Below are 115,343 nucleotides of genomic sequence, written 5' to 3' on the forward strand. Positions count from 1 at the left end.
CAGTTCAATAGGAAAAATGAACCCGGTAGAATTTGAAAATAAAAAGAGATGTTTAAGGAAAAAAGAATCAATAAATGTATATTAACATTCAACTAAAAGCGGTCAATGCTATATAGGCATGGACACTTTTTTAACCTTGAACTTTGAACCTTAACCCACTGTTTACTAATCAAGAAATCTTCCCCCTCTGGCGCGAGCGTCACGTTCTTGCCCAATTAACTTGGTGCAGAAAGCACCTAGGCTTGGGCTTTCAATCCCTTCCGTCTTCTCCCACTATCGTCGGAGAATCCACCTTCCCTTAGCCAAGGGAAGGAGCTTTTACTTAAGTTATAATAAATAAACTGATCGTCATTGTGAATGAAGCTTGACAATCCGTTTTTTGAACCTTAAACATTGAACTTTAAACTCTTCGCCTACTGTTCACTTTTTACCGTTCATCGTCTACTTCTCGATACAATTTTATTTCGTTTCACTTCATAAAATCACTCGAAGTGACGGACTTTTGACTTTAGACCTTCGACATCAACCCACTGTTCACTTTTTACTGACCACTGCAAACTGTTTACGAGATCTTATCCATTTTCTTTCTGATTTCTGCCAGGCAAAGATTGCCAAAACTACCTTCGTGAGTGTGTTTAATATCTCTTTTGGGCGTAAAGGTGCCTTCGTTGATTTCCTTGCCCATTTTTTTATAGGCATCACGGAAAGGCGTGCCGGTCAATACCAATTCGTTCAGGGTGTCCACACTAAACAGATAGTCGTATTTGGGGTCGTCCAAAATATTTTCATTTACCCGTATCTCTTTTAAACTAAATGTCAAGATTTCCAAACAAGCCTTTAGGTCCTGTATGGCAGGTACGATCACCTCTTTCACCAATTGCAGGTCTCTGTGGTAGCCACTGGGCAGGTTGTTGGTAATCAAGATCAATTGGTTGGGTACGGTTTGAAGTCGGTTACACTTACCGCGTACCAACTCAAAAACATCCGGATTTTTCTTATGGGGCATAATGCTGGACCCTGTGGTAAGCTCATCCGGAAAGGAGATAAAATTAAAATTCTGGCTCATATACAGACAGATGTCCATCGCCATTTTAGACAGGGTGGCGGCAATGCTGCTCATACCAAAGGCTGCTGCCTTTTCTACCTTGCCACGCCCCATTTGTGCGGCTACCACATTGTATTTCATAGTTTCAAATCCCATTTCTTCGGTAGTAAAACTACGGTCTATAGGAAAAGAACTGCCATAACCCGCAGCACTTCCCAAGGGATTTTGATCGGCTACCTTATAGGCGGCATCCACAAAATAAAGATCGTCTACCAAACTTTCGGCATAGGCGGAAAACCACAGTCCAAAGGAGGAAGGCATGGCTATCTGCAAGTGGGTATAGCCCGGCAACATCACTTTTTTATGCTTATCGGCCAAATTTAATAAGAGGTGGAACAAATCCTTGGTCTGATCCTTGATCTCTGTTAATTCGTTCTTTAGGTACAAATGCATGGCCACCAAAACTTGATCGTTCCTAGAGCGTGCAGTGTGAATCTTTTTACCGGCATCACCCAACCTTAGGGTGAGCAAGAATTCAATTTTAGAATGCATGTCCTCAAAACTGTCCTCTATGGTAAACGTGCCATTTTCTATGGTCTTGGCAATATTGTCCAGCTCATTTACTAGGGATTCGGTTTCCTTAGAGGTCAATAAACCAATTTTGCCCAACATTTTGGCATGTGCCTTGGAGGCAATTACGTCGTATTTTGCCAAAAGCAAATCCAGTTCCCTATCATTGCCCACCGTGAAATGGTCTATTTTTTTGTCGGTGCTAAATCCTTTGTCCCAAAGTTTCATTTGATATTTTTTATTGTTTTTTTTATAGGTCAAATGTAATTCGCCATTAAAACTCTCTAGTAAATTAGTAAGTCCGTTTTGGCTCGGTTCATTTGTTATTTTTTATTGTTTTTTAATGGTCAATTACAATGAACAAACGTACATTGTTAATTACTTATTGATTATTGTTTATTGTTTCAGGAATCCTTGTAAAATTTGAATATACAAATCTATTCCCTCTTCAATTTCTGCTACATAAATAAATTCGTCCGCAGAGTGACTACGAGTGCTATCGCCGGGTCCTAATTTGAGGGACTGACAGCTCAAGGCCGCCTGATCTGATAAGGTGGGCGAGCCGTAGCTACTTCTGCCCAATGCCAAGCCGGATTGCACCAAGGCGTGATCTTTATTGATCGATGAGGAATTTAAGCGTAACGAACGGGGCTTTACCTCGCAAGGCGCTTCAGCAATGAGCATGTCCGCAATTTCCTTGTTGGAGTAGCTGTCGTTTACACGCACGTCTATCACCAGATCCACATGGGCGGGTACTACATTGTGTTGACTTCCGCCACTTATTTGGGTTACCGTAAGTTTTACTTCCCCCAGCACTTCCGATACCTTGGGAAACTTATAATCCTTAAACCACTGCAGTACCTCTATGGTATTGTAAATGGCATTATTATCGTTCGGGTGGGCGGCATGCGAAGGTGTCCCGCTAACCTTACCTTCAAAAACCACCAAGCCTTTTTCGGCAATGGCCAAATTCATCAAGGTGGGTTCCCCTACTATAGCCACATCTATTTTTGGAAGGATCAGCAACATACTGTTCAATCCATTGGGGCCTGAACTTTCCTCTTCTGCAGAGGCCACGATCACCATATTATGGCTCAGGTTTTCCTGGGCGTAAAAATGGGTAAAGGTAGCTATCAAAGATACTAGGCATCCGCCGGCATCGTTACTCCCCAAACCAAATAATTTCCCATCCTCAATATGCGGATGAAAAGGATCTTTGGTATAGGCCGAATTAGGTTTTACCGTATCGTGGTGCGAATTGAGCAGCAATAACGGCTTGCTCTGATCATAGTATTTGTTAAAAGCATATACGTTGTTCTTCTCCCGTTTAAAAGGGATATCGAAGTGTTTAAACCATGCTTCAATTGCATCTGCCGTCTTATCTTCTTCGGAGGAAAACGACTGAATTGAAATCAATTCCTGTAACAGTTCAATTGCCTTTTCCGTAAGTTTTTGTTGATCCATGTTTATAAGGTAATCGTGGTAAATAAGGTAGCATTAGGGTTTAACATATCCAAATCCCCAATACAGACCTTGCCCACATTTTTATGAAGCGCATGAAAGCAATTCTCCAATTTTGGAAGCATGCCATCCGCTATAATTTTCTTTTCCAATAATTCCTGGTAGTTCTTAGGCTCAAGGTTTTTTACAACCGAGGTCTCGTCAGAAATATCCAACAACACCCCTTTCTTTTCAAAGCAGTAGTAGAGGGTGGTGTCATAGTTTCCGCTCATCCCAATGGCCACTTCCGAGGCTATGGTATCTGCATTGGTATTCAACAATTGCCCTTCTTTGTTATGGGTGATGGCACAAAACACCGGAACAAATTCGGCCTGCAACAATTTGTCTATGGCCGCTGCATTTACTTCCTCCACATCTCCCGCAAATCCGTAGTCTATTTCCCGGACCGGTCTTTTCACTGCACGAATGGTATTGCCATCGGCACCACTAAGGCCAATGGCATTAGTGCCCCTGGCCTGTAATTGGGCTACTATATTTTTATTGGCCAAGCCACCGTAGACCATGGTGATCACTTTTAGTCCCTCTTCATCGGTAATACGTCTTCCTCCTACCAATTTGGATTCGATTCCTAATTTTTCAGCAATTTGGGTCGCCAGTTTGCCACCGCCATGCACCAAAATTTTAGGGCCTTCCATGGCGGAAAAGGAATCCAGGAATTTGTTGAGCTCCCCTTCATTCTCAATTACGTTTCCACCAATTTTTATTATAGATAGTTTTTGTTTCATGTTTTTTTTTACTTCACGCATGGGGTGTATTTGATCCTTTTGCTCAAATTAACCAGCCTACGAATTCAATCCCTTCCGTCTTCTCCTCCTATGGTCGGAGAATCCACCTTCCCTTAACCAAGGGAAGGAGCCACCTATTTTCGTCATTGCGAGCGTAGCGTGGCAATCTGTTTACTCGCTTAAGAGATTGCTTCGTCTCTATCGTTCCTCGCAATGACGCCTTTATTTAGGCTAATGACTTTTAACCTTGCCGTGCAAAATCTACTGACTTTACGCTCCATAAAACCATTCAAGCAAAAAAACTAACCTTTGGTTTCTATCCCTTCCGTCTTTTCCTCCTATGGTCGGAGAATCCACCTTGTCCTCCCGCGGAAAACGCGGGACAGGCTTAACCAAGTGAAGGAGCCCCTTATTTTCGTCATTGCGAGCGTAGCGTGGCAATCTGCTTACTCGCTTAAGAGATTGCTTCGTCTCTATCGTTCCTCGCAATGACGGACATTTGGAATTCACTGTTCACTGATTACTGTTCACTTCCAACTGCCCACTGCCAACTGTTCACTGATCACTGCCAATTGCAAACTTACAAAAGCCTACCCCTACAAGCTCTCCAACAACTTCTTCAAGACGATCTGTGCAGAATAAGTCCTGTTATTGGCCTGTTGTATGGTCAAGGAATTATTGCCATCCAAAACCTCATCGGCTACCACCACATTTCGTCTTACGGGCAAACAGTGCATAAATTTGGCATTGCCCAATTTTTTATTGGTCATGGTCCAATTCTTGTCCTGACTCACCACCTTACCATAATCCTGGTAGCTGCTCCAGTTTTTTACATATACAAAATCGGCCTCTTCCAAAGCCTTGTCCTGATCGTATTCTATTTTGGCGCCCTTGGTTACCTCCGGATTTAAATCGTATCCTTTAGGGTGGGTAATTACAAAATCGGCCTCCTGCAAATGCATCATTTCCACAAAGGAATTGGCCACTGCATGCGGCAATGCCTTTGGATGTGGTGCCCAGGACAAGACCACTTTGGGTCTTTTCTTGGTGTTGTTTTCCGCCAGCGTAATGGCATCTGCCAAAGCCTGTAAAGGATGGCCCACAGAGCTTTCCATATTCACCACCGGAATACCGGCGTATTTTTTAAAACCGTTCATGACCACCTCAGCCTCGTCCTGTTCCTTATCGGTCAAAGAGGCAAAGGCCCTAATGGCTACTATATCACAATACTGGGCTACTACCTGCGCGGCTTCCTTGATGTGTTCGGAAGTACCTTGGTCCATGATGGTACCGTCGCCATATTCCAGCGCCCATCCTTCGCTTCCAAAGTTCATCACAATAACTTCCATTCCTAAGTTAATGGCCGCTTTTTGTGTACTTAAACGGGTTCTAAGGCTGTTGTTGAAGAATAATAAACATATGGTCTTGGTCTGTCCCAAGGCTTTGAATTGAAGCGGATTCGCCTTTAATGATCTAGCTTCTTCTACCCATTGCGGTAGGGAATCGATATCTTTTAAGGATAAGTAATGTTGCATTTCTTTATTTTATAGTTGTAAAAGCGGTTTTGTTTTCTAGGGCATCAATGATAAAATTGTCCTTTAGGCCATTTACGATCCAGGTTTCTATATTTGCTTTTCTGGCGATGTTGGCGGCCTCGATTTTGGATTCCATTCCACCTGTGCCATGGGAAGATTTTGAGCTACTTACCTCATTTTGCAAATCGGCCAGATCGCTGGCCAAACGAATGGTTTTTGGATCCTTGTTGGCAAATGATTCTTTGGTGTAAATGCCATCGGTATTTGTCGCTATGATCAACAGATCAACCTTCATTAAGGCGGCCGTTAATGCCGCTAATTTATCGTTGTCCCCAAACTGGATCTCATCGGTGGCTACGGTATCGTTCTCGTTGATGATCGGGATAAAGTTATTGGCCACCAGGACATTGATGGTATTGCAGATATTTTCCTTGGAAACTTCCCTTTCAAAATCGGAATAGGATAGCAGACATTGGGAGGTAAACAATCCCAATTCCCTAAAATTCTCTTGGAAAATACGCATTAAATGAGGTTGACCTATAGAGGCCAAGGCCTGCTTAACGGTAATCTCCTGTCCGTTGTGTTCTAATTTTACGAACTGTTTGGCGGCGGCAATGGCTCCGGAACTTACGATTATAAATTCGTATTCACCCTTGAGTTTAGCTATTTGCCTACCAATATCCTCAATTTTCCCCCTAGAAATATGGTCTGTTTCCTTGGTGAGGGTGTTGGATCCTATTTTTAATAATATTCTTTTCTTCTGCATGTGCTTTTTTTTAGACCTATTGTTAGGTCCGGCTACTACCTTATTTGACCATCACCCTTTACATACCATTTGTTGGTCACCAAATGTTGTAGCCCTATAGGGCCCCTTTGGTGTAATTTATCAGTACTAATCGCCAATTCCCCGCCCAGGCCAAATTGTCCCCCATCCGTAAAACGGGTGGATACGTTATGGTACACTGCCGCTGAATCAACGGAATTCATAAAAAGGTCGGCTCCTAGTTCTTCTTCGGTTACAATTACCGCGGAATGACCACCACCATAGGTGTTGATCTTTTCAACCGCTTCCTCGGTGCTTCCCACTTCCCCAATAAGAATCTTATAATCCAAGAATTCTTCATACCAGGTGCTATCCTCCGTAATCACTGAGGTATCTGCTGTGCCCAAGAGACTATTATCTACCAAAATCTCGACTTTTTTCGCTTTTAATTCGAAAATCAAGTCTTTTATAAAAGCTTCTTTGTTAGGCAATTCCCTATCTATCAACACCTTATCTAAGGCATTACAGGCCGAAATCTTTGTGGTCTTACCATTCAGAATAATAGACATTGCCTTTTTAAGGTCGGCCTTAGGGTGTACATATAGGAAGTTATTTCCCCTTCCACTGACAATCACCGGACAGGTGGCGTGCTTTTTGGTAAAAGCGATCAACTTTTCCCCTCCCCTAGGTACAATAAGATCTAGTTTTTGGGTAGGCTTTTCCAAAAAGGCCTGGGTCTGCTCCCTATTGAATTCCAAATAAGTGACCCACTCTTTGGAAATACCGTGTTGCTCTAGGGATTTATGCCAAAAATTCACCAGGACCAAATTGCTTTGGAGTGATTCCTTTCCGCCCTTCAACAAAATTTTATTACCGGACTTAAAGGCTATGGCTGCGGCTTCTATGGTAACATCGGGTCTGGATTCATAAATGATCAGGACCGTGCCAAAAGGAGCCGTTTTATTACTGACGTGCATCCCATTTTCATGGGTAAAATTAAAGCGCTCCAAGCCCAATGGGTCTTCCTGCCCTGCCAATTGTTGTAAGGATAAGATCATGCCTTCAATCTTGGCATCGTCTACCTTGAGTCGGTCGTACATGGCCAAATCATCGCCATTATAAGCCTCCAAGTCTTTTTTATTGACCTTAAGGATGGTATTTCGTTCCCCATCGATCAGCTGTGCCATGGTATTGAGCACCGCATTTCTTTGGGATATGTCTAAATATAAACTCATGCCAATTCCTTTATTAGGGCATCAAAAAATTGATCCAAATTTTCTTTGGTAATATTCAATGCCGGTAATACCCTCAAAACGTGTTTGTCGCTGGCGCCACCGGTGAACATATATTGGTTGTGGATGAGCTTTTTTCTAAGCTCCGCCACTTCAAAATCAAATTCCAATCCTAGCATAAGCCCCATTCCCTTTACTCTCTTTACCTGTGGGACGGCAGCTGCTTTTTCCTTGAAATATTCAAAAAGCTCGGCGGCATTTTCAATTAAATTTTCCTTTTCGATCACTTCCAATACCGCCAATCCTGCGGCACAGGCCAAATGATTTCCTCCAAAAGTGGTTCCCAGCATTCCGTAAGAAGCTTTAATGCTCTCGTGGATCAGCACCCCCCCAATAGGAAATCCGTTGCCCATCCCCTTGGCTACGGTAATAATGTCCGGTTTGATGCCGTAATGTTGAAAGGCAAAGAACTTACCACTTCTACCGTAACCACATTGCACCTCATCTGCAATAAGCAAAGCACCATTTTCCTTACAAAGGGCAGCTATACTTTGATAAAATTCTTGCGAAGGCTGATCTAGACCGCCAACCCCTTGAATGGTTTCTATGATTACACTACAAACATCTCCTTTGGAGATTTCGCTTTTAAAAGCTGCCAAATCCTCGAAAGGAAGTATGGTTACCTTTTGTTGCTTGTTTATAGGCGCATTAATCTTTTCATTGTCGGTTGCGGCCACAGCGGCAGAAGTCCTCCCATGGAAGCCGTGTTTAAAAGCAATTACACGTGATTTTCCTGTTTGGAACGATGCCAATTTCAAAGCATTTTCATTGGCCTCTGCCCCTGAATTGCATAGGAACAGATTGTAATCTTCACATCCCGAAAGTGCTCCCAATTTATGCGCCAAGGCTTCTTGAATTGGGTTCTGTACGGCATTGCTATAAAAACCGATCTTGTCCAACTGGTCTTTTAATCTTTGCACATAATGTGGATGGGAATGCCCTATTGAAATTACGGCATGTCCGCCATAGAAATCCATATAATCCTGGCCTTTTTCATCGGTGACCACAATTCCTTTTGCCAAAACGGGAGTCACGTCGTATAATGGGTATACATCAAATAATTCCATCTTCTATCTTATATTTTGTACCTCTTTTGCACTAAAACCATGTAGGTTTATTGGCGAGGTTATCCTTTTTTAATCTCGTTTATTTTATCGAATGAGGCCACTATACCTCTGATCAAGGAGGAACTTAGCCCTTGATGTTCCATTTCGTTCAATCCTGAAATGGTACATCCCCTAGGGGTAGTTACCTTATCTATTTCATTTTCTGGGTGACTGTCAGAATCTATTAGTAGACTGGCAGCCCCATGGCAGGTATACATGGCCAATTCCTGTGCATCCTTGGCATCGAACCCCAATTGAATGGCGCCTTGTGTGGTGGCACGTATCAATCGCATCCAAAACGCAATTCCACTGGCACAAATAACGGTAGCGGCCTGCATCTGGTCTTCCGGAATTTGCATGGAATGCCCCATACGGTTAAAAATGGCCTTGGCCAAGTCTACCCTTTTGGCTCCCTTCTCATTGCTACAGATACAAGTCATGGATTTCCCGACAGAAATAGCGGTATTGGGCATGGCACGAATAATAAAGTGATCAGGACCTATAACCTCTTCCATTTTAGCAATACTAAACCCAGTAATGGTAGAAATAATAACGTGCTTATCTGTAAGTATGTCTTTCACCTCCCCCAATATTTTTACAAATTGGCCGGGCTGAACGGCAAATATTAGAATGTCCGATTTGGCCACCGCTTCCCTATTATCAGTAGTAGTGGTCACAATTCCATATTTTTCAATTTCCTTAAGCCCACTAAGATTTCTCTTGGTAAGGACCATGGAGGTGGCCCCGTTGGTGCTCAAAATGCCTTTTGCTATGGACAACCCTAAATTACCTGTTCCAATAATGGCTATTTTCATTCCTTAATTATTATTAGTTTCCATCCCAAAACCATGGGAATAGGTTGATTGGTTCATTTATTTTCTGGTCGTATTTCCTAGTATTATTGACCCTCAAGGCCCAACAATGCTAAAATACCCCCGCCTTTAGTTGCAGCGCTTCCGTTTCCTTAAAACCGAATGCCAAGTTCATATTTTGTACTGCCTGCCCTGAAGCCCCTTTCAACAAATTATCTATGGCCGTGGTAATCAGTAAGGTGTTATTGTGCTTGTGCAAATGAATATGACATTGGTTGGTATTCACTACCTGCTTTAGGTTAATGTCCTCTTCCGTCACTTGGGTAAAGGCCGCATCCTTGTAAAAATCGTTGTACAGTTCATAGGCCTCTTCCAAACTCCCATCAAAATCGGTATAGGCCGTGGCCAATATCCCTCGGGTGAAATTCCCCCTATTGGGAAGGAAAAAAAGATCTCCTGTATTTTCTTGAAGACTGTGCAAACTTTCATTTATCTCCCCAAGGTGCTGGTGCGTAAAAGGCTTATACCAGGATACGTTATTGTTCCTCCAACTAAAATGCGAGGTCGACGAAAGGCTTACTCCAGCTCCGGTACTACCTGTGACTGCATTGATATGTACCGGTTTATCCAATTTATGGGCCTTTGCCAATGGCAATAATCCCAACTGAATAGCGGTGGCAAAACAACCAGGATTGGCAATATATTTCGCCTTTTTTATTTCTTCCTTTTTCAGTTCGGGCAAGCCATAGACAAAAGCTTTTCCGTCCAGAACTGCATCGGCCTCTAACCTAAAATCATTACTTAAATCTATGATCTTAGTGTTTTTGGCGAACTCATTTTCCTTCAAAAAACTGGTAGAGTTTCCGTGTCCAAGACAAAGAAATACTACATCCACATCCTTATTTACTTCGCCTGTAAAAGCTAGATCGGTAACACCCAATAGATCCGGATGGGCTGTGGTAATCTTTTTACCCGCCCTAGTGGTACTAAAAACAAAATCTATAGTTGCATGGGGGTGGTTTAGGAGAATTCTGATGAGTTCCCCACCAGTGTACCCCGAACCACCCACGATTCCTACCTTAATCATTCTTCTGATTTACGTGGTTATATATTTTTCCTGAATTGGAAAGTATCTTAATAAATCCTTTGGCGTCATCTGCAGTCCATCCTTTGTTCATCTCGCCATAGCTGCCAAAAGAGGCGTTCATTAAATCGTGAGAAGAGGATATCCCGTCCAATTCAAAACGATAAGGGTGAAGGCTTACAAAGACATCGCCACTTACATTCTTTTGGGTATCTGTTAAAAAGGCCTCGATGTTACGCATTACCTCATCCAAATAATTTCCTTCGTGCAACAACATGCCATAGAAATTACCTTGTTGCTCCTTCTGGTACTGTTGCCATTTGGTAAGGGTGTGTTTTTCTAATAAATGATGGGCCTTGATAATGATCAAGGAAGCAGGAGCTTCAAATCCTACCCTCCCTTTTATCCCAATAATGGTATCTCCAACGTGGATATCCCTACCAATGGCGTATTTGGAAGCAATGGCCTCCAACTTTACGATATTGTTCACTGGTGTATCATTGTCACCGTCCAATCCAATTAATTCACCCTTGTGAAAAGTAAGTTTCAACTGTGTAGGTTCTGTTTCTTGAAGTTGGCTTGGATAAGCAGAATCTGGCAAAGATTTGTGCGAAGTAAGTGTTTCCTCTCCTCCAACCGAGGTACCCCATAGCCCTCTGTTAATGGAATATTTTGCCTTCTCCCAAGGATAATCTACCCCATTCTGCTTTAAATATTCAATTTCTGCTTCCCTGGCCAATTTGTTATCCCGTATTGGCGTAATGATTTCAATCTCTGGAGCGATGATCTGAAAGATCATATCAAACCTAACCTGATCGTTCCCTGCTCCGGTACTGCCATGGGCAATATATTTTGCGCCTACCCTTTTAGCGTAGTTTACAATTTCAATAGCCTGAACAATTCGTTCTGCACTTACCGATAAAGGATAGGTATTGTTCTTTAAAACATTCCCGAAAATTAAATACTTTACTACCTTTTCATAAAATGTTTGTACGGCATCTAAGGAAGTGTAGGAGGTAGCCCCAAGCTCTAAGGCCTTTTTATGAATGCTATCTATTTCTTCCTTTGAAAACCCACCGGTGTTTACACTTACGGCATGTACTTCAAAACCTTGGTCTTTTGATAAATACTTGGCACAATAGGACGTGTCCAATCCACCACTATATGCTAAAACTAATTTCTTCATGCTAAACTTATCTTATTATTATTTTCACAGTAGTATTGAACCACTACTTCGTTTTCTTGTTTAGGAATAAACTTTCCTTTATACTTTTTAATCTCTGAAACGCCTTGGAATTCAATTTTTCCTTTGGCTCTATTTTAATTTCCTTTGTTTTGGTTTCCGCGTCGTACAACATCCCGGTACAAAGACACATTTTTTGTTCTGTCCTGGTAAGGATATCGAAATTTTTACACGTCTGACAGCCTTTCCAAAATTCCGGGTCTGTAGTCAGCTCCGAAAATGTAACCGGTTTATAGCCCAGTTCATAGTTCATTTTCATTACTGCCAATCCTGTGGTAATCCCAAATATTTTGGCATTGGGAAACTTACTTCTGGAAAGATCAAAAATTTCCTTTTTTATTTGCTTGGCCAAGCCCTGATTTCTGTAATCAGGATGTACGATAAGGCCTGAGTTGGCTACAAATTTTTCATGCCCCCACACCTCAATATAACAGAAACCTGCAAATTTATCTCCATCCAAGGCGATAATGGCATTGCCATTATGCAGTCTCTTCTGAATGTATTCAGGGGTACGCTTGGCAATCCCAGTGCCGCGTACTTTGGCCGACTCCGCAATAGTGTCACAGATGATCTCGGCATATTTAAAATGGGAATCATTAGCAATTACAATCTTCATTGAATGTTGCTTTTAGAATTAAAATTATGATTTGTTTTTTTTGAGAGGGAAATGGACTCACCTATTTCCATAAAAGAAGTGCACCCTTACGGGCGACGACGTGTAGGCGTAAATGAATAAGCAAGGCTAGATGCCTTGTTAAAATCAAATATGTACGCTGTGTTACTCATTATACTATCAAAAGTACAAATAAAAATGAATTGGCGTAATTAATACATTAATTTTTATGAAATAGTAGTTTTTTGTTATATAATCTCAATATTTCATAGATCATAAAACCATACACTGCAATATATTCAATGGACAACAACCAATAATTCTCTTTAAACCCTGGAATGGAATAAGCCCAGTAACTCAAAATGATACTAAAGGACCAAACAATGGGAAATCTAAACTCGGTAAAAAGGCTTAACACCAATAGAAAAATAATATACCAGGGGTGTACAGTGGCGGACAAAAAATAATACAGCGTTAATACCCATAGCATGGAGGTCAAGAGGGTTGTTATTTTTTTATTGTCACGTAAAAAGGTGAACAGGCCAACCAAAGCAATGACGATGATGGGCGTAATTTTTCCATAATCCTTAATCAACTCCCAAGGCTTGGCATTAAAATTAACGGCCACTTTCTTTATTACATTATACAAACTGGCATTGAATTCAAAATTAGAGAACCAGAGCCCCACCGTCTGTATATAGTTATCTGTAAATTCCGGGGAATAAAATGGAATTACCAATAGTACCGATGTAATACCAACAACCCCATAAAAGAGAAGACTTTTCTTTATTCCAAAATACTTTAGGAATAAAGGGAGGAATAATATTGGCACCAATTTTATGGAAATCGAAAACGCATATACAACAGCTGCCAACACCCATTTTTTATGGAACAACAAATAAATAGACCATATAAAAAAGAACAACATCACCCCCTCAAAATGCAGGTTCCCTGTTAATTCCAAAATCACCAATGGATTTAGGAAATACCAAAAGATTAGATGGGTAGATTTATTGAGTTTTTGCAACAGCTTACGACCGAAATACAGAATCCCCAGATCGGATAGAATAATAATGGTCCGCATCACCAATACGCTCCCTACAAGACTTTTTCCGGCCAACCACGTGGAAATGGCAAAAATAAACTGGTTCAACGGAGGGTAATTGCTATAATTTGAAGCACTTAGGTTCCCCATTCCGCTCACCAATTCCCCAGCGTTGTACATTAGCTGGCCGCTCTCAATAATTAAATCTTTAGGAAGGTGCAGGTAGGGACTTATGCCATTGTTAATCAATTGACCATCCCATATAAATCTATAAAAATCTTGGGAGAGGTTGGGTTCTGCAAAAAGTAACATCAATCGGAAAAGTGTTCCGGAAATGGCTAGGAACTTTAAATTCCATTTTTCAAATTGAATTAGCTTATAGCATAAAAAAAACAAAGCCGTATAAAGGCTTAACAGTTTTATAAAATCCGTACGATCCAAATTGTACCCAAAGGTGAAATAGAATAGGATACTTAAAAGCACCATCAACATTGGAATTTTGTGAAGTTTCCAATAAGAAATGGTCCTTTGGATTATATTGCGCTGATGGTTTTTGGTCACTTTATGAATTGATCAATCCCCCAAATTTAAATGAAATAATCAAATAACAACACCTCTAATTTTTCATTTTGGCAATTATACTAGTCTTTTTAATGTTTACCAAGTAAGCAGCACCTAACAACCCCCAAAACCGTAAGCGGGGCGCGTTCCACTTCTATTAAACCCCTGGTTTAAGGCAATAAAATTGTTTAATTCCTTTAAAAGCAAAAAGCCCTATTCCAATATTGGAACAGGGCTTTTGAAAACTGTGCTTTAATTATATTTAGGCTCTTGCCATAAGGGATTTAAAGAAGACGTAACCAAATCCCAAAAACAACATAAAGTGAAATGGGAAAAGTCCAAAATCGTTTAAAGGAATCGCACTGTACATTCCAAATAGGAAGTATAGCATTAAGGCCGCTTCCAAGATCATGTTAGGAGATAATTTGGTAGCCAAGTATTTATTTCCTTTCCAGCTGTCCTTTATACTGTTCAAATTAAATTTTGGGGTCCTAACGAACTCACTTCTTTTACCCATATGGCCCTCTAATACAGCAATGGAATTATGCAAAGAAAATCCAAGTGCAACCGAGAAAAAAGTAAAGAATATTTGTATATAGTCCACAAAATTATCAAAGCTACTTCCCTGTATACTCTTGTACGTAAACCAATAGCAAACGAAAAGAATAATGGTACTTAGAATAAAGAATTTAGTAGCTTCAAAAATCCAACCTAAATGGTCAAAGGTGTTTTTTATGTACATCATTGGTATACTCAACAGGGCTACCAAAAACACACATAGGAACATGGAGCTATTTAACAAGTGCATAACGCCGTGAAACTTGGTCTTGAACGAAATGTTCTTGGCGGTAACAACGCTCCAAACTGTTTTTCTAAAGTTTTCGGCCCCACCTTTGTTCCAACGAAACTGTTGTGAACGCGCAGCACTAATTACTACGGGAAGTTCTGCAGGAGTTTCCACATCCTCCAAATACTTAAATTTCCAGTTTTTTAATTGCGCACGGTAACTAAGATCCAAGTCCTCGGTCAAGGTATCGCCTTCCCAGTTTCCTGCATCTAGGATACATTCCTTTCTCCAAATACCAGCGGTACCATTGAAGTTTATAAAATGTCCCTTGGCATTACGTCCTACTTGTTCTAATGTAAAGTGAGCGTCCAAAGCAAAGGCCTGTATACGTGTTAAGGTAGAATATTCTCTATTGATATGTCCCCAACGAGTTTGAACCACACCAATTTCCTCATCCTTAAAGTAGATGACGGTTTTCTTTAACCAATCGGCAGCAGGCAAGAAATCTGCATCAAAAATGGCAATAAATTCTCCCTTGGCCAAAACCAAACCTTCCTTTAAAGCTCCGGCCTTATACCCCTGTCTATTGGTTCTTCTTATATGTTTAATATCAAGACCGGTCTCTTGAAGCGCCTGAATACGCTTAGCAGTATCCAACACCGAATCATCGGTAGAATCATCCAAAACCTGAATTTCCAACTTACTTTTTGGATATTCTATTTTCGAAATATTTTCCAACAAACGTTCCATAACATATTCCTCATTATAAATGGGAAGTTGTATGGTAACAATTGGTATTTCCTTTGGATCTAACAAATTGAATTTTGGGGCCACCTGAATCCTTCTTTTATACCCCAAATAGTTGACCAGTAGATTAAGCTGGGCCAGGCTATAAAAGAATATCAATAATAATGAAATACTGTAAATAGCAATGATAAAGTAAGTAATTGTTAGTCCCATTTTATTTTAAACTGTATTTGAAAATCCAACCTAGGATTTTTACGCCTGCAAATATAGTACCTTTTACAGTACCTGATACTTTTGATATGCCAATTCTTTTTTTATAACGTACTGGTACTTCGGTATATGTAAATCCTTTTTTAAGAACCTTCAACTGCATCTCTACTGTCCAACCGTAGGTCTTATCTTCCATTTCCAAAGCCAAAAGCCTGTCGTACTTTATGGCTCTAAACGGACCCAAATCAGTAAAGGAAGCGCCAAAAAACCATTTCATTAAAGTGGTGGCCAGTGCATTTCCAAAAACCTGTTGTGGTGTCATAGACCCTTCTTCCCTCAACGCCTTTGTTCTGGCTCCAATAACGAAATCTATATTGCTTTCCACTATAGGTTTCACCACTTTGGAAAGTTCTTCGGGATAATCCGAATAGTCTCCGTCCATAAATACGATGATATCGGGTGTTTTGGATTGTTTGGAGATATAATTAATTCCTAATAGACAGGCATAACCATAACCCATTCTATTTTCGGTGAGAACCGTTGCTCCTGCACCCCTGGCATTGAGGGCGGTATCGTCTGTAGAATTGTTATTTACAACAATAATTTCCGAAACTATTTTAGGGATTTCTTTTATTACACTTGCAATGGAATCAGCTTCATTATAGGCAGGGATTATTACTTTTATATCGGTCATTATAGTTTGTGAAGAATAATTCTTATTTGTCCATTGATATTTATTTGGGCTATCACAAATAGGATTAACCCAATTGAAAGGACAAAGATATCAATACTTTTTTCAATTTATAAGCCTCGACTTATTGACAGGGGCAATAACTTTACCCCTAATACAATCTTACTTTTTATTAACCAAGTCCATTAAATCTACATCATTCCCCAAAAGGATTTCTGTAGGGTTTATTCTTCCTTTAAGTGGCCCATTTTCCAATTTCAGGACCCCTCTTGGGCAAACTGCGGAACAAACACCGCAACCTACACAACTAGATCTAATTATATTCTCTCCTTTTTGGGCGTAAGCCCTAACGTCTATCCCCTGTTCACAATAGGTAGAACAATTACCACAGGAAATGCACTGACCTCCATTAGTGGTAATCCTAAAGCGCGACTTAAACCGTTGAACAAAGCCCAAATAGGCGGCTAAGGGACAGCCAAATCTACACCATACCCTATTTCCGAAAATTGGATAAAACCCGGTACCGATTACTCCCGCAAAAAAAGCTCCAATCAAAAGACCATAGGTACTTTGTACACTCTGGGTTTTTAGACCCAATACGGTACTGGATTCCGAGAAAAAACTGTAGAGCGTCATTAAGGTCATTCCCACAGCAAAGACTAATACACCGTGTACCAACCATCTTTCTACTTTCCAAGAAAATAATGATTTACTGGAATGTTGTCTATAGGGGTCACCCAAGGTTTCCGCCAATCCACCGCATCCACAAACCCAGGAACAATACCATCGTTTCCCAAAAAAATAAACCATTACGGGTACGACCACCAAAGTAAGTACAATACCCCAAACCAGAATAAAGAGTCCTATCCCGCCACTATTCAACAAGGTTTTTAGATTCCATTGGAAAAAGAAATCGTAATCCAACGGAAAGGCATTCTTGAAATCGTAATAGGGCATCTGGAGACGCACCATTATTTCCGGAATAAGAAAGGCAAAGACAATTTGAAAAAACAAAACCGAAGTTGTGCGAACCGTTTGGTACATATTATGCCTGTATTTAATATACATACGTACAGCCATAACCGTCATTACTGTACAGTACATAAACCCATATACAAACCAATGTCCGGCTGGATTTCCGCTTAAAAATTCGCTGATCGGGTCTACTAGATACGTCCAATTTACGGCATATTCGGAGCGGAAGTACATCACTAGGTAGAAGGAAACCAGAAAAACAAAGACCATCCAAGCAATCCATCCTTTATTGGTGGCATTTTCATGGTAAATTCCATCATTTTTAATTCCCTTTTGGCCTAATAACACTACGTTAGGAATAATAAAAAGTAAGGCTCCCAATATTCCAAGACCAAAGGTCAAAAACCACATTAGCCCTTTATTATCCACTATAAAACCATTTCCAGAGACCTTGCCAAATGCCCCGGCCATATCGTGCGGACCTGTATAGATGACCTTTTTATACTCCTTATCCTTTCTATGTTGGGTATTGGCCGTTTCAAGAGCATTGGCAATTACTGGATATAAGGAAAGCATGCCGTTAAATTGCTTGCCCACCACATTTTTCTCCATCTCTTGAATGAATATTTCGCTCGAAATACCTTTTTCCTGTAGTACCTTATCTAAGCTAGCGGTGCTTACCTTAAACTCCCCAACTAATGGAAGAACTGTAAATACGGCTAGACCGATTAGAAAAATGAAAAGTCCAATTTTTTTTATTATTTGCATCTTAAAACTTTATACGTTGCTAAAAATTCGTTTCCAACTTTTCTTTTTGGGAGTAATATTCGTGCCAAATTGAGAATTATAATGGGCCACAATGGCTTTCTCATATTGGGCATAAAATTCTGGATCAAAATTGGCATCCTTCAAGTGTTCCATAACGTAGTCCATCGTTCTTTCCTCTGTTAACCATCGGTCCAAAATTTCATGGCGCACCCGAATGCCAAAGGTATTTAGACCCAAGAACTGATTGGTATCCCTATGAAAGGCTATGGTTACACATGTTTTTTCCTTGGAATGCCGCCAATGAAAATGCTGTTCATGTTCCTTTTTGGATTTATCGCTGAATACCCAACCATAGGTTTGGTATTCTATATCTAAAAATTTAGCAGAATTAAACCAGTGTCCCGGGCTATAGGCCCTTTTATTTCCACATATGGTCTGTGCCAATGCTTCGCCCATCATTCTACCCGTATACCAAACAGCCTCTATCGGCCTACGGCTGCCAATGGCCTCATGTTGTTCCGCGCAATCCCCAATGGCATATACATCGGTTATGTTGGTTTCCAGAAAATTATTGACTTTCACCCCTTTGCCCAACTCGATCCCGGAGCCTTCAAGAAAATCGATGTTTGGGGTAACGCCAGCTGTTAGCCCTACCACAGTACATGGAATTGTTTCGCCCTTGTCCGTAATCACGGCCTTTGCCCAACCCTTGTCATCCGATACAATTTCCTTGAGATTGGTCTCCAGTTTTAGGTCGATATGATGTTCTAAAATGTGTTCATTGATCATTTGCGATTCGCCATCAGGCAAGACTCCATCCCAAAAACTCTTTTCACGCACTAAAAAAGTCACTGGGATATCCCGACTTCTCAGCATTTCCGCCAATTCGATACCAATTAGCCCACCGCCAACTATTACCGCTCTTTCACAAGCTTCCTTGTTGGGTGCATTTGCTTCCAACAATTCCAAATCCTGTTTGGAATACAACCCCTGTACCCCTTTTAAATCCTGCCCGGGCCACCCAAATTTATTTGATTTGGAACCAGTGGCAATGATCAGTTTATCGTATCCAATTTCCTCGGAACTTTTTAGCAGCAACTTTTTATTGGCCGTATCCACCTTTGTAACATAACCGTGGACCAAATCCAATCTATTTTTTTTCCAGAACCAATTCTCGTACGGCTGGGTATGCTCAAACTTCATATGCCCCATATAGACATACATTAGGGCTGTTCTGGAGAAAAAATAATTACTCTCTGCGGAAATAATGGTGATTTTTTTGTCGGATAGTTTTCTAATATGGCGGGCTGCCGTAATACCAGAAATTCCATTACCAATAATAACGATGTGTTCCATAGATCTTTGGTTGTTACGTACTATGTCGTACCTAAAGATAATAACTTAATGGTACACATCTAATTTAGATTTATTAAACACAAAGGATAAGTCCTTTAAAGGTTTGGGAAATGCAATCCGAAAATGGTATAATTGAAATTAATTCCAGAAGTAATGGGCAAGGAGAAGCGTTAGCCGTAACCGAACATTGGCATATTTCCGGCCGTTTGATCCAATATTTTTATTCCAATAATGTCAAATGGACCCTATTAGGCATGTGAGTTACAAGGGGCAAAGAGAACTATTTAATGTAAGCCTAAAGCAACTATCTATAAAAAATATTACTTGTTTGCTTTTTCCAGTGTAAAGGAAAATTCCGAACCAATATCTAGAACGCTCTCCACATAAATTTTCTCATTATGGGCCTCTATAATATGTTTTACAATTGCCAATCCCAAGCCAGAACCACCTTCGGCCCTACTCCCACTTTTATCGACCCTGTAAAATCGTTCAAAAATTCGGGCAAGGTTTTGTTTGGAAATTCCCTCACCATTGTCGGTCACCCGGACAATGGCCTTATTTTTTATTAAATTCTCTACACTTACTTCGGTTGTACCGTTCTGCTGCCCGTATTTAATGGAATTAACCAGTAAATTGGTGATTACTTGTTGTATTTTTTCTTTATCCGCCTTTACATAGATTGGGGTTTTGTAATCCATATCAAAAGACAAGGTGATATTCTTTTTAGCCGCCTTCATTTCCAAAAGCTCAAAAACATTTTGGAAAAGTTCCAAAATATCAAAATCTTCTATCTCCAAATTCAGGTCTCCCACCTCCAATTTGGTAATTAGATCTAAGTCCTTAACAATATAAATAAGTCGCTCCACACCCTTACTGGCCCGTTGAAGATACTTTTTTCTTAGACTTTTATCCTCCATGGCACCATCCAACAATGTTAAAACATAGCCTTGGACCGTAAACAGTGGTGTTTTTAATTCATGGGAAACGTTACCCAAAAAATCTTTTCTATATTCTTCACGGATTTTTAAGGTGTCTATTTCGATCTTTTTATCCTTGGCAAACTTTTCTATTTCATCCGTCAAGGTCCGCATATCCGTAGTAATGGTCTTGGAAGCTAATGAGGTAGATTCCAGAAGGGCCACATCATTGTAAATGCGCTCAATTTTACGATAGATAAACTTTTCTACCCTCAATTGGACCACGAGGAAGGATATAATGGCGGAAGTTATTGCAATGACAACCAAGAGCAGCCAATCCATGGTACCACAGTACCACAAAAATATGCCCAAAACCGTAGTTAATAGAAATGAAATTAGAATTGCGGAACGAAGGGCGAACCGATACGACTTTTTTATCCTCGTGGTCATTATAACACAAACTTATACCCGACCCCTTTCACGGTTTTAAAGTTATCGTCCCCAATTTTTTCACGAAGTTTCCTAATATGGACATCTATGGTTCTGCCTCCTACAACGACCTCGTTGCCCCAAACCTTATCCAAGATTACTTCTCTTTTAAAAACTTTATTTGGTTTGGAAGTCAATAGCGCCAATAATTCAAACTCTTTTCTAGGAAGAATAATTTCCTCTCCCCGATTAATAATTTTGTACTCCTCCCTATTTATTACAATTTCACCAACCTGAACGATATCCTCAACATCCTGCTCCTCTTTCTTGAGCCTTCTAAGCAAGGCTTTTACTTTGCTAACCAATACTTTTGGCTTAATAGGCTTTGTTATATAATCATCCGCTCCTGCATCAAATCCTGCCATTTGCGAATAGTCCTCTCCCCTTGCAGTAAGGAAAGTAATTAAAGTGTCTTCCAGACCTTCTGTTCTACGGATAATCCCACAGGCTTCAATACCATCCATTTCGGGCATCATCACATCCAGAATAATCAAGTGTGGCTTTTTCTTTTTTGCCTTGGCAACTCCATCCGCACCATTCTTCGCAGTAAAAACCTCATATCCCTCAGCGGATAAATTGTAAGCTACAATTTCTAGAATATCCGGTTCATCATCAACCAAAAGTATCTTTATATCCTTTTTTTTCATGCCTTAATTTTTATGGTCCTTAAGCGGTCATCTTTAAACAGTGTCTTATTTGGAGTGTTACTATACTTTAAAATAAGCAATTCCAATACAATTTTTGATCAAATACAACATGCAATTTAAACCTTAATATTTATTGGTTTTCCGCGTCAAAAGTAAAGATAATACTATTACACGAAACCTCTTAACACCTATTTAATATAGTAACATTTAGATAACATTAAGCCAACAAACTATTAATCTCAGGGTAACAGGACTTTTACAGTTGGGTAATTAATTTGCCATGTTTAAATAAAACAAGTGAACTCAAAAATGAAACCAAAAAATTCTGTTGAAATGAAAAAACTTTTTTTATCCGCATTGGCCATAGGCGCCCTAGCATTTACATCTTGTAGTAACGATGACGAACCACCAATAGCAGCTATTGTTGCTACCTGTAATGACGGAATTCAAAATCAAGGAGAAACCGAGGTTGATTGTGGAGGACCTAACTGTCAGCCTTGTTCCGTAGCTGTTGTTACCTGTAACGACGGAATTCAAAATGGAGATGAGACAGGAATAGACCTAGGAGGTTCTTGTGCTGAAATCATAACAGTATCTGGGGAAATAAGCGCTAACACTACATGGTCTGCTGACAATATATATGTATTGGCCGGTAAAGTGGTTATTGGTGTTGGAAAAACATTGACCATTGAGCCAGGCACCATTATAAAAGGCAAGCCAGGTTCTGGTTCATTGGCTTCTGCACTAATTGTACAAAGAGGTTCTACCATTATGGCCAACGGCACTGCCGAGAAGCCAATTATATTCACTGCCGAGGCCGATAACATAGGCGTTGGACAATCAGCTGGAACCAATTTAGATCATAATCAGAGAGGACTTTGGGGTGGATTAATAGTTTTGGGAAGGGCTACAGGTTCTTTTAAAGGCGATGTTACCCAAGTGCAGATCGAAGGTATTCCTGCCGATGACATTTTTGGACTTTATGGCCCTGGTGATGCTTTGAACGATGATGACAATTCCGGGGAATTAGAGTTTATCTCCATTCGTCACGGTGGGGCTTTGATCGGTGAAGGAAATGAGATCAACGGACTTACCTTAGGTTCGGTAGGTCGTGGCACCAAGATTGAAAATATTGAAATTGTTGCCAATGTTGATGATGGTATAGAATTTTTTGGTGGCACTGTTAGTCCAAAGAATCTATTGGTATGGGCACAAGGTGATGATGCCTTGGATATTGACCAAGCATACTCTGGCACTATAGACAATGCGGTAGTAATTTCTGGTGAGGCCTCTGACCATGCTTTTGAAATTGATGGTCCAGAAGGTTCTACAGAAGGCTCTTTTACACTTCAAAACGTTACTATTTTCGGAAGCGCAACAGCAACTGATGGTGAATATGCAGATTACAGAAGTAACGCAATGGGGACAACCAAGAACATCTACGCCCTCGGATTCCAAGATGGAAAAGATGTGGAATTGGATGCCAACGATGTAGCCCAAAACTTCTTGGATGGCAAATTAACCTTTGAAGCTTGGCAAGTAGTTGGTTTTAACAACAGTATTTTTTCTGAAAAAGTTAAAAAGGATGATGCTGGAAATGAAGTAGAATCTAAAATAATATTAAGCCCAACATTTACCGAAAGAGCTGCTGATTGGACTACCCAAGTTACCGCTGGTGCTCAGACAGTAGGTGCAGACCTTACCGTATTTTCCTGGACATATGCAAGTGCCAAAGCAGGTTTAGGTTTCTAATAGAAACATTAACACCCCTTTAAAATAATAACCGTGCTCGCCCAAACTCAGTGGCGGGCATTTGGTTTATTACGATTTAATCATTAATTACATATGAAAAACTCACTTAGACTTTCAACTTTCACTTTTTTTATTTTTCAATTCATCTTTTCACAAACTGGCGAATTAACGGGATCATTGATCGATGCCGATTTTCAAGATCCTGTCCCTTTTGCCAACATTCTGGTAAAAGGCACCACTATAGGTACCACCTCCGATTTTGATGGTAATTATAAGCTTAGCCTTGACGAAGGCAGCCACACCCTTTCCTTTTCCTTCCTAGGTTATAAAACCGTGGAAATTACCAATGTTGTCATTAAGGCGAACGAGGTAACCAATGTAAATGTTACCATGGAGACCTTGGCGGAAGGCTTGGACGAAGTAGTGGTTTCCGTAAGTGTAAAGAAAAATACTGAAACCGCTGTTCTGGGTATCCAGAAAAAAGCTGTTAACCTATTGGATGGCCTATCTGCCGAAGCCTTCAAAAAAACGGGCTCCAGTGATGTGGCCAGTGCTATAAAATCTGTACCAGGCGTTTCGGTGCAAGGGGGAAAATATGTTTATGTTAGGGGTCTGGGCGATCGCTATACCAAATCTATTTTAAACGGGGTGGACATACCTGGTCTGGACCCAGATAGAAACACTATACAGTTGGACATTTTTCCTACCAATATTATCGACAATATCCTAGTCCTTAAATCTGCTTCTGCCGATCTGCCTGCAGATTTTACGGGGGGTATCGTGAACATCGTTACCAAGGATTACCCCACTAAAAAAGAACACAGTATTTCTCTTAGTGGTAGTTATAATCCAGATATGCACTTTAATGAAAACTACTTGGATTATAAAGGCAGTTCTACAGATTTCCTAGGGTTTGACAACGGCAACCGAAGCGTTCCCATTAATCGGAATCAGGAAATTCCAAACACCTTTGAATACAATCCATTATTGACAGCGATAACCAAAAAGTTTAATCCGGTGCTATCGGCCATGAAAACCAATAGTGTTATGGACTACAGCTTTGGATTCACCACTGGCAATCAATACAATGTGGGCGAAGGTGAAAACAGATTGGGGTTTTTAGCTTCTGTTTCTTATAAAAACACCACTGCTTTTTACGAAGGGGCAGAGAACAACTTCTTCCGAAGAAATTCGGACACTTCTGTTTTTGAATTGGAAACGGATAGGACCCAAACTGGAGATTTAGGCAGAAATAACGTTTTGGTAAGTGGATTATTGGGGACTTCCTTTAAAACTCAAAAATCCAAATACAAACTAAATATCCTTCATCTTCAGAACGGGGAATCTACGGCAGGTTATTTTAGCCAGACCCTTAACTTTTCCGATTTTGTAAATTTCTCTAAAGACAACTTGGAATACACACAACGCTCCATATCCAATGTATTGTTATCCGGAACACATTCCAGCGAAGATGCGTCATGGACTACGGAATGGGCCCTTTCTCCTACCATGTCCAAAATTCAGGACAAGGACATTAGAACAACTTCCTTTAGGGTAGAGGACGGAGTTTACTCCATTCCACAGAATAACCAGCCAAAAAGGATTTGGAGAGATTTGGAGGAGATCAATGCCGTTGCCAAACTAGATCTTACCAAAAGATATGAATTTTTGGAAAAAGATGCCAAATTAAAATTTGGAGCCTATAGCTCGTACAAGACTAGGGACTTTAGCATTTTAAATTTTGAAATAGAGAACAATGCCCAAACTACAAAGTTCAATGGTGTCGCAGACAACATCCTCTTGGATGAAAACTTGTGGACGGTAAACAACAATTCAGGCTCTTACATTGACCCGGACATTACTATAGCGGAACCCGCCAATACGTTTAAAGCGGTACAACAAAATATTGCAGGCTACGTATCCAATGAATTTAAATTGGGTCAAAAATTGCGTACCATTCTTGGCTTAAGGGTAGAAAAGTTTGAATCCCGATATACTGGAGAAGATAACAAGGATATTAATGATTCACAAAAAGTCATTTATGATAACGAAACCATTATAGATAAGTTCGACCTTTTTCCAACCGCCAATTTAATTTATGAATTAACCGAAGAGGTGAACCTAAGGGGATCATTTTCCAGGACTACGGCAAGGCCTTCTTTTAAAGAAGCTTCCATTGCCAAGATTTTTGACCCCTTATCCAACAATACCTTCATCGGTAATATTAATTTGGACCCCACCTACATTAATAATTTCGATTTTAGGGTGGAATGGTTCGGTGACAGTGCAGAGATGATAGCATTGAGTAGCTTTTATAAAAAGTTTACCGACCCCATAGAACTTACTTACTTTGAGTCCTCCTCGGATAACTTTACCCCTCAAAACCTAGGTGATGCCGATGTGATTGGATTGGAGTTTGAATTAAGGAAGAATTTAGGTTTCATCGCAGAGCCGCTTTCCAATTTTAGCTTTACTGTAAATACCTCGATTATAAAATCGACCCAAATTTATAGCGAAAGTGAGCGCAATCTTAGATTGCTTGGACTTAGGGACGGAGAAACCTTGGGCAAGGACAGAGAGCTACAGGGACAGTCACCTTTCCTTATCAATTCGGGATTAAATTACGAGGGAGTAGAAAACGGCATCCAAATGGGTATGAACTACAATGTGCAGGGTAAAACATTGCAGGTGGTAGGTAACGGTTTTGTACCGGACGTTTACACCATGCCCTTTCACAATTTAAACTTCAACCTCTCCAAAAGTTTTGGCGAAAATCAAAATCAGAGCGTAAGTTTTAAAATAAGCAATCTTTTAGATGATGATGTTGAAAGTGAATATGAATCTTACAAAGCCCAAAATCAAACCTTCTCCAAAAGAAGTCCGGGCAAGTCATTCTCCTTGGGCTATAATTTAAAATTCTAAAAAGCTAATTTCAATTTAAATAAAAAAGTGGCCCAATCCTGTGTTTATCAGCATAGAATTGGGCTTCTTTTTGCATTTCATCGAATATTCCCGTAGAATTTTAAGTTCCGCTAACGTGCTGCGATTAGAATTATTACATTTACGGTATATTATTTGTTGTTATAGTGTCTATGAAGCAACTTTACTTAGTTATAGCCTTACTTTTTATCTCGTTTTCCTATGGACAGGATTCCAAAGGAAATAATGGGAGTGGGGAAATTGCTGGTTTTAAAATATATCCCAATCCGGTTACCAATGGCAGGGTATATATTAGCACTACCTTAAACGCCCCAAAACAAATTCTAATATTTGATATTTTTGGATCTCAAGTTTTGGAAACAACAATTATAGGTTCGGAATTAAATGTCAGTGATTTGGATGCCGGGGTCTATATGTTAAGGGTAAATGAAAAAAACAAAATAGCTACACGCAAGCTAATTGTTAAATAGCACTTCCCAACTTTTTCTACCTTCCCAAGCCTTATAATTATCTCATTTTAAGCATTTAGGAACACAGTATGTAATATAAAATTGGTGTTCACATACAAAAACAGCGTATTTACAACATTTAATATCGCTTCTTTCCCCAATTAGCTACATTTACTTTATTGATCCCAAATCAATAATAACCTATGAAAATATTTTACACCCTACTGTTCATGGTATTTTCTATTGCCGTTTCTGCACAGGAATTTGTTGAAGAACCTGTGGACAGAACTGCCCAGTCCAATACATTTAAATTATATCCCAATCCGGCCTATCAGGAGGTGGTGTATATTACCACCAAACTTAACGGAGTAAAGGATGTAATAATCTATGATGTTTTTGGCACTGTAGTCTTAGAAGACCGTATTACCACAAGTCTTTTAAACATATCCAAATTAGCCCCTGGGGTATATGTTCTTCAAATTATAGAAAACAGGGTCACGATGACCAGGAAGTTGGTGGTAAAATAACCCTTCTAAGCATCTTATTTTATTCTCCGAACACACCTTACACCCAATGCTCGTCTATTTTTCTTCTTAAACGACCAATAATCGGAATACGGATTTAAAGCCTTACTACTATTTCCAAAGAAAAACTTCACCCTATTTCAATTATCAATAAAACCATAAAATAGGTTTTTCACGCTATTGTTATCATTACTTTTGCGGTAGTTAATAAGAATATGCCCGTCGATACCATTTTTAATATTGCTACTAAAGAGGAGTTCAATGCCATGGCTTTGAAAACTTTTGGGATCCAGTATCAAGGAAACATAGTCTATAACGAGTTCTGTAGGCACTTGGGAAAAAATGAATCCAATGTAAGAAGCATTTCGGATATCCCCTTTCTCCCGATAGAATTTTTTAAGTCTAGGAAAGTAATTACAGGCTCCTTTACTCCCCAAATTATATTTACCAGTAGTGGTACTACAGGAAGCGAAGTAAGCCAACATTATGTCCAAAGTACAGAACTATATGAAAATAGCTATCTAACAGCTTTTAAACAATTTTATGGGGATATAGAAGACTACTGTGTACTGGCGTTATTGCCCTCTTATCTTGAACGGGATGGTTCTTCCTTAATTTATATGGCCAATGACCTTATCATTAAAAGCAACCACCCTGATAGTGGGTTTTATTTGGATGATATTGAACGTTTGCAAAAGACGTTATTAAGATTAGATGGTAGTAGCACAAAAATACTACTGTTGGGCGTCTCCTTTGCCTTATTGGATATGGTGGAAGAATACAAATTAAACCTGAAGAATACCGTAATTATGGAAACTGGAGGTATGAAAGGGCGAAAAAAAGAATTGATCCGCGAGGAACTGCATGACTTACTAAAAGCCGGTTTCGGAGTACCAAATATACATTCGGAATACGGGATGACCGAGCTGTTGTCCCAAGCTTACTCCCAGGGCAACGGACGCTTCCTGGCCCCTAATTGGATGAAAGTCTTGACACGTGAAACGGAGGACCCCCTTTCACTTCTGCCAACGGGGAAAACAGGCGGTGTAAATATCATTGACTTGGCCAATATACACTCCTGTTCCTTTATTGCCACCCAAGATTTGGGAAGGGTTCAACCCGACGGTAGCTTTGAAATACTAGGCAGGTTCGACAATTCCGATATAAGAGGCTGTAATCTAATGGTATTATAATACCAGAAATTTAGCGTCCATCAAAAAAGTAGTGACCAAATAAATTAAGATACTTTTCTTTGGTGCTCTTTCTTGCACAAAGGCAGGAATATTCTCTGCTCCACTAGACCCTCTTTTGGCGACCTAATTCACAGTGATGCTTCAACCACTGAATACAGCTAATTTTCAAAAATAACACCTGAAAGAATAAGTCCTGCAAGGATGACCAACAAGACAACGGTAATAATAACGGCCCCTAGTTTCGTCTTTTTATTCTCCTGGAAAATATAATTATCCCTAGGGTCATTTTCATCTTTTAAGATTTTGGTGTTTTCTTCACCTTGTTTACTGGTCATATTCCATATTTTAGTGATATTCTAAAATACACCACCTTAACAAAATCGATTAATGCTATCAACTAAAATCTTAACTCTTTTATGCGGTAATAATAAAAATTGAATTTCTTGAAAAAATTTCAGAAAACGCCCATCATGGAGGCAGCGCTAAAAAGGTATTTTATCTAAACAGATCCTGACGGCAACACTAAAGTTTTAAAACCAGAAACGGAGAGAATGTAATTCAATTTACCTACAACTGTTTAAAAAGCAGATACGACAACTCCTTGGGAAAGAAAAAACCCCGAAGTTTGAATTCGGGGAAATATATAGATTAAAGTGTTTATTGGATCACCAGAACAAAATAATTCTTCTTTCCGCGCTGTAACAAAACATATTTATTGTTGATAAGGTCTTCGGCAGTGATGACGTAATCTTCCTTGACCTTTTCCTTGTTTACGGAAATGGAATTTTGCTTCAATTCGCGCCTAGCTTCTCCATTAGACCCCAAAAAGCCAGTTTTTGCTGCCAAGGCTGCGATCATATCCAAGCCATTTTCAATATCCTCCTTCGACACTTCTGCCTGTGGTACACCTTCAAAAACATCCAAAAATGTTTTTTCATTTAGTTTTTTTAAGTCCTCAGAAGTGGATTTTCCAAAAAGAATATCACTGGCCTTAATAGCATTGTCCAAATCTTCCTGTGAATGCACCATCACCGTAACCTCATCGGCCAAACGCTTTTGTAGAACCCTTAAATGCGGAGCTTCTTGATGCGTTTTTACCAAATTTTCTATTTCCTGCTTTGGTAAAAAAGTAAATATTTTGATATATTTTTCGGCATCCTCATCTGAGGTGTTTAGCCAATACTGATAGAATTTATAAGGCGAAGTCCTTTCCGAATCTAACCAAATGTTGCCCCCTTCGGACTTCCCGAATTTGGTGCCATCCGCCTTTGTAATTAACGGACAGGTAAGGGCAAACCCCTTGCCGCCACCAATTCTTCGAATTAGCTCTGTTCCGGTAGTAATATTCCCCCATTGATCGCTACCTCCCATTTGAAGGGTACAGTTATATTCCCTATAAAGGTGTAAAAAATCATATCCCTGCACCAATTGATAGGTAAATTCCGTAAAAGACATTCCTTCTTTGGCTTCCGCAGATAAACGTTTTTTAACGGAATCCTTGGCCATCATATAATTTACAGTAATGTGCTTTCCAACGTCGCGTATGAATTCCAAAAAGGAAAAATCCTTCATCCAGTCATAATTATTCACCAAGATGGCACTATTGTCATTTCCACTGTTAAAATCCAAAAAACGGGAAAGTTGTGCTTTTATGGCAGCCTGATTATGCGCTAATGTAGCTTCATCCAATAAATTACGCTCTGTAGATTTCCCTGAAGGGTCACCGATCATCCCCGTTGCTCCCCCGATCAAGGCATATGGCTTGTGCCCTGCCAATTGAAAATGGCGAAGCATCATTACCCCTACCAAATGTCCAATATGAAGTGAATCTGCAGTTGGATCAATTCCCACATAGGAAGACTGCATTCCACTTAACAAATGTTCTTCCGTACCGGGCATTGCATCGTGCAACATTCCTCTCCAAGTTAATTCTTCTACAAAGTTTATTGTCATGCCTTAAATATTCTAATTCAATAATAGCTGCAAATATAAAATAAATAGGTTGCTTAAGTCCAACCGAAAATGGAATATATTAGAGTCAATTGAGTAAATTTGCGCCATGATTTTAGTCACAGGCGGTACTGGTTTGGTAGGAGCGCACCTTCTTTTGCACTTATTGCAAACGGATGTCCCGGTCAAAGCCATTCATAGAAAAAATAGTAACCTAAAGGAAGTGGAAGAAGTTTTCGGTTATTATACCGACAAATCCCAAGAACTTTTTCAAAAAATCTCTTGGGTCGAGGCGGACATTAACGACCTCCCTGCCCTTGAAATTGCCTTTGAAAACGTGACCCATGTTTATCATTGTGCTGCCTTAATTTCTTTCGACCCCAATGATTATGAGCAATTGCGTACCGTAAATATTGAGGGCACCAAGAATATTGTAAATCTTTGTATTGCCAATGGTATAAAAAAATTGTGCTACATAAGTACTATCGGTGCTATAGGAAGAACTGTAGACAATAACCAAGAGGCCACGGAGGACACAGATTGGCATACACAACAAAGCAATGTTTACGCCATGACCAAGATGGATGCCGAATTGGAGGTTTGGAGAGGTGCTCAAGAAGGCCTCCCTGTTGTAATTATTAATCCAGGAGTCATTTTAGGCCCTGGTTTTTGGAATACAGGGACCGGAATATTGTTTAAAACGGCATTTAAAGCGCGTAAATACTATCCGCCAGGAGGAACCGGTTTTATTACAGTAAGTGATGTAGTAAATATAATGGTCCAATTAATGGAGTCTCGTATAACCAATGAAAAGTATATCCTTGTGGCCGATCAACTTTCCTATAAAGATATACTGTATAAAATTACTCAGGCCTTTGACAAACCCAGTCCCAGTAGGGAACTAAAATTTTGGGAATTGGAGATCCTTTGGCGATTGGATTGGCTTAGGAATATCTTTTGGAAAAGCGGCAGAAAACTAACCAAAATCTCGGTTTCTTCTTTACAAAAAAATCAAAAGTTTAATAGCGACAAAATTAAAAATCAATTAGGGTATACTTTTGAGGCTTTGGACGGAACCATTGAACTGTCCTGCAAAAAATTTATGGAAGGGAATCCTTAGTCTCTACCGGCTTTTTCTTGAGATTGGGATTTAATTTTTCTTTCGCCTCGATTAAGGAATCCTGTTTCTTCTGCCTTTCTTCTTCAAAAAACTTCTCCTCCTTTTCCAATTTCTCCTTCACTTTAGTATAAATAGACTCGTACACGGTGGGCATAGAAGCATAATAGGTATCACTCCCAATAAATTGAATACTATCGATCCCGTACTTGGTATATATATACCCCATAGGCTCAATATCATATTCGTTTAGAATACTTTCATTAATTATTTTGCCCGCATTTAATAAGGAAATGTCGTATAAAATAGTGACCATTTTATCCTCGGGAATAAGATTCTCAGGTTTATCCACCACCATTTCATTACAGGAGAACAACAAACCTATAAAAATGGGAACGATATATTTTAGCATTGCTATCTATTAAAAGTTAACCTCATAGCCTTTCTCTCTTCTGAAAATTGGCCATTATCATAGGCCAAATGGCCATTTACAAATGTATGGGTTATCTTGGATTTAAATGTATTTCCCTCAAACGGGGACCATCCGCATTTATAAGCGATATTTTCCTTGGTCACCTTCCAGGAATTATCAAGATCCAATACCACTAAATCTGCAAAATAACCTTCCCTGATAAATCCTCGATTTTTTACTTGAAATAATTTTGCCGGATTATGGCACATTTTCTCAACGATCTTCTCTAAGCTTATCTTTCCGGAATGATAGTATTCCAGCATGGCAGGCAATGCATGTTGAACCAAAGGACCTCCTGATGGTGCTGAAGTGTACACGTTATTTTTTTCCTCCAACGTATGGGGTGCATGGTCCGTGGCAACAACATCTATCCGGTCGTCCAGTAATGCTTCCCAAAGCTGACCCCTATCTTCCGCGGTTTTAACGGCCGGATTCCACTTTATCAAAGTTCCTTTAGTGTCGTAATCGGCCTCTGAAAACCAAAGATGATGAATACAGACCTCAGCAGTAATCTTTTTATCCTCTAGGGGAATATCGTTCCTAAAAAGTTCGGTTTCTATTCCTGTAGAAACATGAAAAACATGAAATCTGGCTCCTGTTTTTTTTGCCAAGGCTATGGCCCTTGAAGAAGAAAGATAACAGGCCTCGGCACTTCTTATCAAAGGATGGTATTTAACGGGAATGTCATCGCCAAATTCGGCCTTATATTTGGCGAAATTTGCCTTAATGGTAGCCTCATCCTCACAATGTGCTGAAATTACCATCTCGGTATTCCTAAATATCTTTTCGATCACCTCCTCATTATCTACCAACATATTTCCGGTAGAGGAACCTAAAAAGAGTTTAATTCCGGAACAGGCATTCCTGTCCAATCTTTTTATTTCTTCCAAATTATCATTGGTACCCCCGAATAAAAAGGAATAATTGGCAAAAGCAGTGTTTCTTGCCATCTGAAATTTTGCCTCCAGAGCTTCAATAGTGGTTGTTTGCGGATTGGTATTCGGCTGCTCCATAAAAGAAGTTATTCCGCCTGCGACCGCTGCACGGCTCTCCGTCCCTATAGTACCCTTATGGGTTAGACCTGGCTCCCTAAAATGCACCTGGTCATCTATGGCCCCGGGAATTACGTATTTCCCTTTCACATCTATGACCTTAACGGCAGTTTCCGAAGGAATATTTGCTTCTATTTTAAGAATAATGTCATCTTCCAAGAGTATATCACTGGAAAACACTTTATTGTCATTTACAATTGTAGCGTTTTTTATAAGAATCCTTCCCATTTTAAAATCTATTTTTATGAAATAAACTGCTCACCTTCATCTGAATTACACCAAACACGGCCTCATTTATAATGGAGGCACTCATCTTCGACTTACCCCTTATTCTATCTGTAAAAATAATAGGTACTTCCACAATATTATATTTTTTCAGATGGGCCCTGAACTTCATTTCTATTTGAAATGCATATCCAATGAACTTAATGGAATCCAAATTGATCGTTTCCAAAACCTTTTTCCTATAACAAACAAATCCGGCAGTAGGGTCATGAATTTTCATTCCTGTTATTACTTTTACATAGAACGAAGCCCCATAAGACAGTAGAATCCTATGCAACGGCCAATTTACCACATTAATACCCTTTTTGTATCGAGACCCCACAGCCACATCAGCACCATTAACACAAGCCTGATACAGTTTTATGAGGTCTGAAGGAGCGTGAGAAAAATCGGCGTCCATCTCAAAAATATATTCATATTTTTTGTCGATTGCCCATTTAAAACCATGTATGTAGGCTGTTCCCAACCCAAACTTATCCTGTCTTACTTCTAAAAACAAGCGATCACTATATTCTCCCTGTAAAGTTCGTACTGCATTGGCAGTGCCGTCTGGAGAATTATCATCTACCACTAAAATGTGGAAACCCTGCTCCAAAGCAAAGACGGAATGAATAATGAGCTCAATGTTTTCAATTTCATTGAAGGTAGGAATAATGACTAAGCTATCCGCCATCTAGGTATTGCAATTTTAGCAAAAATAGTATTTTAAAAACTGTAGCGAAATATCATGGCCGTTTTATGATTTTTTTAAAGAATTTAAATTCTTACCAAGATATCATTTAAGCTCGTCCAAGCTTAGTTTTTATCCATTCCTATTTAAATAAATAGGATATCCCCTTATCTGGCTTCTTCTATTTTTTCCAAGGATTTATTCCTAAAAAAGCTTAGGTTTGGGCAAGATTTCCGAATCATCATTAAAAACTATAAAGTAAGGCGTTTAGAGCTGGTAAGTGAAAATGGGTTTTGGTTGACACTAAATGGCAAGGGGAATACCTTATCACAATTTTATACCCAACAACAAAAAACTACCAATACCATGGATAACTGGGGGCCATTCGGAAAATGATTTATATTTAGGTTATCCCAAGAAATAAACAACAGGCTGAACAAATGGAAGCTATATTAAGAGATCAGTACACCGTAGATTGGATAACCATTATCCTATTTTCCAGTATCTTTTTTATGGTACTCGCCAAAACGGGATTTTACGGCCGATTTCTAAATTATATGATTCTGCCGTTCAACAATAAATACATTTTTCTATATCAAAAGAAAGACAGGCTCTTCAATTGGTTCAGTATTTTTTTCAGTATTTTTCAATTACTTAATTTCGCACTTTTCATCTATTTTGTGAATAAAATCTTTTTCCAATTCGAAAAAGAACACCAGTTTGAGGTCTATTTACTTATTTTTACATCCCTATTTGTATTCTTGTCACTTAAAATTCTCTTGCAATTTGGCAACGGCTTTATCTTTAATGCCAACAAGACCATTTCTGAAATCGTTTTTAAAAAACTTTCCTACCTTAACTACAGTGGCATTGTAATGTTATTTGCCAATCTTATATTAAATTATGTTTTACAAGAATCGAAAGCAGTAGTTTTCATAAGTATAGTATTAATATTCCTTATAAACGCAATTGGCTGGATAACAACGTTGAGAAATCATCAAAAATTCATTGCCAGCAATTTTGTATACTTTATTTTGTACCTTTGCGCTCTTGAAATAGCACCAATTATTATAGTTGGAAACTATCTAATAGATCGAAACCTATGAAAATAAAAACTATTTTGGTTTCACAGCCAGAACCTAAGATGGAAAACTCCCCCTATTCCAAATTAATTGATAAGGAGAAAATAAAGGTAGATTTTAGGCCTTTTATCCACGTGGAAGGTGTTGATGCGAAAATGGTCCGACAACAAAAAATTGATCTCAATAATTTTACTGCAATTATTCTAACAAGTAGAAATGCGGTTGATCATTATTTTAGGATTGCGGAAGAAATGAGGTTTAAAGTGCCCGATTCGATGAAATATTTTTGTCAGTCAGAAGCAGTAGCCTACTACCTACAGAAGTACGTTGTATATCGTAAGCGTAAAATTTATGTGGGGAAAATGAATTTTCCGGATTTAAATGCTTTATTCAAAAAATATAAGGACGAAAAATTTCTATTGCCTTCTTCTGATGTTCTTAAACCCATTGTTCCCGAAACACTGGATAGTTTGGGAATAAATTGGACCAGGGGAATATTTTACAAAACGGTAATTAGCGATCTTTCCGATTTAAGGGATGTGTACTATGACGTTTTAGTTTTCTTTAGTCCATCTGGAATAGAATCTCTTTTAAAGAACTTCCCGGATTTTGAACAGAAAGAAACCAGAATAGCGGTTTTTGGGAATTCTACGGTAAAAGCGGCTACGGATGCAGGGCTTAGAATAGACATTCAAGCTCCTACCCCGGAAACACCTTCTATGACCATGGCCCTTCAGAAATATATTACCACGGCAAACAAGAAATAAGCCAAGGCCGTATATAACAATTATAATATAAGTAATAGATTTTTATAAGAAACCCCGAAGCTTAGCTCGGGGTTTTTCTTTTAAAACGCATATCGTTGTGGTCCGCCCCGCCTAATCTCCTCATTGGCATAGGCTTCAAATTTCTTAAAGTTTTCACGGAAGGCATTGGTCAACTTAAATGCGGTCTTATAGTATGCCTCGTCATTGTTCCAAGTTGCTCTAGGACTTAGCACTGTAGTAGGAACACCTGGGCATTCGCGAGGCTGTGCCACTCCAAATACGGAATGGATATGATACTTGTCGTAACTGTACAGTCCCAATTCGCCACTGAGGGCCGCATGGATCATAGCACGTGTATATTTCAATTTCATTCTAGTACCTACCCCATAAGGCCCACCGGTCCAACCTGTATTAACCAACCATACGTTTACCCCTGCATCCAACATTTTTTTACTCAGCATTTCCGCATATTTAGTGGGGTGCAATGGCATAAATGGAGCTCCAAAACAAGCCGAAAAATTTGGAACAGGTTCAACCACGCCTGCCTCTGTACCCGCTACCTTGGCGGTGTACCCCGAAATAAAATGATAGGCAGCCTGACTTGGGGTCAGTTTGGAGATAGGAGGCAATACCCCAAACGCATCGGCTGTTAGAAAGAAAATATTCTTAGGATTACTTCCAATTGAAGGCACCTGAATATTGTCAATATTATATATTGGATAACTTACCCTTGTATTTTGGGTAATGGAGGTATTTTCAAAGTCGACCACCCCATTGCCATTCAAGACCACATTTTCCAAAAGTGCCCCTTTCTTTATGGCCCCGTAAATTTCCGGCTCATTTTCTTCAGATAGATTAATGACCTTGGCATAGCAGCCTCCCTCAAAATTAAATACCGTATTTTCCTTTGTCCAACCATGTTCATCATCGCCAATCAATTTCCTTTTCGGATCCGCAGACAAGGTGGTCTTCCCCGTTCCGGAAAGTCCAAAAAAGATGGCCGTATCCCCATCATCGCCCACATTGGCGGAACAATGCATGGGAAGGCATTTTTTAAATACCGGAAGAATAAAATTAAGTGCAGAAAATATACCCTTTTTAATTTCCCCAGTATATCCGGTACCTCCTATCAAGGCAATTTTTCGGGTGAAATTTAAGATGGCAAAATTATGCTGTCTAGTTCCGTCTACTTCCGCCTTAGCCATAAATCCAGGAGCATTTATCACCGTCCATTCAGCACTAAAACCCACCAATTCCTCCGCTGTAGGCCTCAAAAACATATTATAGGCAAACATATTGGACCATGGATATTCATTAATAACCCTGATGTTCATTTTATATTCGTCGTCGGCACATGCAAAACAATCCCTTACATAAAGCTCTTTTTCATTAAGATATGTTATGACCTTAGTATAAAGAGCATCAAACTTTTCGCTTTCAAAAGGTATATTCACATTCCCCCACCATATTTTATCGGCCGTAATCTCATCCTTTACAATAAACCGATCCATAGGCGATCTGCCAGTAAATTCACCTGTATTTATAGCCAGCGCCCCTGTGGAGGAAGTAACACCCATACCCTTTTCCACAGTAATTTCATGCAGTTTGGAAGGTGATAATTGGTAGTGGATATTTTTTGTTGAAATGCCATACGCCTTTAACGAAATCGATGGCGTTGATGGAGATGATGAATTCATAATAATTGAGTTTTATTAGAAAAATATAAAGGCTCTAAAAGCTTGTTAGTTTTAATTTGATCGATTTTGATTAAGCACCCGAATCCCTAAAAGTATCCAGCCAGCAACCAACAGAAGCCCTCCTATAGGAGTCAATAAAGCTATCTTCTTAAAATCAAAACTGGTCAGTTCATTGGTCGCCAATAGATAAATTGAAAAGGAAAAGCATATAACGCCAGCGGCAATTAAATAATAAACGAGCTTTTTACGCTCTTCTGCCAATAAATTGAAACCGCCCAAAATCATTAAGAACAATGCATGGTACATCTGGTATTTCACTCCAGTTTCAAAAGTCCCGATAGCCTTTACATCCAACATCTTTTCCAGACCGTGTGCCCCGAATGCTCCTAGAAGAACTGCCATAACACCAAAAAATATCCCAGTGCTAAAAATTGTTTTGTTCATAACTTATATGCTCATATTCCTTACAAATATAACAATTTGATACCTTAGTATCCGTTAATTAGAAAAGGAAAAAACCAATGCGGAGAAAAATACTTGTTGTAGGCACAGGAAAATCCACCTCTTATTTATTAGATTATTTATTGCAAAAAGCAGATATAGAAAATCTACATCTTACTATTTGTGATCTAAATCCCGAAGTCCTTCCCAGTAAAATAAGGCTACATAAAGCCTGTACAACTTTAAAATTGGACATTTTTAATGATGTTGGCAGAAGTAAGGCCATCCAAGAATCGGATATAGTGATCTCTATGCTTCCAGCCCGTTTTCACATTAAGTTGGCGAAGGATTGCATCCAATATGGAAAACATTTGGTTACTGCCTCGTATATAAGTGATGAAATAATGGCTTTGGACTTACAGGCTAAAGAAAAAGGCCTTGTATTTATGAACGAAATTGGATTGGATCCTGGCATAGACCATATGAGTGCCATGCAGATAATAGATAAGATTAGGGATCAAGGTGGTAAAATGATTCTGTTCGAATCTTTCACCGGTGGTTTGGTAGCCCCCGAAAGTGACAATAACCTATGGAACTATAAATTTACATGGAACCCTAGAAATGTTGTTGTAGCCGGCCAAGGCGGGGTAGCAAAATTTATACAGGAAGGTACATACAAATACATCCCCTACCATAAGCTTTTTAGAAGAACAGAATTTCTGGATGTTGAAGGGTACGGGAAATTTGAAGTATACGCAAATAGGGATTCCCTAAAATATAGGGAAGTTTACGGACTGCAGAACGTGCTTACCCTATACCGTGGAACTATGCGAAGGGTAGGTTTTTCCAAGGCATGGAATATGTTTGTTCAATTAGGAATGACAGATGATAGTTACACTATAGAGAATTCTGAAGGAATGTCTTACCGCCAGTTCGTAAACCTATTTCTACCTTATTCCCCTACCAATACAGTAGAACTAAAAATGAGGCATTACCTAAAAATCGATCAGGATGATATAATGTGGGAAAAATTAATGGAATTGCACCTGTTTGATTCCACAAGAAGAATTGAATTAAAAAATGCCACCCCTGCCGAAATTTTACAAAGAATCTTGGAGGATAGTTGGACTTTGGCTGAGACGGACAAGGATATGATCGTTATGTATCACAAATTTGGTTACGAACTCAATAGTCATAAAGAACAGATAGATTCCAACATGGTGGTCACTGGGGAAGATAGGACTTACACTGCCATGGCCAAAACAGTTGGTTTACCGGTAGCCATGGCCACCTTGCTCATACTAAACAAAAAAATAACCAACCCTGGGGTACAATTACCCATTAGACGCGAGGTATATGAACCCATTTTAGAGGAACTAAAAGAATACGGGATACACTTTAAAGAATATCACGTACCCTACTTGGGCTACAATCCCGACTCCGTAGCGAGTTAATATTTAAAACCATTTCGGTATCTTTATATTAAATTTGAAACTATAATCATGAAATCCAATAACGAAAACATTAAAATTGACGGAATCGACAAAAAGATCCTAAGATTTTTGATGGACGATGCTAGGAAGCCTGTTCTGGAAATTGCCAGAAAAATTGGGATTTCGGGGGCTGCCATTCATCAGAGACTACGTAAATTGGAAGCTTCTGGTTTAATTGCAGGGTCTAAATTTATTATCAATCCTAAAGTTTTGGGATATACCACTATGGCCTACATAGGTATCTATTTGGATAAGGCCATGAGCAATCCTTTAGCCGTAAAGGAACTTGAAAAAATTCCAGAAGTATTGGAATGCCACTATACTACAGGGAACTGGTCTATTCTAATAAAAGTACTTTGCCGGGATAACGAACATCTTATGCATGTACTTAATAGGGATATACAACAGATAGAAGGTGTTTCCAGAACAGAGACCTTCATTTCCTTGGACCAACAGATAGACCGTCAAATAACAATATAAAAAAAGGACATCTCTCGATGTCCTTTTTAGTTATATACTTTTGGTTTTTAGTCCCTACCTCCGAAGACCTGCATAGCCCAATAGACCAAAGAGGCCAAAGAACCTATTGCAGCTACCAAATACGTTCTGGCAGCCCATTTTAGGGCATCCTCAGAACCCTTGTACTCATCAGGAGTAACTATGTTTTTATTCTTTAACCAAGCCAATGCCCTGTTACTGGCATCGTATTCCACAGGTAATGTGATAAAACTAAACAAGGTAGCAAGTCCCATCATAATTAGACCTGCCACGGCTACCCAATATCCAAGACCAATTCCTGCAGCCGCTCCCAACATTATTCCTCCAAAAACTACCCACATAGACATTCCTGAGGTAACACTTACCACAGGCACCAATTTGGAACGCAAGGTCAACCATTCATAAGCCGTAGCGTGCTGCACGGCATGTCCACATTCGTGGGCCGCAACCGCCGCCGCAGAAGCATTTCTTTGATTATAGACCCCTTCACTTAAATTTACCGTTTTATTTGTCGGATTGTAGTGATCCGTAAGCATCCCAGGTGTAGAAATCACCTTCACATCCCGGATCCCATGATCGGCCAACATTTTTTCTGCAATTTCGGCACCACTCATACCATTGCGCAAATGCACTTTGGAATAGTGCTTAAATTTACTTTTTAGTTTATTGCTTACCAACCAGCTTACCAAAGCTATGGCCCCAAGTAATATATAATACATCATCATAACGATTTCCTTTTAAAATTAATCGAATATACTAAAGTTTCCTTTATCCAATCTGTACTAAATACAGCAAAAAGCCCGCCAAATTATCCAAACCTAAATTTCAGAACATAAAATAATACGAATCTGACAATTTGTCCCAAACTACTTATATTTTAACTTTAGGACGATCATGATGAAAAGTAAAACGGCAGTGAGAAAATTGGCAACTATAATAGGTACACTTTCATGAAAAACTCCATAGACCGTCCATAGCACTACTCCGATAAACATAGCCAAATACATGGTCAGGGAGATATCCTTTGTAGACTTATTTTTCCAAGTCTTATAAACCTGAGGTACAAACGAAGAAGTGGTTATTATGGCAGCAACCATGCCCATGATTTCAACATATTCCATATTCGGTATCCAATTTCATTAATTATTTGTATTCACACTCGTTTAAAAATGCCCTCTCTCATTACCATCTGCCAATAAATTGGTTAACCCACAATATTTACAATTTTTCCAGGAACTATAATTACTTTTTTAGGAGTTCGTCCTTGCAATTGCTCCTTTGTTTTAACATGGGCCATAACGGCAGCTTCAATTTCCTCTTTGGACAGGTCTACCGGCAACTCTATTTTAAAGCGCATCTTTCCGTTGAACGAAATAGGATATTCCTTGCTACTCTCTACCAAATACTTGCCTTCAAATTTGGGGAAAGGAGCAGTAGCTATAGAGGTAGTATATCCTAATTGGGACCACAGCTCTTCTGCAATATGGGGGGCATAGGACGAAACCAATACTACCAAAGGTTCCAATATTTCCCTACTATTACATTTTTGCGCAGCCAATTCATTCACGGCAATCATAAATGTAGATACCGAAGTATTGAAAGAGAAATTCTCTATATCCTCTTCCACTTTCTTAATAGTCTTATGCAGGGTCTTTAAATTATCTGCGGTAGGTGCATTATCTGTAACCAAAAAAGCGCCTTCTACCCCTCCATGGTATAAACGAAACATTTTTTTTAGAAAACTATAAACCCCACTGATTCCGGAGGTATTCCAAGGCTTGGATTGCTCCAAAGGCCCAAGGAACATCTCGTATAAACGCAGGGAATCTGCCCCGTACTCCTCACAGATACTATCCGGACTTACTACATTGTACTTAGATTTAGACATTTTTTCTACCTCGCGACCTACGATGTACTTACCGTCTTCCAAATTAAATTGTGCATCTTCATGCTCAGGTCGCCATTTTTTAAAGGCTTCAATATCCAATTCATCAGAACTATTAACAAGCGAAACATCTGCATGGGTAAAATTTAATGGATATTCAGAAGAGCTAAGTGGAGTAATCAATATTAACTCCCCATCTTTCAATCTTTTTAACAAATCGGATTGAATATCAGATTTAACAATTTTATCAAGTAACCCAGATTTCTTGGCAAGGGTATCGTAATAAAGATCTTTAGAAATAAAGATTACCTTTTTATTGATTAGAATTTCCCCTCCATATTCCTTTTTCTCAATAAGCGAGTAAAACGTATAATATACAAATGCACTGGTCCCCGTAATCATCCCTTGGTTGATCAGTTTTTTGGCAAACTCGGGTTTGGGCACCACACCTTTGTCGAACAAAAACTTTTGCCAGAAACGGGAGTACAGCAAATGTCCAGTGGCATGCTCGCTACCTCCAATATATAAGTCTACATCTTGCCAATAGTCGATCGCCTCTTTTGAGAATATTTCGTCGTCATTTGTCGGATCCATGTAGCGATTAAAGTAGTATGAACTCCCTGCCCATCCAGGCATGGTATTCAGCTCCAAAGGAAATACGGTTTTATGATCTATCAACTCATTACTGACTACGGCCGAATTTTTTACATCCCATGCCCATACCGTGGCATTGCCCAAGGGTGGCTCACCTGTTTCCGTAGGCAGGTATTTCTCCACTTCTGGCAAAACAATGGGCAGATGTTGCTGATCGATCATTTGTGGCATACCATCCACATAATAAACTGGGAACGGTTCTCCCCAATAGCGTTGGCGACTAAAAACGGCATCCCGCAACCTATAATTTATTTTCCCTATCCCTTGACCTAACTTCTCCAGGTCAAAAATGACACGTTTAACGGCCTTTTTATATGGAAGCCCATTTAAAAAATCAGAATTGGAAATTACTGTATTGCCCTTTTCTGAGAAGGCTGCTTCAGAAATATCTACACCCTCAAAAATATTGGGAATAGGAATATCAAAATGTTTTGCAAAGTCATAATCCCGCTGATCACCACAGGGAACAGACATTACCGCCCCGGTGCCATAGCCAGCCAAAACATAATCCCCGATCCAAATAGGTATGGGCTCTTTACTAAAAGGATGTTCTGCATAAGCCCCAGTAAAAGCACCAGAAATAGTCTTCACATCAGCCATACGGTCGCGCTCACTACGTTTGGCCGTAGCCTCTATATAAGACTCAACTTCTGCCTTTTGCTCAGGAGTAGTTATTCTAGCCACCAATTCATGCTCAGGAGCCAAAGTCATAAAACTCACCCCAAAAATCGTATCGGGCCGGGTAGTGAAGACCGATATTTCCATGACTTCCGAATCGACCTCCCCCCTGCCCCCTCCCAAGGAGGGGGTTAGGGGGAGGACCTTAAACGTCACTTCAGCTCCCTCTGACCTTCCGATCCAATTGGTCTGGGAATCCTTTAACGGTTGCGGCCAATCTACCATTGCCAAATCATCCAAAAGACGTTGGGCATATGCGGAAATACGCATACTCCACTGCGTCATTTTTTTACGGACCACGGGATGCCCTCCACGCTCAGAAACTCCGTTGACAATCTCATCGTTTGCCAATACCGTTCCTAGCGCTGGACACCAATTGACTTCTGTTTCCGCCAAATAGGTTAATCTATATTGTAATAAAATCTCTTGCTGTTGTTTTGGCGAAAAAGCTTTCCATTCAATTGATGAGAAATCCACCACTTCTTCATCACAAACCGCATTGACATTTTGGTTACCTTCTTTTTCAAAAATGGCAATTAGACTTGAAATATCTTCAGCCTTGTCAGTCTCCTTATTGTACCAAGAATTAAAGAGTTGGATAAAGACCCATTGGGTCCATTTGTAATATTTGGGATCCGAGGTTCGAACCTCCCTACTCCAATCAAAGGAAAAGCCCATTACATCCAATTGCTTTCTATATCCTTTAATTTCGGTGCCTTCTTTATCTACTCCTCCTTCAATATTAACTTTCGTAGTATCTGCAGGATGCTGCCCTGTCTGAATGGCGTATTGTTCCGCAGGAAGTCCAAAAGAATCGTACCCCATAGGATGCAACACATTAAATCCTTTATGTCTTTTATATCGTGCATAAATATCACTGGCAATATACCCCAACGGATGCCCTACGTGCAAACCAGCACCAGAAGGATAGGGAAACATATCCAATACATAAAACTTTTCCTTTTGGGAATTATTTTCCGCTTTAAAGGTTTGGTTTTCCGCCCAAAATTGTTGCCATTTTTCTTCAATCTTCCTAAAATCGTAAGTCATCCTAATCTCTTGTATTTTAATCCAGTGTACCTACTGCACACCCGTGCATTTATTAATGTAGCGCAAAAATAAGTTTAATCTATGAAAGCGAAAAGATATTATCTATATACCATTTCATAACTTTTTGATTACCTTAAATTAAGGATGAAAGAGGTCACTATTATTTTTTATTCAATTTACTTTCCTATTTTTACATATTGATTTTGTACTATGAGCACATCATTTGAACGTTTTCAAAAAAGAAAACTAATTTCATCTTACTTTTCGGTAGTATTGAGCATTGGACTTGTGCTTTTTCTTTTAGGGATTTTAGGCCTTTTGGTATTGAACACCAAAAAATTGGCCGATCACTTTAAGGAGCAGATAACCATATCCGTTTTTCTAAAAGACAATGCCAAGGAAGTGGAAGTAGACCAATTACAAAAAAGTCTAGCTATGGCCGAATATACCAAAAAGGCCACCTATGTATCCAAAGAACAGGCCGCGGAACAACACAGTCTGGAGATAGGTGAGAATTTTCTGGATTTCTTGGGTTATAACCCCCTTAAAAATTCTATAGACGTACAACTCAAGGCCGATTATGTTTCCACAGAAAAAATCACTGAGATCGCAGAGGAAATTGGCTCCAAAGATTATATTGAGGAAGTAAGCTACGACAAACCCCTAATTACACTTTTAAACGATAATGTAAAGAAACTAAGCTTTTGGATTCTGGTAGCCAGTGGAATATTCACCTTCATAGCAGTACTGTTGATCAATAGCTCTATCCGTCTTTCCATTTACTCCAAACGTTTTATCATTAAGACCATGCAAATGGTAGGGGCTACCAAAACCTTTATCCGGAGGCCATTCATATGGACCAATATAAAGCTAGGTGTTCTAGGAGCTGTCTTGGCCTTAATTGCCTTGGGCTTTGTTATATATTACGTAGACATAAATTTTCCAGAGCTCAATCTTTTTCAAGACCCAACTATTTTAGTATTTCTTTTTGCAAGTGTCTTTGGATTAGGGGTCTTAATTTCTTACATAAGCACTTTTTTTGCAACACAACGTTTCTTAAATCTTAGAACAGACGATTTATATTATTAAATTTGCGGCATGAGTAAAAAACAAACTAATAATCAGCAGCAAAAACCTAGACAGGAATTTATCTTTCAGAAAAAAAATTACCTGTTTATGTTTGTTGGACTGGCCTTAATTACCTTAGGATTTATCCTTATGAGTGGTGGTGGAAGTGACGACCCCAATGTATTTAACCCAGAGATTTATAATTTTAGAAGAATACGCTTGGCCCCTACTTTGGTATTGATAGGACTTGGCATTGAAGTCTACGCCATTTTGTTGAATCCGCATAAGAAAAAATAAATTTGGACATATTAGAGGCTATTATTCTTGCCGTTATTGAAGGTATAACCGAATACTTACCGGTTTCCTCAACAGGGCACATGATTATCGTATCTTCCTTTTTTGGTATTGCTCAGGAAGATTTCACTAAATTATTTACCATCGTCATCCAATTGGGCACCATAATTTCTGTTGTGGTGTTGTATTTCAAACGATTTTTTCAAAGCATTGATTTCTATTTTAAACTTTTGGTCGCTTTTATCCCTGCAGTTGTTTTTGGATTACTGTTAAGTGATTTTATAGACGCCTTATTGGAAAGCCCGCTTGTTGTTGCTTTTTCTTTGGTGATAGGAGGCTTAATCCTACTAAGGGTTGATGAGTTATTCGGAAATTCGGACAACACCGATATTTCATATGGCACCGCATTTAAAATTGGACTTTTCCAATGTTTGGCGATGATTCCAGGAGTATCAAGAAGTGGTGCCAGTATTGTTGGGGGTATGTCCCAAAAGCTATCCAGGACAGCAGCCGCAGAATTTTCCTTTTTCCTTGCTGTGCCTACTATGTTGGGAGCTACGCTGAAGAAAAGTTACGATTATTACGCTGCGGGATTCACACTTACCCAAGATCAAGTAAATCTTTTAATAATTGGCAACGTAGTAGGATTTATAGTAGCACTATTCGCTATAAAAACCTTCATTGGATATTTAAGTAAAAACGGTTTTAAAATATTTGGGTACTATAGGATCGTAGTGGGAATTGCTATCATAGTAATCCATTATTTTATTAGCCCCCTAACCGTAATGTAATGACTAAGGAGGATTTTTTAGAAGGACAGGTTTTACTAATAAACAAACCGTTAGGGTGGACGTCTTTTCAGGCGGTAAATTCCTTGAAATGGAATATTAGGAAGAAATTTGAACTAAAAAAAATCAAGATTGGCCATGCAGGAACCCTGGATCCGTTAGCCACCGGTTTATTGCTTGTTTGCACTGGAAAATTTACCAAAACCATAAACGAACTTCAAGGTCAAGAAAAAGAATATACTGGCACTATTACTTTAGGCGGGACAACCCCGTCCTATGATCTGGAAACGGAGATTAACGAAAACTTTCCAATTGATCATATTTCAAATGAATTGATTCACAGCGCCACTACACAATTTATAGGTGACATTGAACAGGTTCCCCCAGTGTTCTCTGCCTTAAAAAAAGACGGAAAAAGACTTTATGAATACGCCAGAGAGGGCAAAGAGGTAGAGATAAAAAAAAGAGGGGTCTCTATTAAAGAATTTGAAATTACACAGATAGAATTGCCAAAGGTACACTTTAGAGTGGTCTGTAGTAAAGGCACCTATATAAGGTCTTTGGCTTATGATTTTGGAAAAGCACTCCAATCTGGTGCGCATTTATCCTCCTTGAAAAGAACCAAAATAGGTGATTACAACGTAGATAAAGCCATAACCCCCGAGGAATTTGGTAATTTACTGCAAATCGATAGTTAAAAACTACTTCGAAATTTAAGGTGGTAACCTAACCGTTCGTCGATGATTTGAAATATTTTTGATAAAACGTGGTTATATCACTATGAATTTGAGCCGGAAACAACTTTCTTTTTTAATAACTTTTTTTTCCATGGGCTTGGTGGTACTTAGTTTGTACAATATCCACTTGGGTCAAAAAGAAAAAGAGGAGTATGTTATTGAATTAAGTTTGCTGGAAGAGGAAGACCTTGAAGAAATTATAGAGGAAAAAATCAAGGACATGGAGGAGATGGCCAATTCCGAACCCGTTAAAAGTCATATGGCCTATAACGAGGCCAACAAACCCAGTTTTGGCAACCCAGAGCCGCTCAAAACACTAGAGGAAATCATGGAGGAACAGGAACTGTCCTCTGACAGTGATGACCCAACAGACTATCTTAGTTCCGACTCCGAATATGCAACAAGAGTTAAAGAATTGGCTAAGAGAAGACGGGAAAAGCAAGAGCTTTTAGGAGAAAAGGAAGCGAGTAAAGAAGTAATGACCAACAATCTAGCCAAAAGAAGGACCTCTATTTCCTATTCTTTAGTGGACAGAAGGCATACCAGTCTGCCAATTCCCATTTACACTTGTATTGAGGGCGGCAAAGTGGTCATTAATATTAAAGTTGATCCATTTGGAAAGGTCATAGAAGCCGATGTCAACAAAAAGAGCTCTAATACCCTCAATGGCTGTCTGGTAGATAACGCCATTGAATATGCCTTAAAATCTAAATTTAATGCTGGGGAAAGAGAAGAACAAATGGGTACTATCACCTATTTATTCCAAGAAAAACAAAGATAACAGGTCGCTCACCGTATTTTGACCCTTATCCTTGTTATACCAAAGCTGTAAATCTTGTTTAAATTCTGGAGACAATTTTCCATGTTTACTCTTGTAATCCTGAACCATTTTGATTGCTTTGGATGGTCTGGAGCCCCATTCGCCATTAACCTTACCAGTAGCATCATCTATTGAAATCAATTTTGGGATAGCCATGGCGCCATTGGATAAGAACTGCTCCATTAATTCCAGGTTTTCATCACGTAATACCAGTTTTAACGAAATATTGCTATTTAGACTGGCAATCTTATTCATTACAGGTAAGGTTTGAGCGGCATCGCCACACCAACTCTCCGTAAGTACCAACCAAGTAGTCTTTTTATTTATCTTTTGGATTTTCAATTCGGAATTAGCATCGATTTTAAGGGTCTTGTCCAAGCGTTTCATCCGTTGATCGTTTAGGCGCGTATAATTCCCCAGTTCCTCGTTTTGTATGGAACCCGTAGATTTTCCCTCCAAAGCCAACTTGGAAACCATTAGCCTGTAATCCTCATAATCCATAGCCCCAATTAAACCATTTTGGACTATGTCATGTTTAGTTTCCTGTACTGTATGTTCCATAAAATTTCTATAAAATATACCTCAAAGTTAATCCTCCCAGGATTAATTTTGGGTAACAATAGTTACATTGGTAGCATTGCCTCGGCAATACTTACACAACTTTTTAATATCTGGAAGTTTTAGTGGTTCAAGGATCTTTTTTTGATCATTCCGCCTTTAGTATCATTTATACTGTTCATTACAACAAAGGCATTAGGGTCTATCTTTTCTATTTCTGTATTTAGTTTGCTGATTTCCAGTCTAGTAATTACAGCGTAAATAATATCATACTCATTATGTACGCCACTCTTTCCATAACCTCCATGTCCCTTATAAATGGTAAGTCCCCTACCCAACTTTTCCGTGATCATAAGCCTCATCTCCTCACTGCGTGCAGATATAATGGTAACTCCCGTATATTCTTCAATCCCATCAACTACAAAATCCAAGGTCTTTGAAGCCGACAAATAGGTCAACATGGAATATAGTGCCGTTTCCAAGGAAAGAAAATAGGCAGCTGCCAAGAATATTATAACATTGATGACTATAATATTATCGCCAATTTTGGTCCTTAATTTCCTACTCAGATAAATCGCCAAAACCTCAGTACCATCCAACACACCCCCACCCCTAATGGAAAGGCCAATACCGGCACCTAGAAAAAACCCGCCAAAAACTGCAACCAATAGTTTGTCCTCCGTCACTTCTGGGAAGTGTACCGTAGCCAATACAATAGCCAACCCAATAATCGCCAGAGAGGCCTTAATTGCAAATTGTTTGCCTATCACCTTAAAACCAAGATATATAAAGGGAATATTAACAAGAATGATAAGTACATATAAGGGCGTAGATGTGATTTCAGAAATTAAAAGTGAAATTCCCGTTGCCCCTCCGTCAATAAAACTATTGGGCAACAAAAAACTTTCCAAACCAAAAGCAGCAGAAAAAATCCCTGCTATAATAAATAAAGCATCATGAATATCAGCGAAAATTCCAACCCTAAATCTTCTGGATTTTTTCCAATAGGAATACAAGTTGGATTTAAAGTCATGACTCTTTTTCTTTCTTTCCGGCATATATTATTGTTAAGATAGGTTTTATAATTAACTATGACGCATTACCCAAATGCATGTTGTACAACATTTTCAGGTCGTTTTTAAAAAAATGAATTGCGTAGTTCCAAGGATGTGAAATTATAAAATCCATTTATAAAAACGGAAATCTACTCCTTGATTATTATAATTAATTTACAAGCTTTTAATAGTCCCTTAAGGTTATAATGCCAATATACTATCTTTGCTTTACGATTTACATTTAATAATGAAATATCTGTTCCATTTTTTCACAAGCCTCTTTTGCCTTTATGGTCTTTATGGCCAGAGTTCTATAGACAATGCAATAAGAAAGCACAACAATAACACCGTCCCTTATATCCAAGTGGAAGAATTAACACTTAATAACCAGTTCTTACTCCTAGATACTAGGGAAAAGAGAGAATTTGAAGTGAGCCATCTCAAAAATGCAGTATGGATTGGTGACCAGGAATTTGATATGGACATGGTTTCATCTTTAATTCCTGATAGTAATACGCCCATTGTAGTCTATTGTTCCATAGGGGTGCGTTCTGAGGATGTGGGGGAGAAGCTTCTGAATAAGGGCTATACGCAAGTTTTCAATTTATACGGTGGTATTTTCAAATGGAAAAATGAGGGTTATAAAGTATATGATTCCATAGAGAAAGAAACAGATAGAGTGCATACGTTTAACAAGCATTGGGCCAGGATGTTGACCAATGCCACAAAAGTATACGATTCCAAAAAACACAATAACTGAATACAAATATCTCTTTAAGCCAGTTAACTCTCAATGGCTGACGGAAAACGAAATAGTAGATCCACAAATTCTCAATCCCCGACCGACATCAAGTAATGAATACAGACCTACAACGACCATTTAGACCAAGCCCTTTAAATGGGCCATTCATTTCAGAGATACTATGACCCACCCAAAAAATTTACTAATAATCTTTACCCGTAACCCGGAACTAGGTAAATGCAAAACTCGATTGGCAGCAACTGTTGGCGACAAGATTGCCTTGGACATTTATAAATTTTTACTTAATCATACCAAGAGTTTTACGAAGGGATTAAACACTGAAAAATGGGTGTGCTATTCCAATCATATTTCGGAAAATGATATTTGGGATAATTCCATTTACGAAAAAAAAATGCAAGTAGGAAATGAATTAGGGGAGCGTATGGCCAATGCTTTTAAGGCCGGATTTGATGCCAGTTATGAAAAAATTATTATAATTGGAAGTGATATGTACGATTTAACTGAAAACGATTTAAAAGAGGCTTTTAATTCCTTGGACCAACATGACTATATCATTGGGCCTGCCGTTGATGGTGGTTACTATTTGCTAGGAATGAAAGTCTTTAACTCCTCCTTATTTCACAATAAAAATTGGGGTAAGGACACTGTATTGGAGGCTACCCTACAAGATATAAAAAATGAAAATTACGGTTTGCTAACTCCTAAAAATGATATTGACTATTTTGAGGACATTAAGGATATTGAAATTTTTCGCTCTTTTTTAAAAAATTGAAATTATATGACGAGTAAATTACTTAAAGAATCTACTGATTATTTAATAGGAAAAGGCTTTGATGCCCCTGAAATTGGTATCGTACTGGGAACTGGCTTAGGTAAAATGGCGGAGGATATTGAAAATCCTATTGAAGCACATTACAATCACATTCCCTATTTTCCATTGGCCACGGTAGAATTCCATTCGGGCAAATTGATATATGGCACTTTGGAAGGCAAAAAGGTTGTTGTGATGCAGGGCAGGTTCCATTTTTATGAAGGCTACGATCTTTTGGACGTTACCTACCCAATTCGGGTAATGCACATGCTAGGCATTAAAAAACTATTTATATCCAATGCAGCAGGAGCCATAAATCCAGATTATAAGAAAGGTGATATCATGCTTATCGAAGACCACATTAATCTCCAAGGCGGTTCTCCTTTGGCATTTAAAAACGTGAGTGAATTTGGGGAGCGATTTACGGATATGAGCGAACCATATAATATTCCTATGCGGAAAAGTTTGGAGAGAATAGCCGAAAAAGAAAATATAACCCTCCGTAAAGGAGTTTACGCCTCCGTGGTAGGCCCGCAACTGGAAACCAAGGCTGAATACCGAATGTTAAAGATTATTGGAGCCGATGCCGTGGGAATGAGTACCGTCCCAGAAGTAATCGTTGCCAATCACTTGCAATTGCCAATTGTTGCAGTATCTGTTCTAACAGACGAATGCGATCCCGATAATTTAAAGCCGGTCAACATTACCGAAATAATTGAAATAGCCGGGAAAACAGAACCCAAAATGATAAAGCTGTTCAGGGAACTGATTAAGGAAATGTAATTTTCAACTGTGAGTGGTGGGGAATGACGAAAGGAAGATACTAACCTGATAAGAAATTTTAAACATACTATAATGAGCTATTTAGAAGCAACAAATGAATTGTATAAAAATGCAGCATTGACCCCGGACGTTGGATTATGTTGTACCACCAATCCCATTTGGCAATTCCCTGGGTTATCTATTCCAAAAATAATGCAAGAGATGAACTATGGTTGTGGCAGCACAGTATCTGCCCAAGATTTAATTAACGACCCTAAAGTCCTTTATGTGGGTGTTGGGGGCGGCATGGAACTGTTACAATTTTCTTATTTCTCAAGGCAAAAGGGAGGAGTTACCGGTATTGATGTTGTTGATGAGATGTTGGATGCTTCAAGAGAAAACTTTAAAGTAGCGGAACTAGAAAACCCTTGGTTTAAAAAAGAGTTCGTAAACCTTGTAAAAGGAGATGCACTAAGCCTACCCATAGCCGATAACAGTATAGATGTGGCAGCTCAAAATTGCCTTTTCAACATTTTTAAGGTAGAGGACCTAAAAAAAGCGGTTGCCGAAATGTACCGTGTACTAAAACCCCATGGCAGATTGGTTATGAGCGACCCCATCTGCGAACAACCCATGAACGACATCTTGCGTAACGACGACCGACTAAGGGCATTATGCCTAAGTGGAAGTATCCCATTAAAAGATTATGTAAAGGTTTTAGCGGATGCAGGTTTTGGGACCATAGAAATTAGAGCTCGGAAATCGTACCGGGTGCTCTCTCCCAATCACTATCCCACCGATGAATTGATTTTTATAGAATCTATTGAAATTGCGGCCATTAAAGACCCTATGCCACAGGACGGCCCATGCATTTTTACAGGAAAAACAGCCATTTATTACGGTAATGAAGAATATTTTGATGATAAAAATGGACATGTGCTGATGCAAAATCAGCCTTTGGCGGTATGTGACAAAACAGCATCGGCACTTCAAAAAAGCAATGCCGAAATCCATATTAGTGACAGTACTTGGCATTATAATGGTGGAGGTTGCTGTTAATCCTAATTTTCATGTAAGGTTTAAGTGCTACTGTATACTAATCAGAGGTAAATAAAATCCTATGCGACTTAAATTATCATTTGTACTGACCTTGCTTTTGACCATCAGCGCTCATAGTGCTACGCTTACACCATGGCAAAATAAAAATTGTGCGACGGAAATTGAAGTACAACTAGATCATTCAGATTGGGATAAATTACTCAAAAAACATGTAGACAATGATGGAAATGTTGACTACAGAGGCTTTACCAAAGACATCACGGTATTGCGAACTTATTTGGATTATCTATCAAATAACCGCCCTTCCGATGAGGCCCCAAAACCTGAAAAACTTGCATATTACATTAACCTTTATAATGCCGCTACAGTTAAGCTTATTTTGGACAATTTTCCTACTAAAAGTATAAAGGATATTAAGAATCCCTGGGGGAAAAATATTGTAAAAATAGGAAACGAAGATATTTCTTTGGGTGATCTTGAACATAAAATATTACGAAAAATGGATGAACCCCTAATTCATTTTGCCATTAATTGTGCCTCTTATTCCTGTCCCAAATTACTGAACAAAGCATTTAATGCCGTTAATCTCGAAAAACTTCTGGAACAGACGGCCATCGATTTTATCAATGACCCAAAAAGAAATTTACTTACCACGGAAAAAGCTTCCTTGTCCGAAATTTTTAACTGGTACAAAAAAGACTTCACTGAAAAAGGGTCTTTAATAGAGTATATAAATAAATACGCTATAAAAAAACTGACATCAAATACCAAAATAAATTATCTAAACTACAATTGGGCTCTAAATGAAATTGAGTAATTCCGTAGACATAAGTATTATAATACCTGTCCTAAATGAATCTGTACACATAAGCACTTTGTTAGACCATTTGGCAGCGAATAGCAGTACAGGGAATATTAAGGAAATAATTGTTGTTGATGGTGGCAGTACGGACAATACCATTGCCTTGGCCAAGGCAAAAGGGGCAATAGTTACATCTTGCGAAAAAGGACGTGCTAAACAAATGAATACTGGGGCCAAGGCAGCAACTGGAGCCCTACTTTATTTTTTACATGCCGATACATACCCACCCAAGAATTTTGATCTTTTTATCTTAAATGCCTATAAAAACAATATTTCCTCGGGCTGCTTTAGAATGAAGTTCAATACCTCAAAAAAGTTTTTACAATTCTTTGCATGGTTCAGCAGAATTAACCTCAAACTATGCCGGGGAGGTGATCAATCATTATTTATTCTTAAGGATCTATTTCAAAAAACGGGAGGCTTTAACGAGAGTTATATCATATATGAAGACACGGAGTTTATAGGGCGGCTTTACAAAATATCAAATTTTAAAGTATTACCACAACACGTTATTACCTCGGCACGAAAATATGATCAACTTGGTTCTTTAAAACTTCAATACCACTTCGCTATAATTCACTTAAAGAATTTATTGGGTTTTGGCCCTGATCATTTGTATAAATATTACCAGAAAAAAATCGTCCCTTAATCGTCCCCTTATTTCCTCGTTTCATAATCCAGCAATACCCCCTCCGAAATCCACTTGGCAAGAGCTTGCCTATTATCAGGTTCCAAGATGCGCTTTTGGTCCTTTTTGTTTTTTATATTCCCTACTTCAATATAGGCCATTGCCGGCATCGTATTTTTAACTAAATACAACCCACTACGATCTCCGAAAGTCCCCTCATAGTCCCTGTTAGGCTGATATTGTTTGTATTTTTTCAAAAAAGTCTCATGGATGCTTTCCGCCAAACGCTTGCCATTTTTACTATTTTCATGATGGTAAAAAAACACATCAATATTCTGACCCCTACTACGACTATCTACATGGGTAACAATTAACCGTTGATATTTACCTATATTTTCCAAATACAGTTTGTTCACTGCATCAACACGCTGCTTTAATCGTAATAATTGGTTCAAGGGAATTTCGTCATTGGGATAAGCTACCTCATCCCTGTCTATTTCCAGCACCCGCTGATCTCTTATTCCATCATTTAAATCCCTGATAATAATATAGGTTTTGGCCCCATGGGAAATAAGTTCCTTGGCCAAACGTAGCGTAATATCATATGCATACTCGTCTTCAGCAATAATTTTTCCCTCATACTCTTCAACAGCACCGGGATCGGGTCCGCCATGACCAGAGATTAAATAATAAACGTTCCCTTGTAGTTTATTGCTCTTTATCTCCGTTATAGCATAACTTTTTCCAAAAATATCATCGGTCATAATATTGGAAACAACCTTAATTTCGGTAGTTTTTTTCTCAACGGATTCCTCTATGGCAATAGTATCCACAGGAACTATAGGTATAATATATTCCCTTCCCTCATAAAGATGCACACTATCCCTTAAATTATCTTGATTAAGATCAACAAAATGCCCGTAGTGCCTAATTGGATTAATCCCTTGCTTCCTTAATATGGAATAAATACCGTCCCCCTTTTCAGCAATTACGGTTTTAACCGAGGTTTGTGAAAAAACAGGAAACGACAATAAGGTAACTATGCTAAATAATACAAAAGGTTTTATGGTCAACACGATACTAATTTTACACAAATATTATCAAAAATACTGCCCAATTCCAAAAACAATTCCTTTTGATGCGTTTTTTGTGATGCCATGGCCATAATCTATTCGGAAAATGGCGTTAAATACTCGCTTATGAATAAATCTTAAACCAATCCCTGGATAGACCCTAATACTTTCCCTATCCGTAAAATCACTAAAATCACCTCCTGGATTTCGCCATGTACCTGAATCAACAAAAAAATTGCCTTGTAATGCAAACCAATCCCTGTCCATAAAACTATACCTATATTCCGTGTTAAAGACGATTGTACCAGTGCCCCTATCTATTTTATTCCCTACGCCCCGAATGTTGACATTATTGTCAACAGAAAAAGGAGCGAATGGCGTATCAATGTTACTAGCAATACCCAAACGTAAACGATTTGCCCAATTACCACGATATCCAAGCCTTTTATAATAGATAAAGTCATTGAAGCCAATTAAAAATTCTGGCAAATTCTCATCGGGACTCTTAACATATTGAAAATTTAAAACACTGCTAAAGCCTGAACGATAGTGATAATCATATTCTATATTCTCATAAGAGTAGATCAGCTTATATAAATATTTATCCACTTTCAAATCTTGAGGCACATTTGGACTGGTAGCGCCAGTTATATAGTTATAGTCCTCCGTAAACCAATTAATTCCAAAGTCTATCTTATTTTTATTGTTGATATTATACAAACCCAAAACCTCAAAGGCCTTGTTTTTATATTTGTAATCTGCGGTAAGATCGTTAATAAAGACTGGTTCTAGGGTCGCAATATTATTGTAACTCATAGCAAATCCCAAGTTGCCACCGATAATATAAGGTGCCCTAAAGTTTATACCATAAGAATTAAAGATGTCCCTTTGATAAAATCCGCCCAAAATCATGTTCTTGCCTAATAGGTTATACTCCTGCACGCCAATTCTATATGCAAATTCATCGTTGGTGGAAGTATACAGATTAGCAAAAGGGATCAAGGTAAAATGTTCTTCAACCGTATAAACAACCGAATAATGATTTTCCGTATTAGCATCCACTCGAAAAACAGCATTAGCAATAGAAGGCAATTGCTTTAAGCGTTGAACATCTTCTTTCAAGACTAGGGAATCCAATAAATTGCCCGTCCTTACTTTAACAAAGTTTTCTAAAAACGAAATTTTAGTTCTTTTGGCGCCTTCAAAGTTCACCGTAGTCACAGTAGATTGCTGGGTGTATCCAGTTATAAATAAAAAAAACAATAATACCCTTAAACCAATTTTCATTATCAATGTGAAATTATATAGGAGAAGAAATAACGAATATAATCGGATACGACACGGAATAAGTTAAGGTAGTAAGGCCCTGTAATAAAGCCCTAGTATAACTTATAGAAATTTTTTATCACTTCTTGGGCCGGTTTATTTTGCGGGGTAAACCTATTATCGTTTATCCCACCCGCTTTTGCATGATCAATAAACCATTTCCAGACAAACCCACCTGCAAACCACTCTTCTTTCCAAAATTCTTCAAATATAGCTTTAGTAGCATTGGCCTGGGCTTCGAGGTTTACATCATCCTGACTGTGATCCACCAGCCAAGGTTTTTTTGCCGTATAATTATTACTCCTATAACCGTATTCCGTGAAAATAATAGGTTTGTTTTTCGCCAAGGCCAATGACCTTATTTTTTCTTTATGTGGCTGCCATCCCTTTCTTAATTGTTCAACTGTAGGCGTTTTCTCGTCGCTTAAGGGGAAATAAGCGTCTATCCCTATAAAATCTAGATCATCCCAAAATGGTGTTCTTCCATATTCGTCCCAATTGGCCGCATAGGTCAGTTTCCCTTTATAAACACCCTTGATTTTTTTGATCAATTCGGTCCAATACTCCGGTCTGTGATTAACAAATTGCTCAAGCTCAGTTCCAATACAAAAAGCATCAGCCTTGGTTTCTTGTGCCAGCGTGGCATATGCCATAATGAAGTTGTCATAAGAGACCTCCAATGCCTCCCAATTTTCTTCGGAATTCATTGTTAAACTACCTGTAAACTCACCCCTAGAGATCCATATCTGAGGCTTTAACATTACCTTTAAGCCATTCTTATGTAAGATATCTATGTACTGTCTAGCACCGGTTCTTGTTTCCCCGAACCATTGTCTTGAAGTGTTAAAAATAATTTCGGGAGAGTCCTTATCCCTTATAAATCCAAAAGGCATTACCGCTGCACACTTGGCATTGACATTTCTTACCGCATCTACATGTTCCTGGGATACTTTGTCCCTTGAGGCTACGAAACTTACACCATTAAATTTCTCAACTACCTGACCGCTACAACCAAGCTGTAAAAGGAATAAGAAAAGTAAACCTAGGTGTCGCATGCATATAGAATTTGACCCTAAATTAGGCTATTTATTGATCATTTTAAAAAATAGCCCGCAATCCCAAGTTAAATGTTTGTCCCAAACCTGTATTATTTCCTCTAACAAAATTGGTATACAATCCTTCCAGATTTAGCGCATTTGTTAATTGGTATTTTACACCACCACCAAAAGCTGTATAATTTTGGGCAAAATTATTACCCAAATCCAATCTTTGGGAGTGTTGCGCCAATGCTAAAATGGTAAATTTGGAACTTGGAAAATAACTTAAAAATATACCTGGAGACAAGTTTAAGCTATTATTAGCAAAGCTTTCACCCGCTTTTCCGAAACTTAATTCGGAATTAAGTTCTGTAAACAATTGCCATTTCCTATTAGCAAAAGTAAGGTCATAAAAAAATCGATTCTGCCATATATATCCCTTTTGATCTAAAAACACTCCATTTTCAGTCTCATTATCTACTAGTGGAATAAAAAAGGAACTTTGGACAGAAAAGTTACTCAGTGATTCAAAGGGTACAAATTTTACGGATGGAGCTATCGAAGTTATCCCTGACCTTGCAGTAGCGTTTTCACCATCAAACTTAAATACATCCAAGGCATCCCTGTCATTTACGACATTTGATCTTACCTCTACAATGGCGCCGAGATTCCATCTATTGTTATCGCCCAAGCCCGTGTAAATTTCAATGGTAGAAGTGAAAAATGTTTTTCTAGCCTCCTTACTATTTGAAAACGTACTTTTCGTCTCTGTGTAAAGATTATTGAACCATTTTAGATCCCATTGCCCTTTCCCCATTAATTTAGAAGGAGTGTACTGTTGAATATTACTATCCGTATCCTGGTCCAAATCTTGGGATAACCCCATAGTAAAAACAAAAAAAGCCAGTAGTAAGTACCATTTATTTTGAATGTTTTTCTTTCCCATATTATCTTTTGGTTCGTTATTATTAATCTGCAAGCAAATTTTAAAATTTCCTCCTTGAGGTCAATTACCTCAGGACAAGCCCATGAGGCATCGAAAGGAATCTACTTATAATATTTCGACACCCGCATGAACGGAACGGGCGGGCAAGTGTCGGAGCATACAAATCTCACTAAGCGAGTAAAAAATTATCTAAATTTCTATATTAACCCTCTGCCAAATGGTAAATCCAAGTCTGTTAAATTCCAATAATTATTTGACTTTAACTTTAGGCAAAGTACCTAAATTGACTGTTAAAGCCCAAAAATCTATAAAAAGTATCACATACTTATTACAAAATTATGTTTTTTAAGATACTGCTTATCTCGGGCATCCTGTTGTTTGTTCCCCCTCATTTTATAAAATTCCCAAAACCAGTATTAACAATTCGCAATGCTGATCACTCTATATTAGGAACAAACTTAGATTTTATTAGCTTTGCCAATAATTAAATTATAAGCGACCAGTGGGAAGTAAGAATAAACTTAAACGGTTTAAGGAGAATGAAACTTTTAAGAATGTAGTTCAACCAAATAGGGAGGAAATTACTAACGGCACGTTTTCCTTAAAGGGAAAATGGAACGAATTTTTCGGAAATGACAAGCCTTTAGTTTTGGAATTGGGGTGTGGCAAAGGGGAGTATACCATTGGGATGGCCAAACAAGACCAAAATAAAAACTATATAGGAATTGATATAAAGGGAGCCCGGTTTTGGCGTGGCGCAAAAACGGCAATAGAGGAGAATATAAACAACGCCGCCTTCCTGCGCACCCAGATAGAACTCATAGACGAACTTTTTGCTGCCAATGAAGTTTCCGAAATCTGGATTACTTTTCCTGACCCACAAATTAAATATAAACGCACCAAACATAGACTAACCAACGAGGTGTTTTTGGAAAAATACAAATTAATCCTAAAAGAAGATGGGGTGGTTAATCTAAAAACCGATAGTGAATTTATGCACGGGTATACTTTGGGCCTTTTACATGGCAAAGGATTGGAAGTGCTTTATGCCAATCACGATGTTTATAAAAATGAAGGCAGCCCAAAAGAAGTTTTGGACATACAGACTTTCTATGAAAAACAGTATCTTGAAAAAGGAAAACCCATTACTTATATAAAGTTTAGAATAAGGTAAACCATGGAGCACTTACTCATTCTTTTTTTTGCCACTTTTTCAGCTGCCTTCATGGCTACCGTACCACCAGGATTATTGAACATGAATGCCGCAAAAATTAGTGTGGAAAAGGGAAAGACCAATGGTGTTATTTTTAGTCTCGGGGTTTCTACCATGATAATAATCCAGGCTTATATTTCCGTGATGATTTCCAAATTTCTATTCATACATCCGGAGATTATAGACCTTCTTTTAAAAATAGCCCTTATTGTCTTTGGTTTTTTTGCAATTTATTTCTTTGTCAAGGCCAAGAAAAATAAACGGGAAATTCCCAAGATAGTTAAGGTAAGTAAGCGAAATAGCTTCCTTAAAGGGATATTGTTGGCAGCGGTGAATTTACTGACCATTCCTTATTACAGCGGGTTAAATGCAATGTGGAATGCCTCCGGCTGGATAAAATTTCAATTCCGAGATATTGCCACCTTTATACTCGCAGCAGGATGCGGCACTTTTACAGTACTCTACTTATATACTGTCTATTTCACCAAATTGGAAACCAAGAACAATGGATTTTCAAAAAATTCCAATTATATTCTCAGTGCATTAATGATGTTGCTATTGGTGATTACTTTAATTCGAATATTTTACACCTGATGAAACCCGAAAATGAGAACTTCTTTGTAAAAGTATATGAAGTGGCAAGACAAATACCATTTGGGCGGGTAACCTCCTATGGTGCCATTGCCAAATATTTGGGAACCGCAAGGAGTGCCAGAATGGTTGGCTGGGCAATGAACGGTGCACATAAAATGGGGGATATTCCAGCCCACAGAGTGGTAAATAGAAAAGGACTTTTAACTGGAAAACATCATTTTGATGGTACTAACCTAATGCAGCAATTATTGGAAAATGAGGGAATAAAAGTCGTGGAAAATCAAATCGTGGATTTTGAAGCCCACTTTTGGGATCCTTGGCTAGAATTAAGGTAATTAACTTACACATATTTGCCTATAGTTTTGGGATGATCCATACAAATAGAGAATACTTATTAACCTATTTTACTTTTCAATTCCCAGACTTCTTAATCTCGCTCCTAAGCCCTATCTTTGTAATTTAGAATCAGTTTTAATAATGACTGAATAAGAATAGTTTAGGATGAAATTAGACAAGAAAGACATACTGAAAGCACTTGAAAACATCACAGTCCCAGGAGAAGGGCAAAATATGGTGGAAAGTGGTGCTGTAAAAAATATTATGGTTTTTGGCGACGAGGTCATTGTTGATCTTACCATTTCCAACCCAAGTTTACAGGCAAGAAAGAAAACCGAGGTGGAAATTTTAAAAGTTATTCATGCCAAAGTGTATAACAAGGCCAAAATTACGGTTAACGTAAAGGTAAATGCTCCCGCTGCCAAGCCTAAAGCAAATGAGATCAAGGGCAAACCTGTCCCCGGGATCAAAAATATAATTGCAGTGGCTTCTGGAAAAGGAGGAGTTGGAAAATCTACAGTAACAGCCAATTTGGCGGTTACCTTAGCTAAAATGGGATTCAAAGTAGGTCTGTTGGATGCTGATATTTACGGGCCTTCCATGCCTATTATGTTCGATGTAACCCAAGAAAAGCCTCTATCTGTCAAAGTCGAAGGGAAATCAAAAATGAAGCCAGTGGAAAATTATGGCGTCAAGATTTTATCCATAGGCTTTTTCACCCAACCCAATCAGGCTGTAATTTGGAGAGGCCCTATGGCCGCCAAAGCACTTAATCAGATGATATTTGATGCGCATTGGGGAGAATTGGATTTTATGTTATTAGATCTTCCTCCAGGAACCGGGGATATACATTTAAGCATTATGCAATCCTTGCCGATCACAGGAGCGGTAGTTGTAAGTACTCCACAGGAAGTGGCATTGGCAGATGCCCGCAAAGGAGTGGCGATGTTCCAACAAGATTCCATAAACGTACCAGTATTGGGAATAGTAGAAAATATGGCGTATTTTACACCTGAGGAATTGCCAAATAATAAATATTACATTTTTGGGAAAGAAGGTGCCAAACATTTGTCAGAAGATTTGAATGTTCCGTTTTTAGGGGAGATACCTCTGGTACAAAGCATTAGGGAAGCAGGTGATGTAGGAAGACCGGCGGCATTACAAACAGCGACCGCAATAGAAGCGGCTTTTGAGGAAATTACAAAAAATGTAGTTCGGGAAGTGGTGGAAAGAAACACAAGTTTACCTCCAACAGAGGCTATTAAAATAACTACAATGGCGGGTTGTTCGGCTGTTAAAAAGAAGTGATTATGACATCGATTGAACTTAAAGATAACGTTGAAAAGGCTTTGGAGGAAATCCGCCCTTTTTTACAAAGTGATGGGGGGGATATTTCCCTTGTTTCCATAGACAATGACATTTCCGTTAAAGTACGTCTGGAGGGGGCTTGCGTAGGCTGTACTGTAAACCAGATGACCCTTAAGAGTGGCGTTGAAATGACCATAAAAAAATATGCCCCCCAAATACAGGAGGTTATTAATGTAGGCTAAGTACCTGACTTTTATCATAAACAATTTTCAACTCCTTTTTTAGCTTTGTAGCTATTTTAAGTTCATTTTTCCATGATTAAAACAGACATTCTAATAATTGGTGCAGGCCCAACAGGTCTTTTTGCTGTTTTTGAAGCAGGTCTTTTACAACTAAAGTGTCATCTTATAGACGCATTGCCACAAGCAGGAGGGCAGTGTTCCGAAATATATCCCAAAAAACCTATTTACGATATTCCAGGCTTCCCAGAAGTGTTGGCAGGTGATTTGGTAAATAACCTTATGGAACAGATCAAAGCATTCCAACCGGGATTTACTTTGGGCGAACGAGCCAACACGATTGAAAAATTAGATGACGGCACTTTTTTGGTAACCACCAACAAAGGTACCCAGCACAATGCCCCCATTATTGCCATTGCCGGTGGTCTTGGCAGTTTTGAACCCAGGAAACCCTTAATCAATAATCTTAGCGCTTTTGAGGATAAAGGTGTTGCTTATTTTATTAAGGACCCCGAAGTTTATCGCAATAAAAAAGTGCTGATCTCAGGAGGAGGCGATTCTGCCCTGGACTGGAGTATCTTTTTGGCCAATGTGGCTTCTGAGGTAACTTTAGTACACAGAAGAAATGAATTTAGAGGTGCTCTGGATTCAGTAGAAAAAGTACAGGCCCTGAAAAATCTAGGAAAAATAAGCCTTATAACTCCTGCAGAAGTAGTGGAATTAAGGGGTTCTGATAAGCTGGAGGCTGTAGTAATAAATAAATCCGGTGATCAGGACCAAGAAATTATCAAGGAAATAGACGATTTCATCCCATTGTTCGGGCTTTCCCCTAAACTTGGCCCTATTGGAAATTGGGGCCTAGAAATTGAAAAGAACGCCATAAAAGTAAATACTTTCGACTATCAGACCAATATTCCTGGCATTTATGCCATAGGTGATGTAAATACCTATCCTGGCAAATTAAAATTAATTCTTTGTGGTTTTCATGAAGCGACCCTAATGTGCCAAAGCGCGTATCAACGCATTTTCCCAGACAAAAAATATGTGATGAAATATACTACAGTAGGTGGTGTATCCGGTTTTGATGGAAGTAAAAAAGAAGCTCCTAAAGCTGTGGTTAAGTCCATTGATTAAAAAAAACAACTATTTCCTAAAGTAAATCCCTTAAATTTGCTGCCAATTACCAAATAAGAATATTTCTGGCATGAGCGATGTTAAAATAAAGATTAAGGATAGGGATGGGGTTGTACACGAAGTAGATGCACCCACAGATATGAATATGAATCTTATGGAAATAGTTCGTTCCTACGAGCTTGCCCCAGAAGGAACCATTGGAATATGTGGAGGAATGGCCATGTGCGCTTCTTGCCAATGCTATGTAGAGTCCGATCACCAACTACCTGAAATGTCCGATGATGAAGACGCCATGCTTGCCGAGGCATTCAATGTTAAGGATAACAGCCGCTTGGGTTGCCAAATCCATATAACAGAGAATTTGGAAGGCCTGGAAGTTGAGTTGGCGCCGGAGGTTTAATTTTATAATTACTATAGAAACGGCGAATTATAATAAGCCATAGCCCAACTTCTCTATGGTGCATTAACCAACCTAGGCTGAATTAAAGTCTAAATCCAAAAATCCAAGTGAGAATTTCGAAATAATTTGTATCGAAATTAAATCCTCGCCTGATAGGTAAATAGGTTAAAGTAGCGTCCTTCTTTGGCTATAAGTTCATCATGCGTGCCTTTTTCGGCAATACGCCCATTTTCTATTACAAGAATCTGATTGGCTTTTCTAATGGTACTTAATCTGTGGGCGATGACGAACGTAGTTCGTCCTTCGGTTAGGGTAGCCAAACTTTTCTGTATCAAGGCTTCACTTTCGGTATCCAAATTAGAGGTAGCCTCGTCCAAAATTAAAATTTTAGGATTGGCCAAGACCGCCCTAGCTATGGCTATACGTTGCCTTTGTCCACCAGATAGCTTCACTCCCCGCTCCCCGATTAGGGTATCTAGACCTTTTTCAAACCTATCTGTAAATTCATCCACATAAGCTGCCTTAACGGCCATTAGTACCTCTTCCTCTGTGGCATTGGGTCTGGGGAACATTATATTTTCTCTAATAGTACCTTCAAACAAAAATTCGTCCTGTAGCACAACCCCTAAATTACGGCGATAGCTATTGAGATCGACTTTAGATAGATCCTGATCATCCACAGTTATGGTCCCAGAAAGCGGGTTTAGAAACGTTGCCGCCAAACCGGCTATCGTGGATTTCCCTGAACCAGAGCTACCCACAAGGGCAACCACACTGCCCGACTTCACTTCAAAACTTACGTTGTGCAAAACATCCTTATCCTCCTCGTAGGCAAAGGACACATCCTTAAAGGCTATATCCCCCTTTATTTTATCCAGAACAATTGTTCTTTCCTCTTCATTGGCTTCAGGGGTCATATTCATCAATTCCTCCGTCCGATCAAGACCGGCCAGGGCCTCAGTAAGTTGACTACCTATATTACTCATTTGTACAATAGGGGCAATCATAATTGCCAAAACAAAGGTGAAAGACAAAAAATCCCCAATACTCAATCCCTCATACATAATTTTATAACCACCAATCCCCATAATTCCTGTGGTGGCAATACCAATTAAAAAAGTGGCCGAACTGGTCATAAAGGCGGTTGCCGTAAGGCTCTTTTTTACATTTTGAAACAACAGCTCCACCCCGCTCTCAAAAACCTTGGTCTCCTGCTCCTCTGCATTAAAACCCTTGATCACCCTTATGCCACCAAGTGTTTCGGTGAGCCTACCCGTAACCTCAGCATTTATTTTCCCTCGATTTCTAAAAATAGGTCTAATGATCTTGAAGGCCTTTAAGGCTATGAAGGCAAAAATGGCCAATGGGATAAATGTAAACAAGGTCATGGATGGACTTATATATAACATGTATACCAAGGCGCCAATTGCCGTAATGCTTCCGCCTACCAATTGAACCAATCCTGTTCCTATAAGGTTCCTAACACCTTCTACATCGGACATTATGCGGGAAACCAAAGCACCCGATTTTGCATTATCAAAAAAGCGGATCGGAAGGGAAAGTACTTTTTTCTGTACCTGTGCCCTTAGCTCCGAAATAAGGTATTGGGCCTGGACGCTTAAAATCTTTGTCAACATAAAGGAAGTTACGGCACGCACCAAAATAGAAAGGATTACCACCCCTACTATAATTTTGAGCATATCCATATTTTTGTTGGGAATAACATCATCCATAAAATATTTTAAGGAGATAGGACCTACAAAATTCGCCGCATTACTTATCACGATCAAGAAAAGGCCAATAAAAACCATATTTCGCCGTGGCCAAATTATCGTTTTAAAGGCGGTAAGCATACTTACTTTTTTATCGGACATTTTAAACTATATTATGATTGAAGATATTTCCAAGGTGCAAATGTAATTAAAGTTATCCCTTGATGAATTAGAAAAGCGCGTCCGATTTCCAAGTTATGCTTAACGAAAAGTACTATTAGGATGGAAAAATTATTAAAAGGCATGGGGTCAATTCTTTAAAAAAATGGAATTGGCACTATTCAAAAATAGGAAGTACTACCGGATATAATAGCTCCACGAATCTCTTATATGCCTCTCCAGAGGGATGCAAGCCATCCCCTGCCACCAATTCGGGATTGGACAGGCCATTGCGGGTTATATCCGTAATATTTATAAAAGGCACACCATTTTGAAGGGCTGTGGATTCTGCAATGGCATTGTATTCATCAATTTCCTTAGAAATTTTATCTGTATTTCTCCCCTCCGCAAAAGGGGTATAAGCATAATCCGGAATGGAAATAACTACTACATTTTTTGGATTGCCATAAGCCAAGGCAATGGCCTTTTTCAAGAGTTCGGGAAACTCCTTGGAATATACTTCAATTGGCTTGCCCTGATATTGGTTATTCACGCCAATTAAAAGTGTTACTAAATCATAGGACAACAGCTTAGTTCCTCTATTTACAGCATCCAATAAATTATCTGTACGCCATCCGGTTACCGCAAGAATCTCGGTGCTGACTTTTATCTTAAGTCCCTGCTCCAGTCTTTCTTCTAACTGAATTGGAAAATTTTTAGCACTTTCAACATTGGCTCCAACGGTATAACTATCTCCCAAAGCCAAATAATTATAATTCCCGGATTCATTTAAATGAGGTCTAGCTATTTCTTTAGGGTTTGTAGTAGATGCTCCAGGCTCTAATATCATATTCAAAGAAGGTTCATAGTCAGTAGAATCCTTTTCTTGGGAACAACCGGAGAAAATAATTGCAAATACAAGCGCTAAAGTCAACCGCATCATAAATTCTTTACATTATATACGAAATATTTTGATTAGAGGTTTTCTTTCGGTCGTGAAATCAACGGAGATTATTTAAACTCCTACGGACAGCTTCCCAATTAAAAAGCGAAAGATTAAAAAGCGAAAGATTAAAAAAAGTTGATTAAGACTATTGCCAATAACCATGATCAATGAATTTATTCACGTATTTGCCAAGCTGCCTATCAGTTCTTGTTACGTTTAAAATTCCTAAAGATTCTTAAGGAATAAGGGATGAGAATAAGCAATAGATTAATAATCAACAAATAGTAATATCCTTTCATATCGGTCGTGTTGATGATTCTTTTTAGTCTATTCCTTAATGATAATAATAGTGGCTTTGGAGCCAGTGGATAAATTCCACATGTTGGAATGTATCATTTTGCCCTCATCATCATATACATTTACTTGAGCCGTATTGGGTCCGGAAGTACCTTGATTCAAGGCCTCAAAATCAATTCTATTAAATCCCTTTTTTAAATCTAGGTTGATTCCTTTAAAGGAACCTGTTAAAAAAATATTAGGTTCTACCACAACATCATTTAGCAATATCCTAACCCTATCACCATCTACATATTCATGATCACGGCAAACAATTCCCACAAATTTTCCATTGCTTTTAATATCGCCCAAATACATATTTCCAAAAAAGGTGGAAGAGCCTTCCTTTTCCTTTGCCCTAATTTTAGGGTCTATTTTTAAACCATATCCTGCCTGCACCAACTCCCTATCTGGAAGCATTTTAATGTTTCTGGCCGTTAGTGAGTCCCTAAGATTGGTAGTCGGTTTTGAGGTGATAATAGAAGGAAAATTCAATGCTGTTCCTTGGTTGGGGTTTTCCCTAACTCCTCTATCACCTTCTATTTTTAAGGGATTGGTCGTAGGAAGGTCTGTTTGCGACCTACCCGATAGGGAGATTAAAAATAGAATGCAAAATAAAAATACAATTCTCATAGGGCCGATTAAGGTACGAATCAGATACAAAAATATCAAATACCTTGCCATGTCTATCTAAAATGCTGTTAAATATGGGTAATTAAATGAAACACTAATTATTTCCACACTTTTTTTAGAAAACGTATAAAATTATTACTCATTATATTTTCAATATCTGTTTCCGAATAGCCTCTTTTGGAAAGCAATCCAGGAACCTTTTGCAGGTCCGCAATCGTATTTAGGTCGGCCGGACATTGCTCTTTCCCAAAGCCTCCATCAAGATCGGTTCCCATCCCAACATGCAGGGAATTTCCTGATAACTGGCAAATATGGTCTATGTTGTTTATCATTTGTGTTAGGGAAACATCCATTCCCTCTGGGGTTGAAGTCCCCCGAACCCAATTTGGGACCATCATCCAAGCGTCCAGTGCGATGCCAATAACAGCTTCCCTGCCTATAAGTTCCACAATTTGTTCATCCGAAAATTGTCTGTTATGGTCCACAAATTTCCGACAATTGTTGTGGCTTGCCCACACCGGACCATTGTATATCTTCATGGTTTCCCAAAAACTAACATCACATAAATGGGTAGCATCTAAAATTAAATTTAACCGTTCAATCTCTTTTAATAGCTCCTTGCCTTTTTGCCCAATCCCTCCAACCGAATCCGTACCATGCGCATAGGTCCCCGGACCATAATGTGCTGGCCCAATAGCCCTGAGACCTTGTTCATAGGAACGCTCCAGATGTTCCAAAGTAATTATGGAATCGGCCCCTTCTAAACTAAGTATATAACCAATGGGCATTTTTCCCTTACCATTTTTCCAAAGATTCAGATGCACATCCAACTCGGCCAAATTTCTGATTTGAACCATTTCTCCAATTTCTTCCATGGCCTTATACCATGCCAGTTGCCCTTGGGTCTGTGCCCAGGCTTGATGGGGAGAGTTCCAACCTGGTAAGTGGTTTTCCTTCTTTACATATCTTGCTATTTGGGTAGCCATGCAAAGGCCTATATTCCCCTTTCTCATAGCATCAAAAGACACTGTATTCTTTGCTCTATCCGGTTTGTCTGCCATACCCAATTCACTTTCCCTAATATCGGCTACGGTCCAGGTTAAATCCCTATTCCATTCCATGGCATTCATAGCTAGGTCTAAATGGGCATCAAATACGAACATATTATTAATTTTATCCAGTTTGGAGGTTGCCCTTTAATCAGGGAACCAGTCATTTAAAGGATGGGTTTATATATTTATTTTTAGATTTCTTGCGGCCACTTTCCATGAACCGGTCAGGGCCCCATCAACCACCGTTAAGACTTCCTTGTATTTCGCAACGGTAGGACAAATATGTACCGGAATAGCATAGGCCGTATCTCCCACTTTAAACTTGTCATCATTGGGACATTGTACTACCAAATGCTCCTCACTCTGCCCAATTTGAACACACTCCTCCCCTTCCAACAACAACACCCTTGGAAAATTCATCTCTGGAGCAAGGTGTTTGTGTCCCAAATCGAAGCAAACTAAATTGGCTTTAGGTTTACTGATCACCCTGGTCAACAAAACTGCTGCCGGGATAAAATCTATGTCCTTATATGAAGCAGCATAGCCGGCATCCCATAAAAGGGTTGTTCCGGGACTGGTCTCCACCCCATCTCGCTTTAAATGAATGGGAAATGTTGGGGAACCCCCTGCCACTATGCAAGGAACAGGAATGTCCAGTTTTTCCAAAGATCTTTTCAAATCCATTACTGCTTCAAAATCCTGATTGCACTTTTTCTCCCTTTCAGGTAGTTCTTTGTTGTGAATATGCCCGTCATATACATGTAGTCCAGCAGCAAGTAAGTTAGGATCCTTATGTATCCGCCCATATAATTCCAAGGCTTTTGCATTGGGTTGGATACCCGACCTGTTCATCCCATTATTTATGTCCAACCAAAGTAGCACCTTAACACCTTTTCCGCTAGCAGTTTCAGAAATTTGTTCAATGATACGAAGGTCATCTACAATAGTTGAAAATTTGCTATTTGGATACTCCGCAATCAAACTAAAAAATCGGTCAATATTTGGCCCTACCGGTTGCATTGCGAGAAGGATGTCCTCTGCCCCGCATTGCCCTAAAAGGTCCGCTTCTGCCAAGGTAGCACACTTAAATTTTTGAATGCCATGCTTCATCTGAAGCTGTACAATCTCTACCGTTTTATGAGTTTTTATATGAGGCCTAAGGTTACGAACGCCGCCAGCCATTGCTATCATGGTTTTAAGGTTTTTTTCTATCCGATCAGGATATACCAAAAGTGCAGGCGTAATAATATTTTTTGGGTCGGCAACTTTATACCAAGCATTATTCATCATAGAATTGTTTATAATTAATGAAGCTCAAACATGGCCTCTACTTCTACTGGTATGTTGTCCGGTAGCATCATCCCTACAGCACTGCGTACACCTATCCCATTTTCTTTTCCAAAAACATCTGCCATTAATTCACTAAAGCCATTTATCACAAAAGGTTGCTTTCCAAAATCTTGGGTTGAATTTACCATTCCCAAAACTTTCACTACCCGCTTTATTTTATCCAAACTTCCAAAATGTGTCTGAATTGTGGAAAGCATAGTAAGCCCCACCTGCCTGGCAGCCAGTTTAGCTTCGTCTGCATTTAGGTCAAAACCTGCTATACCGATCATTAAGGAACCATCATTTTGAATAGGCCCTTGGCCAGAAACATATAAAAATTTATCCACTACCAAAATGGGCCTATAAACCCCGGCCGGTTTTGGGGCTGGAGGAAAAACCAAGCCTAATTCCTTAATTCTTGCCGTAGTTGAATTGGTCATAATATATTTCTTTAATTAAACAAACAAACTTAATATCAAAACTCCTATCAACCCCACAACACCTACAGTGGTTTCCATAACTGTCCATGTTTTTAGAGTGTCCTTTATGGATAGGTTAAAATATTCCTTAAACAACCAGAATCCCCCATCATTTACATGGGAAAGCATTAAACTCCCCGACCCTATGGCGAGCACCATTAATTCCGCACTTACCCCAGTTGCATTTACCAAAGGTAAGACTATACCGGCTGTGGTGAGACCCGCAACAGTTGCAGAACCCACACACACCCTAATGACGGTAGCTACAAGCCATGCCAAGAGCAAAGGGGAAAAGCTGGAATCCTTTAATATATTGGCAATATAATCACTAACCCCACTATCTACCAGGACCTCTTTTAGTGCACCTGCACCTGCAATAATTAAGAGCACCATAGTTATTCCTGAAATGGAACTTGCCACCGACCCCATTATGTCGGTCATTTCCTTCCCCCTAGCTAGGCCCAAGGTATAAATGGCCACCAATACCGCAATCAACATCGCAATTACCGGGTTTCCTATGAAATTCACAACGGGTAAAATAGTTGCATCCTCGGGCAATAAAAGATCTGCCGCAGTTGCCAACATGATTAAAATAACGGGGAGAAGTGCGGTAAAAATACTAATATTTATTCCCGGCATTTCTTCCTCCTTTAATATTGTCGGGTTTACAAATTCCTTTATAGGAGTGGCCGTTATATTTTTTATGGTTCGAGAAAATATTGGCCCTGCCAACGTAATGGCCGGAATGGCAATGATGGTGCCATAGAGAAGGGTTTTACCAATATCAGCATTAAACATTATAGCTATTGCCGTAGGGGCAGGATGCGGTGGGAGAAAACCATGTGTTACGGAAAGTGAGGCTATCATAGGTAGGCCCACATATAATAATGGCAGGCCCGTTGAAGCTGCAATAGTAAAGATCAGGGGAATTAATATTACAAAACCGACAGAATAGAACATGGGGATGCCCACTATAAATCCAGTCAATACCAAAGCCCACTGAATATTTTTAATCCCAAACTTGGCTACCAACTTGGTCGTTATTTGCTGTGCTGCTCCACTGTCTGCAACCAATTTCCCCAACATTGCCCCCAAACCTAAAATGATTACCAAAAAACCTAGCGTATTCCCAATTCCATTTTGGATGGATTGTATTACTCCTTGCAATTCCATTCCCTCGGCAATACCAACGGCAAGGGACACGATAATAAATGAAATAAAGGCGTTCAGTTTAAATTTGGCAATAAGTAAAAAGAGAAGAATTAATCCAAGTACAACAATAAGTAAAGGCATAATTAGGGTTTGGCGGTTAATTATATACAATTCTTAAATATACTATATCACTTCATAAAATTAACCTCCCATAAGGAAAAATTTAGAATTGGTAAGTAAAGGTTAAGGAATAGGTATTTCGATAATTAGCAAATCCGAGTGACATCTGCTCGCTTTTATAGGGTTTAGTAAAAATATAAGTACTCCCAATTCCTATGGCCGCACCAGCAAAAACATCCCAGAAATCATGAAAACCATCCGGAGCTTCGGTTCTACTTACGGCAACCAAACTAGCCAGAATATAGGCCGGAATTCCATAGCTCCATCCGTACCTACGCTGAATAAATGATGCACCCGAAAATGCCGATGACGTATGTCCGGAGGGAAAGGAATCATAAAGATTTCTGCCTTCCGGTCTTTTCTTCTTGGTAATATGTTTTAAGGAATAGGTAAGCGCTAGTGTAGTTCCATAAGAAAAGGCCAATTTCTTGGTACCCTCGTAATCTTTATGGATCAAGGTCATAATACCGGCAGTAATGGGAAGTGCCAATTGCAAAACATCTCCAGTATCTTCAAGGACATATTCCCACTTCTCATGACCACCCTCAGTGTCCTGGGAGTAACTTTTAATGCTTAAAATTAAGAAGACACATATGATATTTATACACCTCTTTCCCATGTACAATTTTTATCGTAATACTTAATTAAATTTCAAATACCCCAAGGCTCATTCATTGGACAATGTCTTGGTTGAAACCAAAAAATAAAGATCAAAAGGGGAATCCGTAATACCCAACCAAAACTGACATTCACCTTAACTACAGACCATGTTATATGCTTGAAGATAAAAAAATATTTAATAGCAATTCATGCAGTTTAATTTTAAGGTCGATTATATTTTTACCACCTGTGTAATTTTTGTAACTTTAAGAGAATCGCCATCTACAGAATTAGAGTTTTAAAATTCCATTCTGACGCCCATTGTTGGACCAAATAAAAAGTAACTTATACGCTCTAGGGTCCAAATAAATTATTAGTAGCCTTTTACAATTGAAAACCGCAAACATCATGGCAGCACCTTTTATGTTCATCATCATTTTAGTATTGTTTTTATTGGCTGGAATACGTATTGTTTTTGAATATAAAAGAGCCCTGAAATTTAGGTTCGGGAAGTACGTAAAAACCTTACAGCCAGGTTTTAGGTGGATCATCCCCCTTGTGGAAACTATTCAAACGGTGGATATTCGTGTTATCACTATCAATATTATTTCCCAGGAAGTAATGACTGAGGACAATGTTCCCTGTAGTATAGATGGAGTGGTTTTCTTTAAGATAAACAATCCTGAAAAAGCCGTATTGGAAGTGGAAGAATATAGGTTTGCCATTACACAATTATCCCAAGCAGCATTAAGGGATGTCTGTGGTAAGGTGGAACTGGATACCATCCTATCCAAACGTGAAGAAATGGGAAAGAATATCAAAGCCATTGTTGAATTGGAAACCAAGGAATGGGGCATTGTAATTATTGACGTCAAAATTAAGGACATTCAATTACCAGAAAATATGAAACGGATGATGGCCAACCAGGCCGAAGCCGAACGGTCCAGAAGGGCACGAATTATATTGGCATTGGCCGAAGAACAGGCAGCAGGAAAATTGTTGGAAGCGGGTAAATTAATAGACCAATCACCTTCCGCAATAAAATTAAGGCTTTACCAAACTTTATCCAATATCGCCGCAGAAAAAAATTCCACCATTCTTTTTCCTTTCCCGGAGGAGGCTTTGCCTAGAAACAAAAAAAAGAAAACTAAAAACAAAAAATAGTTACTGTACTTTGTTAGAATCATGGTTTCTTTATCTTTATTGAAAGTTTGAATTTCAACAATGGAAAAAAATAGATGCGGTTGGTGCAAAGGAGATGCCCTATACGAGCAGTACCACGACGAAGAATGGGGTGTCCCCATTAAGGATGATGACCTACTTTTTGAATTTTTGATTCTGGAAACCTTCCAGGCTGGCTTAAGCTGGATAACCATACTTAGAAAAAGGGAAAACTTTAGGAAGGCATTAGATGATTTTGATTACAAAAAAATAGCTAAATACGGGGAACCAAAAATTGAATCCTTGCTACAGGATGCGGGAATTATTAGGAATAAACTCAAAATAAGGGCCACCGTTACCAATGCACAGGAGTTTATAAATCTACAAAAGGAATTTGGTAGTTTTAGTAAGTATATATGGGGGTTTGTTGATGGCCGGCCCATAAAGAACAAAAATAAGGATTATAAGAATGCTCCAGCCAATACCCCATTATCCGACACCATAAGTAAAGATTTAAAAAAACGCGGATTTAAATTTGTCGGGAGCACAGTAATTTATGCCCACATGCAAGCGACGGGCATGGTAAATGATCATGAGATAAATTGTTTTAGATATAATGAAGTATAGTTACCTAATCTCATGGCTATTTTTGACCCTCAGCCTAACATGTTTTTCCCAGGCGAAACTGGAAAGGGAACATCGCATTAAAAAATCGCAATTTCCTACTATAGAAGTTGAAGCTCTTCCCTTGGAGACTGCCAAAAAATTAAGGTATTATAAGGAGGTTGACTCCTCTATAATTACCTATATCCTAAAGTTTAGGATAAAAAAAATGCACTATCATATTGATTTCAACGAAAAGGGAGCGATTCAAAATACGGGATTCGGAGTAAAGGAAGTTGACATCCCAACAGACACCTATGCCAATATAAATTCATTTCTAAAGGAGAATTTTAGAAATATTAAAATTAAATATATTCAGCAGCGCTATCCCGGAAATTCGGATAATATTCTGAAAAATACTTTTCAAAATCTGATATTGCCCAACAACACTTACAAACTAATGTTTCGTGCAAAAAAAACGGATGAAAAGGAAGACTTTTTAGCGATATTCGATGCTGAGGGAAATGTGATAAAGACCACAATGGCCTTACCGGCCAATTACGATCGTGTACTATATTGAATAAAAGTATAGAGACCTGACAGCTAACCTTTTAGAATTTCAATAAATTTTTTCCTAGGAATTTCTTCCGCACCAAGACTTTCCAAATGGGCGGTATACACCTGACAGTCGATTAGTTTATACCTCTTTTGTTGCATCTCTTCTGCTAATCTTATAAAAGCAAATTTGGAGGCATTACTGGTATTACTGAACATACTTTCCCCACAGAAAACGCTTCCAAGATCTATCCCGTACAAGCCCCCTACCAAAAGATCGTTTTCATATACTTCAATAGACTTTGCAATTCCCATTTGATGTAAGCGCAAGTATGCACTTTTCATTTCAGGAGTAATCCAGGTTCCTTTTTGATCTTTTCGTTTTATGGCAGAACAGGCATCAATGACTTTTTCAAATTCGGTATTCCAAGAAATTCTAAACCTATTGGATTTTATAACTTGGCGCATGCTTTTGGATATCTTTATTTTCTCTGGAATCAAGACCATACGTGGATCTGGACTCCACCAAAGAATAATGGAATCCTCATTAAACCATGGAAATATCCCATTTTTATATGCCAATAGCAGTCGCTCCGGGGACAAATCACCCCCAACGGCCAACAATCCGTCTTCATCGGCCTTTTCTACATTTGGAAACTGTAAACGATGGTCCAAGAGAAACATTTTTACATTAATTTATGGTCCCTAAAATTAAGAAAACCTATTCGGTCATGAACAGAATAGGTTTTCTCATATTTCACTTTAAATAACCTTTCAGAACGATAACAATTCCGTTCTTAGGTAATATTGGATTGCACTTGTGTTAGAATGGCAAGTCGTCGTGGTCTTCCTCATTTAAATTATCCGCAGGTTCAAAAGCATCCATTGGTGGAACTGGTGGTATCCCAGCAGCACCTGCTTCCTCCTGTAGATTCTCGATTCTCCAACCCTGAATAGAATTGAAATATTTGGTCTCCCCTTGTGGGTTAACCCATTCCCTACCTCTAAGGTTAATACTAATTTTCACACCTTGGCCGGCGCCAAAATTATTTAATAAGTCACATTTATCCTGTACAAACTCTACCATAATATGTTGTGGATATTGTTCCTCCGTAGTTACTACTACTTCCCTCTTTCTAAATCCGTTGCTCCCAAATGTTTGGGTTTCACCTACTGTCTTAATTTTCCCTTGTATTTCCATTTTACTATTTATATAATTCTACTTCGTATTCTTTTTTTGTCAATATTAAGCAATTTGAATAGGAACACCTAAAACAAAAGTTCCCATCTTAATTTTTTGGGAGTCAGCCCCTAAAATAGTCTTACGCATCAATCCACTTTGTAACCTATTAAAATTTCTATTCAAAAAAAATGATAATGCCTTTGACCCTTTTGGTTTAACCGTTCATGAGGGCATATCTGCCAATAAAATTTTCCAAGCCGAAAGCACATCCTTAATTTTTAATAGTTCTCGGGCCTTGGCGTGCTGTAAGGCTACATCACCTGAACTTAAGATAGCCCTGAACTCTATATTACTTTCAACATACTGCTGCACCTCTTCCTTGGATGGCAATTTTTCTATATTTCCCAACATTCCCAAATCGTTACCTGTAAGGACATTGCTGAGCCTAATATTTCCAGGTATCTGATCAACACCTATACCTAAACTAGCCACTGGCTTGGGCACTTCAAACAAACCTAAATTAGCCCTACTGTACCAATTACCGCCCATCCGAGCCACTTGGTCTATTTTAAACTGATCAATGTTACCATTTTCGTCCAAAATAGCTGTATCCACATGTATCTTCAGCACTTCTGAAAAGATAAGATTACCTGCACCACCCTTTTTCCCCAGCGGTTCCACTTTAACAACCTTACACTCAAATTGCACTGGAGACTCTGCAACCCTAAATGGTTTTACCATTTCCGAAGCCAACATGGTTAATCCTGACTTTATAAATTCATTTTCACCTTCCTTGTACTCTGAACTGGCCAGAGACACTTGCTGAACTATACTATAGTTGACAACGTTAATAACTACCTCCATATTCTTAAGCACATTCTCCAAGGTATGTTTCGTGCTGTTGTCACGAACTCTTCTGGATGGAGAAAATATCAAAATAGGTGGGTTGGAACTAAAAACATTGAAAAAACTAAAAGGTGATAAATTAGGCCTTCCCTTTTCATCAATGGTACTGGCAAAAGCAATAGGTCTAGGTCCAACCGCGCCTAACAAATACCCATGTAATTTGGCTGTGGGTACTTCAGAGGCCGTGATAGTAACCATTTTTTTCATAGTGCGTAAAGGTACACAAAATGTAAGCAAAATGAAATAAGGAGGTAGATATCAAAATAGAATATCTTTGTACAAATTGCGTTATCTTTAAGTATAATTTTATAGTTGGATGGATTTTAGTCCTAAAAAGAAAACTTCGAACCTACTGTTATTAATAGCTTCCTTTGCTATTGTAAGTTTAATATTGTGGAACACTAACAGTTTCTTTAAGAAGTTCAAGGAAGAAGAACGCCATAAAATGGAGATTTGGGCAACTGCACAATCTGAATTTTTATCACTTCCCGTAGATGCCGATCCAGGCAATCTGCATATCAAAATATTTCAGAACAACACCTCTACCCCCATGATACTGGTAAACAAGGACAGTACCATAAAAGTGAACAACATGCCGAGCATCCAAAAAACGGACACTTTATTTATCCATGGGAAAATAAATAAATTTAAAGAAGAGAATAAGCCGATTTCCATAGAATATAAGGGGGAAAATTTGGCCACACTTTATTATGGGAATTCTGAGGTCCTCAATAAGTTGAAATATTACCCTATTGCCCTTTTGTTGATTATCTTCCTATTTGGAACGGTAATCTATTTCTTATTTAAGACCAATAAAACATCGGAACAAAATAAACTTTGGGCGGGTATGGCCAAAGAGACCGCTCACCAGATCGGCACCCCACTTTCTTCCCTTTTAGGATGGAACGAGTTATTGAGGGCAGAAAATATTAATCCAGAAATTACCAAGGAAATTGAAAAGGATATAAGCCGATTGGAAACAATAACCGAACGCTTTTCGAAGATCGGATCATTACCTATCCTTAAAGAGCACGACATCGTTGAAGAGACGAAGAGTGCCTTTGATTATTTAAAATTAAGAAGTTCCAAACTCATCCATTTTTCATTTAATTCCCAAATAGACCATGTACCAGTACTTCTTAACAAGGCCTTGTACAATTGGACCATAGAGAACTTGGTGAAGAATGGTATAGATGCTATGAGAGGCAAAGGCAGTATTGCCATAGAAATAATTCCCAACGGAAATTGGGTTAGAATTTTAATCACCGATACAGGTGCAGGAATCCCAAAAAAGAATTTTCAGACGATATTTAATCCGGGGGTTACCAGTAAAAAAAGGGGATGGGGCCTAGGCCTCTCCTTGGTGAAAAGAATTGTGGAAGAGTACCACAAAGGCAAAATTAAAGTACTAACATCCACGAAGGAGGGTACCATAATGCAAATTACTTTTAAAGTAAAAAATTAAGGCGATGGCAAAGGAGAAATTAGTTATAATAAAAGAGGCCGATTTAACGAACAATTGTCCCGAATGTTTTAACCAGGATTTAAGGTTGACTTTTTATCAAAGACATACGTATGGGCGACTTTATGATAGAACCACTAAGGATGTGAACCATGATATTAAATGTAAAAAATGTAATTCTATCATCTATCCTGTAACTTGGACCGCGGACATAGAGCGCGTTTATGAATACTATCAAAAAATGACCGACCCGGATCGTGCATCCATACGTTTTACTACTCTATTTTATGTTTTAACCCTATTACTAATAATCGTAGTCGCCGCTGGGGTCTATATTTATTTAGCGGGCATTATTTAATATTGGACTTGATTTTTTCCGCTATATCCGTAAAATCCTTTGGAGCAAGAGATGCTTTATGCTGAAAGGTGGCATCCCCCATTCCGTTTAGAGGAATTAAATGCACGTGTACATGGGGAACTTCGAGGCCTATTACCGTCAGTCCCACTCTATTGCAAGGTACACTAGCTTCAATAGCCAAGCCTATTTTCCTTGAAAAGGCCATTAACCCCAGATAAGTTTCCTCGTCCAGGTCCAAGAGTTTGTCCACTTCTTTTTTGGGAACGCATAATGTGTGTCCCAAAGCGTTGGGATTAATATCTAGGAAGGCAAAATAATTTTCATCCTCGGCAATTTTATAAGAGGGAATTTCACCATTGATGATTTTTGTAAAAATAGATGGCATATTTCTGAACTTTAAATCAATTTAAAAGATAATGCAAAAATTTTAAACACACCCTCAAATAATTTTTTGTGTGTATAAGGTCTGCTATATTTCTGAGCAATACCTCTATTAGGCACCTCATTAAAAATAAAGTCCCCAATTGAAAAAATCAACTGGGGACTTATGTTGTATAGTAAAATGGGTTATCTAGAAATTTCCAATATTTCAAAGTTCAAAGTTCCGTTGGGCACGGTAATTTCCGCGGTATCCCCCACTTTCTTGCCCAAAAGCCCTTTCCCTATTGGGGAGCTTACAGAAATTTTTGCCGTCTTTAGGTCAGCTTCACTTTCCGCAACAAGGGTATATTTCATTTCCATTCCATTGTTCAAATTCTTCAATTTAACGGTTGATAATACCAACACTTTCGAATTGTCCAATTGCGATTCATCTATCAATCTAGCATTAGCCAAGATATCTTCCATCTTAGAAATTTTCATCTCCAGAAGACCTTGTGCCTCCTTGGCAGCATCATATTCCGCATTTTCCGACAAATCCCCTTTATCCCTAGCTTCACCTATAGCTTGGGAAGCTTTTGGACGCTCAACATCCTTGAGGTGATTTACTTCCTCTCTCAATTTTTTTAGCCCTTCTGCTGTATAATAAGATACCTTGCTCATAAGTTCTACGTTAAATAAATAGGAAAATCCTCTTTATTTAAAGAGGATTTAAGACAAATATACATAAATTTTGTTCAATTTTGTTTAAGTTTTTTAAATAGGCAAAGGCATATGAAACGCATATTAGGGATATTACTTTTCTTTTTTTTATTGGCCTGTGACAAAAACACAACCAACAGAAATCCTTATTTACAGGAAGTTAGCTTTAGGTTCGACCTTAAATTAAACCTACCCCTATATAGCCCGTTGACCAATACAGGAAGTGCCGTATATGTAGGAAACGCCGCAGTTGGTACTCGAGGTGCATTTGTTATCAATACCGGCTTTAATTCCTATTTGGCCTGGGAGGCAAGTTGCCCCAACCATGCGCCCAGTAATTGCTCCACGATGACACTAAAAGGCCAATTGGTTACTTGCTCATGTGAAGGTTATGAATACAATTTGTTTACTGGGCAACTAATGAACAAGCCCGAAGACGGCAAGCGTTATCACGATCTACTTTTTTACCGTGCTACCTTTAGTGGCAATACCGTGATCATTTCCAATTAACGACCATTAGATCTGTCCTAAGATTTTATCCATTATCCAACTGGTATGTAATCCGGAACTCCCTGTAGAAGGATGCTTCTTATTTTCGAACAAATGAGCTCTTATATTGTCTACATGAAACCGCTGCACATGTTTAGGGTGATCAATAAAAAGATTTTCGATACCCTTTTCATTGGACAAGATGATATCTTCTTCATTAAATACAGAAAATATTATTTTGCCCTTATTACCAATAATTTCTACCTTGTCTTCTCTTTCTGCCGTGCCAAAATTCCAACTACCTTCCCCTGTTACGCCATTTTTGTATATCCAGCAAGCTGTTATGGCATCTTTTGCCGTATATAATTGTTGTTGATTGGTGCAGATCCCAAAAGCATTTTCGATATCACCTAAGTAGAACGAAAACAGATCCAAACCATGGCTGGCCAAATCATCAAAATATCCCCCTGGGGCGATTTTAGCATCAGTCCGCCAATTATATGATTTCTGAAGATCTTCGGGACTAGGTGGTTTGGAGAGATGCCAACGAATATGTCTAATTTTTCCAATTTCATTATTGTCCAACCATTCCTTTATTTTTAGAAATCGAGGCAATGAGCGCCGATAATAGGCGACAAATAGTGGCAATTTTTTCTCCTTAAATGCATTATAAATTACCAAGCTATCCTCATAGGATGGTGCCATAGGCTTCTCCACACAACATGGTTTTCCGGCATCGGCCACCATTAATGCGTAATATTTATGTGTATCAGGAGGGGTGGCAATATAAACAGCATCCACCTCTGGATCCATAATTAAATCCTCCGCTCTGCCATAAAATTTAGAAACGCCATGTCTTTTTGCATAGTCCTCTGCTTTTTCTACATCCCTACGCATTACGGCTACTAATTGAAAATCTTCAGTGAATTGGTAAGGTGGTCCACTTTTAACCTCGGTAACCGCTCCGCATCCAATTATTCCCCAACGAATGGGCTTAGGGTAATTCATAATCTTCATTAATTTGAACTATTCGACTTTAGCAATCCTGATAAATAAAAAATAGTGAGTGCAAAACTAAACTGTATTCCTACTCTACAGCAATCCTCAAAAATTTCAAGAATATCTCAATCTTTTAACAAATAAAGACAAAAAGAGTGTATTTTAGTCGCCATTGATTAAAAAGGCGGATAAAAACTTCCCCTTTTCAATATTAAAACATTTCTTAATCTGGTCTTCATGCTAATTTTAAAGTCAGTTTAAATGGCCTTGACCTATTCAATAAATATTTATTTTAACTATCGTTCATAAATTATAAAATGGGAAAATTTAAATTGCAAAGATGGATCGCATTAATACTTATTGTTTTGTGTATATCCTTCCAATCCTGTAAAGAGAAGGCACAAACCAAAACAGAGGAACAAACCCAGGATTTGACAATGAAGAGTGATGGCTTTGCACCCATCTTTGATGGAAAAACTTTAACTGGTTGGGATGCCGATCCTTCCTATTGGCGCGTTGAAAATGGAAATTTGGTCGGAGAAGTTACCCCCACCACCTTGCTTAAAACCAATACCTTTATCATATGGCAAGGCGGTCAACCAGCTGATTTTGAATTAAAGTTGGAATTCCGTATTGCTGAGGCAGGAAATAGTGGTATTAACTACAGAAGTGAACGATTGGATACCATACCATTTGCCCTAAGAGGATATCAGGCAGATATTGATGGGAAAAATTCCTATACCGGTCAAAATTACGAAGAAAGAAAACGAACTACTTTAGCCTATAGGGGGGAAAAAGCCAAGATAAGTTCACAAGAAAATCCAGAGGAACCTGGTTCCTTACGATCCAATGTAAAGGGGAATGCCTGGCAAACCAGAGAAGTGCTGTCTTCATTGGGCAATATTGATTCCTTAAAAACTAAAATAAAAAGTGAGGATTGGAACGCGTGCCGTTTAGTAATTAAGGGCAACAGATTACAGCATTATATCAATGGTATTTTAATGAGTGATGTAATTGATAATGATTCCATAAACAGAAAATCGTCCGGATATTTAGGGCTACAAGTACACGTAGGGCCACCAATGAAAGTGGAATATAGAAACATTCTTCTTAAAAGTCTGTAGGACGTACCGCAGGGAAATTCAATCGCCCTTGATTACAGGTTGGCCTATTCGCTTTACTCATATGGTGCGATTGGCTAATACCCGAAGATTAACGAGTCTTAAATGCACGTTTCTTAACTCAACTTAATGGTATCTTACCAATCCCTACATTTACCTCTAATTTTTGCGAATAAAGTTGGAAAATAATATATTTTTTAGATAGTTTTATAGAAAATGGTTGCATTTTGACCATAATTTTATGTACTACTTAATCTTTTGAAAACTGATTTATCGGCAGTAAATGCCCAAACCCTTTTTATTAGTATAACCTTTATACATCTTTAATATGAAATCTAAAATTGTATTTACGTTTTTTATACTGAGTGTTATTACACTGAACGTGTTTGCTCAGGACCCAGTACTTAAAAGTGCATTTAACGGAAAAAATCTCAAGGGATGGGTTGCTCCTGAAAACAATACTTGGTGGACTGTGGACAATGGCATATTAACCGCCAAAAGTGGCCCTGAGAAAAAGGGATCCATATTATGGACCGATAAGGAATATACCGATTTTGTAATAGAAACCGACTTCAAATACGAGGAAGGTACTATAGATACAGGAATCTTCATTAGGGACGATACACAACAGATACAAATGGGTATTTCTGGTTCCTTAAAACGAGACATGACCGGCTCTCCCTATATTGCTGGTAAAGGGTATCCGGTAGAGGCTCTTAACGTTAAGGACATCCTAAAGCCTAAGGACTGGAATACTATAAAGGTAATTGCTATTGCCGGGTATTATGAAGTTTGGCTCAACGGCAAACACGTTATGAGCTACACCTCGGACAATTATGTTAAAACTGGTCCCATAGGGTTACAACTTCATCCAAACACAGAGATGACCACCAGCTTCCGAAATATCAAAATCGGAAAAATGTAGGGGAATATAATTTCAGGGAATAAATAAATTAACCTAATTCAAATATCGATCAAAACATATGAATACAAAATCATTAACTCTTAAATCTGGTTTATGCGGTGCTATAGCCCTTGTCCTTATGGTATCCTGCAAACAGGCAAAGACGGATAAAACCGCAGATAGCAACTCTGCGCCCAAAGCTGAAAAAAGAATAAAACTAGTCCGTAATGACCAAGATAAAAAAGTAGATGTCCTTATTGATGGTAATCTGTTTACCTCCTATATTTATCCCACCAACATTAAAAAACCAGTACTATACCCACTTATAACCCCAAAGGGAACTAAAATTACAAGAAAATATCCCTTGGAACCGTCTGTGGGTGAAAGAGTAGACCATCCGCATCACGTAGGGGTATGGTTTAATTATGGAGATGTTAATGGATTGGATTTTTGGAACAATTCAGATTCCATAAAAATAGAAAAAAGGGGAAGCTATGGGACTATAGTGCACCAAGAAATTTTAGCCATGGAAGACGGCAATGAGGAAGCACGTCTTAAAGTGGCTATGGATTGGATATCGGCCGAAGGAAAAGTTTTATTAAAAGAAAATACCACTTTTGTCTTTAGGGGCGATCACGATCAATATTCCATTGATCGCATCACCAATCTTTCTGCTCCTAACGAAAAAGTAGTATTTAAGGACAATAAAGAGGGAGTACTTGGTATTAGGGTAACGCGGGAATTGGAACATCCCTCTAACAAACCCGATATTTTTACCGATTCAAATGGAATCCCTACTGGTGTTCCAGTCCTAAACAACGAAGGTGTTAACGGGAACTATATTAATAGTGAAAATATTGAGGGAGACGATTGTTGGGGAAAAAGATCTAACTGGGTAAATTTAAGATCCAACATAGGCGATGAAAAAATTTCACTGGCTATTTTAGACCATACCTCAAATGCCGGGTATCCTACCTATTGGCATACTCGTGGCTACGGTCTTTTTGCTGCCAATCCCTTAGGACAGGAAGTCTTTAGTGACGGTAAGGAAACTTTGAACCTTACCCTCAATATAGGTGAAGATGTAACCTTTAAGCATCGAATTGTGGTAGCCAGCAAGACTTTGGCCAAGGCTGATCTAGATTCGGAGTTCGCCCAATTTTCCAAGCAGTAACCAATATTTAAACATCATATTATTATAAAATAACATATATATATTATTAAATCGTAGTTATGGGCAACCGAAGAAATTTTATCAAAAAAACCACCCTTGCAAGTACAGGTGTTGTTGTTGGAGCATCTGCATTTTCAGCCAAATCATATGGAAATATTATAGGTTCCAATGATCGGGTAATTCTGGGATCTATTGGCGTAAGAGGCCGTGGAAGTAATTTATTGGACAATTTTTCCAACATGTACAATGATGGAGTGAGAATTAAAACCGTTTGTGACGTGGACTCTTCAGTTTTGAGCGAAAATGTACAAACTGCCACCAAAAACCAAAAAGGCAACAAGCCAGGCACGGAAGAAGATATGCGCCGTGTATTCGAGGACAAGGAAATAGACGCAGTAGTTATAGCAGTTCCCAATCATTGGCATGCACTAGCCACCATCTGGGCCTGTCAAGCTGGAAAACATGTATATGTAGAAAAACCTAGTTCACATAATGTATGGGAAGGTAGGAAAATGGTTGAGGCGGCAAGAAAATATAATAGAGTGGTCCAGGTCGGATTTCAAAATCGATCTATAAGCAATGTTATGCAGGCTATGGATTTCTTACACAATGGCGGTATTGGCGATGTATTCCTTTCTAGAGGTACTTGTTTTAAGCCTAGAGATTCCTTCGGAATTTCCCCAGATAGCGTTTCACCGCCATCTTTGAACTATGATCTTTGGCTAGGCCCAGCCTCTTATAGACCTTATAATGAAAAAAAGGGACACTACAATTGGCATTGGCATTGGGCTACAGGCAACGGTGACACTGGTAATCAAGGCCCACACCAATTTGATATTGCACGATGGGGACTAAACAAAAAAGTACACCCTGTAAAAGTACAGTCCATGGGAGGGATTTTTGGATTTTCTCCCCAAGAATGTTCACAAGAAACACCGAACACACAAACTTCCGTATTTGAATATGAAGATGGCAAGATGTTGGAATTTGAAACCCGTGGCAGGTATACCAACCATGAGGCAAATTTGGGCATCAAAATTGGCAATATGTTTTATGGTACAGAAGGATGGATGGAAGTAAATGGTTCTACTTGGAAGGCATACAAAGGTAAGGAAACAGAACCCTTTGCAGGTTCTGAAATGGCTGGAGGCGCTGCAGTTGGAGGAGATACTTCATTTTTGACCGCACCAGATAGCAACGGACATTATGGAAACTTTATTGACGGAGTCCGCTCTGGAAATCGACATGATTTAAATTGCGATGTTGAAAAAGGACACATGTCCACTGTGCTGCCACTAATAGCAAATATTGCCTACAAGCTTGGAGACACCCTAAAATTTAATGGGGAGTTTGAAAAGTTTATAGGTAATGAAGAAGCAGATTTAATGCTTACCAGAAAATATAGATATCCATATATAGTTCCGGAAAACGTATAATATACTACCCGTGAAATAAGTGCTTTGGAATTGTAAAATTCCATCAATGGGAGTAGATTATAAAATTATAAAACCCCGATGTTAGCTGAATTGGCCAACATCGGGGTTTTAGTTTTTGTACACTTTTTTTAATAGCTATATTATTCTAAAAACTAATAGTTGCCCCAAGGAGGAAATTGATTCCGGATTGAGGATAGTAACCAGCACCTTCAATGGTAGTAACCGTATCTGGCACAGAATAGTCATCATCAAAAGTATAAAAGTATCCGTTTGACACATACAATGAATCAAAAATATTATTGACCAATCCAGAAAGCACAATACTCTTGATAAAGCTATTGGTATTTATTTCATATTGCACGTTAAAATCGGTTTGGGAATACGAATCCAACTTAGAGCCTTCGGAATCAATATTGCCCATGTATTGCTCTCCAACAAATTTGGTCAACAGACTAAATTGCACATTTTCTTTAGGTTGGTAGGTAAAAACATTCCCCACAATAATAGCTGGCGAAAAAGAAATATGGGTATCACCAAGTTCTTCCAAATCACCATCACGCTGGAACACAAAACCTTTATTCCTATTATCACTCAATGCAATATTGGGCCGTACTTTAAATTGATTTCCCAAAGCTATAGTGGCATCTACTTCAAGACCTAAGCGATAACTATCACCCACATTAGCGCGCAAAGGAGCGCCAACATCGTTTAGTTCCCCCGTGAGTACCAGTTGATCTTTATAGCGCATATAATACACGTTGGTATTCAGCTGTATATCCGCAGAGACGTACCGCCACCCCAACTCATAGTCGTTCAACTTCTCCGGCTTGGGGCTTCCACTTTCATAATCGTTTCTATTGGGTTCTCGATTAGCTCTGGCATAAGACAGATAAAAATTATTATTGGTATTTAAATCATAGGTAAACCCAACCTTTGGGTTGAAAAAATTAAAGGTATCATCTACCAACCCAGTGTCTTCCCCGTTGGCCTTATAACCTATGGTCCGGTACTGTAAATCTCCATAAGCGCTCCATTGGTCGCTGAACTGATAGTTTGCCTTAGCAAAGACATTGAGGTCCGTTTTTGTGGAACTGTTATCATAATATCTGTCTTCGTAATCCCTATTGTTTGAAAAACGGGCCCAAATAATTTCTCCAAAATGGCTTCCTTCATATTTGTTCCAACCTCCTCCAAGAATTAAATTTAAATTATCAGGACTATAGTTTACGGAAAAAGTGGTCCCATAAAAATCATTGTCCAACCAGCGTCTTCTTATAAGATCGGTCTTATCCACTTCTTCCCCATCTACCATTATGGGCTCAATACCATAGGTACTAAAGTCATCGTCTTCCTTATACTGCTCAAAAAACCCCCTTCCCTTGGTATAATGCAAAGCCAAATTCGTATTCCAATTATCGGCTATTTGCTCGTTCCAGTGTAATTGAAAGTGATTTTGCTTATAATTATCCACCTCGTTATCGTAGAACTGGGTATTTCCATTTTCATCGGTATAGATTCCTGCAGAATTAAAGGTTCTATCAGATTCCAGGGTTCCAGCATCTATACCGTTCCACGCCTGGTAAGTAACCTCATGGCCACCAAACAACAATGCTTTTATCAAGGTATTGTCATCAACATATGATCCTTGCAAAAAATAAGAATCCAAGGCTGAAGAAGCCCTGTCAATATAACCATCAGAAATTATTCTAGACAATCGTCCCGCTATTTCTACATGATCGTTGAGCAAGCCCGTGCTAAATTTCAAATTGTTCCTAAGTGTCCCAAAGCTACCCATGGAGGATGAAATTTGACCGCAGGCCTCGTTGGAAATGACATCGGTCAACAAATTTAAGCTGGCCCCAAAAGCTCCAGATCCATTTGTTGATGTGCCAACCCCTCGTTGTAATTGTAAACTCTCTGTGGAAGAAGCGAAGTCGGGCATATTTACCCAAAAAGAACCATGAGATTCCGAATCGTTGTAGGGGATACCATTAATGGTGACGTTTACTCTTGATCCGTCACTACCTCTAACACGAATACCCGTGTAACCAACACCTGCCCCGGCATCGGAAGTAGTTACCACTGAAGGTAAAAAATTCATTAAGATAGGAATATCCTGTCCTAAATTCCTAGGCTTGATCTGCTCCTTGGTCAAGTTTGAGAAGGTTACCGGTGACTGCTTGGTTACCCTAACAGCGGATACCAATACTTCATCCAAGGCAATTTCTTTACCTTCCAAAGAATCTTTGGGTTTCTCTTGGCCAAAGGCCGAAAGTGCAGTCGCAAATAAAGCGACCGTTGTGAACATAGTTTTCATCCGTAATACATTTGTTACGAATAAAAGGGGCTATTATTCTTGTTAAAAATTTGATTTTTGTTTTTTCCCGATAACATAATTGTATCGGAAATAAAACGTTGGAAATTCCAAAACGCGATTTTCGCATCCCTTGGCAGCATTACCTGCCCAGGTTCCTTGGGTATAATCTCAGCCTGACTTAACAAGCACCCCTTTGAGACGGGCGCAAATTTACATACGACAAATCTAATTTCATAGTAAAAAGTGATAAATAATTAACTTTTATTTGTAGGCCATTAGAACCTGAAATACGTACTTTAGAATAGTACCTGCTAATACTGGAACTATTGATGAACAAAACCAAAAACAAATTCACCATTAAAATAATATTCAGCTACTTAATGCTGGGGATCTTGACCCTAGTGGTGGCTTATTTTATATTTACCGAAATAAAAGTTTTGGTGTCTACCGATACGGCTTCTGAAAACGATATTAAACTACTTAAAACAGGTTCCTTACTTACAGAATTGTATGAGGCAGAAAGTCTTTCCAAATTAGCGCTTCAGAAAAAGACTCCCAAAAGTTTTACTGCCTATGCCCAAAAAATTGATTCCATTTTTGTTACCATTGATTCCCTTAAATTACTTACCAATATTGACTACCATAAAAATATGTTGGACAGTGTGCAAGGACTTCTTAAAAAAAAGGTGTTCAACAGCAACGAGCTCCTGAGATTAAAAAGAAAAAACGAATCCAATAGTTCCATAGACAATGCATTAAAAGAATTTAGTAGAATAGAGGAATCTCTTGGAAAAATAACTCCGGAAAGCTTAAATCCAAATTATGCAACCCTACCTTCCGATACACAGAATACTATAAAAAAATGGGCCGAATATCTGAGTGAAAATGTGCCCAAAGACACTAGTAACATTCCAGTTTCACAAAGGGTAGATTCGGTGTTAACCGTGTCCAAATCACTTTTAGCCGAGGCCAAACAGAGTAACACCAAAACCCTCCGTTCTGTAGCGCAGAAGGAATTACAATTAAGTAGGGCCGATTTGGAAATCTCCCAACAATTGCGCAGTATTATTTCGGCCTTTGAGCAGGAGGTTATCACAAAATCCTACAATGACAACCTCAAAAAACAAACCGCTCTAAAGAGAAGCATTCGCCTTGCTGGTTTTGCCAGCTTACTTGGCCTTGCTATAGTGGGCTTATTTACTTTTTTGATTACCAAAGATTATTGGAAGGTCCAACTATACAGGCAACAATTAGAAAAGGAAAAAAAGTTTTCTGAATCACTTTTAAAAAGTAGGGAACAGTTGATTTCTACGGTAAGCCATGACCTGCGCACCCCATTGAATACTATTACCGGTTATTCCGAACTTATGGAAACTACTGGACTTACGGGTAAACAGGTTTCCTATTTAAAAAATGTAAAATCAGCATCTAAATATGTGGATAGCTTGGTCAACGATCTATTGGATTTTTCTAAACTAGAAGCTGGGAAATTAAAAGTAGACAAGACCGCTTTTATTCTCTCTGACCTAATTAGGGAAACTGCGGAAAACCTTAAGGAAATAAATTCCAAAAAACCTATAGAACTTATTGTAAAATTGGACGACCAATTGGAGAACACTATTTTAGGAGATCCATTTAGGGTAAGACAAATTTTGACCAACCTTATCGCCAATGCCTATAAATTTACAAAAGAAGGTTTTATAGAAGTAGAAGCTGTTGTAGTAAGTAAGACCAACGGAAAGTATCAAACGCTTATTAAAGTCACGGATTCGGGAATTGGCATTAAAAAGGAAAAACAAGAACACATTTTTAAGGAGTTTACCCAAGCGGAGGACAATACCGATAAAAAATACGGCGGTTATGGGCTAGGACTTACCATTTCGAAAAAACTCACAGAACTTTTAGGCGGGAAGATCAGTCTCCGAAGTGACGAAAATAAAGGTAGCTCGTTTACGATAGAAATTCCTTTCGAAATATCAAAAAAGCCATTGATGTCTCCCAAGGAAATTGAAATTCGCCCAAAAATGGAACTTTCACTTCTCATCATAGATGATGATCCGGCCATGCTAAAATTATTAAAAGAAGTTTGTCAACATTTGGGCCTTGCAGCACATACCTATAATAACTTTCATGATATTTTAAAAAGGGAAGAGCTTATTTACGATATGGTCTTGACCGATATACAAATGCCCAATATTACAGGTTTTGAGGTATTAAGCCAATTACAAAACGGCAAGTACTCACATTATACCGGTCAACCAATAGTAGCCATGACCGGTAGAAAAGACTTAAAAAAGGAACATTATTTTGAGACAGGTTTTTCAGATATCCTTCAGAAGCCTTTTACCAAAGAAATGTTCATGCAAGTATTGACCAAACTGTTCCCCGAAGCTGTACACGAAAAACCCGAAAATAAAATCAAAACAGATATCTCTTCTGGTTCCAACTTATTTAATTTGGGAGTCATCTCCTCATTTTTAGGCGATGATGAGGAAGGTATAGCTGAAGTTTTACAGACCTTTGTCTCCGATACTGCCGCTAACATTGAAAAACTAAAAGTAGCAGTAGATGATTTGGATATCAAGACAATCAACCTTGTTGCCCATAGAATGCTACCTATGTTCAGACAATTAAATAGTACAGAAATAGTGCCCATTTTGGATGAATTGGAAATCTTGAAAATTGGGCAAATAGACCCTAAGATTTTAAAGCAAACCTATAGGAATCTTAGTAATAAATCTACCGTTTTAATTTTGGCTATTAAATCGTATTTGGCTACAAGTCCAAATTATAGTGATTGATTTTGTTATAAAGAGTTTTCCTAGTAATCTGAAGCAATTTCGCGGCTTTGGATTTATTAAAATTTGATTGCTTAAGGGCTTTTACTATTTGTTCCTTTTCATAGTCGGCCTTCGAAAAATTGTCGATTTTCTCACTATTTACCTTGCTTTTATAGACCTCCTTGGGCAGGGCCTCTTTTTCAACAAAATCGCCGTTGGTCAACAAAACAGCCCTTTTAATTACGTTCTGTAATTCGCGTAAATTTCCCGGCCAATGGTATTGCTTAAATATCTTCTCAACATCTTCAGAAAAACCTTCCACTTTTTTACCTAAAGAATGATTGGCCTTCCTTAAAAAGAAATCCGCAAATAGTGGCAAATCTTCAAAGCGGTCCTCCAGAGACGGAATTTCAACAGAAAATTCATTGATTCTATGAAACAAATCTTCTCTAAAAGTTCCATTTTCAACGGCCTCGGTCAGGTCTTCATTGGTTGCGGTAACAATACGGACATCTACATCTATTTCTTTGGTACTACCTACCCTTTTAATCTTTCTTTCCTGTAGTGCCCTTAATAATTGAATTTGGTTTTCATAAGAAAGGTTCCCTATTTCATCCAAAAACAAAGTACCTTTATTGGCAGCTTCAAAATGCCCTATTTTATCCTCCACGGCTCCTGTGAAACTACCTTTGATATGTCCAAAGAATTCGCTAGTCGCAATTTCTTTGGGAATAGCCCCACAATCTACAGCTACAAATGAAAGTCCCTTTCGCTTGCTGTTGTCGTGTATTGCGCGTGCAGTGACTTCCTTTCCCGTACCACTTTCTCCGGTAATTAAAACGGACATGTCCGTTGGAGCTACAAGTTTAATATACTCGTTTAATTTTCTAGAGGCCTCACTTATACCCGCTACCACTTTATTTTCTTGAGTTTCGCCTTCGGAACTTCCTAATTTATTGTTTTCGTTTGGCGAATTATTGGATTGGTGCTTTACTTCTTGACTCAATGCACTTTTGATCTGCATTAAAATCTCCTCTGGAGTAAAAGGTTTGGAAATATAGTCATAGGCGCCCTTTTTCATAGCCTCAACTGCTGAGCCTACCTCAGCATAACCGGTCATCACAATTACCTGGGTTTTAGGATTTATGCCCTTTATATCGGATAGAAGCTGTAGTCCATCATAATTGGGAAGTCTCAAATCCGTTAATACTAGGTTATAAATGGTTTCCTTAATTTTAAGTTTGGCATCTTGGGCCGTAAAACTAACATCTACCTCATATTCGTTTCTAATCAAAAACTTTTGAAGCATCTGACAGAAAGCGGCGTCATCTTCAATGATAAGGAGCTTGGGCATACAATTCTATTACTATTTACAATGAATAGTAAAAATACCATAAGAAAGTTATTTGCCCCTATAAATTATCATAAAAAAGAAGGGGATTGCATAACGCAATCCCCTTCTTACCAAACCAACTTGATACAAAACAAATAACTCAAGTTATACTATAGTTCTATCCAATTGCCATCCTTGTCAGCATATAATGTGCCAGTTGTTCCATCTTCCAATTTTACTTCCAACTTATATTGCTCCTGCTTATTTACATAAGCCTTACTGATGGTCCCTGAAGGATAATCAGTCGAAACCGCTGTGGCAACGGCTTCTGGTAAATTACTAGTTTCTATTTCAGAAAAGTCGTCCTGAGCTACACCAATTTGAGTAGCTTCTCCTGCTACCCCTTCCGCATCTTGGGCAAATGCTGTTAGACTTCCTAATGATAATACGGCTACAAAAAATAATTTTTTCATGATTTTCATTTTAATAGTTAAACTTGCTATAGGTATAGAAAATATGATACCACAAAAAATAATTTCTTTAATATAAGCACAACACACTATTAATAAGCTAGTTATAGAATTAAAATTAATTTCTGAACTGTGTATTTTTGGGTATCACCAAATTTTAATGGGTAAAAACTAAACACTATTCGTATATATCCTTTCCAACTTACCCTTTGTTACGACCGCTAATACTTGTACGCGAAATTTCTAAGGTAACTACTCAGGTTATTCAATTTTCATGAATGGAACAATGCAATTCCTTATAAAGAGCTATAAAAAAAATGGGATCGCTATAAACGATCCCATACCCGTAAGCTGTACTTACAATATTAAAATAAATAGCACTTGCTATCTTTCAATCCAATCTCCATCCCTATCAGCATAAACAGTACCCCTTTTACCTTCCACCAAAACTAGTTCCAACCTAAATTGCTGGGAGTTGTTCACAAATGCCTTATTGATTACCGCTGAAGGATAATAGGTCCCGATGGCATTTGTTACTGCCACTGGCAACTCTGTAGTCTGTACTTCGGAAAATTTATCATGGGCAATGCTCATTTCTGTAACATCCACCTTTACTATTTTATTCTCTTGGGCACAAGCTCCAAGACTAGTCAACGATAAGGCAATTCCAAAAAATAACTTTCTCATGATTCTAATTTTAAATATTATTACCATAACCTATAGGAAAACAATACCAAAATCAAAAATAAAGTATAATTATATGATTATCAGTTATTTACATTAGCCGGGTAGCCAATGAATAATTGGGTAATACTGGGTATTACAGACATGAACTGTGTTAAAATTACACACCTTTTCATTAAGGCGAGCATATTAATAATGATTCCAAAAACGCTTAAAGGGTAACCAAGCCCTTAATAATATTCCAATAAAGGACATTATTATTTGATCGATAAGGAGTTAACCTTAGATACTTTTCTTGTAGTAACAAAGTAAGCAGCAGTTAACAGGTTCACAAAAAAAAGGGCTGCCAAACGGCAGCCCTACTAATTCAAATAACTAAAGTAACTACATACTTAATGCATTACATATCGATCCAGTTGCCTTCGGAATCAACATACAATTCAGAATTGGTTCCATCCGAAAAAGTAACCTCCAATTTGTATTTATCTTCCTCGTTCACATATGCTTTGTTTATTACGGCCCCAGCATGGTCTTTCTCCAACGCTTTGGTAATTGTATCCGGTAATTTATCTACATCTATTTCTGTGAAATCTTGGGCCATAATTACTTCCATAATTCCATCGTGAAAAATTGGAGGAGCTGCCAATACAGGGCTTAAACTTCCCATTGCCAACGCTGTTGCGAAAACAAAACTTTTCATATCATTTTTCATATCTCTTATATTTTGTGTGAATATTAATTTTGTGAAAAGGATAGAAGGAAAATTGTGCCAATATTTAAATTAAAGATATATTATATGTAAGTAACTTACAATCAAATAGTTAAGTAATATTGTCAATGATTTGGAATGTGTAAAAATGTATAGTACCCAAAAAAGTGTATAATCTTTATACACTTTTTTGGGTACTATACATTCCTAAACTTTTAATCAGCCGACAAGTGTATCTCCTTGACAAAAATGGTCGGGGACACAAACTATATTCTGGCTACAATCCTATTTTACTTGATGTGCAGGTTTTAGCAAATCGTTTACCGTTTTAACTGGGTTGAAGGTACCTAATGGAACTTCCACAAATATGGTATTCCAAAAGGCCATGGCCCCATTCCATAGTCCGGGCAATTCCAAGGCTTTTAAATCCTTACCTTCTTTGGTTTTTTGGGTAATAAAACCTTGTTTGGCATCCACAAAATTTAATAGATTAAACTTCTCTCCTTTATAATTTCTAACGCCGCATACCAAATCTACCGGATTAAAATGAGTAGAATTCTTTAAAATACTTACCTGCTCCGGGTTGGACATGTCAACTTGGGCAGACTCAATTATTTGAAGTGAAATATGATCATGGGTGTCCTTTATCCAAAATGGACCCCCTCCAGGCTCACCTTCATTCTTTACCATACCACATATGCGAATGGGCCGGTTAATCTTATCCTTTAAGATTTCTATTTGTTGACCAATACTAAACCCATTGTATTTATCCAAAAAACGCACATTGAGGTCCTTTTCCAAGAATAATTTTATAGTTTCGAGTTTTTCGGAAGAAAGATTATCCTCGTCCAATGCCTTGGCGTATTCAAAAGTCTTGGCTTGCAATTCCAAGAGTAATCCAGCCAATATTTTTTTACTTTTGGCTACCACTCCGGACAATCTGGGGGCAACAACATTATCTATATTCTTTATAAAAATAATATCCGCATCCTGATCATTTAAATTCTCAATCAATGACCCATGTCCCGCCGGCCGAAACAATAAGGTGTCGTCCGAATTTCGGAACGGCTTATTGTCCAAGGTCACGGCAATGGTATCAGTAGAGGGTTTTTGAAAGGAATAATTTACGGTAAATGAGGTTGAAGAGTCTTTTGCCACTCGCTCCCCTGCAGTTTTAAATTCCTTATTGAACATTTCCCCGTGCTGTTCCGAAATGGTAAAATGCAGATTAGCTTGGTTATTTACCTGTGCATAGGCAACTGCCTCCTTTAAATGTTCCTCGAAAGGAGTTGCACTATACTTACCATAATTATGAAAATACAAAAGACCTTTTGGGTAAAATCCGAAATTCAACCCTTCCGGCATCAACATCTCCTTTACGAAAAGGTATTTTTCTTCATCCGTAGACTTTGTTCTGCCAGCTATCCGCTTTAGGATAAGGTCGTAAAAAGCAAATTTCTCGTAACCTTCAAAAAAAGTTTTAACGTCTTTATCCTTGGTCCTATCCAAATAGACCTCGAATTTTTCGGTTTTTGGGTCGTAAGTATCCAAAAAATTGAACATCGCCTTAAACATTCGTGATGCAGCTCCAGAAGCTGGTACGAATTTTAATAGTGAAATTTTATTCTTGGAATCTTCAAAGTTTTTAATGAAAGTTTCTTCCTGGGCTTCAGAAAATTTAGAAATTCCATTAGACACTATTGCTGCCTTTTCCAACCTTACAAAAGGAATACCCTCTTTAAATGTGTCTATTTGGTCTAGGACTTTTTCTTTGGAAATACCCTTCTTTTCTAATTGATTTTTGTCTGCTTCCGTTAATTCCATTATTTTCTCAGTAGTTGGTTAATATGGTTCGTGGCCGTTGTAAGCCTTGTTTTTTTATCACCCTTTAAGATAATAAAATTCCTGTTATATTTTTCCAAAGTATCCTTGAAATAAAGAAACATTCGTTCACGGTCGTTTGGCTTATCCCTTAAGTCATCCTTTTCCCACGCAATATCAATGTTGGTCAAAAAATAGATATCGTAAGTATTCCGTAGTGCATAGGTTTCCAATATTGGATCGCAATACCCTAAATAATAAGCTTCGGAATAAACTTTGGTTTCCAAAAGGTCTGTATCGCAGATTAAAACTTCTTTAGCTTTTTTGGTCAGGGAATTTTCCAATTTTATCTGTCCCTCGGCAATGGGCAATAAATCTTTGGGCTCACAAGTTTTCTTTTCTTTGTCCCATTTATCTTGAAGATAATCTCTTGCATATTCGGGTACCCAAGCCGTATTGTAATATGTCGCCAATTCCCGAGCCAAGGTTGTTTTACCGGTAGATTCAGGACCAAAAAGGACTACTTTAATAATATTTGAGGGCTCTTGTTTAAACTTTTCTTCCATGCAAGGTATCCGAAAATGGCAATAATGGTAAACAATAAATACTGCAGAGACGTAAAGATAAGCCCTTTATATAAATATAGCGGCACCGATATTACATCACCAATAACCCAATATACCCAATTTTCTAGTTTTTTCTTTGCCATAAGCCACATTCCCACAAAGAAAATCGCCGTTGTTAAAGTATCAACATAAGCTGTCCAGCTATCAAACTTATCAAAAAACAAGTAAACCATGGCAACGAATAAGATCGTAGAGCCGAATAGAATTAGCGACCATATTTTTTCTTTTGCAGTTGTAACGGTAATTGGTATAAAATGGGTCTCATCTACTTTTCTAGTCCATGCATACCAACCATATAAACTCATAACAAAATAGTAGGCATTGATCAGCATGTCTCCCAATAGCCCAAAAATCAAAAGTATATACACGAATATCCCGGTACTGAGAATTCCAGTAGGGAATACCAAGATGTTTTCGCGCATGGAATACCAAACACTTAAAAACCCAAAAAACACCCCTATCATTTCTAAAATTATTAAATGCGTGGGCGTATCTTGATACTGTGCAAAAATCCAATCAAAAATGAGGTTCATAATCGCTTCTGTCAGATTTTATAATTTTCATCTTTAACAATCCCCTACCCATTAAATCAAAGGAAGTTTTAATCTCAGCATTAAGCACCCGCATCACCAGATCATATTCTTCGTAAATCTGCGTGCTTAAAGGGTTTTCCAAAACCGTAAGGCCAGAGGTCCTCAGATTTTTAATGAAATTAATAATATGCTCCTCGAAGCCGTCTTGCAGAGAAGATAGGGTAAGCTCTACTGAAATATCCATGATTAATTTGTCTTATCGCAGCCAATTCCCGTAAAAGTAGCGGCGCTAAATATGGGCCCAAAATTACCTCTTCCGTTTAAAACTTTTAGATTTTAATTAGGGAAATTGATTGTAACTTAAAGGTCAGAGTAATCCAATATGGACCATCCATTAATTTTTGACAGCATATACACATGTATATCCCTCAAACTCCAAAAATATGATATTGTATTGTGAGGTTTTCCCCTTATACAGAATGGTACCTGTAGTTTCTGTGTCCGACAATGAAAAATCGGTAATATCTATATGGTGTAAAAAACTAAGTCCATGTTGCGCATATATTTTATATAACGATTCTTTGGCACCCCAAACAATGGTAAGTTTTCTTACCAATGCATCTGAATTTGCCACGGTCTTGTATTCCTCCAAAGGAGTATATTTATTGGCAATTCTAAGAATCTTATCCCGTTGCATTTCAATATCAACTCCAACTTCTTTTGAATCAGAAATTATAATCCCGGTAAATTCGTGCGAATGGGTAATGGAGATAAACTTACCATCATTTAAATGCGGCTTTCCTGCTTCGTCATAATACAAATCATGATCAACATAACCCTCTTCTGCCAACAAATGCCTTATACTTAAAAAACCCCTTCTATGCAATTCAGACTTCATTCCCATCATGCGTTTATGGCAATGCGGAGTAAGCACAATCCCTTCGGAAAGTTGGGATTCCGTTTCTTGAACTTTCCAAATCAAGACCTTAGCGTTATCTTCTACTGTTATTGTTTTGTAAAGAGGCATTGGATTATTTAAGTTATTACTACCTTTGCAAATGCAAAAATTAAGATAATTGTTCTATTACTAAAGTAAAAATAAAAACGCAGAAGAAATAAGGTAATCCAAGATTTTCTTCATTTATATTATTTTTGCTTAATACTCTGTCTATTGTTAAAGAGAATATGACCAATTAAAGTATAATAAATATAAACATATGAGCACTAAAACTATTCCTTACGTACCCTATAAAGTAAAAGATATTAGCTTGGCCAAATGGGGAAGAAAAGAAATTGAACTAGCAGAAGCCGAAATGCCCGGCCTAATGTCCTTAAGGGAGGAGTATGGAAAAGAACAACCGTTAAAAGGGTCCCGTATTGCCGGTTGTTTGCATATGACCATACAAACTGCCGTCCTTATAGAAACTTTGGTTGCGCTTGGTGCGGATGTTACTTGGAGTTCCTGTAATATTTTTTCTACTCAAGATCAAGCTGCAGCGGCCATTGCTGCCGCTGGGGTGCCTGTATATGCTTGGAAAGGAATGAGCGAAGAAGAGTTTAATTGGGCCATTGAACAAACCTTGTTTTTTGGTGAAGATCGTCAGCCTTTAAACATGATATTGGATGATGGTGGAGACCTTACCAACATGGTTCTTGATAAATATCCAGAATTAGCTACAGGTGTTAAGGGACTTTCTGAAGAGACTACCACCGGTGTCCATAGGCTATATGAGCGAGTTAAAAATGGAACCTTGCCGATGCCGGCCATCAATGTTAACGATTCTGTTACCAAGTCTAAATTCGACAACAAATACGGATGTAGGGAAAGTGCTGTGGATGCCATTCGCAGAGCTACAGATACCATGCTCGCTGGCAAAAGAGTGGTAGTTGCCGGATATGGTGATGTAGGCAAAGGAACTGCAGCATCTTTCAAAGGAGCTGGTTCCATAGTCACTGTTACTGAAATTGATCCAATTTGCGCCCTACAGGCTGCAATGGACGGTTTTGAGGTGAAAAGATTGGATACGGTTATTGGCAATGCCGATATCGTTATAACTACCACGGGAAATAAGGATATTATTCAATCACAACATTTTAAAGCGATGAAGGATAAGATTATCGTTTGTAATATTGGCCATTTTGACAATGAAATAGACATGGCGTGGTTGAACAAAAACTATGGCCATACCAAGGATGAAATAAAGCCACAGGTTGATAAATATACCATTGATGGTAAAGATATTATTCTTTTGGCCGAAGGTAGATTGGTAAACTTGGGATGTGCTACAGGTCATCCAAGTTTTGTAATGAGTAATTCGTTCACGAACCAAACCTTGGCACAAATTGAACTTTGGAACCACAGTGATAAATACAAGAATGACGTATATATGCTACCAAAACATTTGGACGAAAAGGTTGCCGCTTTACATTTGGAGCGATTGGGAGTGGAACTGGAGACCTTAAGACCAGAGCAAGCAGAATACATAGGGGTAACTGTAAAAGGTCCTTTTAAACCGGAGTATTACAGGTATTAGAATTTACTCAGATATAGAAAGATTCTGGACACCTTTATTACAATAGATCAAAATCCTTATCTTACCTAAACAGATAAGGATTTTGTTTTTTTAATTCCCACATAAACTTAATGATCATACTCTTAACAGGAGCAACTGGAACCTTGGGTTCTAGATTGTTATTTTCTCTTTTAGAACTCCGCTTTCAAAGCATTGAAACCATATACCTTCCTGTACGGAAAAAAACTTCGGTGAGCGCAAAAGAACGTATCGCAAATATGGTGTCAAGTAACTTTGCCTCTGATTATGTAAAAAAAAATCTTCCTGAAATTCTGAATAAAATTGTCACGATCGATGCCGAAGATCTATTAAAGCCTACATCTTTCTTGGGGGACCATAAAATTGATTATTTTATACATTCAGCTGGTTATGTAAACCTATCTACGGACCCTGCGGCCAAGGAGGAAATTTTTAAACAGAACCTACAATTTACAAAAGACATTTTCAACAGCTATCGCGAACATATTGTAAAATTTGTGTATATAAGTACGGCTTTTGCGGCCGGGAATGTTGGCGGACTATTGGACAACGATTATTCCAACATAACACACAACAATTACCGCAACCATTACGAAGCTTCCAAACATGCTTCTGAAAAGTTTCTATTAAAATCGGGCAAAGACAGTAATATTCCCATTCAAATATTACGACCTAGCGTTCTTGGAGGAAATATAAATGAAAGCCCAAATTACTTCTTATCAAAATATATGGTTTTTTACCTATTTGCGAAGTTTTTTCACAATAGCGACTCCAAAGACCCTATACGCATTACCACAAATGAGGACACCGGCCTAAATATAATCCCAACCGATTATGCTGCTCAAGTAATTGCAAAAGTAATTTCTAAGGATATTCAACAATTGAACATTGTTCATTCCCATGAAACCAATATGATAAAAGGCATATCCAAAATATTAAAGGTAGTGGGGTTCACCAATTTTAGTTTCACCGAAGAACAAATCAATTCCTCTACAGGATTTTCTTCAAAATTGGAGGAGTTTTACTATGAAACCATCGGAGTACATTTACACCCATATATGACTTCGAAGCCCAATAAATGGGACACTCAACTTTTAGAAAGTATCTTACCTATACCTAGCTATAACCTTGTAGATTATTTGTCTGAAACGGTTGCCTTTGCAAAATTGAACAATTTCCGAAGTCAGCAGTGGTAACGAATAAGCTATAAGGAATTCCTTTTCCTAGACTTAGCACTCATTTTCCACATTAATCCAAAAAGTAGTAGGTGCAAGAACTAAGTAATAATGGATCAATCCCAAAAGTTGTGTGTGAATTGAAATAGGAGTCCGATCTTTGCAAGAAAACGATCGGCATTGGAATTATCTTTGGACCTATTAAAGCTTATACTACCAGAACTATTAATAACGCACTTCGACCTGGCCTCCCATAAAACGGAAGATGGAACGCTCCATCTATATTTTGAAGAAAAGAAGGACACCCCTAAAGAAGAAAAACATCGCATTTTAATAGCCCATGGTTTTCATAAAGAGATAGTCGTCCAGGACTTTCCATTGAGGGGAAAATCGGTCTACCTCCACATCAAGCGCCGCCGTTGGCTTGATAAGCGCACCAACGAAATAGTGCAGAGAAATTGGGATCTGGTAGCACAGGGAACACGGATGACCATCGAGTTCGCTGCTTTTTTAAAAGTACTTGGTCGATACTAGGGCTTCGGACTGCCGCACCATAGGCCATTTCTATGGGGTCGACGGAAAGAAGCTCCAGCGACAGTACAAGGATTACTTGAGCGATTTTAAAGATTGGGAACAAAAGGGACATGCCAAACAATGGCTCATCTTTCCCGAGAATATCGGGCCATATCTGTCCATTGACGAAACGGCACTCTCCAAGGGGGAGCTCTATACCATAATCACCAACAAAAAGGCCAAGGGCAAAAAAGGATCCATAGTGGCCATATTCTCCGGTACCAAGGTGGAACCGATCATAGAACAATTAATGAAGATATCGGCCAAGGAAAGGGCCAAGGTCAAGGAGATCACCCTGGATATGGCAAACTCGATGAAGACCATTGCCAAAAAGTGCTTCCCCGGGGCAATACAGGTCACCGATCGCTTCCACGTACAGAAACTTGCCATAGAGGCCCTTCAGGATATCCGGATCAAACACAGATGGGACGCAATAGACCTGGAGAACGAACAGATAAAACAGGCCAGGGCAAAGAACAGTACATTCGTCCCAAAAGAATTCAATAACGGGGATACAAGAAAGCAACTATTGGCCCGCAGCAGGTATTTACTGTACAAGGCTCCAAATAACTGGACAGAGAACCAATACACAAGAAGCAGGATATTGTTCGATCAATATCCAGATATAAAGATTGCCTTTGACCTGGTCCAAGGGCTCAGGAACATATTCAATACGGCAACGTCCATAGAGACCGCCTATACAAAACTGGCACATTGGTACAAGGATGTAGAAAATACAGGATTTAGGGCGTTCAACACCATCGCAAACACGATATCGCTCAACTATAGATCTATTCTGAACTATTTTATAAACAGAAGCACAAATGCATCGGCAGAATCGTTCAATGCAAAAATAAAAGCTTTTAGGGCACAGTTCAGGGGTGTGAAAAATGTAGAATTCTTCCTTTATAGACTAACTACAATCTTTGCATAAACACAACAATTGGTCTTGATCCAAAATAGGGTTGAAAAAACGTTGCATCGGAAAAGGTTTTTTTGTTTTCAAATAGTTCCTTTCTAATCTTTCTAGCATAAAGCTCTGAGAGATCAAAGTCAAATGCAACAAGAGCAATCAATTTTTTAGCCTCTATACTGTCCGGTGCAATTATAACCGCAGCATCACTAAGAAATGTACAGCTCACTTTCGAATTAAAGTTCTTAGTGAACATAAATTCAATATTAGACATTTGAAAGGCGAAATGCAGCATAACACCTGATTGAACAAACACCTTGTCAGTATCCTTACCATTTATTGTTTTTGAACCTTGAAAATCTTCCATTTTAAATGCATAATCAGGCACCCACTCCATCCTATTCTCCTGCGAGAATAGACTATTGGCTAGAACAAAAAAAAGTAGCGATAATCTATATGACATAAAACTAAATTCAAATACCTATAACCAATCATAAACTACAATTAATTATACGTCTTAATTGCGTAAATATAACAAAATCACTAAGTCTTCTCGCTGGATACAATCTTACTACGGCCAGAATAACACTAAACTTTGGATTGAAGACACAAAAAAACCCCGACATTTCTGACGGGGTTACGCTATAGGGTGGAAGACCGGGTTCGAACCGGCGACCCTCGGTACCACAAACCGATGCTCTAACCAGCTGAGCTACAACCACCATTTGTAAGCGGTGGCAAAGATAAATTTTTAGTTTAATCACACAAAATAAAATTGATTTTATTTTGACATTAAATGTATATGATTGGTACAATTGGAAATTTTAGCCTACTACTGGCCAAGTGAATATCGACGAAATACATGTTTTGATAGCTAAAACACACAAAAAACAGTGCTTTCACAACATTTATTAGCTTACTTTTTATATGAAAGATATTTTTATCCACTGATAATTTACGATAAATGTCTTTAACAACATCAAATTTAAAGCTACCGGAGATTAAAGTAAAATTCACCGCACTACTGGTTGTCCTTTTTCTGTGTGGGGTTAATACAGCACAGGAGCTGTCCGTCGGTGACCTTAGAAATAAAATAGTAACTATACAGAGCCAGAAGAAAGAAGTTGATAACGATACCCTTTACATTGGATTATTGATTGATCTTGGCGCTAAACTCAGGTTTGTAAACCCTGATAGTCTTTTATTGCTCTCCAACAAGGCGCAAGAATTTAGTAGTAAAATAAAATTTCAAAAAGGAGAAAGTAGATCATTATTCAATTTGGGTACCTATTATTCCGATATTGGCGAACATTCCAAGGCCATAGACAATTACGAATTAGCCCAGGATATAGCCAAGAGTAACAACTACAGGAATTTATCATTACGAATTGGCAACGAATTGTCCAACCAACAAGTATACAGTGGTGATTATTCAAAAGCGCTTCTTGGTTTTTTAGAAAATATTAAACTGGCTCAGATACTCAATAATGAGAAAATGGAGTCGATTCTTTATGAAAACGTAGCGAATCTGTACGCCACCCAAAAAGATTATGATCAAGCGCTATATTTTTACAATAAAGTTGAAAAAATAAATAACAAAGTGGGTATTGAGGTAACCTCTGCACAAACAAGGAGTAATGTAGCCTCCATATATGCCGAAACTGGGGATTTCCAAAATGCACTTTTCAAAATTAACCGCAGTATCAAAACGTTTGAAAACAGCGAAGTCTTGGATTGGCTTGCTTTCGCATATGAAGTAAAGGGGAAGGTGTATTTGAAACAAAAGCAATTTACGCGGGCTTTATATTGGTATGACAAAAGTATTGTATTACATGAAAATCTTCAAGACGACAGGGGGATAATAGATTTGTACAATGGCATGGCCGAGGCCAATTTTGGATTGAAAAAGGATAGTATATCACATAACTATGCCATGATGGCCTTTGAAATTTCCTCCTCTATTAAATCTATGGAGGGCATTAAAAAATGTTCCAACACACTATATCAGATATATAAGAATGAAGAGAACTATTACGAAGCTTTAAAATATCATGAGATATTCCGTAAAATTTCGGATACTTTATCAAGGGATGGCAATAAGATTAGCTTGAACATGTTGAAAACAGAAATAGACCATAAGAATCAACAGGCAGCATTGGTATTAAAAAATGAAAAGGCTTTGGCCAAACAGCGTTTATACGTCTATATAGCAATACTCTTTCTTATCATTATGAGCGCTATAGCGTTTTTAGTGCTAAGGGGACAAAAAATTCTGAAAAAGCTAAACAAGGAGCTTGAAAGACAAAAGCAAGATTTGGAATTGAGAGAGGCCGAATTATGGGAGACCAACAACACTAAAAACAAACTCTTTTCCATAATTGCACATGATTTACGGGGTCCTATTGGAGCACTTGAGGGCTTATTGAAATTACTTAACAGTGGAGATATTAAAGAATCGGAATTCAAGGAATTTATTCCAAAATTAAAAAATGACGTAAACAGTATTTCCTTTACCTTGAACAATCTTCTTACTTGGGGACAAACACAAATGCGGGAGGCAACTACCGACCCATCCAATATTGACCTGAATTCCCTAGTAGAGAACAACATTAATTTACTTAGTGAGATTGCATATACCAAAATGATTACAATGGACAATCTCATTGTTAATAGGGCTATTATCTGGACTGATGAAAACCAAATGGATATTGTAATCAGAAATCTATTGAGCAATGCCCTAAAGTTTACACCCAACAATGGCCACATCACCATTGGCTATGTAGATAGACCAGAATTTCTGGAAGTATTTATAAGGGATAACGGTATTGGTATAGACGAATCCGTTCAAGAAATAATATTATCAAAAAATAGCAATATTACTACCTATGGCACAAACAACGAGAAAGGAACAGGTCTAGGCCTATCCCTTTGTTCTGAAATGGTCATTAAAAACGGCGGTAACCTTTGGATAAAGAGTGAACTTAATGTTGGCTCTACCTTCTATTTTACAGTTCCCAAAGGGAAAAAACACTTCCAAAAATCGGCCTAAATAAGACTATCAAGACTTTTAATGGCAACAAATCTCTCTGTTGTAAAACCTTCAGCATTAGATACGCCTACCATCCTACCTAAGTCCTTTGATCTGTAAACAACACTGTCTATAAAATTTTTGCTACTTATTGGGGTTTCAGGCTCCTTACTTTTAGGGTCATAAAATTGGGAACTATAGGCCATAATGGCTTTAACCTTTATATCTATAAACTCCGACACATCTATGACAAAATCCGGTTCAAGATTCTTCCATTGTATGTAATGATGTACGAGTTTGGGTCTCCAGGCCTTTTGCCATTGTTCCTCCCCATCAATCTTCGTATCTATTTTTATTAGTCCGCTCAAAAAACAGGCATCACTAACCAATTTGCTGCCCTTGGCATGATCTATATGCCTGTCGTCGACAGCATTGCACAATACCGTTTCTGGCCTATACTTCCTGATCATTTTTATTATTTCCAATTGATGCTTCCTATCGTTAGTGAAAAATCCATCGGCAAATTCCAAGTTTTCACGAATTGATACCCCTAAAATATGAGCTGCCTTAGCGGCTTCTTGATCCCTAATTTCGGCAGATCCCCGTGTACCTAATTCCCCACGGGTCAAGTCTACAATACCTACCTTTTTGCCATTGGCCACCTCTTTCGCTATGGTTGCCCCTGCTCCCAGCTCCGCGTCATCAGGGTGCGCGCCAAATACTAATATGTCTAATTTCATTTACTGTATTTCTACTTTGTTAGGGGAAGTATTCAATTTATCTTCCTTTAAAATGTTCCTTAATATTTTATAGGCGTAGATTGATGGTCTACTATACCTAATTGACCAATTCCCTTTCTTTTCTTACCATTTCCAAAGCTTGCTCAATATCAGATATCAAGTCCTCCGTTTCTTCAATTCCCACAGAAAAACGTATTAAACCATCCGCAATTCCTTGTCGTTTACGCTCTTCAGCGCTCAACAATGAATGCGAAGTTAAAGTTGGGGAAAGCACAGTGCTTTCCACTCCTGCTAAACTCATAGCCGGTTTTATCAATTTTAAGGATTTTTGAAATCTAGAGGCATTAAAATCCGCATTTAACTCAAATGACAGCATGCCTCCAAATCCTTTCATTTGTTTTTTGGCTATGTCGTGGTCCGGATGTGAAGGCAGTCCGGGATAATATACGGCCGAAATATCTTTATGGTCATACAGATAATCGGCCATACGTTGTGCATTCTCATTTTGGGCTTTGACCCTTATCCCCATAGTTTTTATACTTCTTTCTAACAACCACACTGTGTAATCGCTTAGGCTACCACCAAGGTTTTTGGCCAAATTGAAGATGTGTTGCATATACTCTTCCGTAGAAGCAACCGCACCCGCACAAATATCGGAATGTCCGCCCATATATTTTGTGGCACTATGAATTACCACATCTATACCAAAATCTATAGGATTTTGATTTACAGGGCTAGCAAAAGTATTATCGATCATGGATACGAGCCCATGTTTATTTGAAATATCGGCAACCATTTTTAGGTCCGTAATGTTCAATAAGGGATTCGATGGGGTCTCAATATAAATTACTTTGGTGTTATTCTGAATTTTTGCCTCAAAATCCTCGGCCCGGAAACCATCGGTAAAAGAGTAGGAAATTCCAAATTTATCAAATTCCTCAACAACCAAATTATAGGTGCCACCATAAATAATCTTTTGCAAGACTATATGGTCCCCAGCCTTTAAAAAGGCAAGTAAGGAGGTACTTATGGCGGCCATGCCGCTACCAAAAATCAACGCTGTTTCCGCATGTTCCAGAGCAGCAATCTTTTTGGCCAGGGCTACTTGATTGGGTGTATTAAAGTATCTTGGGTAACGCTTTACTTCTATATCTTCAAAGGCATAGGCAGTACCCATATACAATGGGGAAATAGCTCCTTTGAATTCCTTATCCTCCAACTGACCAACATGGGTGCAAATGGTATTAAGGCCCTTTTTTTGTTGTTTCATTTTACCGATTTAAATTGATAATGAATGATTGTCTACAAAGTTACAAAAATAGGTCATACTTGAATTTCTTTCCATTTTCCTTTTTTAAACAGCATGTAGCTAATGATAGTAAGTAAAATCTCAGCAACAGCAATGGCGATAAATACACCGATTGCCCCATAATTAAAGGTTATAGCTATGAGATATGCCAAGGGAAGTTGAAATACCCAAAAAATCAAAAAATTTATTTTGGTAGGGGTCTTGGTATCCCCTGCACCATTAAAAGCTTGCGTTAATACCATCCCATAGGCATAGAACACATAGCCAGCAGCAATTATTTGTAGACATAATGTGCCATTTTCCACCACTTTAGGAGTAGTATTAAAAAACATTATTATGTCTTTCGCAAAACATAGGTATATTAAGGATATTAAAAACATGAATATGGCATTATACTTTCCTGTTTTCCAAACGGAAATTTCTGCCCTATTAGGTTGATTGGCTCCTAAATTTTGCCCCACTAAAGTTGCCGCAGCATTACTCATCCCCCAAGAAGGCATAAGGGAAAACATCATTACCCTAATGGCAATGGTATAGCCCGCAAGGACTTCACTTCCAAATTCCGACATTATTCGCATTAGAAATATCCAACTGGAGGTACCGATCAAGAATTGAGCAATCCCCCCAAGTGAAACATTTATGAGGTTTGTCATAACCTTTAATCTAATGACTAAATCGGACATCTGTAATTTAATCCTGCTCCATCCAAAGAACAAAATTGCCAATTGAAATAAAACAGCAGAACCCCTGCCAATGTTGGTCGCAATGGCGGCACCCAAAACCCCATATTCGGGAATTGGTCCCCATCCAAAAATAAAGATTGGATCAAGTATAATATTTAGTCCGTTGGAAAGCACTAGGGTCCACATGGCAATTGAAGCGTCGCCAGCACCCCTAAAGATTGCATTTATCAAGAATAAGAGTAAAATAGTAATATTGCCACCGATCATTAAGCTGGTATACCCTTTACCTTCAGTAATAAGTTCTTTGCTCCCTCCCATTAGTCCAAGGATATCCTCTGCGTAGAATGCCCCGATTACACCTGTTACTAATGCTACTGCGATACCCAATAAAATTGCCTGTACTGCAGTTTCCCTGGCTCCTTTAATATTTTTTTCACCTATCCTTCTGGCAACAATGGCGGTTGCCGCCATACTTAATCCTATAGCTATGGCATATATCAGAGTAATTACAGATTCCGTGAGTCCTATGGTAGCTACGGCATTGACACTTACCCGTGATACATATGCAATATCGACCAGGGCAAAAATAGATTCCATCAACATTTCCAAAATCATTGGAATGGACAGCATAAAAATGGCCTTTCGAATACTTCCAGTGGTAAATTCGGATTCCTTGCCGGTCACGGCAATAATAAAATACTTATATAATTTAAATAGGGTAAGCTTATTTGGATTTCCCATGAGTAAAGAAAATTATGTTAGACGAAGAAAATAAACGCAATCAACAACAGGGAATCTAAAAATTAGATTCTCGCAGTAATTGATCTGACATCTATAAAAAACATAATTCCTTTACTTCATAATGAAACAAATATGCATCATTTTTTAAAAAGTGCAAAATTACTTGGCATAGAATTTTTTATTGCGCCAATAACTTACACCTCCCAAAACCACTACACCAAAAATCGTATAATAAATAAAAGTTGGGGTAATAACCTGTGCCCCGCTGGCGTAACTGTGCAATCCGACAAGATAGAAATTGACACCAAAGTAGGTCATCATGATGCTTCCGAATGCAATGACGCTCAACAAATTAAACAACCATTTACCGCGTAAACCCGGAATCAATCTGGTATGAATCACAAATGCATAAATCATTATGGAAATCAAGGCCCAAGTTTCCTTTGGATCCCAACCCCAATAGCGGCCCCAACTCTCGTTGGCCCATTGTCCACCCAAGAAGTTGCCAATGGTCAGCATTACCAAACCTACCGTTAAGGATAGCTCATTAATTATAGTAAGCTCTTTAATGTTATGTTCCATTTTCACTTTGTTCTTGTCGTTTGTCATAATAATTAACAATAGACTCACCACCCCCAAGATCATTCCTACAGTTAGTGGGCCATAACTTCCAACAATTACGGCCACATGTATCATTAACCAATAACTATCCAGAACCGGTACTAGATTGGCTATAGAGGGGTCTACCCAACTCTGATGTGCAATCCATAATAACATAGCGGTTACAAAAGTGGCTGCCGCTACGGTCATATCGCTCTTTTTGCTGAACAGGAGTCCCATGCCCAGAGTGGCCCAAGAAACATATAGGATACTTTCATAGGCATCGCTCCATGGTGCGTGACCAGAAATATACCATCGCATTATCAATCCTAAGGTATGTAGAATAAAAAACACATAAATTATTGCCTTGATGCCAGCTATACTAAATCGAAGCGCCTTCCTGTCCTTAATGATTTGGAATACAAGAAGTACAAACATTAACAAACCTACCAAGGCATAATACTTGTAAAGTTTATTATATATATCTGCCCTATTGTAGAACACTTCCGCTTTTATTTTGTTTTCTGTTGGCAATACTTCACTCCCGTGATTTTCTTGGTTCTTTTTAAAGGCGGCCAACAATTTATCAGCTTCGGAATAGTCTCCATTCTTAACCGCTTTTTCAAGGCTCATTAAGTAAAAGGGAACTGCATTTTTTATAAAATTGGCATAAAGGGAATCCGACACCTGGAACTGACCACCCCTATACTCCACGGCTGAAATCCATTTGTTATTTTCATCGTTAAGCAAAGGGAAAATTTTAACTATTTCACCTCCCAAGGCCCTATTCAACAATACCAAACGTTCATCCAAACTCCTAAAGTCCTTTTGAAATTGGTTTGGGGTGTTGGTGGCATACGCCTCTTGAAGATAATCGGCTAACTTGTATTTCCCTTTTTCATCAAAGAAATCTGTGGCCTTGGCAAATTCCTTACCATGCTCCAGCCCTATGATCTTGCGAATACTATCATTTTGTCCTTTTTTATCCAAGGCTATAAATTCAGCATAATACCAAACTCTAGGATTCAGCATCATGGATAGAAATACTTGGTCAGAATTAAAGTCCGTATACTTCTCCTTGAGACTTAGTTTTCTCAAAAGTTCTGAGGAAAATGTATTTATAGGCTTCATACGCCCTCCAGCATCCTGAATAACCAATTTACCAAATTCTGAAGCATGCTCTTTTGATGGGGTAATAGCGTGTAATAAAGAATCTACTTGCTGGGCAGTAGGTGTATTGTCATGTGCATGACTGTCTGCCTCCACATTCTCCTGAGCCATCATATTTAAACTGGTACCAAGAATAAATAGCACTGCCAACTTAGTTCTTTTGTTCTTTAATTTTTCTAATGAAGCACCCAAATCCTTAAACCTCGTCTTGCCAAAGAACATAATACCCATAAGACCGGCGTACAATAGAAAATATCCAATATAGGTTATCCATGTGCCCCAAAAATCGTGGTTTACAGATAATACGGTACCTTTTTCATCCGGGTGAAAACTAGCTTGAAAAAAACGATACCCCTTGTGGTCCAAAATATGGTTCATATATATATCATAATCAAACGGACGGTCGTCATCTATGGAAACCTTACTCATAAAGGAAGCATAGCTATTCTCTGTTCCTGGATGCTTTTCGGCAATAAAATCGTTCAATTTAATTCCAAACGGTAAGGTATACACCTTAGATCCATAGGATAAATTAAAATCGAGCCCACCTACATTAAATTCTCCGGAAAAACTTGATATGCCTTTAGCTCCCAATAATTTTTTACGTACCGTTTCCCCGTTGGAAGTAATATCCACAACTAATGCATCCTGATCATTTTCTGTTTTTTCGTTTTCCGGAATAGTAATGATCCCATAAGATCCCTTGATAATGGGTTCTGGTATTACGAATTGCATTCCTGCAGTGGTATATAAGGATCTTAATTGAAAGGTTTGAAGACTATCCTTTACCAAAGTCCCTTGAAACTGATCGGCCATTCTCAAAAATTGTCCTTCGAAAGATGATTTAATTTGAAAATCTCCGTCAGATTCAATAATATTTATAGCCCCTTCGGTCATTTTATTCAAGGAAAAAAGTACATTATGAATACTGGTAACCTCACCACTTTCTAAATAATGATCGTGACGTTGGCCATCTCCTGCCTCCACAATTTTCAGATATTCCTTTCCGCTGCCATCTTCTATCAACCCTTCTTTCGCTCCATCAATAAACCCTACATAGGATATGGTAAAAGGCTGGCCGTTAAAATCGGAATTCCAAGGCAAATTGGATTTTATGGCTTCAGAGGTAACCAATATGTCATCTTCCAAAATCTTACGTTTGGGTTCCTTATTAATTTCTCCGTCTACATAAACGGTCAGGTAAGTTTTGTCCGAATAAAAAACATTCTCCGTATTCCCTTCACGAATTGGCATCATGCCCTCAAAACTTATATATCTGGTAACAAAGGCACCTAGGATAATTAAAACCCAAGAAAGATGTAGCATTAATACCGCCCATTTTTCCTTTCTTAACAACTTATATCGCGAAATATTACCAATAAAATTGATGACAAAAAATACCATAATTGCCTCGAACCATGTGGCATTGTAAATCCAAATTCTTGCCGTTGCGGTGCTATACCAACTTTCAACAAAGGTGCCAAAGGCCATGGAAGTAGCAAAAACAATAAATAAGACGGCGGTTAAACGGGTGGAAAAAAAGATTTTTTTAAGAAGTTCAATCATTTTGGCAAGAAAGGTTTGATTTTAACAAGCAAAAATACATTTTTATAAGGGTTTAAATATTAAATCTTTTGTTAATTGAGTGTTTCTATTTATAAAAATAGAAGAAAATTTAGTCCTTTATTACGACCTTCTTACATCATGGCATTTCAGCGTTGGATAAATAGGAAGAGACATTTCATTTTTGACTGTTATAGGGATAAAATTTATTGATCAAAGCTACCCAACACATCTTCCATTTTAAATAGGATGCATTATAGGTGATTGTGTTACAAATTATCTCCAATGATTTTATTATTAGAAGGTATTATAGAGTTAACATTATTATCGGAATTAGGACAACATAGCCTATTTACAATATACCTGACTAGTCAAATTGTCCTGGTAATTTGGCCAATATTATGTATTTGAAGAGCCTAAATGGATTTTAAAAAAGTATAACCTTCAAAAAACTTATTGCCTATAACCTTAAAATTTTGATATAATATTTACTTTTGAATATGATAAGAGTTGTAATCTTGGGAACTGGCAATGTCGCCAAACATTTGTTCGATACATTTTGGAATATTGAAGATATAAATGTGCTACAGGTACTGGGCAGGAATAAGCATAAGCTTTCCTATTTTAAAGACAAGGCTAGCACGAGTACGGATTATTCAAAAATGGTAGATGCCGATATATTTCTCATTGCTGTAAGTGATGATGCCATAGCGGAAGTAGCACAATTCCTAAACCCTAAAAAAGGTATTATAGTACATACTTCTGGAAGTGTACCATTGGGAGCTCTTGGCAATCAATTAAGGAAAGGGGTGTTTTATCCCCTTCAAAGTTTTAGCGAGGGAAAGCCAATAGATTTTAAATCGGTGCCTATTTGTATAGAAGCCGAAAATGAAGTGGATTTGGAACTATTACTAAAGCTGGCACATTTTATTTCTTCAAAGGTTTATGAAATTTCATCGGACCAAAGAAAATCGATCCATTTGGCTGCCGTTTTCGCCAATAACTTCACCAATCATTTATTTACTATTGCTAGTGAAATTTGTGCTGATAATGATTTACCATTTCATATTCTAACCCCCTTAATAAAAGAAACTGTACAAAAACTGGATTATTTACCTCCATTCGATGCACAAACAGGGCCAGCCAAAAGAAATGATACTAAGACCATTGAAAACCATTTAAATCAACTTAAAAATAAAAATTATAAGGATATTTACAGCTTGTTAAGCAAATCGATAAGAGAAAAATATGGACAAGAGCTATAAGGAACTGTTACAAGACATTACTACTTTTGTATTTGACGTAGATGGGGTATTCACGGATGGTAAGATTATTATTACTTCTGAAGGGGAAATGTTGAGAACGATGAACGTTCAAGATGGTTATGCCGTAAAGGTGGCCATTCAACAGGGTTATAATGTATGTATCATTTCGGGCGGAACCAACGAAGGGGTAAGATTGCGTTTAAGAGGATTGGGAGTTACTGATATCCACATGGGCGCCCACCATAAAATAGACCCCTTTGATGAGTATTTGGATATATATAATATAAATCCGAGCCATGTACTTTACATGGGTGATGACATTCCTGATATTCCACCAATGAGACTAGCTGGAATACCATGTTGTCCACAGAATGCCGTTCCGGAAGTAAAAGCAGTGTCCAAATATATCTCCCATAAACACGGTGGTGATGGTTGTGTTAGGGATGTTATAGAACAGGTACTAAAGGTTAGGGGACATTGGGCCGAAAATTTCAGCGCTAAGAACGATTAATGGCATGGTTCAAAACAGACTAAAACAGTATCAGGTAATATTGGCCTCTGCCTCCCCTCGAAGACAACAGTTCTTTAGGGAAATGAACATAGATTTTAAAGTTCATATAATTGATATTGAGGAAACTTATCCCTTACATTTAGAAGGTGTGCAAATTTCAGATTATCTGGCTGAATTGAAGGCAACAGGCTTTAAAAATGAATTGGGAAACAAGGAAATACTTATAACTTCCGATACCGTGGTTTGGTATAAAAATAAATCGTTGGCAAAACCAGCAGATGAAGGCGAAGCCTTTAGCATGTTAAAAACACTTTCCAATGACTGGCATGATGTAATCACCTCCGTTTGCTTTACCACCAATGAACGGCAACATACAGTAAACCACTGCACTCAAGTTAAATTCAGGGAATTGACGGAAGAAGAGATATGGTACTATATAAAGAATTATAATCCTTATGATAAGGCTGGCGGATATGGAATTCAGGATTGGATAGGACTTATTGGAATAGAACAAATTCAAGGTTCCTATACCAATGTAGTTGGCTTACCCACTCAATTGGTTTACAAAACGTTAATGGCCATGGTGGACTAGGTTATTTTGAATAATTTTGCTGAAATTTAATTACTATGCAACGTCCTTTAAAATTCTATAGTTTACCCTTCCTATTTTTATTAATTGCCTTTAATGCCTGTAAGGAAAATTCAGAAAACATTTCAATTATAGCTAACGACATGACCATGTCCAACGCTAAACCTGTTAAAAATGAGTTATCGCAAGAATTCAAAAATTACTGGTACGCAGGAAAAGCGGAAATCACCTCCTATAAATTAGAACAGGCCCAATATGGCGAACTAAGGGACGGAAATGCCGTTTTAATATACGTTACAGAACCTTTTTTGGCAGATAAACAGGTAAAGGCTGATCAATCACATCCAAATAACGTATCTGTTTTAAAACTGAATAGCACCAAAAAGTTTCTTACTGGGATCTATCCCTACTCTATTATGAACAGTAGTTATTATCCGGTATCCGATAACCAACATGCCATAAAACTCTCCACTTCCGTACAGGAATGGTGTGGCCATGTATTTACACAGTTGAACAATAGGGACAAATTTGAAGTGAATTCCTTCTCCTATTTTGAGAGTGATGGTGACCAAACTATGACATTGGATAAGACAGATTTGGAAAATGAAATCTGGAATAAGATAAGAATAAACCCTAATAAACTACCGGAGGGCAATATTAAAATTATTCCTTCCTTGGAATATTTAC

General features: G+C 38.4%; 111 protein-coding genes and 1 tRNA gene (1 of these 112 running past the window's edge). 48 read left to right on the plus strand and 64 right to left on the minus strand.

The window, feature by feature from the left end:
- Positions 1–562: 562 nt before the first annotated feature.
- From argH to CWD90_RS11020, 18 genes are all read right to left on the minus strand, one after another.
- On the minus strand, positions 563–1,843 hold the full coding sequence (gene argH, locus CWD90_RS10935; RefSeq protein WP_103476106.1) for an argininosuccinate lyase: 1,281 nt from the start codon (positions 1,841–1,843) through the stop codon (positions 563–565).
- 168 nt (positions 1,844–2,011) lie between these two features.
- Positions 2,012–3,079, minus strand: a complete 1,068-nt coding sequence (locus tag CWD90_RS10940) for a M20 family metallo-hydrolase (RefSeq protein ID WP_103476107.1) — start codon at positions 3,077–3,079, stop codon at positions 2,012–2,014.
- Positions 3,080–3,081: 2 nt separating this feature from the next.
- The gene (gene argB, locus CWD90_RS10945; protein WP_103476225.1) at positions 3,082–3,861 is read right to left on the minus strand and encodes an acetylglutamate kinase; all 780 of its coding nucleotides are present in this window, start codon (positions 3,859–3,861) and stop codon (positions 3,082–3,084) included.
- Positions 3,862–4,457: 596 nt separating this feature from the next.
- Positions 4,458–5,396 (minus strand): Rossmann-fold NAD(P)-binding domain-containing protein, encoded by a 939-nt coding sequence (locus tag CWD90_RS10950; RefSeq protein WP_103476108.1) that lies wholly within the window; start codon positions 5,394–5,396, stop codon positions 4,458–4,460.
- 4 nt (positions 5,397–5,400) lie between these two features.
- Positions 5,401–6,162 (minus strand): glutamate 5-kinase, encoded by a 762-nt coding sequence (gene proB / locus CWD90_RS10955; RefSeq protein WP_103476109.1) that lies wholly within the window; start codon positions 6,160–6,162, stop codon positions 5,401–5,403.
- A 35-nt stretch (positions 6,163–6,197) separates the two neighbouring features.
- Complete coding sequence (locus CWD90_RS10960) at positions 6,198–7,394, minus strand: glutamate-5-semialdehyde dehydrogenase (RefSeq protein WP_103476110.1); 1,197 nt, start codon at positions 7,392–7,394, stop codon at positions 6,198–6,200.
- Positions 7,391–8,518, minus strand: a complete 1,128-nt coding sequence (locus CWD90_RS10965; RefSeq protein ID WP_103476111.1) for an aspartate aminotransferase family protein — start codon at positions 8,516–8,518, stop codon at positions 7,391–7,393. The genes CWD90_RS10960 and CWD90_RS10965 overlap by 4 nt, the downstream gene beginning before the upstream one ends.
- A 59-nt stretch (positions 8,519–8,577) precedes the next feature.
- The gene (gene proC, locus CWD90_RS10970) at positions 8,578–9,372 is read right to left on the minus strand and encodes a pyrroline-5-carboxylate reductase (protein WP_103476112.1); all 795 of its coding nucleotides are present in this window, start codon (positions 9,370–9,372) and stop codon (positions 8,578–8,580) included.
- 109 nt (positions 9,373–9,481) lie between these two features.
- The gene (gene argC, locus CWD90_RS10975) at positions 9,482–10,456 is read right to left on the minus strand and encodes an N-acetyl-gamma-glutamyl-phosphate reductase (RefSeq protein WP_103476113.1); all 975 of its coding nucleotides are present in this window, start codon (positions 10,454–10,456) and stop codon (positions 9,482–9,484) included.
- Complete coding sequence (locus CWD90_RS10980; protein ID WP_103476114.1) at positions 10,449–11,639, minus strand: argininosuccinate synthase; 1,191 nt, start codon at positions 11,637–11,639, stop codon at positions 10,449–10,451. Before CWD90_RS10980 ends, argC begins: the two co-directional genes overlap by 8 nt.
- A 43-nt stretch (positions 11,640–11,682) precedes the next feature.
- Positions 11,683–12,312, minus strand: coding sequence for a GNAT family N-acetyltransferase (locus tag CWD90_RS10985; RefSeq protein WP_103476115.1), 630 nt, complete (start codon positions 12,310–12,312; stop codon positions 11,683–11,685).
- Positions 12,313–12,529: 217 nt separating this feature from the next.
- Positions 12,530–13,840 (minus strand): polyprenol phosphomannose-dependent alpha 1,6 mannosyltransferase MptB, encoded by a 1,311-nt coding sequence (gene mptB, locus CWD90_RS10990; RefSeq protein WP_103476226.1) that lies wholly within the window; start codon positions 13,838–13,840, stop codon positions 12,530–12,532.
- 337 nt (positions 13,841–14,177) lie between these two features.
- Positions 14,178–15,662 carry a cellulose synthase family protein gene (locus tag CWD90_RS10995; RefSeq protein WP_103476116.1) on the minus strand — a complete coding sequence of 495 codons (1,485 nt, stop codon included), beginning with the start codon at positions 15,660–15,662 and terminating at the stop codon, positions 14,178–14,180.
- A 1-nt stretch (position 15,663) separates the two neighbouring features.
- Positions 15,664–16,353: a glycosyltransferase family 2 protein gene (locus CWD90_RS11000; RefSeq protein ID WP_103476117.1), complete on the minus strand. Its 690-nt coding sequence runs from the start codon at positions 16,351–16,353 to the stop codon at positions 15,664–15,666.
- A gap of 159 nt (positions 16,354–16,512) precedes the next feature.
- Complete coding sequence (locus tag CWD90_RS11005) at positions 16,513–18,093, minus strand: 4Fe-4S binding protein (RefSeq protein ID WP_103476118.1); 1,581 nt, start codon at positions 18,091–18,093, stop codon at positions 16,513–16,515.
- 9 nt (positions 18,094–18,102) lie between these two features.
- Entirely contained in the window at positions 18,103–19,449 is a 1,347-nt protein-coding gene (locus tag CWD90_RS11010) for an NAD(P)/FAD-dependent oxidoreductase (RefSeq protein ID WP_103476119.1), read from the minus strand.
- Between the two features lie 320 nt (positions 19,450–19,769).
- Positions 19,770–20,816 (minus strand): sensor histidine kinase, encoded by a 1,047-nt coding sequence (locus tag CWD90_RS11015; protein WP_103476120.1) that lies wholly within the window; start codon positions 20,814–20,816, stop codon positions 19,770–19,772.
- Positions 20,816–21,502, minus strand: coding sequence for a response regulator transcription factor (locus CWD90_RS11020; RefSeq protein ID WP_103476121.1), 687 nt, complete (start codon positions 21,500–21,502; stop codon positions 20,816–20,818). The genes CWD90_RS11015 and CWD90_RS11020 overlap by 1 nt, the downstream gene beginning before the upstream one ends.
- A gap of 333 nt (positions 21,503–21,835) precedes the next feature.
- On the opposite strand from CWD90_RS11020, the gene CWD90_RS11025 reads away from it, so the two are divergent.
- The 5 genes from CWD90_RS11025 to CWD90_RS11045 all read left to right on the plus strand — a co-directional run bounded on the left by CWD90_RS11025 (position 21,836) and on the right by CWD90_RS11045 (position 28,360).
- Positions 21,836–23,254 carry a hypothetical protein gene (locus CWD90_RS11025; protein WP_103476227.1) on the plus strand — a complete coding sequence of 473 codons (1,419 nt, stop codon included), beginning with the start codon at positions 21,836–21,838 and terminating at the stop codon, positions 23,252–23,254.
- Between the two features lie 93 nt (positions 23,255–23,347).
- Entirely contained in the window at positions 23,348–26,176 is a 2,829-nt protein-coding gene (locus CWD90_RS11030) for a TonB-dependent receptor (protein WP_103476122.1), read from the plus strand.
- Between the two features lie 170 nt (positions 26,177–26,346).
- Positions 26,347–26,664, plus strand: a complete 318-nt coding sequence (locus CWD90_RS11035; RefSeq protein WP_103476123.1) for a T9SS type A sorting domain-containing protein — start codon at positions 26,347–26,349, stop codon at positions 26,662–26,664.
- A gap of 182 nt (positions 26,665–26,846) precedes the next feature.
- Positions 26,847–27,170, plus strand: a complete 324-nt coding sequence (locus CWD90_RS11040) for a T9SS type A sorting domain-containing protein (RefSeq protein WP_103476124.1) — start codon at positions 26,847–26,849, stop codon at positions 27,168–27,170.
- Between the two features lie 212 nt (positions 27,171–27,382).
- Positions 27,383–28,360, plus strand: a complete 978-nt coding sequence (locus CWD90_RS11045; RefSeq protein ID WP_103476125.1) for a long-chain-fatty-acid--protein ligase — start codon at positions 27,383–27,385, stop codon at positions 28,358–28,360.
- A 158-nt stretch (positions 28,361–28,518) separates the two neighbouring features.
- On the opposite strand, the gene CWD90_RS23210 is transcribed toward CWD90_RS11045, so the two are convergent.
- Both CWD90_RS23210 and tyrS read right to left on the minus strand, forming a co-directional pair.
- Positions 28,519–28,695 (minus strand): hypothetical protein, encoded by a 177-nt coding sequence (locus CWD90_RS23210; RefSeq protein ID WP_192878016.1) that lies wholly within the window; start codon positions 28,693–28,695, stop codon positions 28,519–28,521.
- Between the two features lie 322 nt (positions 28,696–29,017).
- On the minus strand, positions 29,018–30,313 hold the full coding sequence (tyrS, locus tag CWD90_RS11050; protein WP_103476126.1) for a tyrosine--tRNA ligase: 1,296 nt from the start codon (positions 30,311–30,313) through the stop codon (positions 29,018–29,020).
- 106 nt (positions 30,314–30,419) lie between these two features.
- Between tyrS and CWD90_RS11055 the strand changes: the two genes are divergently transcribed.
- Positions 30,420–31,430, plus strand: coding sequence for an NAD-dependent epimerase/dehydratase family protein (locus CWD90_RS11055; protein ID WP_103476127.1), 1,011 nt, complete (start codon positions 30,420–30,422; stop codon positions 31,428–31,430).
- Here CWD90_RS11055 and CWD90_RS11060 read toward each other — a convergent pair.
- Genes CWD90_RS11060 through CWD90_RS11070 form a run of 3 tightly spaced genes read right to left on the minus strand, consistent with a single transcriptional unit; the run spans position 31,411 to position 33,909 of the window.
- On the minus strand, positions 31,411–31,839 hold the full coding sequence (locus CWD90_RS11060; protein WP_103476128.1) for a DUF4296 domain-containing protein: 429 nt from the start codon (positions 31,837–31,839) through the stop codon (positions 31,411–31,413). The genes CWD90_RS11055 and CWD90_RS11060 overlap by 20 nt on opposite strands.
- 2 nt (positions 31,840–31,841) lie before the next feature.
- Positions 31,842–33,179, minus strand: a complete 1,338-nt coding sequence (locus CWD90_RS11065) for a dihydroorotase (RefSeq protein WP_103476129.1) — start codon at positions 33,177–33,179, stop codon at positions 31,842–31,844.
- 1 nt (position 33,180) lies between these two features.
- The gene (locus tag CWD90_RS11070) at positions 33,181–33,909 is read right to left on the minus strand and encodes a polyprenol monophosphomannose synthase (protein ID WP_103476130.1); all 729 of its coding nucleotides are present in this window, start codon (positions 33,907–33,909) and stop codon (positions 33,181–33,183) included.
- Between the two features lie 437 nt (positions 33,910–34,346).
- Here CWD90_RS11070 and CWD90_RS11075 point away from each other — a divergent pair, with 437 nt between their 5' ends.
- On the plus strand, positions 34,347–35,012 hold the full coding sequence (locus CWD90_RS11075) for a DUF4271 domain-containing protein (RefSeq protein ID WP_103476131.1): 666 nt from the start codon (positions 34,347–34,349) through the stop codon (positions 35,010–35,012).
- The gene (locus CWD90_RS11080) at positions 35,009–35,755 is read left to right on the plus strand and encodes a uroporphyrinogen-III synthase (RefSeq protein WP_103476132.1); all 747 of its coding nucleotides are present in this window, start codon (positions 35,009–35,011) and stop codon (positions 35,753–35,755) included. The genes CWD90_RS11075 and CWD90_RS11080 overlap by 4 nt, the downstream gene beginning before the upstream one ends.
- 80 nt (positions 35,756–35,835) lie before the next feature.
- Here CWD90_RS11080 and pckA read toward each other — a convergent pair whose 3' ends face one another.
- Both pckA and CWD90_RS11090 read right to left on the minus strand, forming a co-directional pair.
- Entirely contained in the window at positions 35,836–37,452 is a 1,617-nt protein-coding gene (pckA, locus tag CWD90_RS11085; RefSeq protein ID WP_103476133.1) for a phosphoenolpyruvate carboxykinase (ATP), read from the minus strand.
- A gap of 51 nt (positions 37,453–37,503) precedes the next feature.
- Positions 37,504–37,896: a DUF423 domain-containing protein gene (locus CWD90_RS11090; protein WP_103476134.1), complete on the minus strand. Its 393-nt coding sequence runs from the start codon at positions 37,894–37,896 to the stop codon at positions 37,504–37,506.
- 77 nt (positions 37,897–37,973) lie between these two features.
- Here CWD90_RS11090 and CWD90_RS11095 point away from each other — a divergent pair, with 77 nt between their 5' ends.
- Positions 37,974–39,347 (plus strand): saccharopine dehydrogenase family protein, encoded by a 1,374-nt coding sequence (locus tag CWD90_RS11095; RefSeq protein WP_103476135.1) that lies wholly within the window; start codon positions 37,974–37,976, stop codon positions 39,345–39,347.
- Between the two features lie 48 nt (positions 39,348–39,395).
- Positions 39,396–39,866: an Lrp/AsnC ligand binding domain-containing protein gene (locus CWD90_RS11100; RefSeq protein ID WP_103476136.1), complete on the plus strand. Its 471-nt coding sequence runs from the start codon at positions 39,396–39,398 to the stop codon at positions 39,864–39,866.
- A gap of 47 nt (positions 39,867–39,913) precedes the next feature.
- On the opposite strand, the gene CWD90_RS11105 is transcribed toward CWD90_RS11100, so the two are convergent.
- From CWD90_RS11105 to CWD90_RS11115, 3 genes are all read right to left on the minus strand, one after another.
- Positions 39,914–40,609, minus strand: a complete 696-nt coding sequence (locus tag CWD90_RS11105; RefSeq protein ID WP_103476137.1) for a zinc metallopeptidase — start codon at positions 40,607–40,609, stop codon at positions 39,914–39,916.
- A 141-nt stretch (positions 40,610–40,750) separates the two neighbouring features.
- Positions 40,751–41,005, minus strand: a complete 255-nt coding sequence (locus CWD90_RS11110) for a SemiSWEET family sugar transporter (protein ID WP_103476138.1) — start codon at positions 41,003–41,005, stop codon at positions 40,751–40,753.
- An 83-nt stretch (positions 41,006–41,088) separates the two neighbouring features.
- Positions 41,089–44,151, minus strand: coding sequence for a leucine--tRNA ligase (locus tag CWD90_RS11115; RefSeq protein ID WP_103476139.1), 3,063 nt, complete (start codon positions 44,149–44,151; stop codon positions 41,089–41,091).
- Positions 44,152–44,361: 210 nt separating this feature from the next.
- Here CWD90_RS11115 and CWD90_RS11120 point away from each other — a divergent pair, with 210 nt between their 5' ends.
- From CWD90_RS11120 to CWD90_RS11140, 5 genes are all read left to right on the plus strand, one after another.
- Positions 44,362–45,240, plus strand: coding sequence for a cell division protein FtsX (locus tag CWD90_RS11120; protein WP_103476140.1), 879 nt, complete (start codon positions 44,362–44,364; stop codon positions 45,238–45,240).
- Positions 45,241–45,249: 9 nt separating this feature from the next.
- Complete coding sequence (locus tag CWD90_RS11125) at positions 45,250–45,516, plus strand: DUF3098 domain-containing protein (RefSeq protein ID WP_103476141.1); 267 nt, start codon at positions 45,250–45,252, stop codon at positions 45,514–45,516.
- A 2-nt stretch (positions 45,517–45,518) separates the two neighbouring features.
- Positions 45,519–46,304, plus strand: coding sequence for an undecaprenyl-diphosphatase UppP (gene uppP / locus CWD90_RS11130; RefSeq protein ID WP_103476142.1), 786 nt, complete (start codon positions 45,519–45,521; stop codon positions 46,302–46,304).
- Entirely contained in the window at positions 46,304–46,999 is a 696-nt protein-coding gene (gene truB / locus CWD90_RS11135) for a tRNA pseudouridine(55) synthase TruB (protein WP_103476143.1), read from the plus strand. The genes uppP and truB overlap by 1 nt, the downstream gene beginning before the upstream one ends.
- Positions 47,000–47,081: 82 nt before the next feature.
- Positions 47,082–47,819, plus strand: coding sequence for an energy transducer TonB (locus tag CWD90_RS11140; protein WP_103476144.1), 738 nt, complete (start codon positions 47,082–47,084; stop codon positions 47,817–47,819).
- Here CWD90_RS11140 and CWD90_RS11145 read toward each other — a convergent pair.
- Both CWD90_RS11145 and CWD90_RS11150 read right to left on the minus strand, forming a co-directional pair.
- On the minus strand, positions 47,796–48,419 hold the full coding sequence (locus CWD90_RS11145) for a thioredoxin family protein (RefSeq protein WP_103476145.1): 624 nt from the start codon (positions 48,417–48,419) through the stop codon (positions 47,796–47,798). The genes CWD90_RS11140 and CWD90_RS11145 overlap by 24 nt on opposite strands.
- Positions 48,420–48,538: 119 nt before the next feature.
- Complete coding sequence (locus CWD90_RS11150) at positions 48,539–49,474, minus strand: YitT family protein (RefSeq protein ID WP_103476146.1); 936 nt, start codon at positions 49,472–49,474, stop codon at positions 48,539–48,541.
- 244 nt (positions 49,475–49,718) lie between these two features.
- Here CWD90_RS11150 and CWD90_RS11155 point away from each other — a divergent pair, with 244 nt between their 5' ends.
- The 6 genes from CWD90_RS11155 to CWD90_RS11180 all read left to right on the plus strand — a co-directional run bounded on the left by CWD90_RS11155 (position 49,719) and on the right by CWD90_RS11180 (position 54,377).
- Positions 49,719–50,231 (plus strand): rhodanese-like domain-containing protein, encoded by a 513-nt coding sequence (locus CWD90_RS11155; protein WP_103476147.1) that lies wholly within the window; start codon positions 49,719–49,721, stop codon positions 50,229–50,231.
- A gap of 163 nt (positions 50,232–50,394) precedes the next feature.
- The gene (locus CWD90_RS11160; protein WP_103476148.1) at positions 50,395–51,006 is read left to right on the plus strand and encodes a TIGR04282 family arsenosugar biosynthesis glycosyltransferase; all 612 of its coding nucleotides are present in this window, start codon (positions 50,395–50,397) and stop codon (positions 51,004–51,006) included.
- A 6-nt stretch (positions 51,007–51,012) separates the two neighbouring features.
- The gene (locus CWD90_RS11165; protein ID WP_103476149.1) at positions 51,013–51,828 is read left to right on the plus strand and encodes a purine-nucleoside phosphorylase; all 816 of its coding nucleotides are present in this window, start codon (positions 51,013–51,015) and stop codon (positions 51,826–51,828) included.
- Between the two features lie 72 nt (positions 51,829–51,900).
- Complete coding sequence (arsM, locus tag CWD90_RS11170) at positions 51,901–52,866, plus strand: arsenosugar biosynthesis arsenite methyltransferase ArsM (RefSeq protein ID WP_103476150.1); 966 nt, start codon at positions 51,901–51,903, stop codon at positions 52,864–52,866.
- A gap of 61 nt (positions 52,867–52,927) precedes the next feature.
- Positions 52,928–53,683, plus strand: a complete 756-nt coding sequence (locus CWD90_RS11175; protein WP_103476151.1) for a DUF547 domain-containing protein — start codon at positions 52,928–52,930, stop codon at positions 53,681–53,683.
- Positions 53,670–54,377: a TIGR04283 family arsenosugar biosynthesis glycosyltransferase gene (locus CWD90_RS11180; RefSeq protein WP_103476152.1), complete on the plus strand. Its 708-nt coding sequence runs from the start codon at positions 53,670–53,672 to the stop codon at positions 54,375–54,377. The genes CWD90_RS11175 and CWD90_RS11180 overlap by 14 nt, the downstream gene beginning before the upstream one ends.
- 8 nt (positions 54,378–54,385) lie before the next feature.
- Here the strand turns inward: CWD90_RS11180 and CWD90_RS11185 are convergent, their stop codons facing one another.
- From CWD90_RS11185 to CWD90_RS11200, 4 genes are all read right to left on the minus strand, one after another.
- Complete coding sequence (locus CWD90_RS11185) at positions 54,386–55,432, minus strand: N-acetylmuramoyl-L-alanine amidase family protein (RefSeq protein WP_103476153.1); 1,047 nt, start codon at positions 55,430–55,432, stop codon at positions 54,386–54,388.
- A 24-nt stretch (positions 55,433–55,456) separates the two neighbouring features.
- Positions 55,457–56,716 carry a POTRA domain-containing protein gene (locus CWD90_RS11190; RefSeq protein ID WP_103476154.1) on the minus strand — a complete coding sequence of 420 codons (1,260 nt, stop codon included), beginning with the start codon at positions 56,714–56,716 and terminating at the stop codon, positions 55,457–55,459.
- A 92-nt stretch (positions 56,717–56,808) separates the two neighbouring features.
- Positions 56,809–57,810 carry a glycoside hydrolase family 113 gene (locus CWD90_RS11195; protein ID WP_103476155.1) on the minus strand — a complete coding sequence of 334 codons (1,002 nt, stop codon included), beginning with the start codon at positions 57,808–57,810 and terminating at the stop codon, positions 56,809–56,811.
- Positions 57,811–57,853: 43 nt separating this feature from the next.
- Positions 57,854–58,738 (minus strand): hypothetical protein, encoded by an 885-nt coding sequence (locus CWD90_RS11200; RefSeq protein WP_394335823.1) that lies wholly within the window; start codon positions 58,736–58,738, stop codon positions 57,854–57,856.
- Between the two features lie 502 nt (positions 58,739–59,240).
- On the opposite strand from CWD90_RS11200, the gene trmB reads away from it, so the two are divergent.
- The 7 genes from trmB (at position 59,241) to CWD90_RS11235 (ending at position 63,962) form a co-directional block, all read left to right on the plus strand.
- Positions 59,241–59,912, plus strand: coding sequence for a tRNA (guanosine(46)-N7)-methyltransferase TrmB (gene trmB / locus CWD90_RS11205; protein ID WP_103476156.1), 672 nt, complete (start codon positions 59,241–59,243; stop codon positions 59,910–59,912).
- A gap of 3 nt (positions 59,913–59,915) precedes the next feature.
- On the plus strand, positions 59,916–60,545 hold the full coding sequence (locus CWD90_RS11210) for a LysE family transporter (protein ID WP_103476157.1): 630 nt from the start codon (positions 59,916–59,918) through the stop codon (positions 60,543–60,545).
- Positions 60,545–60,880, plus strand: a complete 336-nt coding sequence (locus tag CWD90_RS11215; protein WP_103476158.1) for an MGMT family protein — start codon at positions 60,545–60,547, stop codon at positions 60,878–60,880. The genes CWD90_RS11210 and CWD90_RS11215 overlap by 1 nt, the downstream gene beginning before the upstream one ends.
- A gap of 166 nt (positions 60,881–61,046) precedes the next feature.
- Entirely contained in the window at positions 61,047–62,189 is a 1,143-nt protein-coding gene (locus tag CWD90_RS11220) for an Mrp/NBP35 family ATP-binding protein (RefSeq protein WP_103476159.1), read from the plus strand.
- A 2-nt stretch (positions 62,190–62,191) separates the two neighbouring features.
- On the plus strand, positions 62,192–62,431 hold the full coding sequence (locus tag CWD90_RS11225; protein ID WP_103476160.1) for a NifU family protein: 240 nt from the start codon (positions 62,192–62,194) through the stop codon (positions 62,429–62,431).
- A 72-nt stretch (positions 62,432–62,503) separates the two neighbouring features.
- Entirely contained in the window at positions 62,504–63,562 is a 1,059-nt protein-coding gene (locus tag CWD90_RS11230; RefSeq protein ID WP_103476161.1) for an NAD(P)/FAD-dependent oxidoreductase, read from the plus strand.
- 70 nt (positions 63,563–63,632) lie between these two features.
- On the plus strand, positions 63,633–63,962 hold the full coding sequence (locus CWD90_RS11235; protein ID WP_103476162.1) for a 2Fe-2S iron-sulfur cluster-binding family protein: 330 nt from the start codon (positions 63,633–63,635) through the stop codon (positions 63,960–63,962).
- A 137-nt stretch (positions 63,963–64,099) separates the two neighbouring features.
- Here the strand turns inward: CWD90_RS11235 and CWD90_RS11240 are convergent, their stop codons facing one another.
- The 8 genes from CWD90_RS11240 to CWD90_RS11275 form a co-directional block, all read right to left on the minus strand.
- A complete protein-coding gene (locus tag CWD90_RS11240) occupies positions 64,100–65,836 on the minus strand; it encodes an ABC transporter ATP-binding protein (RefSeq protein ID WP_103476163.1) in 1,737 nt (578 codons plus the stop codon).
- Between the two features lie 175 nt (positions 65,837–66,011).
- A complete protein-coding gene (locus CWD90_RS11245) occupies positions 66,012–66,776 on the minus strand; it encodes an SGNH/GDSL hydrolase family protein (RefSeq protein ID WP_239986504.1) in 765 nt (254 codons plus the stop codon).
- A 330-nt stretch (positions 66,777–67,106) separates the two neighbouring features.
- Positions 67,107–67,748: a hypothetical protein gene (locus CWD90_RS11250; RefSeq protein ID WP_103476164.1), complete on the minus strand. Its 642-nt coding sequence runs from the start codon at positions 67,746–67,748 to the stop codon at positions 67,107–67,109.
- Positions 67,749–67,846: 98 nt separating this feature from the next.
- A complete protein-coding gene (locus tag CWD90_RS11255) occupies positions 67,847–68,911 on the minus strand; it encodes a dipeptidase (RefSeq protein ID WP_103476165.1) in 1,065 nt (354 codons plus the stop codon).
- A 66-nt stretch (positions 68,912–68,977) separates the two neighbouring features.
- Entirely contained in the window at positions 68,978–70,090 is a 1,113-nt protein-coding gene (locus CWD90_RS11260) for a D-TA family PLP-dependent enzyme (RefSeq protein ID WP_103476166.1), read from the minus strand.
- Between the two features lie 14 nt (positions 70,091–70,104).
- Positions 70,105–70,569, minus strand: coding sequence for a RidA family protein (locus CWD90_RS11265; protein ID WP_103476167.1), 465 nt, complete (start codon positions 70,567–70,569; stop codon positions 70,105–70,107).
- 15 nt (positions 70,570–70,584) lie between these two features.
- Positions 70,585–71,901 carry a gluconate:H+ symporter gene (locus tag CWD90_RS11270; protein WP_103476168.1) on the minus strand — a complete coding sequence of 439 codons (1,317 nt, stop codon included), beginning with the start codon at positions 71,899–71,901 and terminating at the stop codon, positions 70,585–70,587.
- A gap of 82 nt (positions 71,902–71,983) precedes the next feature.
- The gene (locus tag CWD90_RS11275) at positions 71,984–72,559 is read right to left on the minus strand and encodes a phosphatase PAP2 family protein (protein WP_103476169.1); all 576 of its coding nucleotides are present in this window, start codon (positions 72,557–72,559) and stop codon (positions 71,984–71,986) included.
- Positions 72,560–72,948: 389 nt separating this feature from the next.
- Here CWD90_RS11275 and CWD90_RS11280 point away from each other — a divergent pair, with 389 nt between their 5' ends.
- From CWD90_RS11280 to CWD90_RS11290, 3 genes are read left to right on the plus strand one after another with little or no spacing between them, the layout of a single operon-like run.
- Positions 72,949–73,704: a slipin family protein gene (locus CWD90_RS11280; protein WP_103476170.1), complete on the plus strand. Its 756-nt coding sequence runs from the start codon at positions 72,949–72,951 to the stop codon at positions 73,702–73,704.
- Positions 73,705–73,764: 60 nt separating this feature from the next.
- Entirely contained in the window at positions 73,765–74,328 is a 564-nt protein-coding gene (locus CWD90_RS11285) for a DNA-3-methyladenine glycosylase I (protein ID WP_103476171.1), read from the plus strand.
- Positions 74,318–74,884, plus strand: coding sequence for a hypothetical protein (locus tag CWD90_RS11290; protein ID WP_103476172.1), 567 nt, complete (start codon positions 74,318–74,320; stop codon positions 74,882–74,884). The genes CWD90_RS11285 and CWD90_RS11290 overlap by 11 nt, the downstream gene beginning before the upstream one ends.
- A gap of 23 nt (positions 74,885–74,907) precedes the next feature.
- Here CWD90_RS11290 and aat read toward each other — a convergent pair whose 3' ends face one another.
- The 3 genes from aat to CWD90_RS11305 all read right to left on the minus strand — a co-directional run bounded on the left by aat (position 74,908) and on the right by CWD90_RS11305 (position 77,146).
- On the minus strand, positions 74,908–75,543 hold the full coding sequence (gene aat / locus CWD90_RS11295) for a leucyl/phenylalanyl-tRNA--protein transferase (RefSeq protein WP_103476173.1): 636 nt from the start codon (positions 75,541–75,543) through the stop codon (positions 74,908–74,910).
- 139 nt (positions 75,544–75,682) lie between these two features.
- Positions 75,683–76,060, minus strand: a complete 378-nt coding sequence (locus CWD90_RS11300; protein ID WP_103476174.1) for a DUF3127 domain-containing protein — start codon at positions 76,058–76,060, stop codon at positions 75,683–75,685.
- A gap of 204 nt (positions 76,061–76,264) precedes the next feature.
- Positions 76,265–77,146: a flavin reductase family protein gene (locus CWD90_RS11305; protein WP_103476230.1), complete on the minus strand. Its 882-nt coding sequence runs from the start codon at positions 77,144–77,146 to the stop codon at positions 76,265–76,267.
- A 118-nt stretch (positions 77,147–77,264) separates the two neighbouring features.
- Between CWD90_RS11305 and CWD90_RS11310 the strand changes: the two genes are divergently transcribed.
- Positions 77,265–78,413 carry a sensor histidine kinase gene (locus CWD90_RS11310; RefSeq protein ID WP_103476175.1) on the plus strand — a complete coding sequence of 383 codons (1,149 nt, stop codon included), beginning with the start codon at positions 77,265–77,267 and terminating at the stop codon, positions 78,411–78,413.
- A 4-nt stretch (positions 78,414–78,417) separates the two neighbouring features.
- Positions 78,418–78,768 carry a hypothetical protein gene (locus tag CWD90_RS11315; protein WP_103476176.1) on the plus strand — a complete coding sequence of 117 codons (351 nt, stop codon included), beginning with the start codon at positions 78,418–78,420 and terminating at the stop codon, positions 78,766–78,768.
- Here the strand turns inward: CWD90_RS11315 and CWD90_RS11320 are convergent.
- Both CWD90_RS11320 and greA read right to left on the minus strand, forming a co-directional pair.
- On the minus strand, positions 78,761–79,153 hold the full coding sequence (locus CWD90_RS11320) for an HIT family protein (RefSeq protein ID WP_103476177.1): 393 nt from the start codon (positions 79,151–79,153) through the stop codon (positions 78,761–78,763). The genes CWD90_RS11315 and CWD90_RS11320 overlap by 8 nt on opposite strands.
- Before the next feature lie 182 nt (positions 79,154–79,335).
- Entirely contained in the window at positions 79,336–79,809 is a 474-nt protein-coding gene (gene greA / locus CWD90_RS11325; protein ID WP_103476178.1) for a transcription elongation factor GreA, read from the minus strand.
- 111 nt (positions 79,810–79,920) lie between these two features.
- Here greA and CWD90_RS11330 point away from each other — a divergent pair, with 111 nt between their 5' ends.
- A complete protein-coding gene (locus CWD90_RS11330) occupies positions 79,921–80,358 on the plus strand; it encodes a Rieske (2Fe-2S) protein (protein ID WP_103476179.1) in 438 nt (145 codons plus the stop codon).
- 6 nt (positions 80,359–80,364) lie between these two features.
- On the opposite strand, the gene CWD90_RS11335 is transcribed toward CWD90_RS11330, so the two are convergent.
- Positions 80,365–81,345, minus strand: coding sequence for a Gfo/Idh/MocA family protein (locus CWD90_RS11335; protein ID WP_103476231.1), 981 nt, complete (start codon positions 81,343–81,345; stop codon positions 80,365–80,367).
- A 308-nt stretch (positions 81,346–81,653) separates the two neighbouring features.
- On the opposite strand from CWD90_RS11335, the gene CWD90_RS11340 reads away from it, so the two are divergent.
- From CWD90_RS11340 to CWD90_RS11355, 4 genes are all read left to right on the plus strand, one after another.
- Positions 81,654–82,460: a 3-keto-disaccharide hydrolase gene (locus CWD90_RS11340; RefSeq protein WP_103476180.1), complete on the plus strand. Its 807-nt coding sequence runs from the start codon at positions 81,654–81,656 to the stop codon at positions 82,458–82,460.
- A gap of 325 nt (positions 82,461–82,785) precedes the next feature.
- On the plus strand, positions 82,786–83,382 hold the full coding sequence (locus CWD90_RS11345) for a 3-keto-disaccharide hydrolase (RefSeq protein WP_103476181.1): 597 nt from the start codon (positions 82,786–82,788) through the stop codon (positions 83,380–83,382).
- Positions 83,383–83,440: 58 nt separating this feature from the next.
- On the plus strand, positions 83,441–84,535 hold the full coding sequence (locus tag CWD90_RS11350; protein ID WP_205161235.1) for a DUF6807 domain-containing protein: 1,095 nt from the start codon (positions 83,441–83,443) through the stop codon (positions 84,533–84,535).
- 59 nt (positions 84,536–84,594) lie between these two features.
- Positions 84,595–85,971, plus strand: a complete 1,377-nt coding sequence (locus CWD90_RS11355) for a Gfo/Idh/MocA family protein (RefSeq protein ID WP_103476182.1) — start codon at positions 84,595–84,597, stop codon at positions 85,969–85,971.
- Between the two features lie 145 nt (positions 85,972–86,116).
- Here CWD90_RS11355 and CWD90_RS11360 read toward each other — a convergent pair whose 3' ends face one another.
- Positions 86,117–88,288: a TonB-dependent receptor gene (locus CWD90_RS11360; protein ID WP_103476183.1), complete on the minus strand. Its 2,172-nt coding sequence runs from the start codon at positions 88,286–88,288 to the stop codon at positions 86,117–86,119.
- A gap of 329 nt (positions 88,289–88,617) precedes the next feature.
- Here CWD90_RS11360 and CWD90_RS11365 point away from each other — a divergent pair, with 329 nt between their 5' ends.
- Positions 88,618–91,089, plus strand: a complete 2,472-nt coding sequence (locus tag CWD90_RS11365) for a hybrid sensor histidine kinase/response regulator (RefSeq protein ID WP_103476184.1) — start codon at positions 88,618–88,620, stop codon at positions 91,087–91,089.
- Here the strand turns inward: CWD90_RS11365 and CWD90_RS11370 are convergent.
- The 9 genes from CWD90_RS11370 to CWD90_RS11410 form a co-directional block, all read right to left on the minus strand.
- Entirely contained in the window at positions 91,064–92,422 is a 1,359-nt protein-coding gene (locus CWD90_RS11370; RefSeq protein WP_103476185.1) for a sigma-54-dependent transcriptional regulator, read from the minus strand. The two genes, CWD90_RS11365 and CWD90_RS11370, sit on opposite strands and share 26 nt — an antisense overlap.
- 149 nt (positions 92,423–92,571) lie before the next feature.
- Positions 92,572–92,874 (minus strand): hypothetical protein, encoded by a 303-nt coding sequence (locus CWD90_RS11375; RefSeq protein WP_103476186.1) that lies wholly within the window; start codon positions 92,872–92,874, stop codon positions 92,572–92,574.
- A gap of 381 nt (positions 92,875–93,255) precedes the next feature.
- Positions 93,256–93,558: a hypothetical protein gene (locus CWD90_RS11380; protein ID WP_157941205.1), complete on the minus strand. Its 303-nt coding sequence runs from the start codon at positions 93,556–93,558 to the stop codon at positions 93,256–93,258.
- A gap of 397 nt (positions 93,559–93,955) precedes the next feature.
- Positions 93,956–94,267 (minus strand): hypothetical protein, encoded by a 312-nt coding sequence (locus CWD90_RS11385; protein ID WP_239986505.1) that lies wholly within the window; start codon positions 94,265–94,267, stop codon positions 93,956–93,958.
- A 282-nt stretch (positions 94,268–94,549) separates the two neighbouring features.
- Positions 94,550–96,088 carry a DUF4301 family protein gene (locus tag CWD90_RS11390; protein ID WP_103476188.1) on the minus strand — a complete coding sequence of 513 codons (1,539 nt, stop codon included), beginning with the start codon at positions 96,086–96,088 and terminating at the stop codon, positions 94,550–94,552.
- Positions 96,088–96,651 (minus strand): AAA family ATPase, encoded by a 564-nt coding sequence (locus tag CWD90_RS11395; RefSeq protein ID WP_103476189.1) that lies wholly within the window; start codon positions 96,649–96,651, stop codon positions 96,088–96,090. Before CWD90_RS11395 ends, CWD90_RS11390 begins: the two co-directional genes overlap by 1 nt.
- Positions 96,606–97,244: a nicotinamide riboside transporter PnuC gene (gene pnuC, locus CWD90_RS11400; protein WP_103476190.1), complete on the minus strand. Its 639-nt coding sequence runs from the start codon at positions 97,242–97,244 to the stop codon at positions 96,606–96,608. The genes CWD90_RS11395 and pnuC overlap by 46 nt, the downstream gene beginning before the upstream one ends.
- Positions 97,228–97,488 carry a hypothetical protein gene (locus tag CWD90_RS11405; protein WP_103476191.1) on the minus strand — a complete coding sequence of 87 codons (261 nt, stop codon included), beginning with the start codon at positions 97,486–97,488 and terminating at the stop codon, positions 97,228–97,230. Before CWD90_RS11405 ends, pnuC begins: the two co-directional genes overlap by 17 nt.
- Positions 97,489–97,638: 150 nt before the next feature.
- Positions 97,639–98,271 carry a 4'-phosphopantetheinyl transferase family protein gene (locus tag CWD90_RS11410; RefSeq protein WP_103476192.1) on the minus strand — a complete coding sequence of 211 codons (633 nt, stop codon included), beginning with the start codon at positions 98,269–98,271 and terminating at the stop codon, positions 97,639–97,641.
- 190 nt (positions 98,272–98,461) lie between these two features.
- Between CWD90_RS11410 and ahcY the strand changes: the two genes are divergently transcribed.
- The 4 genes from ahcY (at position 98,462) to CWD90_RS11430 (ending at position 102,478) form a co-directional block, all read left to right on the plus strand.
- On the plus strand, positions 98,462–99,778 hold the full coding sequence (ahcY, locus tag CWD90_RS11415; RefSeq protein WP_103476193.1) for an adenosylhomocysteinase: 1,317 nt from the start codon (positions 98,462–98,464) through the stop codon (positions 99,776–99,778).
- 110 nt (positions 99,779–99,888) lie between these two features.
- Complete coding sequence (locus tag CWD90_RS11420; RefSeq protein ID WP_103476194.1) at positions 99,889–100,992, plus strand: SDR family oxidoreductase; 1,104 nt, start codon at positions 99,889–99,891, stop codon at positions 100,990–100,992.
- A 159-nt stretch (positions 100,993–101,151) separates the two neighbouring features.
- Positions 101,152–101,505 (plus strand): ISAon1 family transposase N-terminal region protein, encoded by a 354-nt coding sequence (locus CWD90_RS11425; RefSeq protein WP_103474805.1) that lies wholly within the window; start codon positions 101,152–101,154, stop codon positions 101,503–101,505.
- Complete coding sequence (locus CWD90_RS11430) at positions 101,492–102,478, plus strand: ISAon1 family transposase (RefSeq protein WP_103474660.1); 987 nt, start codon at positions 101,492–101,494, stop codon at positions 102,476–102,478. The genes CWD90_RS11425 and CWD90_RS11430 overlap by 14 nt, the downstream gene beginning before the upstream one ends.
- Here CWD90_RS11430 and CWD90_RS11435 read toward each other — a convergent pair.
- Both CWD90_RS11435 and CWD90_RS11440 read right to left on the minus strand, forming a co-directional pair.
- The gene (locus CWD90_RS11435) at positions 102,462–102,920 is read right to left on the minus strand and encodes a hypothetical protein (RefSeq protein WP_103476195.1); all 459 of its coding nucleotides are present in this window, start codon (positions 102,918–102,920) and stop codon (positions 102,462–102,464) included. The two genes, CWD90_RS11430 and CWD90_RS11435, sit on opposite strands and share 17 nt — an antisense overlap.
- Positions 102,921–103,104: 184 nt before the next feature.
- Positions 103,105–103,180: transfer RNA gene (locus tag CWD90_RS11440), tRNA-His, on the minus strand.
- A 241-nt stretch (positions 103,181–103,421) separates the two neighbouring features.
- Here CWD90_RS11440 and CWD90_RS11445 point away from each other — a divergent pair.
- Positions 103,422–105,506: a tetratricopeptide repeat-containing sensor histidine kinase gene (locus CWD90_RS11445; protein WP_103476196.1), complete on the plus strand. Its 2,085-nt coding sequence runs from the start codon at positions 103,422–103,424 to the stop codon at positions 105,504–105,506.
- Here CWD90_RS11445 and bshB1 read toward each other — a convergent pair.
- The 4 genes from bshB1 to ccsA all read right to left on the minus strand — a co-directional run bounded on the left by bshB1 (position 105,503) and on the right by ccsA (position 112,294).
- Positions 105,503–106,225, minus strand: coding sequence for a bacillithiol biosynthesis deacetylase BshB1 (gene bshB1 / locus CWD90_RS11450; protein WP_103476197.1), 723 nt, complete (start codon positions 106,223–106,225; stop codon positions 105,503–105,505). The two genes, CWD90_RS11445 and bshB1, sit on opposite strands and share 4 nt — an antisense overlap.
- Before the next feature lie 97 nt (positions 106,226–106,322).
- Entirely contained in the window at positions 106,323–107,495 is a 1,173-nt protein-coding gene (locus CWD90_RS11455) for a trans-sulfuration enzyme family protein (RefSeq protein WP_103476198.1), read from the minus strand.
- 53 nt (positions 107,496–107,548) lie between these two features.
- Positions 107,549–108,958: an MATE family efflux transporter gene (locus tag CWD90_RS11460; RefSeq protein WP_103476199.1), complete on the minus strand. Its 1,410-nt coding sequence runs from the start codon at positions 108,956–108,958 to the stop codon at positions 107,549–107,551.
- 159 nt (positions 108,959–109,117) lie between these two features.
- Complete coding sequence (gene ccsA / locus CWD90_RS11465) at positions 109,118–112,294, minus strand: cytochrome c biogenesis protein CcsA (RefSeq protein ID WP_103476200.1); 3,177 nt, start codon at positions 112,292–112,294, stop codon at positions 109,118–109,120.
- A gap of 497 nt (positions 112,295–112,791) precedes the next feature.
- Between ccsA and CWD90_RS11470 the strand changes: the two genes are divergently transcribed.
- The 4 genes in view from CWD90_RS11470 to CWD90_RS11485 are tightly spaced (at most 35 nt apart) and all read left to right on the plus strand, a layout consistent with a single transcriptional unit that may run on beyond the window.
- Positions 112,792–113,556, plus strand: a complete 765-nt coding sequence (locus CWD90_RS11470; protein WP_103476201.1) for a Rossmann-like and DUF2520 domain-containing protein — start codon at positions 112,792–112,794, stop codon at positions 113,554–113,556.
- A complete protein-coding gene (locus tag CWD90_RS11475) occupies positions 113,540–114,067 on the plus strand; it encodes a KdsC family phosphatase (RefSeq protein WP_103476202.1) in 528 nt (175 codons plus the stop codon). The genes CWD90_RS11470 and CWD90_RS11475 overlap by 17 nt, the downstream gene beginning before the upstream one ends.
- Before the next feature lie 4 nt (positions 114,068–114,071).
- Positions 114,072–114,659 (plus strand): Maf-like protein, encoded by a 588-nt coding sequence (locus CWD90_RS11480; RefSeq protein WP_103476203.1) that lies wholly within the window; start codon positions 114,072–114,074, stop codon positions 114,657–114,659.
- 35 nt (positions 114,660–114,694) lie between these two features.
- On the plus strand, positions 114,695–115,343 hold the 5' portion of the coding sequence (locus tag CWD90_RS11485) for a septum formation inhibitor Maf (RefSeq protein WP_103476204.1). The gene runs 293 nt beyond the window's last position; only the first 649 of its 942 coding nucleotides appear in the window; the start codon lies at positions 114,695–114,697; the stop codon falls past the right edge of the window.

Origin of the sequence: Arenibacter catalasegens (assembly GCF_002909235.1) — a bacterium.
GTDB lineage: Bacteria > Bacteroidota > Bacteroidia > Flavobacteriales > Flavobacteriaceae > Arenibacter > Arenibacter catalasegens.

Excerpts from the sequence above, each read along its gene's own strand:
- argH (WP_103476106.1), bottom strand. The coding sequence starts at position 1,843 with ATGAAACTTTGGGACAAAGGATTTAGCACCGACAAAAAAATAGACCAT.
- CWD90_RS10940 (WP_103476107.1), bottom strand. The coding sequence starts at position 3,079 with ATGGATCAACAAAAACTTACGGAAAAGGCAATTGAACTGTTACAGGAA.
- argB (WP_103476225.1), bottom strand. The coding sequence starts at position 3,861 with ATGAAACAAAAACTATCTATAATAAAAATTGGTGGAAACGTAATTGAG.
- CWD90_RS10950 (WP_103476108.1), bottom strand. The coding sequence starts at position 5,396 with ATGCAACATTACTTATCCTTAAAAGATATCGATTCCCTACCGCAATGG.
- proB (WP_103476109.1), bottom strand. The coding sequence starts at position 6,162 with ATGCAGAAGAAAAGAATATTATTAAAAATAGGATCCAACACCCTCACC.
- CWD90_RS10960 (WP_103476110.1), bottom strand. The coding sequence starts at position 7,394 with ATGAGTTTATATTTAGACATATCCCAAAGAAATGCGGTGCTCAATACC.
- CWD90_RS10965 (WP_103476111.1), bottom strand. The coding sequence starts at position 8,518 with ATGGAATTATTTGATGTATACCCATTATACGACGTGACTCCCGTTTTG.
- proC (WP_103476112.1), bottom strand. The coding sequence starts at position 9,372 with ATGAAAATAGCCATTATTGGAACAGGTAATTTAGGGTTGTCCATAGCA.
- argC (WP_103476113.1), bottom strand. The coding sequence starts at position 10,456 with ATGATTAAGGTAGGAATCGTGGGTGGTTCGGGGTACACTGGTGGGGAA.
- CWD90_RS10980 (WP_103476114.1), bottom strand. The coding sequence starts at position 11,639 with ATGAAGAAATTAGTTTTAGCATATAGTGGTGGATTGGACACGTCCTAT.
- CWD90_RS10985 (WP_103476115.1), bottom strand. The coding sequence starts at position 12,312 with ATGAAGATTGTAATTGCTAATGATTCCCATTTTAAATATGCCGAGATC.
- mptB (WP_103476226.1), bottom strand. The coding sequence starts at position 13,840 with ATGGTGCTTTTAAGTATCCTATTCTATTTCACCTTTGGGTACAATTTG.
- CWD90_RS10995 (WP_103476116.1), bottom strand. The coding sequence starts at position 15,662 with ATGGGACTAACAATTACTTACTTTATCATTGCTATTTACAGTATTTCA.
- CWD90_RS11000 (WP_103476117.1), bottom strand. The coding sequence starts at position 16,353 with ATGACCGATATAAAAGTAATAATCCCTGCCTATAATGAAGCTGATTCC.
- CWD90_RS11005 (WP_103476118.1), bottom strand. The coding sequence starts at position 18,093 with ATGCAAATAATAAAAAAAATTGGACTTTTCATTTTTCTAATCGGTCTA.
- CWD90_RS11010 (WP_103476119.1), bottom strand. The coding sequence starts at position 19,449 with ATGGAACACATCGTTATTATTGGTAATGGAATTTCTGGTATTACGGCA.
- CWD90_RS11015 (WP_103476120.1), bottom strand. The coding sequence starts at position 20,816 with ATGACCACGAGGATAAAAAAGTCGTATCGGTTCGCCCTTCGTTCCGCA.
- CWD90_RS11020 (WP_103476121.1), bottom strand. The coding sequence starts at position 21,502 with ATGAAAAAAAAGGATATAAAGATACTTTTGGTTGATGATGAACCGGAT.
- CWD90_RS11025 (WP_103476227.1), top strand. The coding sequence starts at position 21,836 with ATGAAAAAACTTTTTTTATCCGCATTGGCCATAGGCGCCCTAGCATTT.
- CWD90_RS11030 (WP_103476122.1), top strand. The coding sequence starts at position 23,348 with ATGAAAAACTCACTTAGACTTTCAACTTTCACTTTTTTTATTTTTCAA.
- CWD90_RS11035 (WP_103476123.1), top strand. The coding sequence starts at position 26,347 with ATGAAGCAACTTTACTTAGTTATAGCCTTACTTTTTATCTCGTTTTCC.
- CWD90_RS11040 (WP_103476124.1), top strand. The coding sequence starts at position 26,847 with ATGAAAATATTTTACACCCTACTGTTCATGGTATTTTCTATTGCCGTT.
- CWD90_RS11045 (WP_103476125.1), top strand. The coding sequence starts at position 27,383 with ATGCCCGTCGATACCATTTTTAATATTGCTACTAAAGAGGAGTTCAAT.
- CWD90_RS23210 (WP_192878016.1), bottom strand. The coding sequence starts at position 28,695 with ATGACCAGTAAACAAGGTGAAGAAAACACCAAAATCTTAAAAGATGAA.
- tyrS (WP_103476126.1), bottom strand. The coding sequence starts at position 30,313 with ATGACAATAAACTTTGTAGAAGAATTAACTTGGAGAGGAATGTTGCAC.
- CWD90_RS11055 (WP_103476127.1), top strand. The coding sequence starts at position 30,420 with ATGATTTTAGTCACAGGCGGTACTGGTTTGGTAGGAGCGCACCTTCTT.
- CWD90_RS11060 (WP_103476128.1), bottom strand. The coding sequence starts at position 31,839 with ATGCTAAAATATATCGTTCCCATTTTTATAGGTTTGTTGTTCTCCTGT.
- CWD90_RS11065 (WP_103476129.1), bottom strand. The coding sequence starts at position 33,179 with ATGGGAAGGATTCTTATAAAAAACGCTACAATTGTAAATGACAATAAA.
- CWD90_RS11070 (WP_103476130.1), bottom strand. The coding sequence starts at position 33,909 with ATGGCGGATAGCTTAGTCATTATTCCTACCTTCAATGAAATTGAAAAC.
- CWD90_RS11075 (WP_103476131.1), top strand. The coding sequence starts at position 34,347 with ATGGAAGCTATATTAAGAGATCAGTACACCGTAGATTGGATAACCATT.
- CWD90_RS11080 (WP_103476132.1), top strand. The coding sequence starts at position 35,009 with ATGAAAATAAAAACTATTTTGGTTTCACAGCCAGAACCTAAGATGGAA.
- pckA (WP_103476133.1), bottom strand. The coding sequence starts at position 37,452 with ATGAATTCATCATCTCCATCAACGCCATCGATTTCGTTAAAGGCGTAT.
- CWD90_RS11090 (WP_103476134.1), bottom strand. The coding sequence starts at position 37,896 with ATGAACAAAACAATTTTTAGCACTGGGATATTTTTTGGTGTTATGGCA.
- CWD90_RS11095 (WP_103476135.1), top strand. The coding sequence starts at position 37,974 with ATGCGGAGAAAAATACTTGTTGTAGGCACAGGAAAATCCACCTCTTAT.
- CWD90_RS11100 (WP_103476136.1), top strand. The coding sequence starts at position 39,396 with ATGAAATCCAATAACGAAAACATTAAAATTGACGGAATCGACAAAAAG.
- CWD90_RS11105 (WP_103476137.1), bottom strand. The coding sequence starts at position 40,609 with ATGATGATGTATTATATATTACTTGGGGCCATAGCTTTGGTAAGCTGG.
- CWD90_RS11110 (WP_103476138.1), bottom strand. The coding sequence starts at position 41,005 with ATGGAATATGTTGAAATCATGGGCATGGTTGCTGCCATAATAACCACT.
- CWD90_RS11115 (WP_103476139.1), bottom strand. The coding sequence starts at position 44,151 with ATGACTTACGATTTTAGGAAGATTGAAGAAAAATGGCAACAATTTTGG.
- CWD90_RS11120 (WP_103476140.1), top strand. The coding sequence starts at position 44,362 with ATGAGCACATCATTTGAACGTTTTCAAAAAAGAAAACTAATTTCATCT.
- CWD90_RS11125 (WP_103476141.1), top strand. The coding sequence starts at position 45,250 with ATGAGTAAAAAACAAACTAATAATCAGCAGCAAAAACCTAGACAGGAA.
- truB (WP_103476143.1), top strand. The coding sequence starts at position 46,304 with ATGACTAAGGAGGATTTTTTAGAAGGACAGGTTTTACTAATAAACAAA.
- CWD90_RS11140 (WP_103476144.1), top strand. The coding sequence starts at position 47,082 with ATGAATTTGAGCCGGAAACAACTTTCTTTTTTAATAACTTTTTTTTCC.
- CWD90_RS11145 (WP_103476145.1), bottom strand. The coding sequence starts at position 48,419 with ATGGAACATACAGTACAGGAAACTAAACATGACATAGTCCAAAATGGT.
- CWD90_RS11150 (WP_103476146.1), bottom strand. The coding sequence starts at position 49,474 with ATGCCGGAAAGAAAGAAAAAGAGTCATGACTTTAAATCCAACTTGTAT.
- CWD90_RS11155 (WP_103476147.1), top strand. The coding sequence starts at position 49,719 with ATGAAATATCTGTTCCATTTTTTCACAAGCCTCTTTTGCCTTTATGGT.
- CWD90_RS11160 (WP_103476148.1), top strand. The coding sequence starts at position 50,395 with ATGACCCACCCAAAAAATTTACTAATAATCTTTACCCGTAACCCGGAA.
- CWD90_RS11165 (WP_103476149.1), top strand. The coding sequence starts at position 51,013 with ATGACGAGTAAATTACTTAAAGAATCTACTGATTATTTAATAGGAAAA.
- arsM (WP_103476150.1), top strand. The coding sequence starts at position 51,901 with ATGAGCTATTTAGAAGCAACAAATGAATTGTATAAAAATGCAGCATTG.
- CWD90_RS11175 (WP_103476151.1), top strand. The coding sequence starts at position 52,928 with ATGCGACTTAAATTATCATTTGTACTGACCTTGCTTTTGACCATCAGC.
- CWD90_RS11180 (WP_103476152.1), top strand. The coding sequence starts at position 53,670 with ATGAAATTGAGTAATTCCGTAGACATAAGTATTATAATACCTGTCCTA.
- CWD90_RS11190 (WP_103476154.1), bottom strand. The coding sequence starts at position 56,716 with ATGAAAATTGGTTTAAGGGTATTATTGTTTTTTTTATTTATAACTGGA.
- CWD90_RS11195 (WP_103476155.1), bottom strand. The coding sequence starts at position 57,810 with ATGCGACACCTAGGTTTACTTTTCTTATTCCTTTTACAGCTTGGTTGT.
- CWD90_RS11200 (WP_394335823.1), bottom strand. The coding sequence starts at position 58,738 with ATGGGAAAGAAAAACATTCAAAATAAATGGTACTTACTACTGGCTTTT.
- CWD90_RS11210 (WP_103476157.1), top strand. The coding sequence starts at position 59,916 with ATGGAGCACTTACTCATTCTTTTTTTTGCCACTTTTTCAGCTGCCTTC.
- CWD90_RS11215 (WP_103476158.1), top strand. The coding sequence starts at position 60,545 with ATGAAACCCGAAAATGAGAACTTCTTTGTAAAAGTATATGAAGTGGCA.
- CWD90_RS11220 (WP_103476159.1), top strand. The coding sequence starts at position 61,047 with ATGAAATTAGACAAGAAAGACATACTGAAAGCACTTGAAAACATCACA.
- CWD90_RS11225 (WP_103476160.1), top strand. The coding sequence starts at position 62,192 with ATGACATCGATTGAACTTAAAGATAACGTTGAAAAGGCTTTGGAGGAA.
- CWD90_RS11230 (WP_103476161.1), top strand. The coding sequence starts at position 62,504 with ATGATTAAAACAGACATTCTAATAATTGGTGCAGGCCCAACAGGTCTT.
- CWD90_RS11235 (WP_103476162.1), top strand. The coding sequence starts at position 63,633 with ATGAGCGATGTTAAAATAAAGATTAAGGATAGGGATGGGGTTGTACAC.
- CWD90_RS11240 (WP_103476163.1), bottom strand. The coding sequence starts at position 65,836 with ATGTCCGATAAAAAAGTAAGTATGCTTACCGCCTTTAAAACGATAATT.
- CWD90_RS11245 (WP_239986504.1), bottom strand. The coding sequence starts at position 66,776 with ATGATGCGGTTGACTTTAGCGCTTGTATTTGCAATTATTTTCTCCGGT.
- CWD90_RS11250 (WP_103476164.1), bottom strand. The coding sequence starts at position 67,748 with ATGAGAATTGTATTTTTATTTTGCATTCTATTTTTAATCTCCCTATCG.
- CWD90_RS11255 (WP_103476165.1), bottom strand. The coding sequence starts at position 68,911 with ATGTTCGTATTTGATGCCCATTTAGACCTAGCTATGAATGCCATGGAA.
- CWD90_RS11260 (WP_103476166.1), bottom strand. The coding sequence starts at position 70,090 with ATGATGAATAATGCTTGGTATAAAGTTGCCGACCCAAAAAATATTATT.
- CWD90_RS11265 (WP_103476167.1), bottom strand. The coding sequence starts at position 70,569 with ATGACCAATTCAACTACGGCAAGAATTAAGGAATTAGGCTTGGTTTTT.
- CWD90_RS11270 (WP_103476168.1), bottom strand. The coding sequence starts at position 71,901 with ATGCCTTTACTTATTGTTGTACTTGGATTAATTCTTCTCTTTTTACTT.
- CWD90_RS11275 (WP_103476169.1), bottom strand. The coding sequence starts at position 72,559 with ATGGGAAAGAGGTGTATAAATATCATATGTGTCTTCTTAATTTTAAGC.
- CWD90_RS11280 (WP_103476170.1), top strand. The coding sequence starts at position 72,949 with ATGGCAGCACCTTTTATGTTCATCATCATTTTAGTATTGTTTTTATTG.
- CWD90_RS11285 (WP_103476171.1), top strand. The coding sequence starts at position 73,765 with ATGGAAAAAAATAGATGCGGTTGGTGCAAAGGAGATGCCCTATACGAG.
- CWD90_RS11290 (WP_103476172.1), top strand. The coding sequence starts at position 74,318 with ATGAAGTATAGTTACCTAATCTCATGGCTATTTTTGACCCTCAGCCTA.
- aat (WP_103476173.1), bottom strand. The coding sequence starts at position 75,543 with ATGTTTCTCTTGGACCATCGTTTACAGTTTCCAAATGTAGAAAAGGCC.
- CWD90_RS11300 (WP_103476174.1), bottom strand. The coding sequence starts at position 76,060 with ATGGAAATACAAGGGAAAATTAAGACAGTAGGTGAAACCCAAACATTT.
- CWD90_RS11305 (WP_103476230.1), bottom strand. The coding sequence starts at position 77,146 with ATGGTTACTATCACGGCCTCTGAAGTACCCACAGCCAAATTACATGGG.
- CWD90_RS11310 (WP_103476175.1), top strand. The coding sequence starts at position 77,265 with ATGGATTTTAGTCCTAAAAAGAAAACTTCGAACCTACTGTTATTAATA.
- CWD90_RS11315 (WP_103476176.1), top strand. The coding sequence starts at position 78,418 with ATGGCAAAGGAGAAATTAGTTATAATAAAAGAGGCCGATTTAACGAAC.
- CWD90_RS11320 (WP_103476177.1), bottom strand. The coding sequence starts at position 79,153 with ATGCCATCTATTTTTACAAAAATCATCAATGGTGAAATTCCCTCTTAT.
- greA (WP_103476178.1), bottom strand. The coding sequence starts at position 79,809 with ATGAGCAAGGTATCTTATTATACAGCAGAAGGGCTAAAAAAATTGAGA.
- CWD90_RS11330 (WP_103476179.1), top strand. The coding sequence starts at position 79,921 with ATGAAACGCATATTAGGGATATTACTTTTCTTTTTTTTATTGGCCTGT.
- CWD90_RS11335 (WP_103476231.1), bottom strand. The coding sequence starts at position 81,345 with ATGAATTACCCTAAGCCCATTCGTTGGGGAATAATTGGATGCGGAGCG.
- CWD90_RS11340 (WP_103476180.1), top strand. The coding sequence starts at position 81,654 with ATGGGAAAATTTAAATTGCAAAGATGGATCGCATTAATACTTATTGTT.
- CWD90_RS11345 (WP_103476181.1), top strand. The coding sequence starts at position 82,786 with ATGAAATCTAAAATTGTATTTACGTTTTTTATACTGAGTGTTATTACA.
- CWD90_RS11350 (WP_205161235.1), top strand. The coding sequence starts at position 83,441 with ATGAATACAAAATCATTAACTCTTAAATCTGGTTTATGCGGTGCTATA.
- CWD90_RS11355 (WP_103476182.1), top strand. The coding sequence starts at position 84,595 with ATGGGCAACCGAAGAAATTTTATCAAAAAAACCACCCTTGCAAGTACA.
- CWD90_RS11360 (WP_103476183.1), bottom strand. The coding sequence starts at position 88,288 with ATGAAAACTATGTTCACAACGGTCGCTTTATTTGCGACTGCACTTTCG.
- CWD90_RS11365 (WP_103476184.1), top strand. The coding sequence starts at position 88,618 with ATGAACAAAACCAAAAACAAATTCACCATTAAAATAATATTCAGCTAC.
- CWD90_RS11370 (WP_103476185.1), bottom strand. The coding sequence starts at position 92,422 with ATGCCCAAGCTCCTTATCATTGAAGATGACGCCGCTTTCTGTCAGATG.
- CWD90_RS11375 (WP_103476186.1), bottom strand. The coding sequence starts at position 92,874 with ATGAAAAAATTATTTTTTGTAGCCGTATTATCATTAGGAAGTCTAACA.
- CWD90_RS11380 (WP_157941205.1), bottom strand. The coding sequence starts at position 93,558 with ATGAGAAAGTTATTTTTTGGAATTGCCTTATCGTTGACTAGTCTTGGA.
- CWD90_RS11385 (WP_239986505.1), bottom strand. The coding sequence starts at position 94,267 with ATGAAAAATGATATGAAAAGTTTTGTTTTCGCAACAGCGTTGGCAATG.
- CWD90_RS11390 (WP_103476188.1), bottom strand. The coding sequence starts at position 96,088 with ATGGAATTAACGGAAGCAGACAAAAATCAATTAGAAAAGAAGGGTATT.
- CWD90_RS11395 (WP_103476189.1), bottom strand. The coding sequence starts at position 96,651 with ATGGAAGAAAAGTTTAAACAAGAGCCCTCAAATATTATTAAAGTAGTC.
- pnuC (WP_103476190.1), bottom strand. The coding sequence starts at position 97,244 with ATGAACCTCATTTTTGATTGGATTTTTGCACAGTATCAAGATACGCCC.
- CWD90_RS11405 (WP_103476191.1), bottom strand. The coding sequence starts at position 97,488 with ATGGATATTTCAGTAGAGCTTACCCTATCTTCTCTGCAAGACGGCTTC.
- CWD90_RS11410 (WP_103476192.1), bottom strand. The coding sequence starts at position 98,271 with ATGCCTCTTTACAAAACAATAACAGTAGAAGATAACGCTAAGGTCTTG.
- ahcY (WP_103476193.1), top strand. The coding sequence starts at position 98,462 with ATGAGCACTAAAACTATTCCTTACGTACCCTATAAAGTAAAAGATATT.
- CWD90_RS11420 (WP_103476194.1), top strand. The coding sequence starts at position 99,889 with ATGATCATACTCTTAACAGGAGCAACTGGAACCTTGGGTTCTAGATTG.
- CWD90_RS11435 (WP_103476195.1), bottom strand. The coding sequence starts at position 102,920 with ATGTCATATAGATTATCGCTACTTTTTTTTGTTCTAGCCAATAGTCTA.
- CWD90_RS11445 (WP_103476196.1), top strand. The coding sequence starts at position 103,422 with ATGTCTTTAACAACATCAAATTTAAAGCTACCGGAGATTAAAGTAAAA.
- bshB1 (WP_103476197.1), bottom strand. The coding sequence starts at position 106,225 with ATGAAATTAGACATATTAGTATTTGGCGCGCACCCTGATGACGCGGAG.
- CWD90_RS11455 (WP_103476198.1), bottom strand. The coding sequence starts at position 107,495 with ATGAAACAACAAAAAAAGGGCCTTAATACCATTTGCACCCATGTTGGT.
- CWD90_RS11460 (WP_103476199.1), bottom strand. The coding sequence starts at position 108,958 with ATGGGAAATCCAAATAAGCTTACCCTATTTAAATTATATAAGTATTTT.
- ccsA (WP_103476200.1), bottom strand. The coding sequence starts at position 112,294 with ATGATTGAACTTCTTAAAAAAATCTTTTTTTCCACCCGTTTAACCGCC.
- CWD90_RS11470 (WP_103476201.1), top strand. The coding sequence starts at position 112,792 with ATGATAAGAGTTGTAATCTTGGGAACTGGCAATGTCGCCAAACATTTG.
- CWD90_RS11475 (WP_103476202.1), top strand. The coding sequence starts at position 113,540 with ATGGACAAGAGCTATAAGGAACTGTTACAAGACATTACTACTTTTGTA.
- CWD90_RS11480 (WP_103476203.1), top strand. The coding sequence starts at position 114,072 with ATGGTTCAAAACAGACTAAAACAGTATCAGGTAATATTGGCCTCTGCC.